The organism is Burkholderia sp. MSMB1459WGS (assembly GCF_001534535.1).
In the GTDB taxonomy this organism is placed as follows: Bacteria; Pseudomonadota; Gammaproteobacteria; order Burkholderiales; family Burkholderiaceae; genus Burkholderia.
This window is the reverse complement of the sequence record NZ_LPMU01000007.1, coordinates 1-115,343: the sequence shown is the minus strand read 5'-3', so window position 1 is coordinate 115,343 and position 115,343 is coordinate 1. Positions and strand designations below refer to the sequence as shown.

The following is a 115,343-nucleotide window of genomic DNA, read 5'->3' as shown; positions in this document are numbered from 1 at the left end:
TGCCCTGGCACGCGTACTGGCGGATGAAATGCCGGGCACGCATCACGTGCGGGCTCGCGAGCGGCTGATGGCGCGTCGATTCGAGCACGTTGATGCCGACCGGCGGCACGAGAATGCGCTGCCCGGGAAAGCGCGCGCCGCGCAGCATCCGGTGCAGCAGGTGCGCGGCGGTGCGGCCCATTTCCTCGGTGCCCTGGATCACCGACGACAACGGAATGCGCGTCAGCGTGCGCGTGAGCGGATCGTTGTCGATACCGATGATCGCCACCTGTTCCGGCACCGCGATGCCGGCGATCAGGCACGCCTGCAGCAGGTGCCGCGCACGCGCGTCGGTTACCGCGATCACGCCGACCGGCTTCGGCAGCGCATGCAGCCAGCCGACCAGTTGTTCGATCGCGTGATTCCAGCCCGACGCGCTCGTCGACAGCCCGCGGTAGATCGGCGCGTCGAGCCCGTCCGCACGCGCGAGCCGGTCGAACGCCAGTTCGCGCTGCTGCGCCCAGCGGTTCTCCTGCGCGACCGGCAGGCTGTACATCGCGAAATGTGCGAGTCCCGCCCCGATCAGATGCGTGTAGGCGAGCGACACGAGCTTCGGGTTGTCCGTCGCAATATATGGGACGCCTTCCGGGTATTGCGCCGGATCCTCGTACGACGATCCGATCGCGACGATCGGCAGCGGTGAACCGGCGAGCGCGTCGGCGACGGCGGGGTCGTCGAAGTCCGCGATGATGCCGTCGCCGTCGAAACGCTCGATCCCGGTGAGCCGGCAGCGGAAATCGTCTTCGAGGAACAGGTCCCACACGACGCGCGTCGTGTGCAGATACTGGCCGATGCCGCTGATGATCTCGCGGTCGTAGACCTTGTTCGCGTTGAACAGCAGCGCGATGCGGTGCGGTGTCTGGGCGGATGGGGCGCGTGTCATCTCGGTGTCGGGTGAGCGCATCGGGGCGCCGTGCCGTTGTCTCCGGGGCGCGCTCGCGGGGGCGGCGCGCGGTGGTTTGGTGTACGGCGATTGTAGGACGGAACGTGCGCCGCGCGAACGCGGCTGGCAAGAAACATCAAGCGTGCTGCGCAATTTCGCAATTGCCGGCCGGCAGGCGTGCGGGCACGATCCAGCCAACGAATTCGGCCGCGTGCGTCGTCCCGACGTGCGTTGCGCTGCAACAAGAACCTGCACGGAGACGCCATGTCGTATTTCGAACACATTCCCGCAATTCGCTACGAAGGGCCGCAGTCGGACAACCCGCTTGCCTATCACCATTACGACCCCGAGCGACGCGTGCTGGGCAAGACGCTCGCCGAGCATCTGCGCATCGCGGTCTGCTACTGGCACACGTTCGTGTGGCCGGGTCACGACATCTTCGGGCAGGGCGCGTTTCAACGGCCTTGGCAACAGCCCGGCGACGCGCTCGAACGCGCGCGGATGAAGGCCGACGCCGCATTCGAGTTCTTCACGAAGCTCGGCACGCCGTTCTATACGTTCCATGACACCGACGTCGCGCCGGAAGGCGACAGCCTGCGCGAATACGCGGCCAATTTCGCGCGGATGGTCGACTATCTCGCCGAGCGTCAGCAGGCAACCGGCGTGCGGCTGTTGTGGGGGACCGCGAACCTGTTTTCGCACCCGCGCTTCGCGGCCGGCGCCGCGACGAACCCGAACCCCGACGTGTTCGCGTGGGCTGCGACCCAGGTGCGCCATGCGCTCGACGCGACCCACCGGCTCGGCGGCGAGAACTACGTGCTGTGGGGCGGACGGGAAGGCTACGAGACGCTGCTCAATACCGACCTGAAGCGCGAGCGCGACCAGTTCGCCCGCTTCCTGTCGATGGTCGTCGAGCACAAGCACCGGATCGGCTTCAAGGGCGCGCTGCTGATCGAGCCGAAGCCGCAGGAGCCGACCAAGCATCAGTACGACTACGACGTGGCGACGGTGCACGGCTTCCTCGTGCAGTACGGGCTGCAGAACGAAATCCGCGTGAACATCGAGGCGAATCACGCGACGCTCGCGGGCCATTCGTTCCATCACGAGATCGCGAACGCATTCGCGCTCGGCGTGTTCGGCAGCGTCGACGCGAACCGCGGCGATCCGCAGAACGGCTGGGACACCGACCAGTTCCCGAACAGCGTCGAGGAACTGACGCTCGCGTTCTACGAGATCCTGCGCCACGGCGGCTTCACGACCGGCGGGATGAACTTCGACGCCAAGGTGCGGCGCCAGAGCATCGATCCGGAAGACCTGTTCTACGGCCACGTCGGCGCGATCGACGTGCTCGCGCTCGCGCTCGAACGCGCGGCGGTGCTGGTCGAGAACGACCGGCTCGACGCACTGCGCCGGCAGCGCTACGCGCAGTGGGATAGCGAGTTCGGCCGCAAGATCCTGTCGGGCGGCTATACGCTGGAGTCGCTGGCGGCCGACGCGCTCGCGCGGGGCGTGGACCCGCGGCATGCAAGCGGCGCGCAGGAGCGGCTCGAGAACATCGTGAACCAGGCGATCTACGGGCTGCGCTGACGCCATGTACATCGGACTCGATCTCGGCACGTCGGGCGTGAAGGCGGTGCTGCTCGACCGCGACGGCGCGGTGCGCGCGAGCGCGAGCCGACCGCTCGCGGTGAACCGGCCGCAGCCGCGCTGGTCCGAGCAGGCGCCGCGCGACTGGTGGGACGCCGCATGCGGCGCGCTCGCCGCACTCGTGTCGGATGCGCGCACTGCCGGCATCGACCCGCGCGACATCGATGCACTCGGCCTGACCGGACAGATGCACGGTGCGACGCTGCTCGATGCCCACGGCGACGTGCTGCGCCCCGCAATCTTGTGGAACGACGGCCGCGCGGATGCCGAGTGCGAGGAACTCGAACGGCTCGCGCCCGCGCTGCGCACGGTGGCCGGCAACATCGCGATGCCGGGCTTCACGGCGCCCAAGCTGCTGTGGGTGCGCCGTCACGAGCCCGACGTAGCCGCGCGCATCGCCTACGTGCTGCTGCCGAAGGATTATCTGCGCTACCGGCTGACCGGCGCGTTCGCGACCGATCCGTCGGACGCCGCCGGCACGCTGTGGCTCGACGTCGCGAAGCGCGACTACGACGACACGTTGCTCGCCGCCTGCGGGCTGTCGCGCGCGCAGATGCCGGCCGTATTCGAGGGCAATCGCATCACCGGCACGCTGCTGCCGGCCGTCGCACGGGCGCTCGGCCTGCGCGAGATCCCGGTGGTGGCCGGCGGCGGCGACAACGCGGCCGGCGCGGTGGGCGTCGGAATCGTGCGGCCCGGCGACGCGCTGCTGTCGCTCGGCACGTCGGGCGTGTATTTCGCGGTGTCGGACGGGTTCCGCGCGAATCCCGAATCGGCGGTGCACAGCTTCTGTCATGCGCTGCCGGGCACGTGGCACCTGATGTCCGTGATGCTGAACGCGGCCGGCTGCGTCGACTTCACCGCGCAACTGGCCGGTTACGACGGCGTCGCGGCGCTGCTCGACGATGCGGAAACGAACGCACGCGCGAGCCGGCCGTGGTTCCTGCCGTACCTGAGCGGCGAGCGCACGCCGCACAACGACGTGAACGCGAAGGGCGTGTTTTATGGGCTCACGCCCGACACGCGGCGCGCGGATCTCGCGAACGCGACGCTCGAAGGCGTCGGCTTCGCGCTGCTCGACGGCATCGACGCGCTGCATGCGGCCGGGCTGGCGCCCGACGGCATCACCGTGATCGGCGGCGGCTCGCGCAGTGCGTACTGGACGCAGATGCTCGCGGACCTGAGCGGCCGTGCATTGACGCTGCGCGCGGGCGGCGAGGTGGGGCCGGCGCTCGGCGCCGCGCGCCTCGCGCATCTCGCGCTCGAACCGGATGCGGCGCTCGCCGACGTGTGTCCGCAGCCGCCGGTCGTCGCAGTGCGCGAGCCCGATCCCACGCGGCACGCGTGGTATCGCGACGTGCGGCGGCCGACGTTTCGCGCGCTGTATCGTGCGCTCGAACCGGTGTTTGCGACGGGCGCGTGACGCACGTTGCCGTGACTCGATGCGGGCGGTGCAATCCGGCGGCCGCCCGCGGTTCGTGAGGTGGTTCCATAACAAGGAGTGGAGACATGAAATCCGTGACGCGTCGTACCGTATTGAGTTCGCTTGCCGGCGCCGCCGCGCTGGCCATGCTCGCGCTGGGCACGCCGCTCGCGCACGCGAGCAAGGACAAGCCCGAGATTGGCTTCTGCATCGACGATCTGCGCGTCGAGCGCTGGTCGCGCGATCGCGACTATTTCGTCGCGGCCGCGACGAAGCTCGGCGCGAAGGTGTCGGTGCAGTCGGCCGATGCAAGCGAGGAGCGGCAGATTTCGCAGATCGAGAACCTGATCTCGCGCGGCGTCGACGTAATCGTGATCGTGCCGTTCAACTCGAAGACGCTCGGCAACGTCGTCGCCGAAGCGCGCAAGGCCGGCATCAAGGTCGTGTCGTACGATCGCCTGATCCTCGACGCGGACGTCGACGCCTATATCTCGTTCGACAACGAGAAGGTCGGCGAGCTGCAGGCGCAGGGCGTGTTCGACGCGAAGCCGAAGGGCAATTATTTCCTGCTGGGCGGTGCGCCGACCGACAACAACGCGAAGATGCTGCGCGAAGGACAACTGAAGGTGCTCAAGCCCGCGATCGACCGCGGCGACATCAAGGTCGTCGGCCAGCAGTGGGTGCCCGAATGGAGCGCGTCGACTGCGCTGCGGATCGTCGAGGACGCACTGACCGCAAACAACAACAAGATCGACGCGATCGTCGCATCGAACGACGGCACGGCCGGCGGCGCGATCCAGGCGCTCGCCGCGCAGCATCTGGCCGGCAAGGTGCCGGTGTCCGGGCAGGATGCGGATCTGGCCGCGGTCAAGCGCGTGATCGCCGGCACGCAGACGATGACCGTCTACAAGCCGCTGAAGCTGATCGCGAGCGAAGCCGCGAAGCTCGCGGTCGATCTCGCGAAGGGCACGAAGCCCGCGTTCAACGCGCAATACGACAACGGCAAGAAGAAGGTCGATACGGTGCTGCTGCAGCCGACGCTGTTGACCAAGCGCAACGTCGACGTCGTCGTGAAGGACGGCTTCTACACCCAGGCCCAGCTGGCGAGCCAGTAAGCGTACGACGGGCGCGACGCGCGGTCGCCGCGACGGCGGCCGCGCTTACTGCGAGGCATGAACGAATGACGGAACCCTTGCTGACGATGCGCGGCATCGTCAAGGCATTCGACGGCGTGAAGGCGCTCGACGGCATCGACCTGACCGTGCGGCCCGGCGAATGCGTCGGGCTGTGCGGCGAGAACGGCGCGGGCAAGTCGACGCTGATGAAGGTGCTGTCGGGCGTATACCCGCACGGCACGTGGGACGGCGAGATCCGCTGGGAAGGCGCGCCGCTCGCGGCCTCCGGCGTGCGCGACACCGAGCGCGCGGGCATCGCGATCATCCACCAGGAGCTGATGCTCGTGCCCGAGCTGTCGGTGGCCGAGAACATCTTCCTCGGCAACGAGATCACGCTGCCGGGCGGGCGCATGAACTTCGCGGCGATGGTCCGGCGCGCCGAGGAGCTGCTGCACGAATTGCGGATCGACACGATCAACGTCGCGCAGCCGGTGATGAACTACGGCGGCGGCCACCAGCAGTTGATCGAGATCGCGAAGGCGCTGAACAAGCACGCGAAGCTGCTCATCCTCGACGAACCGTCGTCGTCGCTGAGCGCGTCGGAGACGCGCATCCTGCTCGACATCGTGCGCGACCTGAAGCGCCGCGGCGTCGCGTGCGTCTACATCTCGCACAAGCTCGACGAGGTGGCGGCCGTATGCGATACGGTCACCGTGATCCGCGATGGACGTCATGTCGCGACCGAGCCGATGAATGCGCTGACCACCGACCGCATCATCGCGATGATGGTCGGCCGCGAGATCCGCGACCTGTATCCGCGCGAGCCGCACGAGATCGGCGACGTCGTGCTCGACGTGCGCCACGTGACGTGCCGCGACGTGACGAACGCGCGCCGCAAGCGCGTCGACGACGTGTCGTTCAGCGTGCGGCGCGGCGAGATTCTCGGCGTGGCCGGACTCGTCGGCGCGGGCCGCACCGAGTTGATGCAGGCGATCTTCGGCGCGTATCCGGGCGCGTGCACGGCGAGCGTGACGATGAACGGCCGGCCATTGTCGATCCGCTCGCCGGCCGACGCGATCCGCGCCGGCATCGCGATGGTGCCGGAGGACCGCAAGCGCCACGGCATCGTGCCGCAGCTCGGCGTCGGCCACAACATCACGCTGGCGGTGCTGCAGCGCTTCGCGGCGCGCGGGCGGATCGACGCGGCGGCCGAGCTCGACGCGATCCGCACCGAGATGCAGCGGCTGTCGGTGCGCGCCGCGCATCCGTTCCTGTCGATCGCGAGCCTGTCCGGCGGCAATCAGCAGAAGGCGGTGCTCGCGAAGATGCTGCTGACCGAGCCGCAGGTGCTGATCCTCGACGAGCCGACGCGCGGCGTCGACGTGGGCGCGAAGGCCGAGATCTACCGGCTCGTCTTCGCGCTGGCCAAGCGCGGCGTCGCGCTGATCGTCGTGTCGTCGGAACTGCCGGAGGTGCTCGGCCTGGCCGATCGCGTGCTGGTGATCGGCGAAGGCGAGTTGCGCGGCGATTTCGTCAACGAGGGCCTCACGCAGGAACAGATTCTCGGCGCCGCGCTGAAGCCAGCGCGGCTGCCCGCCGAACCCACCGCAGCGAGTGCGATATGAATTCCGAACTTTCTTCCTCGACCCCGGCGGCGCCGGATGCGGACGCGCGTCGTCCGGACGGCCGCGCGCCGCGGCTGGCGTTGCGCCATGTCTTCACGCGCTACAAGGTGCTCGCGCTGCTGTTCGCGGTCGTCGCGATCTGGGCGTTCTTCTCGGTGCTGACGGACGGCGCGTTCGTCACGCCGCGCAACGTATCGAATCTGCTGCGGCAGATGTCGATCACCGGCATGCTCGCGTGCGGCATGGTGTTCGTCATCATCGCGGGCGAGATCGACCTGTCGGTCGGCTCGCTGCTCGGGCTGCTCGGCGGCGTCGCCGCGATCCTCGACGTCAACCGCCACTGGCCGGTCGCGGCGACGGTTCCGGCCGTGCTCGCGCTCGGCGTGCTGATCGGGCTCTTCAACGGCTGGTGGTCGACCTATCGGCGCGTGCCGTCGTTCATCGTCGGGCTCGGCGGGATGCTCGCGTTTCGCGGCATCCTGCTCGGCGTGACGGGCGGCTCGACGATCGCGCCCGTGTCCGACGGCTTCGTGTTCATCGGGCAGGGCTACCTGCCGCGCCTGGCCGGGGACGGCCTCGCGGTCCTGCTGTTCGCGGTCGCGACGCTGCTGGTGGTGCGGCAGCGCGGCACGCGGCGGCGCTACCGGCTCGCGGTCGCCCCGTTGTGGCAGGACGTCGCGAAGATCGTCGGCGCCGGGGCGGTGCTGTTCGCCTTCGTCGCGACGCTCGATCGTTACGGCGGTATTCCGGTGCCCGTGCTGCTGCTGCTCGTGTTGCTCGGCGTGTTCTCGTGGATCGCGACGCTGACCGTGTTCGGCCGGCGTATCTATGCGGTGGGTTCGAACCTGGAGGCGACGCGGCTGTCGGGCGTCGACACCGATCGCGTGAAGCTCGTGATCTTCGCGCTGATGGGGCTGATGTGCGCGTTTGCCGGCCTCGTCAACACGGCGCGGCTCGCGGCCGGGTCGCCGTCCGCCGGCTCGATGGGCGAACTCGACGCGATCGCCGCGTGCTTCATCGGCGGCACGTCGATGCGCGGCGGGTCGGGCACGGTCTACGGCGCGCTGATCGGCGCGCTCGTGATGGCGAGCCTCGACAACGGGATGTCGATGCTGGACGTCGACGCGTACTGGCAGATGATCGTCAAGGGCGCGGTGCTCGTGCTGGCGGTGTGGATCGACGTGGTGTCGCGGTCGAACCGGCGGTGACGAAGCCGTGTCGGCCGCGCATCGACACGGAGAAAGACCATGGCGCGAAACGCGATGCGCTTGCCGGACGGTGCCGGCGCCCGGGCCCTTCGCGATGCCGGATGCAGGTCAGTGCCCGGCCTGGATGACCCGCGCTACCGGCAAGTGATCGCGGATGCACTGCGGCGCTGCTGCGCGAGCGTTCCGACGCGCTTGCCGAAGCACTCGCGTTCGCGATGCGCATCGCCGACCCGTGCGGCCGGCCGCGGCCCGATGCGCCGCGCGTCATGGCAGCGGCGCGCCCCATGCCGCCGTCACGTCGCCGCCGAGCCGCCATTCGCTGAACGGACGGCGCGGCGCGACGATCGCCGGCAGGCGGCGATCGTGAAAGCGCGCGTAGTACGGCTCGACCCAGCTCAGTTCGTCGCGAAACGTCCAGGGGAACAGGTCCTGCTTGATCGGCGTGATCTTCGTGAAACTCGCGGGATCTTCCACTGCGTCGATCACGAGGTTCGCGAGGCGGTCGATCGCGCCGTCGTTTTCGCGGTAGAGATCGATGTTGCGCCGCTGAACGAGTTCGGCCGCGAATACGAGAGGCAGCAGCGCGAACGTGTGATAGTGAAGCGCGCGGGCGCCGCGCTTGACCTCGCGCTCGAGCGAACCGTCCGGGCGGATGTCGCGGATGCCTTCGCGCACCCGCAGCAAGCCGGAATCGATCAGGCTTGCATTGTCGGTCACGGTGCCGATCGCGATCAGGTCGAGCCCGGCCCAATACACGAGGTTGTTGTGCAGATGGTTGATCGCTTCGGCATTGCGGGTCGCGATCGCGATGCGTTCGAGCCACGGGTCGATCGCGTTGAATGCCGCGCGATTCGCTTCGCGCAACCCGTGCGGCATGCGCAGGATCACCATCGCGAAATCGGTGCCGGCCCACGAACGTTCGTAGTAGCCCTGATAGCCGGAGATCGGGCCCATCAACGCATCCGATTGCGCCCAACCGTCGAGTAGCGTCAACGCGCACGACCAGTCGCCGCGATCCGCCGCCGTGTTCAGCTTCGCGACGAAGTCGCGCATCGGCTTCACGTCTCGCGCATAGCCGGTGGGGTCGTCGTAGTAGCCGGGCGGGTCGATCGTCCGCACGGGCGGCGGCACTTCGCATGCATGGCTGGCGGAGGCCGTGCCGGCGAATGTGCCGACGGCGAACAGGACGGCGCACAAGGTTCGAACGGAAAGGGCGCGCATGGGGCTCGACGGGGAAGTTTCGGGCGGGATGCCGAACCGAAGGCAGTCTAGCGCCCGGGGCTTTCGCCCAGCTTTCCACGGCGAGCCGTTGCCGATCCGGCCCGGCTGGCCGTCGGCGCGACGCGTCGCAGCCGTGGCGGCTGCGCGCGACATGCAATACGCAATTCTGTCGTCCTCGACTGCCAGCCCGATCCGATGAAGCGTCCGGCGTTCTCCACCCAACTCGTCATGCCGTGGGCACTCGTCGCGGCGCTGCTGCTCGCGCTGGGCGCGCGGTTCGTGGTCGGCGGCTGACGCGCGATGCCGGTCAGCCGCCACGCGCGACTCAGAACGAGTAGGCGAGCGACGCGAACAGGCTGCGCGGCGCGCCCGGCGTGACCCACAGGCTGTTGTACGAGCTGACGTAGGTCGTGCGATTGAACAGGTTGTTCAGCACGACCGACGCACGCAGGTGTTTGTTGACCTGAAGATAGCCGTTGAGTTGCACGGTCGCATAGGCCGGCAGCTCGAAGCCGTCCTGCGTGTTGGCGGTGTTGCCCGCGCGGCGCCCGACGTAGATCACGCCGGCACCGGCGCCGGCCTTGTCCGCGAACGGCAGGGTCGTCTCGTACATGAGCAGCGCGCTGCCGCTCAACCGCGGTACGTCGACGAGGCGCGAGCCGGGCGCCAGCACGGTATCGTGCGTGACCTCGGCGTCGACGTACGCGAAGTTGGCGATGCCGCGCAAGCCGTGACCGAGATCGCCGCTCCATTCGAATTCGACGCCGCGGCTGCGCACTTCGCCGGCCGCGCGCGAGAAGCCGGCATTGGCCGGATCGGCGGTAAGCACGTTGCGCTTGGTGACGTAGAACGCCGAGACGGTCGTGAGCCAGCGTGTGCCCGCCCATTTCGCGCCGGCTTCGTAGCCGCGGCCCTTTTCGGGATCGAACGCACGGCCGCCGACGTCGGCGCCGTTGTTCGGCCGGAACGAATACGCGGTGTTCGCATACAGCGACAATGCCGGGCTCATTTCGTACACGACGCCGAGACGCGGGCTCACCGCGGTCTGCAACTGGCTCGTCGTCACGCCTTTCAGGCGGTTGTCGATCGACTGGTGGAAGCGATCCCAGCGCAGCCCGGCCAGGATCTTCCAGTGCGGCCCGAACGCGAGCGTGTCCTGCGCGTAGACGCCTTGACCGTCGTCGCGTTCGAGCAGGTTGGTCGCGGTGCGCGGCGTCGGCGCGGGCTGGCCGTAGACCGGATCGAAGATGTCGATCGCATACGGCGCGGCGGCGGTCGGTGTGGAGCGGGTGACGAACTGGTCGTAGTTGAAGCGGTACGCATCGACGCCCATCACGAGCGTATGGCCGATGCCGCCCGTGCGGAACGAGCCGGCCGTCTCGAGGCGGCCTTGCAGGTCGTTCGAGTGAAACGCGACTTGCCGGTAGCGGCGCCACAGCGTGCGGCCGTCCTTCTGCAATGCGAAGGCTTCGGACGAGCGCCCCGACAGGTCGGTGTTGCGTTGCGCGACGCCGGCATTGATCGACCAGCTGGAATCGATGCGATGCTCGAGCGTGAACTGGTGGCCCGTGTTGCGCACGTCGTAGTCGCCGTCGCGCGGCTCGCCGAGGAAGCGCGACGCGGGGATCGCGCCAAGCTGCCCGTTGACCGCGAGCACGCCGCGATCGAGCGGCGCGCGCTGACGCGCACTCTCGAACTCGTAGTGGAGCGTCGTGTCGGCGCCGATGTCCCAGGTGAACGACGGCGAGAACAGGTAGCGCTTGCTCGACACCGTGTCGCGAAAGCTGCCGTTGTTCTCGTTCATCGCGACGAAGCGGTACGCCAGCGATTTCGTGACGGGGCCGGTCGAATCGAGCGTCTGGCGCAATGCGCCGTAGCTGCCGGCCGACACGCCGATGGTGTTCGCGCGTGCGAATTGCGGCTGCTTCGTCGTGTAGCTGATGATCCCGCCCGGATCGCCGCGGCCATACAGCGCGGACGCCGGCCCCTTGAGCACTTCCATGCGCTCGAGGTTGACGGTGTCGCGCGGCACGCTCATCCCGCGATTCCACGAGAAGCCGTTGACCAGATAGTCGGTGCCGGACGTGTTGCCGTCGCCGGCGAAGCCGCGCACCGCGTAGTTGTCCCAGAGGCCGCCGAAGTTGTTCTGGCGCGAGACGCCCGCGACCCAGTCATAAAGATCGTCGCCGCGCGTGGCGGCCACCGTCTGGATCAGCTTCGTATCGACGCTGCTGACGGCGAACGGAATCTCCATCACGTCCGCCTCGCTACGCGTCGCGCTCGTCGATTCGCGCGTGCGAAACGGCGCCGTCGCGCGTTGCGCGGACACCTCGATGGTCGGCAGCGCCGCTTCCTGTGCGTCGGCGGCGCCCATGCCGGCCGTGCCGACGACGATGGCCATCGGTGCGGCCGCCCAGTTCCTCCTGCTCATACTCCTCCCTTTTTGGTGTGTTTCGCGTTCGGGCACGGCGGGCGGCCTCGCGCCGACATCGGTGTTCCAAACAGTACATTTGCGCGGCAATTTAATGCAAATGAGAGGCATTTGCAATCGTAATTTCGAGATTGGGCGGGGGAAGGGAAGCGGAGTGTTACCAGCCGTTCAATGAGGGGAAGGCAGGGACGGAAGTCAGGCCCGCCTCGCGTGACGACGCGCTCGCCGACGCGTGCCGGCGAGTGCGCACTCAATCCGGATCGGCTTTGAGCCCGCCTTCGATCCACCGCGCTTCTGACGCACGAAGATGTGCGCGGATCGCCGTCTGCGCGGCGATCGGATCGCCGGCTTGCAGTGCGAGGAGCACGTCCTCGTGCTCGCGCACGGCGGCGGTCCAGGTCTGAGGATTCTCCGCGTGGCCGCGCATGGCCGTCGCGATCGGGTCGTGGCGGCTGTCGAACAGCTCGCCGACGAAGCGGGTGAGCACCGAATTGCCGGCGGCTTCCGCGATCAGCATGTGGAACTGCCGGTCGGCTTCGACCGGGGATTTGCCGGCCTCCGCGAGCCGCTTCATGCGCTGCACCGTGCGGCGCAGGCGCTCGAGCATCGCGGCCGTCATCCGCGCGGCGGCCAGCGCGGCGACGCTGCCTTCGACGGCCGCGCGGGCCTGCATCAATTCCGACGGGCTGTCGCCGAGCGTGGCCATCGGGCCGACAGCATCGGCCGCCGTGTCGCGCACATACACGCCGGAGCCCATCCGGATCTCGATCTGGCCGCCGATTTCCAGTGCGATCAGCGCCTCGCGAAGCGACGGGCGCGAGACGCCGAGCGTCAGCGCCAGCTCGCGTTCCGGCGGCAGCCGCTCTCCGATCGCGAACTCGCCCTGGCGAATCAACGCGACGATCTGGGCCGCGACCGATTGGTAAAGCCGCTTGGGTTCTGTCGATTTCATCCGATGCAGTGGGATCAATGCGCTTTCGGCGCAAGCGCGTGTCGCGGAGTCTATCACGCGCGCCGCTTCGCCCAGTGTGGCGGCCCGTCGATCCCGATGTCCGGGTTTTCACCATTGGTAAGATCAGATGTGAATAGTTAAATTGGCTTGACCAAAATTGGTTTGATTGCTGTAATTCATCTAAATTGGACTGACCAGAGGATGCCGAGGTCGATCCACCCCAAGGAGACGCAATGGCATTGCCTCGCAATCTGCCCGATCAGGTCGTCCAGGACGAAGCGGACCGGGAGATCCTGTGCCTGGAAGGGATTCGCAAGCGCTTTCCGGGCGTGCTGGCGCTCGACGGCATTCGCCTCGACCTGCGCCGCGGCGAAGTGCATGCGGTGTGCGGCGAAAACGGTGCGGGCAAATCCACGCTGATGAAGATCATCAGCGGTCAGTACCTCCCCGACGAGGGCGTCGTTCGCTATCGCGGCGCGCCGGTGCGCTTTCGTTCGGCCTCCGAAGCGCAGGCGGCCGGCATCGCGATCATTCACCAGGAGCTCAATCTCGTCCCGCACCTGAGCGTGGCGGAGAACCTGTTCCTCGCACGCGAGCCGCGGCGCGGGCCGTTCGTCGATACGAGGCGCATGAATGCGGACGCGGCGCGCTGCATCGCGCGAATCGGCCTGAACGTCGCGCCGACGACGAAGGTCGGCGTGCTGTCCATCGCGCAGCAGCAAATGGTCGAGATCGCGAAGGCGCTGTCGCTCGATGCGCGCGTGCTGATCATGGACGAACCCACGTCGTCGCTGACGGAAGCGGAAACGGTGCAGCTCTTTCGCATCATCGAGGAACTGCGCGCCGACGGCGTGGCGATTCTGTATATCTCGCACCGGCTCGACGAAATGGCGCAGATCGTCGATCGCGTGACGGTGTTGCGCGACGGGCGCCATATCTCGACGGACGATTTCGCCGACGTGAGCATCGACGACATCGTCGCGCGCATGGTCGGACGCTCGCTCGACGACGCCTATCCGTCGCGGCAGTCGGCGCCGACGGACGACGTGCTGCTCGACGTGCGGGACCTGCGCCGCGACGGCGTGTTCGGGCCGGTGTCGCTCGCATTGCGCCGCGGCGAGATCCTGGGTTTCGCGGGATTGATGGGCGCCGGGCGCACCGAGATCGCGCGCGCGATCTTCGGTGCGGACCGTCCCGACGGCGGCACGATCGCGCTGCACGGCCGGCCCGTGACGATCCGCTCGCCGCGCGAGGCGATCCGGCACGGCATCGCGTATCTGTCGGAGGACCGCAAGACGGAGGGGCTCGCGCTGTCGATGCCCGTCGCGGCGAATCTCACGCTCGCGAACGTGCGCGGCATCGCGTCGCGTCTCGGGTTCCTGCGCTTCGACGACGAATTGAACGTGGCGCGCCGCTACGTGCAGGACCTCGCGATTCGCACGCCGTCCGTGCATCAGCGCGTGCGCAACCTGTCCGGCGGCAACCAGCAGAAGGTCGTCATCGGCAAATGGCTTTACCGCGGCTCGAAGATCCTGTTCTTCGACGAGCCGACGCGCGGCATCGACGTCGGCGCGAAATTCGCGATCTACGGGCTGATGGACCGGCTCGCCGCCGACGGCGTCGGCGTGGTGCTGATCAGTTCGGAACTGCCGGAGCTGCTCGGCATGACCGACCGGATCGCCGTTTTTCACGAAGGTCGATTGACCGCATTGCTCGACACGAAACACACCAGTCAGGAGGAGATCATGCACTACGCGTCGGGGCGTTCCCATGCTTGAAATGACATCCGATCGAAGCCAGGCCGACGAACGGGCGGCGCGACAGCGGCGGCGCGACCTGATCCAGAAGTTCGCGGCGCTGGGCAGTCTCGTCGTGCTCGTGTTCGCGTTCTCGATCTCGAGCGCGGCGTTCTTCTCGGTCGACAACCTGATGACGGTCGGCCTGCAGGTCACGTCGATCGCCTATCTGGGCGTGGCCGCGACCTGCGTGATCATCACGGGCGGCATCGACTTGTCGGTCGGCTCGGTGCTCGCGCTGGCCGGCGTGTGCGCGGCGCTGCTGGTCAAGGCCGGCGTGCCGGTGCCCGCCGCGATGGCGGCGGGCGTCCTGGTCGGCGCGCTGTGCGGGCTCGTCAACGGCATCTGCGTGACGCAGATGGGCCTGCCGCCGTTCATCGCGACGCTCGGCATGATGCTGGTCGCGCGCGGCATCGCGCTGCAGATCACGGGCGCGCGGCCGGTATCGGATCTCGGCGACGCGTTCGGCGCGCTCGGCAACGGCGCGCTGTTGCGGATCTCGCGCATCGGCGCGGACGGGTTCCCCGACACGACCTTTCCCGGCATTCCGTATCCGGTCGTGATCATGGTCGTGCTGTTCGTCGTGGTGTCCGTCCTGCTGTCGAGAACGGCGCTCGGCCGTCATATCTACGCGGTCGGGTCGAACGCGGAGGCGGCCCGGCTGTCGGGCGTGAACGTGCAGGGCGTGAAGCTGTTCACCTACGTGCTGTCCGGCGCGCTCGCGGGCGTGACCGGCTGCGTGCTGATGTCGCGGCTCGTCACCGGGCAGCCGAACGAGGGCGTGATGTACGAGCTCGACGCGATCGCCAGCTCGGTGATCGGCGGCACGTCGCTGATGGGTGGCGTCGGCACGATTTCCGGCACGGCGATCGGCGCGTTCGTGATCGGCGTGCTGCGCAACGGCCTGAACATGAACGGCGTGTCGAGCTTCATCCAGCAGATCATCATCGGCGTCGTGATTCTGGGCACGGTGTGGATCGACCAGTTGCGCAATCGCCGGCCCTGACCGGCAGCAAGCAGTCCCTACCAACGAGAAGCGGAGCGAGACATGAACAAATCCATCCTGCTGGCGGCATCGGCGTGCGTGTTCGCGGTATGCAGCAGCGGCGCGCAGGCGGCGGGCGGCGAGATCGCCGTGATCGTCAAGACGGTCAATTCGAATTATTGGCAGAACGTGCAGAAAGGCGCGAAGGCGGCGCTCGACGGAGCCAAGGGCTACACGATGACGTTCCAGGGGCCGGCGGCCGAGTCGGACATCAGCGGGCAGGTCAACATGGTCGACAACGCGGTCACGCGTCATGTTGCGGGCATCGTGCTCGCGCCGTCCGACCCCGATGCACTCGTCCCCGCGATCAAGAAGGCGTGGGAAGCGCACATTCCCGTCGTGCTGATCGACTCGGCCATCGCGGACGCCGGCAAGCCGTATTACCAGGCGTTCCTGTCGACCGACAACGAGAAGGCGGGCGCGCTGTGCGCGAAAGCGCTGATCGACCGCGTCGGGCAATCCGGCAAGATCGCGATCATGTCGTACGTGCCGGGCGCGGGCTCCGAGGTCAGCCGCGTCGGCGGGTTCCGCAAATATATCGAGAGCCATTCGAAACTGCAGATCGTCGGTCCGTACTACTCGCAATCGCAAATGGCGACCGCGCTGAACCAGACGACCGACGTGCTGTCGGCGAACCCGGACCTGAAGGGCATCTTCGGCGCGAACGAGCCGACCGCGGTCGGGATGGGCCGCGCACTGAAGCAGTCGGGCAAGGCGGGCAAGGTGGTGGCGATCGGGTTCGACGGCAACGAGGATCTGCAGGGCTTCGTGCGCGACGGCACCGTGCAGGCGATCGCCGTGCAGGGATCCTGGCAGATGGGGAACCAGGGCGTGCGCACGGCGCTCGACGTCATCGCGCGCAAGCCCGCGCCGAAGCTGATCGATACCGGCGTCGTGATGGTCGACAAGCAGAACCTCGATTCGCAGGCGGCGAAGAATGTCTTGTACTGACCGGCCGTGCCGCTTTCCCGTATCGAGTCGCGACTCATGAACGCAAACGACACGCACAGCTTGCCGCGCAGCGGGATGACGATGTCGGCCCTCGGTCTCGGCTGCTCGCAGCTGGGCGGCCTTTATCGCCCGATGTCGGCCGTCGATGCCGCCGCGCTCGTCGACGCCGCGTGGGCGGCCGGCCTGCGCTATTTCGATACCGCGCCGTTTTACGGCTACACGCTGTCCGAGCGGCGCGTGGGGGCGGCGCTCGCCCCGCGCGAGCGCGGCGCCTTCACGCTCAGCACGAAGGTCGGGCGGCTGATGCGCGCCGACGCGAGCGTGCGGCCGGGCGACGACGGCTGGGCCGAGCCGCTGCCGTTCCGGCCGGTCTACGACTACAGCTACGACGGGATCATGCGCTCGCACGACGACAGCCGGCAACGGCTCGGGCTCGCGCGAATCGACATGCTGTACGTGCACGACATCGGCGCGATGACGCACGGCGATCGTCACGCGCACTATTGGGAACAGTTGACTCGCGGCGGCGGGTTTCGCGCGCTGGAGGCGCTGCGCTCGGGCGGCGAGATCGGCGGGTTCGGTCTCGGCGTGAACGAATGGGAAGTCGCGGCCGATGCGTTGAACGAAGCGGCGCTCGACGCCGTGCTGCTGGCCGGCCGCTACACGCTGCTCGAACAGACGGCGCTTGAACCGCTGCTCGACGCGTGCGCCCGTGAAGGGACGGGCATCGTGATCGGCGGCGTGTTCAACTCCGGCCTGCTCGCCGGCAACGGCAAGTTTAACTATGCGGACGCGAGCGCCGACGTGATCGACAAGGCCACGCGGCTCGGCACGCTGTGCAACCGCTTCGACGTGCCGCTTCCCGCCGCTGCGTTGCAGTTTCCGTTCGGCCATCCGGCCGTCGTGTCGTGCGTGGTCGGCGCGCGCAGCGTGGCCCAGTTGAAGCAGAACATCGCATGGTTCGAGCGCCCCGCACCGGCCGAACTATGGGATGCGCTGCGCGACGAAGGCCTCATCGCTGCGCACGCACCGGCACCGGCACCGGGAGCACGCGCATGACCGTTCGCATCGACGCCCATCAGCACTACTGGCGGATCGGCGCGCGGGCCGGCTGCTGGCCGCCGGCCGAACTCGACACGATTCACCGGGATTTCGGCCCCGCCGATCTGGCGCCGCTGCTCGATGCCGCGCGCATCGACACCACCGTCTTCGTGCAATCGCTGCCGAGCGAAGCCGACACGCGCTTTCTGCTCGATCTCGCGGCCGCCACGCCGAGTGTCGGCGCCGTGGTCGGCTGGGTCGACATGAAGGCCGACGACGCGCCGGTGCGGATCGCGGCGTTCGCCTCCGCGCCGAAGGCGCGCGGCTTGCGACCGATGCTGCAGGATCTGCCCGACGACGCGTGGATCGACGATCCGCAACTGGATCGCGCGGTCGCCGCGATGCTCGAGCATCGGCTCGGTTTCGATGCGCTGGTGATGCCGCGCCATCTCGATGCGCTGCATGCATTCGCGCGACGCCATCCGGATCTGCCGATCGTGATCGACCACGGCGCGAAGCCTTTCATCGAGCGCGGCGTGCTGCAGCCGTGGCTGTCGGCGATGCGCAGGCTCGCGAGCCTGCCGAACCTGCATTGCAAGCTGTCCGGCCTGTGGACGGAGGCCGGGCCGTCGGCCGGCCCGGATGCCGTGCGCGCGCGCACGCGGCCGTATGTCGATGCGCTGGCCGAGCTGTTCGGGCCGACGCGCCTGATGTGGGGCAGCGACTGGCCGGTGTTGCGGCTGGCGTCGGCGTGCGGCGGCTACGGCGAATGGCTGGCTGCATGCGAGGACGACTGCGCGCGGCTGCTCGGCTCCGCTGCGCTGGCCGACCTCTTCGGCGGCAACGCGCGCCGCTTTTACCGGATCGACACAGCACGCCACGACGAATGAACCATAACGAAAGGAACCCGACATGCTCAGCGTGATTTGCGAATCCCCCGGCGTGCTGCGCGTACAGCAGCGCGAGCTGCCCGTGCGCGGCAGCGGCGAAGTGCTGCTGCGCGTGCAGCGCGTCGGCATCTGCGGCACCGATCTGCACATCTTCACCGGCAACCAGCCGTATCTCGACTATCCGCGCGTGATGGGGCACGAGCTTTCCGCGGTCGTCGTGGAGGCGGAACCCGAGTCGGGGCTCGGCGCCGGCGACGCGGTGTACGTGATGCCGTATCTGTCGTGCGGACACTGCGTCGCATGCCGTCACGGCAACACGAACTGCTGCGTGAACATCAAGGTGCTCGGCGTGCATCGCGACGGCGCGCTGGCCGAATACCTCAGCGTCCCCGCGCAATTCGTCCACAAGGCCGACGGCATTTCGCTCGACCAGGCGGCGATGCTGGAATTTCTCGCGATCGGCGCGCATGCGGTGCGGCGCGCCGACGTCCGTGCCGGGCAGCGGGCGCTGGTCGTCGGCGCCGGGCCGATCGGCATGGCCGCGATGATTTTCGCGAAGCTGCGCGGCGCCGACGTCACGTGCCTCGACACGCGGGCCGACCGGCTGGCGTTTTGCCGCCAGCACCTGGCGGTCGATGCGGCGGTGGAGGTGGGGGAAGACGATGCGGCGCACCTCGCGTCGTTGACGAACGGCGAGTATTTCGATGCGGTATTCGACGCGACGGGCAACCTCGATGCGATGAATCGCGGCTTCGAATTCGTCGCGCATGGCGGCAAATACACGTTGATCTCGATCGTGCGCGGGCACGTCGCGTTTTCGGATCCCGAATTCCACAAACGGGAAACCACGCTGCTCGCGAGCCGCAATGCGACGGCCGAGGATTTCGCGACGGTGCTCGACGCGATGCGCGCGGGGCGCATTCCAGATCGCGCGCTGAACACGCACCGGATGCGGCTCGAAGAGGTGCCGGACGCGTTTCCGCGTCTGCTGGAAGCGGGGCAGACCGTCGTGAAGGCGCTCGTCGAATGCTGAGCGAACGAATCCGGCACGCGGAGCGCACGCGATGACGCCGCCGATCCTGCAGTTCGGCACGAGCCGCTTCCTGCTGGCGCACGTCGACCTGTTCGTGTCCCAGGCGCTGGACGACGGCAACGCGATGGGCGGCATCGGTATCGTGCAGACGACCGGCAATCCGGCCAGCCGCGCCCGCATCGACGTGCTGCGCGCCACCGGTCGCTATCCGGTGCGGATTCGCGGGCGCGACCGCGGCGGCATCGTCGACGAAGTCGTCGAATGCCGCGCCGTGCAGCGCGCGTGGGGTGCCGAGCGCGACTGGGCGGAGATACGCCGTGCCGCGGTCGAGACGGTGCGCGTCATCGTGTCGAACACCGGCGACGCAGGCTATCGCGCCGATCCGCGCGACGCCGCGGACTTGCTGGACCGGCCGGAGCAAACCCCGCGCGGCTTTCCGGCAAAGCTGCTCGCGCTGCTGCATGCGCGCTGGCAGGTGCGACCCGACGACGGCATCTCCGTCCTGCCTTGCGAATTGGTGACCAACAACGGCGACACGCTGCGCGACATCGTGCTGGACCTCGCGCGCCGATGGCGGCTGCCCGACGCGTTCGCCGACTATCTGTGCAACCGTTGCGTGTGGGTCAACTCGCTCGTCGACCGCATCGTGTCCGAGCCGCTGCATCCGGTCGGCGCGATCGCGGAGCCCTATGCGCTGTGGGCGATCGAACGGCGTGCCGGCATGGCGCTGCCGTGCCGGCACGCGCAGATCGTCGTCACCGACGATTTGCGCAGCCACGAGCGCCTGAAGCTGTTCTTCCTCAATCTCGGGCACAGCTGGCTCGCGGAGCAGTGGCTCGCGGCGGGGCGCGACGCATCGGAAACCGTGCTGGACGCGATGCACGATGCGCGGCTGCGCGACGGCCTCGAGGCGGTGTGGCGCGATGAAGTCGCGCCGGTATTCGTCGCGCTGGGCTTGCGCGAAACGGCGGAACGGTACGTCGACAGCGTGCGCGAGCGTTTTCTCAATCCGTTTCTCGCGCATCGCATCGCCGATATCGCGGTCAACCATCGCGAGAAGGTGGCGCGGCGGATCGAGCCGTTGCTCGCGCTCGCGGATTCGCTGACGCTGACGGCCGAACAACCCCGGTTGCGGCAACTCGTCGCCCGCCATGGCCCGGCGGCCGGCGATCCGGCGGCCGGCGCAACGACAGGGAGACATGCATCGTGAAGCAACCGGCAATCGTGATCCTTCACGGCGACGACAACGTCGCCGTCGCACTCGACGCACTGGCGCCGGACGTGCCGATCGACGTGCGCGGCGCGCCGTTGCGGCCGGCGGCCGCGGTGCCGGCCGGCCACAAGATCGCCACGGCGCCGATCGCGCGCGGCGACGCGATCGTCAAATGCGGGCAGCCGATCGGCATCGCGCTGCGAGACATCGACGCGGGCGAGCACGTGCACGTGCACAACGTCGGGATGCCCGAGCGGCATGCGCATGACGACGCGCGTGCCGGCGACGCGCACGAGGTTCCGGCCGATCGCGCCGATACCTTCGACGGATTCGTGCGGCCCGACGGCAGCGTGGGAACCCGCAACTACGTCGGCGTGATCGCGAGCGTCAACTGTTCGGCGAGCGTCTGTCATGCGATCGCCGATGCATACCGGCACGGCGCGCTCGATGCGTTCGGTCATGTCGACGGCGTCGTCGCGATCACCCATCAGAGCGGCTGCGGCATGTCGGCAACCGGGGACGGCATCGAACTGCTGCGGCGCACGCTCGTCGGCTATGCACGGAACCCGAACTTCGCCGGCGTGTTGCTCGTCGGCCTCGGGTGCGAGGTCAACCAGGTCGGGGCGCTCGCGCAACGGCTCGATGCGGCCGCGCCGGGCACCGTGCGCACGCTGGTCATCCAGGACGAGGGCGGGGTGCGCGATACCGTGGCCCGCGGCGTGTCGATCGTGCGCGAATTGGTGGAGGCGGCCGACGGCGCGCGTCGCAGCGCGGTGCCGGCGTCGCGGCTGAAGGTCGGCCTGCAATGCGGCGGGTCCGACGGCTACTCGGGCATCACGGCGAACCCGGCGCTCGGCGCGGCCGTCGACCTGCTGGTCCGCAACGGCGGCACCGCGATTCTGTCCGAGACGCCCGAGATCTACGGCGCCGAGCATCTGCTGATCGCGCGGGCGGCCTCGCGCGACGTGGCCGAGCGTCTGCGCGGCAGGTTGCAGTGGTGGGAGCGCTACGTTGCCGATCACGGCGGCGAAATGAACAACAACCCGTCGCCCGGCAACCTCGCCGGCGGCATCACGACGATTCTCGAGAAGTCGCTCGGCGCGGTGTCGAAGGGCGGGCGCTCGCCGCTGCGCGCGGTCTACGATTATGCGGAGCCGGTGCGGCAAGCCGGGCTCGTGTTCATGGATACGCCCGGTTACGACCCGGTGTCGGCCACCGGGCAGATCGCCGGCGGCGCGAATCTCGTGTGCTTCACGACGGGCCGCGGTTCGGTGTTCGGCTCGAAGCCGGTGCCGACGATCAAGATCGCGACGACGACCGGCCTGTTCGAGCGGATGCGATCGGACATGGATTTCGACAGCGGCGGGATCGTCGCCGGTTCGCTCACGGTCGACGAAGCGGGCGCGCGGCTGTTTCGGCTGATGCTCGACGTCGCCTCCGGACGACGCTCCCGCAGCGAGGACAACGGTATCGGCGAACGCGAGTTCGTGCCGTGGCTGCGCGGCGCGGTCATGTGACGCGAAAGGCGATGTGCGACCGCGTGCGCAATCGGACAGCGAAGGAGAGGCCGCGATGGAAACCCGCATGAGCGAGCCGGCGATCGGCGAAACCGGCCACGGCGGCTCGCTGTCGGAACTGGAGAAGGGATTGCTCGATGAGGCGCTGCGGCTGCTCGCCGAGACGCGCGCGCGTGCGCTGGAACTCTGTGTCGAGGTCAGCCGGCGGCAGGGCGGCGCCGCGCCGGATGTTCACGATTTCAACCTGCCGACGATCATCGAACTGCAACGGCGCTTCGGTACGCGGTCTTGCCCGTGGGCGGCGCCGTTGCAGGATCGATCCTCGCGGCCGGCTACGCCGCCGACAGCGTGATCGACACGCCCGTCGCGGTGTAGACCGGCGTGGCCTTGAAGCCGTCGACCGTCACCGTCGAGAACTTCGCGGCAGCCGCCGCGCCGTCGATCAGCGCGATGGTGTCGCCGGCCTTCGGCGCGTAGCCGTTCACGAACTTCACGTGCAGCGTGCCGCCCGCGATGGTGAGCGGGCCGCCCACGCGAAGCCGCCCGCCGCCGTTGCCGTCGATGTCGAGTTCGAGCGTCGCGTTGTCGAGCTGCGTGTAGCGCGCGGCGATCGTCACCGGCGCGGCGGCCGCGATGCGCACGCTGCCGCCCGGGCCGACGTACACGTCTCCTTTGCCGAACGCCGTCGTCGACGCGGCTGCCAGCGTGCCGCCGCTCACCTGCGTGCCGCCCGTGTAGCCGTTGTTGCCCGCCAGCGTCAGCGTGCCGCTGCCCTGCAGCGTCAGCTTGCCGGTGCCCGCGACGTCGTTGCGCCACAGGTCGGCGGCATTGAAGCCGCCCTGCGACGCATCCATCGACACGATCACGTTGCCGTTGAACGCGCCGTAGCCGTCGGCCGCGGCGAACAGGTTCAGGCGGCCCCAGCCTTCCGCGTCGTCCATGACCGGATAGCCGGACGGCAGCTCGGTCGTTTTCAGCACGACGCGCCGCTGGTCGGCGCTCAGATACGGAAAACGCGTCTGCAGCAGAATCTCCGCGCCTTTCGGTACGACCGGCGGTGCGTTCGTCGATTCGAGCGCGCCGAAGCCGAACGTCATGCGGCGCAGGAACGCGGCGCGGTTCGCCGTGTAGTCGGCGAACCGGTCGGTGGCCGTCGTGCCGGAATGCGCGAATGCGGAGAACGTCGTGGCGCTCGTTCCCGTCAGTTGCTGCAGCGTCTGATGGGCTTGCGTGTAGGCGGCCTGCGCGTCGCCGGCGTACGCGGTCAGGTTCGCCGCGCTGACGGCCAGGGCGAGCATGCGGCCGCCGATCACGTCGAGCGGCGAATGCATGCCGGCCAGAATCCGGTTCTCGCCGAGCTCGAGGCCGCGGCTGACCATTTCCTGGAAGCGTTCCGGCACGAGCCACGCCATCGTCGTCGCATCGCGCACCGCCTCGGCCGTATGGCCGCTGATGAAGCCGCCGTCGGTCGCGGGCGTCGCGCTTTCGGCCGGCACGAGCGTCGGCGCGACGATCACGCTCGTGCTCCAGCGGTACGGACGCGCGTATTTGAAGAAGCGCTTGGACGGTTCGGTCGACGCGTTGTTGCCCATTTCGTTGAGCAGGTCGACGACCTTGCCGAAGCTGGCGTTGCCGCCGCTGCTGCCGACGCCGACGTTGTTGCCGGCGTCGTTGTACAGCACGGTCGTCGCATCGGCGGGCACGCTGGTGATGCTGGTCGTCTGCTGGGCCGCGGTGCGCCACGCGGCGGTGAGCGGACCCATGCCGTCGGTCACGCTGTATCCCTTGCCGCGCCGGTCGTCGTAGTACGCGGCATCGGCCTGTTGCGGCGTGCGCGCGGTCGTCGCGTCGATCACGTACTGCACGTTGGCCGACAGCACCGCATCGTTCAGGATCGTGCCGCACGGCACGCCGCTGTTCGGCAGCCCGGAGCAGGTCGACGGCGAGACGGCCGGAAACGCGCCGTTCGCCGGCGCGGACACGCCCGCGTCGACCAGCATCGTCGACGGTTGCCAGAGATCGAGGAAACGGCTCAACACGCGGACCGCGGCGTTGGTCGACAGCGTCGCATAGCGCGCATCGCCACGCTGGTTGGTCGCGACGTTGTCGACGAAAGCGGGCGCGCTCGGGATCGGCGCGCTGTCGACGAAGCCGGGGTCGGCGGGCGGCGCGGGCACGGCCGCGGCGATCGTGCCGGTCGACGCGACGTCGTCGCCGCCGCCGCAGGCAGCCAGTACGATCGCACTCGACAATGCCGCGACGTGCAGCGGGAAACGGCTTCGTGACGCAAACATGCAAGACTCCATCCTGATGGTCGAAGATGGAGGATTGTGGTGAGCGATCGTTACGCGGCCGTTACGGAATTGTTTCGCGTCGTCGTCGATACGCGACATTCCCACTATCTGGTTAATTTCCGCTACTTAACATGACGGGTGCGCGAACGCGTGCACCCGTCACCGATACGGGGCGGCGGACGCCGGCCTACGCGCCGGTCGCACGCGCGTCGAGCCGGAACAGCGATACGGCCTCGGCAAGCCGGCTGCCCTGTTCCTCGAGCGACTTCGATGCGGCGGCGGCCTGCTCGACGAGTGCCGCATTCTGCTGCGTGACTTCGTCCATTTGCGTGATGGCCAGATTGACCTGCTCGATGCCGCGGCTCTGCTCGCTCGATGCCGCGGCGATCTCGCCCATGATGTCGGTCACGCGCGAGATCGCATGCGTGACCTCGCTCATCGTCTCGCCCGCATTGTTCGCGATATGCGAGCCGTCCTGGATTTTGCGAACCGATTGCGAGATCAGCTCGCGAATCTCCTTCGCGGCGCTCGACGAACGCTGCGCAAGACTCCTGACTTCGCTGGCCACCACCGCGAAGCCGCGACCCTGCTCGCCGGCGCGGGCGGCCTCCACGGCTGCGTTGAGCGCGAGAATGTTGGTCTGGAACGCGATGCCTTCGATGATGCCGGTGATCTCGGCGATCTTGGTGGAGCTCGTGCTGATGTCCGTCATCGTGTCGACCATCAGGCCGACCGCCGCACTGCCGCGCTGGGCGACCTCCGATGCGTTGTTGGCCAGGCCGCTCGCCTGCTGCGCATTGTCGGCGTTCAGGCGCACGGTGGATGTCAGCTGCTCCATGCTCGACGCGGTTTCCTGCAACGATGCGGCCTGCTGCTCGGTGCGGGAGGACAGGTCCTGGTTGCCGGACGCGATTTCGCCGGCGCCTGTCGCGACGTTGCCCGATGCGGTACGGACTTCCGAGATCAGGCGGATCAGGTTCGCCTGCATGTCGCGCATGGAAGCCAGGACGCTGCCGGGCGGCGCGGCGCCGGTCGTGGATTCGGCGCCGAGGTTGCCGGCGGCGATATGGCCGGCGATCTCGCTGAGCGCGGCAGGCTCCGTGCCCAGCGCGCGCAGCAGGCCGCGGGTGATGAAGACGCCCGAGATGGCCGCCGCGGCCGCCGCCGCGATGCAGATGGCGATCAGCATCAGTCGTCGCGAGGTATAGCGGTCGTTCGATTCCGTCACCAGTTGGGCGGCCCGCAAGTGCGCGTACGTCGCATATGCGTCGGTGGCCGCGACGAGTTGGGCCAGCAGCGGGCGGCACTGTTCGTTGATCATCGCGATCGCCTGATCGCGCCGGTTGTTGGCCGCCGCTTCGACGATGGCGCGCGCCACGGGGCCGTACTGCGCCTCGACCGCCACGATTTGCCGAACCAGTTCGCGCGATTTGTCGGACGCGCCGCTTCCCTCGCGAACCGCGTTCGTCAGCTCGCCCAGCAGCGCACCGACGTCGCGGTCGGCCTGCAGTGCCGCTTCCTTCTCGACGTCCGCATCGCGCGCCCCGGTCGCCAGGACCTGGTTGCGGGCGGCGATCGCGCGCCGGTCGACCGCGACGCGAACCTTGTCCGCCAGCGTGGCGCGGGCGTTGGTGCCGTTGACGTAATGCTCGAATGCCGCGTTCGCGTTGCCGAGCGACACGATGCCGAGGAGGGAGACGAGCACAACCGTGCACGTCAGCAGTCCGAAGGCGATGATCAGCTTCGTGCGAACCGTTAACCGTCGATCGTTCATGGGGAAATTCCAGTCGTGAGTATCAAATAGCTTTCCTTATTATCGGAATGGTGAATGAACAATTTAGGACCGCCGCCCGCGCAATCGTTTGCGCGTGACCGACCAGCGAAAAAATTCGGACTTCGCGCCGCACGCATCACGCCTTCGTTCCGGCATCGCTCAACTTCCCGCCCCCGGTGCCGTTAAATGGATCAGGATCGGCCTGTTCACCGATCCAGTTCAATTACGCGGTAACGGAGACCCAAGTCATCATGCTGTCATCAATTCGCGCCCGGATACTGGCGACGTGCGTCGCCATCGTAGTGACGGCGCTGGCCGTAACCGGGGGGCTCGTCTATTACGTCGTCAAGACCCACAACGACGAGGCCATCGACCAGAATCACAAGTCGATCCTCGCCGGCCACGCACTCGCGATCGACGAATGGGTGGCGAGCCGGGCGCGCGAAACCCAGGCGCTCGCGGACACGATCGCGATCGGCGAGGGCGATCCGGTGCCGGCGTTGAAGCTGCTCGGCAAGTCGGGCGGCTTCGAGGTGCTGACGCTCGGCCTGCCGGACAAGACGGCGTTCTCGAACGTGCCGCTCGCACCCGGCTATGATCCGACCGCCCGGCCCTGGTACAAGCAGGCCGTCGGCGCGGGCCGTCTGGTCGTGACGGCGCTTTACCGCGATGCGACGAGCGGCAAGCCGGCCGTGGCGTTCGCGGTGCCCGTGGTGCGCGACGGCGCGGTGAAGGGCGTGCTGGCAGCCAGCCTGTTCATGGAGAACGTGAGCTCGATCGTGACTTCCGTTCACCCGACCCCGGCGAGCTTCGCGTTTCTGGTCGACAAGAGCGGGCGCGTGATCGCGTCGGCCAGGACCGACCTGATCATGAAGCCGGCCACTGGTCTCTCGCCGGAACTCGATGCCGATCGCCTCGGTGCACTGCAGACGGCGTCCGCGCCCGTCGCGGTCGACATCGACGGCGCCGCCAAGCTGATGCGCGCGCAACCGATCGTCGGCACCGACTGGTCGCTGGTGCTCGCGCTCGACAAGGGCGACGTGACGGCCGGCATGCGGGCGGTCGCGACGACGACGCTGCTGGCGATCGTGATCGTCGCCGTCGTCGCGGCCGCGCTCGTCGGCGCGATGACGAACGCGGCCTTCAAGCGCATCCTGATGGTGCGCGATGCGCTCACGGACGTATCGAGCGGCAGCGGCGACCTGACGAAGCGCCTGCCCGCCGACGGCGCGGACGAAGCCGCGCAGATCGCGCGAGCGTTCAACGCCTTCGCCGAGAAGATCAGTGCGATTCTGCTGCAGATCCGCGAGTTCAGCACGTCCGTCAACCTCGCAAGCGCCGAGATCGCGCAGGGCAACCAGGATCTGTCGGCCCGCACCGAACACGCGGCGTCGAGCTTGCAGGAAACGGCCGCCGCGCTCGAGGAGATCGCGGGCACGGCCCGCAATTCGGCCGATGCGGCGAGCCAGGTGAACCGTCTGGCGGAATCGGCGTCGGATGTCGCGCTGCGCGGTGGCACGGTCGTGCGCGAGGTCGTCTCGACGATGAACGACATCACGCAGGCATCGGGAGAGATCGCCAACATCGTCGGCGTGATCGACGGCATCGCGTTCCAGACCAACATTCTCGCGTTGAACGCCGCCGTCGAGGCGGCGCGCGCGAACGAGCATGGCCGCGGCTTCGCGGTCGTCGCCGGCGAGGTGCGTGCGCTCGCGCAGCGCAGCGCGCAGGCCGCGCGGGAAATCAAGCAACTGATCCACGCGTCGGTCGAGAAGATCGAGGGCGGCTCCGGGCTCGTCCAGACGGCCGGTGCGACGATGGACGAAATCGTCGACGGCGTGCGCAACATCACGAGCGTGATCGCCGAAATCAGCGTCGCCGCGAAGGAGCAGAGCACGGGGCTCGAGCAGGTGAATCAGGCGGTGTCGCAGCTCGACGATACGACGCAGCAGAACGCGGCGCTCGTCGAGCAATCGGCGGCTGCCGCGACGTCGCTCCGCGAGCAGGCGGCCCGGCTCGCGCAGACGGTCGGCGAGTTCAAGCTCGCGGAGCGCACCGTGCCGGCGTGACGGTCCGGTCGACGAGGCCGGCCCAATCGTCCCGGGCGGGCTATTCGCCCGCGCCGCCGGCGAGCCACACGACCTGGTCGCTCCAGGTCTGGTCGCGCGTGAAGCTGAACAGTTTGTCCTTGAGCAGACGAATCCACGCGTCGACGAGCCGTGACGGACGATTCTCGCGCAGCGTGCTGATCGATACCGTCGAGCGGATCGCCGGGCGCTCGATCGCGATCGCCTTCAGCTCGCCCCGCGCCAGTTCTTCCTGGATCGCGACATACGTGAGCAGCGAATAGCCGACGCCCGCGCGCACGAGCTGCTTGGTCAGCGCGACGCTGTCGATTTCGAACTCGATGCGCAAACGCACACCGTGCTGAACGGCGGCCTGGTCGATCAGCCGCCGGTTGCTGTGCGGCAGCCCGGGCAGGATCAGCGGCACGTTGGCGAGATCGCGAATCTGCATGTTCCGGGTCGCCAGCACCGAATCGGGCGGTGCGACGAGGATCAGCGGCTCGCTGAAGAGCGGCACGATGTCGAACGCCTCGAGCGGCGGCTGGTTGTAGACCACCGCGAGGTCGACGCGCCGGTCGAGCACCCATTCCTGAAGCGAATTGCTGAGCCCTTCGCGGACATGCAGCGACACGCCGGGCCACCGCGCATGGAAATCGCGAACGAGATCGGTGCCGATCAGCCTGCCGATCGTCGGCGGCAGCCCGACCGCGAGATAGCCGCGCTCGGCATCCGCCGATGCACGCACCTGATCCGCGGTTTCGCTGACCATCCGCGTAATCATCTCCGCATGCTCGAGGAGCCGCGAGCCGGCGGCGGTCAGGCGAACGCCGCGCCCGTAGCGCGTCAGCAGCGCGACGCCGATCTCCTCCTCGAGCTTGGCGATCTGCCGGCTCAGCGCGGGTTGCGCGATATACAGCTCCGCCGCCGCGCGGCTGAAGCTGCCCGCGCGGGCCACGTGTATGAAACTGCGCAGTTCTCGAATGTCCATGTCGATCCGAAGCTATGCCGTTACGGCATAGAAATACATGTCCATAAGGTCTTTGTCAAAGAGTCTGCTCGGATCTATGCTGGCAACACATAGCAAACCAATCCAATAACGCCTTCGGAGACATCATGAACCCAGCTCATCCCGCCAGTCCGCCGCCCGTTCGCGTCGGCATCGCCGTGTCCAGCCGCCGCCGCGTCGCGCCGTCCATCTGAGCCGTCGCCGCCGGCTTTCGTTCGACCGGAACGTCACATCCACGGTATAAAAAGGATTACTGATGAAGAGCTTGAGGAAGCTGCACGTCCAGGTATTGATCGGCCTGGCCTGCGCAATCGTGCTGGGGCTGCTCGCACCGAACACCGCGATCGCGATGAAGCCGTTCGGGCAGGGATTCATCGCGCTGTTGAAGATGATGCTCGCGCCGATCATCTTCTGCACGCTGGTGCAGGGCATGGCCCACGTGAAGGACCTCAGGATGCTGGGTCGAATGGGCGTGAAATCGCTCGTCTACTTCGAAGTGGTCAGCACGGTCGCGATGGTGCTGGGCTTCGTGATGGTCAACGTGTTCCCGCCGGGAGCGGGCCTCCATGCCGCCAACATCGCCGAGAGCGCCGAAGCGCTCAAGACGACGTCGCACGCCGGCGAGATCTCCGTCGTCACGTATTTGCTGAGCCTCATTCCGCATACGCTCGTCGATGCGTTCGCGAAAGGCGACATCGTGCAGGTGCTGATCATATCGATCCTGGCCGGGCTCGCGCTGAACGTATCGGTCGGCGCCGATTCGGTGCTGCTGCGCGGCATCGACGAGGCGCAGAAGGTGCTGTTCCGGATGCTCGCGTTCATCATGCGCCTCGCGCCGCTCGGTGCGTTCGGCGCGATGGCGGCCGCGGTCGGCAGTTACGGCGGCGTGACGCTGCTGTACCTGCTCAAGGTCATCGTTCTCTACTACGCGACGTCCGCGATCTTCGTGTTCGGCGTGCTCGGCGCGATCAGCTGGTCGATCGGCCTGCCGTTCGCCGGGATCATGCGGCTGATTCGCGACGAGCTTCTGCTGACGCTCGGTACGGCCTCGAGCGAAGTGGTGTTTCCGCGCCTCGTCGAAAAGATGAAGCGCGCCGGCTGCGACGAGGTCGTGGTCGGGTTCGTGCTGCCGGCCGGCTACAGCTTCAATCTCGATGGCACGGCCATCTACATGGCGATCGCGATCGGCTTCATCGCACAGGCGACCGATACGCCGTTCTCGCTCTGGCAGCAGCTCGGCCTGCTCGCGATTCTGAGCCTGACGTCCAAGGGCGGCACGACGGTTGCCGGCGGCGCATTCGTCAAGCTGGCCGCCACGCTGCAGTCGGTCCGCTCGTTGCCGCTCGCCGGGCTCGGCCTGCTGTTCGGCATCGACCGGATCATGGCGACCGCGACCGCACTCGTGAACGTGGTCGGCAACACGATGGCGGTATTTGCGATCGCCCGCTGGGAAGGGTTGTTCGACGCGGCTGCGTTCAACCGCGAAACCGGGCGCACGGCACGACGTTCGATGCTGCGCTCGCGCACCGCGGCCGCCCAGGCCGAGGCGCGGACCGAACGGTCCGGTGCGGCCGCCGAAGCCAACTGAATTCTGTCGAGGTGATTTCATACATGGAACGCATTTCCCCGCTCGCGCCCGAGCAATTGTCCGACGAGCAGCGCCAGGTGTACGACGCCATCGCCAGCGGCCCCCGCAAGGGCGTGCGCGGCCCGCTCGCCGTCTGGCTGCATCGTCCGAGGCTTGCCGCCTGTGCACAGGCGCTCGGTCAGTACTGCCGGTATGACAGCAGCGTGCCGCCGCGGCTCTCCGAGCTGGTCATCCTGTCGATGGGGCGCCACTGGCTGGCCGAGTACGAATGGGCCGCACACAAGCCGTTCGCGCTGGAGGCCGGGCTCTCGATCGACGTGATCGATGCGATTCGCGACGGCGTCGAGCCGCCGTTCGTCCGCGACGACGAAAGGCTCGTCCATGCATTCGTCAAGCAACTGCATGAACGGCATGAAATCGACGACGCGCTGTATGCGGCGCTCGTCGACACGCTCGGCGAAGGCGCGGTCGTGGATCTCGTCGGCATTGCCGGCTACTACACGCTCATCTCGATGACGATCAAGGTTTTCAACGTGCCGCCGCCGGCCGGCGTGGCACCCGAACTTCCCGCAACACACGGTTGAATACGCACACATCATGAACGACACATCCATCACGGAAGCAGGCGCAGGCCGCCTGCAAGGCAAGGTCGCGATCGTTACCGGCACCGGCTGCGTCGGGCCCGGCTGGGGTAACGGCCGCGCGGTGGCCGCATTGTTTGCCGCCGCCGGCGCAAAGATCTTCGCGGTCGACATCAACATGGACGCGATGGCCGAGACAGTCCGTCGCGTGACCGAGCTTGGCGGAGAGATCATCGCGCACACGTGCGACGTCACGGACAGCGCGGCCGTCGCGGCCATGGTCGATGCGTGCCGCGAAACTTACGGGCGCGTGGACATCCTCGTCAACAACGTCGGTGGCTCGGCGGCGGGCGGCCCAGTTGCGTTGTCCGAGGAGGCGTGGGACAAGCAGGTCGCGTTCAACCTGAAGAGCGTGTACCTGACCTGCAAGCACGTGCTGCCGATCATGGAGCAGCAGGGGGCCGGCGCGATCGTCAACACGGCGTCGACCTCGGGCATCCGCTGGACCGGCTCCGCGCAGGTCGCGTACGCCGCGTGCAAGGCCGGCGTGATCCAGTTGTCGAAGGTGGTGGCCGTCGAATACGCGAAGAAGGGCATCCGCGTCAACACGGTCGTGCCGGGCCAGCTGCATACGCCGATGGTCGAGGCGCGCCTCGCCGGGCAACGCTCCGGCGGCGACGTCGACAAGCTGCTGGAGAGCCGGCTCGCGCGCATTCCGCTCGGCTTCATGGGCGACGGACGCGACACGGCGAACGCCGCGCTGTTCCTGGCTTCCGACGAAGCGCGCTTCATCACGGGGACGGAAATCGTCGTCGACGGCGGCATGACGGCACGGTGCGACTGATGGCGCAAATTCCGCAAGGCGGCCAGGCCCGCAGCGTGTGGGATTGTCATACGCACATCTACGGACCGTGGGAACAGTTTCCGGTGCCGGCAGACGCCGCCTACCGGCCGGAGGCCGCGCCGATGTCGAGCTTGCTCGCGCTGCACGAACGACTCGGCGTCACGCATGGCGTGATCGTCCAGGCCGCGTGCTATCGGCACGATCACGCAGCATTGCTTGCCGCGATCGCAGCGACCGGCGGCGCCTACCGCGGTGTCGCGCTCGTCGACGATACGACGGACGACGGCTCGCTGCGCGAGCTGCACGCAGGCGGCGTACGCGGCATCCGGTTCAACTTCATGGGGCACCTGCCCGGCGAACGCGACACGGACAAGCTATTGCGCACCGCCGAGCGGGTCGCGGCGCTCGGCTGGCACGTGCTGCTGCACGGGCGGCTCGCCGAATTGCTGCCGGTGCTCGACGAGTGGGCCGGCGTCGACATTCCGATGGTGATCGATCACATGGCGCGCCCGTCGTTGCACACGCCATGGACCGACGCCGAACGCGACGCGTTGATCGTCCATCTGGGCAATCCGCATCGCTGGATCAAGCTGTCCGGCGTGGATCGATTCGCGGGCGATGCACGTGCGTGGCCGGATGCGCGGCCGCTCGCGCGCCGATTGCTCGATGCCGCGCCCGACCGCGCGATCTGGGGAACGGACTGGCCGCATCCGAACATCGAAGGCGCGGCCCCGGACGACTTCGCGCTGCTGACTTTTGTCCGCGGTGTGTGCAGCGACGACGCGCTCGCTCATGCCGTGCTGGCCGACAACCCGCTGCGGCTCTACGGCTAAGCCGAAGCATCAGCCGAATGCCCTGCGGCGAATGAACACAAAACAGATTCGACCTGCAGTGAACCTCAAGGAGGAGACATGAAAGAGAAATCGGGCTGGCGCGCCTGGCTGGGCGCCACGGTATGGATGACGCTGTGCGCGGCGTCGCCGGGCGCGCATGCCGACGACGTTCGCGTCCTGGCGACCGGCGCGCTGCACGGCGCGTTCGACCAACTGGTGCCGATGTTCGAAAAATCGTCGGGCCATCGTCTCGACATTGCCTGGGGGCCGTCGTACGGCACCTCTGCCGAGGCTTTGCCGATGCGCCTGCGCAACGGCGAGAAGGTCGACATCTGCTTCATGATCAAGCCGGCGCTTCAGCAAGAGATCGATGCCGGCCGTTTCGACCGCGCCACGCTGTCGGACGTCGCCGCGAGCGGGATCGGCGTCGCGGTGCGCAAGGGCATCGCGGTGCCGGACGTCGGTACGGACGACGCGCTGCGTCGCGCGTTGCTGGCGGCCCGATCCGTTGCCTTCTCCGAAGGGGCGAGCGGCACCTACATCGTCGACACGCTGTTCAAGCGGCTCGGCATCGCCGAACAGATGAAATCGAAGAGCGTACTCATTCGCGGCAAGGAACTGGTCGGCACCGCACTCGCGCGCGGCGACGCCGAGCTCGGGCTGCAGCAGATCAGCGAGTTGAAGGTGACACCGGGCATCGACTTCGCGGGGCCGCTGCCTGCCGACGTGCAGAAGACGAGCGTGATCTCGTCGGCCATTGCCGTGAATGCGCGAGCCGTCGATGCGTCGCGCGCATTCGCCACTTTCCTGAAATCGGCGCCGGCCGTGGCCGTGCTGCAGAAAACCGGCCTCGATCCGCTTTGATACGACGGGCGGTATCGACCCATGAGGAGACGATGAAAGCAAACCGGATTCTGACGCGGCTGGTGCTCGCCGCCGCACTGGCAACAACGGTTGCCGGCTGCTCCACGCCGGATGCCGGCACGAACACGGTTCAACGCACGCTGGTGTCGAAGGGCGACGTCCAGATCGAAACGCTTGCACAAGGGCGCGGGCCGGTGATCGTGATCCTGCCGTCGCTCGCACGGGGCGCGGAAGATTACGACGAAGTCGCGCGCCTGCTCGCGGACGAAGGCTTCCGTGTGTTGCGGCCGCAACCGCGAGGCATCGGCCGAAGCACGGGGCCGATGCGCGACCTCGATCTGCATGCGTTCGCATCGGATGTCGCGCTCGTGCTCGACCACGAGCACACGGGGCCCGTCGTGATCGTCGGGCATGCATGGGGCAGCCAGCCTGCCCGCATGCTCGCGGTCGATCGCCCCGATCTCGTGCGCGGCCTCGTGATGGCGGCGGCCTCGGCGGGCAAGTTGCCGCCGGGATCGACCGAGAAGCCGTATGGCCGGCTGCGCGAAGCGATCGATGGTGCGGGCGACCCGCGGTTACCGGAGGCGCAGCGGCTGACGTACCTGCGGCAGGCGTTTTTCGCACCGGGGCACGATCCGCATGCATGGCTGACGGGCTGGTATCCGGAAGTCCACACGGCGCAGGCACATGCGCGCAACGTCACGCCGATCGATGCGTATTTCGGTGGCGGGACGGTACCGATGCTGGATCTGCAGGCGCAGTACGACGCCGTGGTCGTGCCGAACGTGTTCAAGCCGTGGCTGGGCGAGCGTGTGACCGTGCAGGTCGTCGCCGATGCCGGCCACGCGATGGCGCCCGAGCAGCCGCGCGCGATGAGCGATGCGATCGCGGCCTTTGCGCGCAAGGTCTACGGCACGAATTGATCGGCAGCGGTATGCGCCGAAAGAAGTGAATGGGTTCGTCAAACAATCAGGAGACGCGAAACATGATGAAGAGTTCGAAGTGCGGCATCGTCGCCGCATGCGTATTGTGGTGGGCGGCGTCCGCCTTTGCATCGTCCGATGCGGCCGCGGTCGACCGGGAAATCGTCCGGCACGGCGATGTGCAGATCGAGGTGATGCGCCAGGGGCAGGGTCCGCTGATCGTGATCCTGCCGTCGCTCGGCCGCTCGGGCCGGGATTACGACGCGGTCGCCGCGCGGCTCGTGGCCGACGGTTTTCGCGTGCTGCGCCCGGAGCCGCGCGGCATCGGGCAGAGCAAGGGGCCGATGGACAACCTGTCGGTTCACGATTTCGCGGCGGACGTCGCGACGGTGATCGAGAACGAACATAGCGGCCCGGCGATCGTCGTCGGCCACGCGTGGGGGAACTTCCCCGCGCGCATGCTGGCCGTCGACCGGCCCGATCTCGTGCGCGGCGTCGTGCTCGCGGCCGCGTCCGCCGGCAAGGTGCCGCCCGGCTCGACGGAGAAGCCGATCAGCGCGGAAATCCGGCAGGCGATCGACGGCGCGGGCGACCTGTCGCTGCCGGAAGCGAAGCGGATCGAATACCTGAAGAAGGCATTCTTCGCGCCGGGCAACGATCCGCGCGTCTGGCTGGACGGCTGGCATCACGCCACGCACGAAGCCGAATCGCATGCGCGCGAGACGACGCCGGTCGATGCATATTTCGCGGCCGGCACCGCGCCGATCCTCGATCTGCAGGCCGAACACGATGCCGTGGCGCCGCGGCGGTTCTCGAACGTGCTGAAGTCGATGCTCGGCGACCGCGTGACGATCGTGAGGATTCCGGATGCCGGTCATGCGCTTGCACCCGAGCAACCGGCCGCCATGGCCGACGCCATCGCGGCGTTTGCACGGAAGATCGCGAGCACGCAGTGAGCGTTCGTCGACGGTGGTTCGATCGAGCCGCCGGTTCGCTGTCGTTCGCCGGGCATGGATCGCACGGGCACAAGGAAACTATCGACATGACCATGACTTCTCCGCATGCCTCCGGGCACTCACGCAAATTTTCTCCGCCGCCGTTGGCCGAACCGCGTCGACCGGCCCTGCGCTTGCCGGCCAACAGCTGCGACGCGCATTGCCATGTATTCGGACCGTTCGACCGGTATCCGTTGCCCGACGATCGCAGCTTCGATCCGTCCGCTGCACCCGAGGCCAGATTGCGGCAGCTGCACGAGCGCCTCGGCTTCTCGCGCGCCGTGATCGTGCAGAGCCAGGGGCACGGGTTCGATCATCGCGCGATGCTCGATGCGTTGCGCGATGGAGCCGGCCGCTACAAGGGCGTCGCACTCGTTCGGCCCGGCGATCCGGACGCGGTCCTCGCGGAGTACGACGCAAACGGAGTGTGCGGCGCACGGTTCAATTTCCTCGCGCATCTCGGCGGCCGTCCGGATCTGGATGCGGTCAGGACGGTCGCCGCGCGTATCCGGCCGCTCGGCTGGCATCTGGCGATTCACGTGTCCGGGCGGGACATCGTCGAATTTTCTCCGTTCATCCGCTCGCTCGACATGCCGGTGGTCATCGACCACATGGCGCGGGTCGACATCGACGAAGGGGCGGACAGCCCGTCGGTGCGTGCGTTGTGCGCGTTGCTCGATACGGGAAACGTATGGGTCAAGCTGTCGGGCGCCGACCGGATGTCGAAAGCCGGTGCGCCGTTCGAGGATACGCTGCCGGTCGCCCGCCGCCTTGCCGAACACGCACCCGAGCGCGTGCTGTGGGGCAGCGACTGGCCGCACGTCAACCTCGGCCATCCGATGCCGGACGACGGCGACCTCGTCGATCTGATCGCGCGGATCGTGCCGGACGACACGCGCCGCACCCGGATGCTGGTCGACAATCCCGCTCAATTCTTCGGATTCAGGTGAGCTCATGGCATCGACGCTCTCCGTTGCGCACGACCAGCCGGACGTGACGAACGACGCCGCGCTTCAGCGCGCGTTGCGCAAGAATCTGGTGCGCCTCGTCCCGCTGCTGGCGATCGGCTACTTCTTCAATTACATCGACCGGACCAACATCGGCTTCGCGGCGCTGACGATGAACCGCGATCTCGGCCTGACCGGCAGCCAGTTCGGCATGGCGGCCGGGCTGTTCTTCGTCGGGTACTGCGTGCTCGAGGTGCCGAGCAATCTCGCGCTCTACCGGTTCGGCGCGCGGCGCTGGCTGGCCCGCATCATGATCAGCTGGGGGCTGCTGTCCGCCGCGTGCGCGTTCATCCAGGGGCCGACCAGCTTCTATGTGCTGCGCGTGCTGACCGGTGCGGCGGAAGCGGGTTTCTTTCCAGGCGTGCTGTTCTATCTGTCGTGCTGGTTCCCGAAAGCGTGGCGCGTACGGGTACTGGCTTGGTTTCTGGTGGCGATCCCGCTGTCGTCGGTGGTCGGCGGCGTGCTGGCCGCGTTCATCATGCAGTTGGACGGCACCGGCGGGCTCAAGGGCTGGCAATGGCTGTTCGTCGTCGAAGGGTTGCCTGCGTGTCTGCTCGGCCTGCTGACCCTGTGGCTCCTGCGTGACCGACCCGAACAAGCCGAATGGCTGACGCGGGAGGAGGCCGCCGCGCTGGCCGACGTTCTTGCCCGCGAATCGGCCGAGCTGCCGAAAAGGAACTTCGCTGCCGTGTTTCGCGACGTGCGGGTCTGGATCATGGTCGGCATTCTGTTCTGCTACTGGATCGGCATCAACGGTATCGCGATCTGGCTGCCGTTGATGCTCAAGGGGCACGGACTGTCGACGTTTGCGGTCGGGCTGCTGTCGGGCGTACCGTACCTCGTCGCTGCCGTCGTCATGATCGCGTGGGCGCGGCTGATGGAGCGTCACGGGCGGCACCTGCTGCATCTGGCGCTCGCATGCGCCGTGTCGGCGGCGGGCTTGATATTCGCGGTCGCGTTTTCGTCGCTGCTGCCCGCGCTCGTCGGCATGGTGTTCGCAGTGATCGGGCTGAGTGCGGCCCGACCGGCGTTTTACAGCCTGCCGTCACGGTATCTGACCGGTGTGGCGGCGGCAGGCGGCATGGCGTTCATCAATTCGATGGGCAGCCTTGGCGGCTACGTCGGCCCGTGGATGGTCGGCGTGCTGAAGGACGCGACGCATTCGTATGCACCGGGCATGCTGGCGATGTCGGTGTCGCTTGCGCTGGCCGCGCTGTTGACGTGGGGGCTGGCGGTTTATACGCGGCACGATGCGTCGGAGCAGGCGAGCGGCACATCGAGCGGATTCGATCGCACGTGACATTGCGCGATTGCTTCACGGACCGACCGTCGACGGGGCTGCCACCGCGCAATGCGCGGCCCGGTTCGCACGCCCCGTCTGCCGCCTTCACGCAGCAAGCAGCCCGCGCGCGGCCAGATTCGCATACAGCGCGCGCACGCCGAAGGTCCACGGCGCGATCTCCGTGCAAAGCCGCACGGTGTTGACGAGTGCGCCGAGCGCGGGCGTGGAGATGGTGACGCGATCGCCGAGGTGATGCGTGAATCCGCCGCCCGGCGCGTCGCGATCCTGGATCGGCGAGAACATCGTGCCGAGGAACAGCATGAAGCCGTCCGGATACTGGTGATGCGCGCCGCAGGTCTGCGCGACGAGGTCCGCCGGGTCGCGGCTGATCTCGCGCATGTGGCTGATGCCGTCGAGGACGAAGCCGTCGTCCGCGCCTTCTACACGCAGCGACACGCTGCATTCCCGCACGCTGTCGAGCGTGAAGCCGTCGTCGAACAGCCGCACGAACGGGCCGATCGCGCACGAGCCGTTGTTGTCCTTGCATTTGCCGAGCAGCAGCGCCGAACGGCCTTCGACGTCGCGCAGGTTCACGTCGTTGCCGAGCGTCGCGCCCACCGGCCGGCCGTCGCTGGCGACCGCCAGCACGATTTCCGGCTCCGGGTTGTTCCACGCCGACACGGGCAGCAGCCCCACGTCCGCGCCGAAGCCGACCGCGGACATCGGCTGCGACTTGGAGAACACCTCGGCATCCGGGCCGATGCCCACTTCCATGTATTGCGACCACGCGCCGCGGCGCTCGAGTTCCGCCTTCAGGCGCAGCGCGGCTTCCGAGCCCGGCACGATCTTCGACAGATCGGTGCCGATGGTCGAGGCGATGGTGTCGCGTACCTCGGCCGCTTTGGCCGGATCGCCGCCGGCCTGTTCCTCGATCACGCGCTCGATCAGGCTGACCGCAAAGGTGACGCCGCACGCCTTGATGGCCTGCACGTCGCACGGCGCGAGCAGGTGCGTGGCGCCGGGTGTGCCGTCCAGCGCCGCCTGCAACAGCGGCTCGACGCGGCCGAACGATTCGCCGGACGCGGTGCGCGCGATGGCGAGCGCATCGCGGCGGTCGAACAGGTCCGCGGTGGTCGGCACGGTGCGCGTGATGTCGAACACTTCGCCGCCGCGCACGGCGACGACGCTCGGGCCCGCGTGGGCGCCGTCGTGCCGCCAGACGCGGCCGATCAGCAGCGCGTGGGCGAGGTCGTGCGGCAGGCAGTCGGAAACGGAAGGAGTACGCATGGTCAGCTCGGCAAGAGTCGGGGGCGGTGGAGTCAGTGCGAATGGCGCGGGTTGCCGCGCTGCTCGATGACCTTCAGGTACAGCGTGGCCGGTTCGAGGCAGCCGCCGGTGGACAACTGGCCGACGAACCGGCGATAGAGTTCCTGCCACGGCGTTTGCGCCTGCGGCACGGTGAAGCTTGCGGTCTCGCGACGGCGCGCGAGTTCGTCCTCGTCGACGAGCACGTCGACGCTGCGGCGATTCAGGTCCACGCGCACGCGGTCGTTCGTGCGCAGCAGCGCGAGGCCGCCGCCCACCGCGGCTTCCGGCGACATGTTCAGGATCGACGGGCTGGCCGACGTGCCGCTCTGGCGTCCGTCGCCCATGCACGGCAACGACGTGACGCCGCGTTTCACCAGCTCGGCAGGCGGCGCCATGTTCACGACTTCCGAACTGCCCGGGTAGCCGACCGTGCCGCAGCCGCGGATCACGAGGATGCAGCGCTCGTCGATGTTCAGCGCGGGATCGTCGATGCGCGCGTGGTAGTCCTCGGGGCCGTCGAACACGATCGCGCGCGCCTCGAACGTATTCTCCGCGCCCGGTTCGGCAAGGTAGGTCCGGCGGAACGCGTCGCCCACCACCGACATCTTCATGATCGCGCTGTCGAAGAAATTGCCCGACAGCACCATGAAGCCGGCGCCATGCTTGAGCGGTGCGTCGGGCGTACGGATCACGTCGCGGTCGGCGTCCTGCGCGGTGTCGGCGATCTCGCCGATCGCGCGGCCCGATACGGTCAGGCAGTCGCGCCGCAGCAGCCCCGCCGCATCGAGCTGGCGCAGCACGGCCGGCACCCCGCCGGCGCGGTGGAAGCTCTCCCCGAGGTATTCGCCGGCCGGCATGCAGTTCACGAGCAGCGGCACGGCTTCACCGAAGCGCTGCCAGTCGTCCAGGCTCAGCTCGACGCCCATGTGGCGTGCGATGGCGATCAGATGCGGCGGGCAGTTGGTCGACGCGCCGAGCGCCGACGCGACGACGATCGCATTCTCGAACGCCGCGCGCGTCATGATCGCCGACGGGCGCAGGTCTTCGCGAACGAGTTCGACCGCGCGCTTGCCGGTGGCGTAAGCCATCTGGCCGCGCTCGCGATAGGCGGCGGGAATGCTCGCGCAACCGGGCAGCGACATGCCCAGCGCCTCGGCCAGGCTGTTCATCGACAGCGCGGTGCCCATGGTATTGCAGTGGCCGATCGACGGCGACGAAGCCGTGGTCAGCTGCATGAAGCCTTCGTAGTCGATCTCGCCCGCGGCGAGCAGGTTGCGCGCATGCCAGATCACCGTGCCGGAGCCGACCCGCTTGCCCTCGTGCCAGCCGTCGAGCATCGGGCCGCCCGACAGCACGATCGCGGGCATGTCGACGGTCGCGGCCGCCATCAGGCAGGCCGGCGTGGTCTTGTCGCAGCCGGTCGTCAGCACTACACCGTCCAGCGGAAAACCGTGCAGCACTTCCACCAGCCCGAGGTAGGCGAGATTGCGATCGAGCGCGGCCGTGGGCCGGCGGCTCTGCTCGGCCAGCGGATGCACGGGGAACTCCATCGGAATGCCGCCCGCGTCGCGAATGCCGGCCTTGGTGCGTTCGGCCAGCTCGATGTGATGGCGGTTGCACGGCGCGAGATCGCTGCCCGTCTGCGCGATGCCGATGACAGGGCGGCCCGACTGCAGTTCCTCGCGCGTCAACCCGTAGTTCATGAAGCGCTCGACATAGAGCGCGGTCATGTCGGCGTGCGCGGGATCGTCGAACCATTCCTGGCTGCGCAAGCGGCGAGGGATTTGTGACATGGCAGGCTGTCTCCTAAGGGGCCTTCTCATTTTGCGTGCCGGATGGTACCGGTAACATCGCCTGGATGTTAGCACGGGTTTTTTGCGTAGCGGAAGGGATTTCGTGCGCGCGTGGCGAGGGAGTGGGGCAGGGACCGGTACGAAGCCGCGCGCGTCGCGCGTTGGGATGCGCGCGGCCGTCGGCTCGTCAGGCGCTTTCCCGCGGGATGATCGTGTAGTCGATACGGATGCTTTTCGCGTCGGTCCGCTCGCCGCCGTCGCGCGCCTGGAGCGCCGCCAGCAACGCTTCGCCGGTGCGCAGCCCGATGCCGTACGCGTCGACCGACACGGTCGTGATGGTCGGGTGGCAGCATGTCGCCACTTCGAAGTTCCCGAAGCCGGCCACGGCGATGTCGGCGGGCACGGCGAGCCCGCGCCGGTGGCACTCCATGATCGCGCCGAATGCCGACATGTCGCTCACGCACATCACCGCTTCGGTATCCGGCCATTGCTCCAGCAGCGCTGCCATTGCGGGGCCGCCGTGGCTCATCGTGATCGGCGATTCGCCGAGCCGCACGACGCGCGGTTCGCCCAGGCCCAGCGCCTTGATCTCCGCCTGGTAGCCCTTGAGCCGGTCCAGGCCGCGGCGATCCAGTTCGCTCGCGCCGACCAGAAAGCCGATGCGTCGATAGCCACGCTCGGCCAGGTGGCGCACCATCGCACGGGCGGCGCGCACGTTCGAGAAGCCGACGGCGGTGTCGATCGGGCGCGTGGGCAGGTCCCACATCTCGACCACCGGGATTGCCGAGCGCTCCAATACCTTGCGTGTCGCCTCGGTGTGCTGCGACCCCGTCAGCGCAATGCAGCGCGGCTGGTGTCGCAGCATCGACCGGACGAGCCGTTCTTCGCGTTCCAGGTCGTAGTCGGTGTCGCCGAGCAGCAACTGGAGTCCGTGCGGCTCGAGCGCATCGGTCAGCCCGCGCACGGTGTCCGAGAAGTTGGAACTCGACAGCGACGGCACCAGCACCGCGACGAATTCCGATCGCCCCGACGACAGTGCACCGGCGGCAGCATCCGCCACGTAGCCGAGCTGCTCGATGGCCTCGCAAACCCGTGCGCGCGTCTCGGCGGCCACGCTGTGGCCGGCGAGCACGCGCGACACCGTCATCTTCGATACGCCGGCGAGGCGCGCTACGTCGGACATGCGGGGCGGCCCGGCGGGCCGGACGGCGGTGGGACTGGGCATCGGAATCGCGATCGGGAGAAAGCCGGAAAGGCTACATCATACCGGGGCGGCGTACCGTGCAGGCTGGCCGCGGCGTGCTCGTCGCGGTGAGGTCCGTACTAGGGAAACCACGCGTTCGGCGGCACTTGTACGCGCGTATCGCAGCGTGCTACCTTCAGTTTTGTTACCGGTATCAACTTGCCGATCGCTCCCGTCGCCTCGTCGGCTTTTTTTTGCCACCGGATGTTATCGGTAACATCGATGCGCCAGGCGCACGCGACGGTACGAAGAAGACCTACACAATCAGGAGACAGACCGATGCCATCCATTACGCAGGCCGCTGCCGCACCGGCCGCGGCCGACTCGTCCGAAGACGCCCTTTACCGCAAGGTCATGCGGCGCATCCTGCCGTTGCTGCTGCTCTGCTACGTCGTGGCTTACCTGGACCGCGTCAACGTGGGCTTCGCGAAGCTGCAGATGCTGGACGACCTGAACCTGAGCGACGGCGTCTATGCGCTCGGCGCCAGCATCTTCTTCTGGGGCTATTTCCTGTTCGAGATGCCCAGCAACCTGCTGCTGCACCGCTACGGCGCGCGCTTCTGGATCGCGCGGATCATGATCACGTGGGGCATCGTGTCGTCGTCGATGGCGTTCATCGTGCCGCTCGCGCAGTTCTTCCACGTGCAGACGACCACGATGTTCTACACGCTGCGCTTCCTGCTGGGACTGTGCGAAGCGGGTTTTTTCCCGGGCGTCATCCTTTATATGAACTACTGGTTCCCGGCGCGCCGCCAGAGCGTGGCGATGTCGGGCTTCCTGGTCGCGATCCCGCTGAGCCTGACGCTCGGCAGCGTGGTGTCCGGCTGGCTGATGGAGCAGACGCACGGCCTGTCGGGCATGAGCGGCTGGCAATGGATGCTGCTGCTCGAAGGGCTGCCGTCGATCGTGGTGGCGTTCGTCGTGCTGGCCTGCCTCGGCGACGGCCCGCAGTCGGCGAAGTGGCTGTCCGCCGACGAAAAGGCGGTGCTGTCGCGCAACCTCGAATCCGAGGCCGCGCACAAGTCGCACAGCATCGGCGCCGCGCTGCGCAGCCCGCGCGTGTGGCTGCTCACCTTCATCCTGCTCACGTTCAATACCGGCTTCTACGGGCTGGCTTTCTGGCTGCCGTCGATCATTCGCGCGTCGGGCGTGCACAGCCCGCTGCACATCGGCGTGCTGACGGCCATTCCGTACCTGACGGCGATCTTCGCGATGGTGTGGAATGCGTCGCACTCGCGCAAGACTGGCGAACGCCGCCTGCATGCGGCGATTCCCGCGCTGATCGGCGGCGTCTTCCTGATCCTGAGCGCGGCGTTTGCGCAGAACGTGGCGCTGTCGATCGTATTCCTGACCATTGCCACGTGCGGCATTCTCGCGTTGATGCCGATCTACTGGACCTTCCCGGGGCAGATCCTGTCCGGCACGGCCGCGGCCGCCGGCATCGCGTTGATCAATTCGGTGGGCAACCTGTCCGGCTTCACGGGCTCGATGATCACCGGCGTCGCCAAGCAGATGACCGGCGACATCAACAACGGGACCTATGCGCTGGGCGCTTGTCTGCTGATCAGTTGCGTGCTGATCGCGTCGATTCCGCGTGATATTCTGCGGCCGCCGGCGGGGCGGTAGGGCGTTCGCGCGACGTTACGTCCGGCCGGGGCTGCGATATCGTGCCGCCCCGGCGCCGGATGCGTCACGCGACGTGGATTGATCTCGTTTGAGTTCGTTCGACCATCACGGACGGAATGCCGGATGCCTCCAACCGGCGAGGCCTTGCACGCGACTCGGCTTTCTCGTGGGCGGCCGTCAACCTTCCAGTGCGAAGCGCACCTTGTCCCCGAGCGTGCGCAACCGCTCGACCGGTTCGTTCGAGAACACGAATCGGACGTACTGCTCGCCGTGTGCAACGCCCCATCCGGTCATGGCCGTCGCACACACGCCGTGGTTCAGCAACCGCTCCGACATCTGCGATCCGGTCAGGCCGAAATCGGACACGCGCAGCAGCATCGACCAGCCCCCCGCCGGCATGCCGAACGGGAGTCCCGACAGTTCGGCGGCGACGGTATCCCGCCGCCTCTCGAGTTCGCTCACGTAGCCAGGCAGATCGGATGTGGAATGCTCGAGCGCAACCGCCGCGGCCTCCTGAGCTATGCCGACCGGCACCACGACATTGGCGAGCGACACGGCCACAAGATCCGGAATCAGCCATTCCGGCGCGACGATCCAGCCGACCCGCCAGCCAATCATGCGCAGCTCCTTCGACGCGGCGCCGACCGTGACCGTACGCTCGGCCATGCCGGGCAGGCCGGCGGGATGGATGACCGTGCGTCCATCGAAGAGCAGCCGTTCCATCGCGCTGTCGAGGATCAGCAGCAGATCGTTCTGCACACACAAGCTCGCGATCAGTTGCCACTCCGACGCATCGAAGAAGCCGCCCGACGGCATCGACGGAGACATCAGCAGCATGGCCCGCGTTTTCGGACCGATCGCTGCCCGCAGCGCGGCCCGGTCCAGCTTCCATTCGCCGCCCGGCGTGAAGGCGAACGGGACTTGCCGGGGCACACCGCCCGCAAGGCGGACGCGGTTCAGCAGACCCGCGTACGTCGGGTCGGTGACGATGACTTCGTCGCCGGTCTCGACGGTGGCGAGCAGCGTATTCAGAATGCCGGAGAGTCCGCCGGCCGATACCACCACCTGGTCGGCCGCGAAGCGCTGCCCCGAAAGCGCCGATACGTGGGCGGCAGCGCTTGCGCGTAGCCGATCCTGGCCGACGAAGGGCAAATATGAATTGGCCGAGTCTCGCTGGATTGCGTCCCGGGTGAAGGCGAGCGCTTCCGAAGTGGGTGGGATGTCGGTATCGAGATTTTCGAGTCGCAAGAGGTCGACGTCGGCACGACCGGCGATCGAACCCATGCGATCGACGCCGATGCCGGCAATGTGCTGCAGACGCACAGGACGGTGGTGGCGCATCGAGCCTCCGATCTTGTTACAATTTAATAGATAATATATGCATGGTGGTCGGCATGAAGGTTGAAGTCAAGGACGATCGCTCGCTGGCCGATCGGATCGCTGCCGCATTGGCGGACCGCATCATCTCGGGCGTCATCGCGCCGGGGGAGTGGCTGCGTCAGGACCACATCGCGGCAGAGTTCGGCGCGAGCCATGTGCCGGTGCGCGAGGCGTTCAGACGGCTGGAAGCGCAGGGGTTGGCGGTGGTGGAACCGCGACGAGGCGTGCGGGCGGCGCCGCTCGAGCCGGCGGACGTGCTTGAGATGGCAAAGATGCGTGCCGCTTTCGAGGCGCTGGCGCTGCGCGAGGCGATGCCCGCTCTCGACGCACGTGCGCTGGAGGAACTCGATGCGATCCTCGATCAGGAGGCGTCGGCGCGTGGCATAGCCGTGCTGGGTACGCTGAATCTGAGGTTTCATCGCGCATTGACCGCGCGGTGCGGGATGCCGCGGCTCGTCGCTGCGATTGGCGACATGCATCGGGCCAGCGCACGGCATTTGTATGCGACGTGGCAGCAACTGGACTGGCAGGATCGCTCGAACGACGAGCATCGGAACATCGTTCGGGCAATACGCGATGGAGATGTGGACGCAGCGTGTGCGGCTCTGTCTGCTCATATTCTGGCTGCGGGGGACGCGCTGGCTCGGGCGTTGTGCAGGCGGTAGGGAGGAAGGCGGAGCCGGGGGCGTCAAGCGGTCACAAAGCCGGTTTCGGGAATGGCTCGCGTCTTCTGCGGGACGGTTATAGCTAAACGCGTCGGGCGGCGTGCGGCCACAAACGGCCGTTCGACAACCACACGCCAATCGTCGACAATCCGGGCCGTACATTAGGGCGTTAAGAGCGTAGCCTTTAGCGGTTACCGTCGATCAGATCGTTCAGCAGCGCATCGAACGCGGCCTGTGCGTCTTCAAGTTCCTGCAGGGCGGCATCAAAGGTTTGCAGCGCGAACGGCGAAGGCTCGCCGCTGCCTTGCGGCGGAAATTGCTTCTGCATCGAGGCGAACGTACTTTGCACGCGCAGCGTGGCGGCCACCATGCGCTCCATCGCCTGGGTTTCTTCGGCTCGGGCTTGTTCCGGATTCATTCCTCTCTCCTTGGATGGTTTTTTTGAAGACCAAATCATACGCGCTGTGTCCGTTCTTGCCGCCCTTGGCAGAACGACTCCGTTGAAGGTTCCAACGGCACGCTGCGGGAGAAGCGATTTAATCGAGAATGATTCCGCAGTCGCGCCGAGGCCAAGATACTCGTCGAGCGTGGCTACAAAATCCAACCGCAGGTCACAACGATTGGCCGCTTTGGATAAATCTGAAGGGCCGTTCAGGGTCGGCTACGGCCGACCACGTCCGACAGCAGTCGGCCAAGAGACGACACTCGGCCAAGTGAATCGGCCGCCCTAACGACGGAAAACTTCCCCGGTGTGAACGGAACGTGCCTTGCTGCGTGTCTGGCATTTGACTCGCCAGCAGGAATATCGATGATTTACGGAGCCTTTCCACCTTGGCTGCATACGCTATCGGCCACCTGGATCATTTTGGGTGCGGTCTGTGCCGTTGCAATCGTCGCTGACGAAGTTCGGCATCCTCAGAAGATGTGGATCATGAACGTCGTCTGGCCCCTGACGGCGTTGTTCGGGACGGTCTTATGGATTGCCGCCTACTACGTGTGGGGACGGAATGTCGCTGACGCGGGACACGACGCCGACGAACAGCCGTTCGTCGCGATGGTGATGAAGGGTACGAGTCATTGCGGCGCGGGCTGTACGCTCGGAGACATCATTGTCGAGTGGTCGACTTTTGCCTTCCCCGCCTTGGCAGTCTGGTTCGGGTGGCACACGGTGTTTAATGAAAAAACGTTTGCCGTCTGGATCCCCGATTTCATCGCCGCCTTTCTGTTCGGCATCGTTTTTCAGTACTTCACGATCAAACCGATGCGCGGGCTTTCGGTAGGCGCAGGTTTGATTGCGGCCGTCAGAGCCGATATCGCGTCGATTACTGCCTGGCAGGTAGGCATGTACGGCTTTATGGCCATCATCCAGTTCCTGTGGTTCAAGCCGGCTTACGGGGGTATCGCGAAAGTTGCGAGCCCCGAATTCTGGTTCGCCATGCAGCTCGCGATGCTGGCAGGGTTCGCCACCAGCTATCCCGTTAACTGGTGGCTGATCAATTCGGGTATGAAGGAAAAAATGTAATGGCCTTGACCGCCAGCACGGCGAAGGCGACCCGTGGCGTGACATCTTCGGCAGCGGAGCGGAATGCATGGCGAGTGGAGCCGTGGACGAAGCGTCCGCCGACGATGCGCACACAAACTCCGGTGGGCAATGCGTTTTTACCCGGGGCAGCGAATGCGGGGCCGCCGCGGGCGACGGGACGGCGCGTCGGGCACGCATGATTCGACATGACGCCCGCGCCGCCCGCTTCGCGGCGCCCGCACCCGCAAGGACAGGCCGGCGGGTGCGGAAAGCGCAACGGGAAATCGAACGCGCGGCGATGTCGGTTCAGTCGAGCCCGCCCTGACACAGATACTTGATCGACAGATAATCGTCGAGCCCATAGCGCGAGCCTTCGCGACCATAGCCCGATTCCTTCACGCCGCCGAACGGCGCCGCCTCGCTCGCGAGCGCGCCTTCGTTGACCCCGACGATGCCAGTCTCCAGCCGCGCCGACACGCGCGCGATGCGCCGCACGTCCTGCGTGTAGAAATACGCGGCGAGCCCGAACGGCGTGTCGTTCGCGGCGTCGACGGCTTCTTCCTCGGAGTCGAAGCGAAACAGCGCGGCGACCGGGCCGAAGGTTTCCTCGCAGGTCAGCTGCATGTCGCGAGTGGCGTCGGCGAGCACCGTCGGCGCGTAATAGTTCGCGCCGAGTTCGCTCAGGCGCTTGCCGCCCGTCAGCACGCGTGCGCCGCGCTCGACGGCGTCGCCGACGTGACGCGCGATCTTGTCGACCGCACGCGCGTTGATCATCGGGCCGATCTGCGCGGCCGGGTCGGTCGCCGGCGCGACCTTCAGCGCGGCGACGCGCGCGGCGAGCTTCGCGGCGAACGCGTCGTAGACGCCGGCCTGCACGTACACGCGATTCGGCGACACGCACGTCTGCCCGCCGTTGCGGAACTTGGCGGCCATCAGCCCGTCGACCGCGGCATCGAGCTCGGCGTCGTCGAACACGATGAACGGCGCATTGCCGCCGAGTTCGAGCGACAGCTTCTTCAACGTCGCCGCGGATTCGCGCGCGAGCAGCTTGCCGACGGGCGTCGAGCCGGTGAACGTGATCTTGCGCACGCGGCTGTCGGCGAGCCAGTCAGCCGCGGCTTCCACGCCGCGTTCGCGCGATGCGGTAATCAGGTTCAGCACGCCGGCCGGCACGCCGGCTTCCTGCGCGAGAAACGCGAGCGCGAGCGCGGTCAGCGGCGTGTCCTCCGCCGGCTTCGCGACGACCGTGCAGCCGGCCGCGAGCGCGGGCGCGATCTTGCGCGCAATCATCGCGAGCGGGAAATTCCACGGTGTGATCGCGGCGACGATGCCGATCGGCTCCTTCACCGCGCTCAGCCGCTTGCCGCGCTGCTGCTGCGGGATCAGGTCACCGTACGTGCGCGTCGCTTCCTCCGCGAACCACAGCACGTACGACGCGCCGTACGCGACTTCGCCGCGCGCTTCGGCAAGCGGCTTGCCTTGTTCGCGCGAGATCAGCTTCGCCAGATCGTCGGTGTGCGCGACGATCGCCGCATGCCATGCACGCAGGATCGCGGCGCGTTCGCGCGCGGGCGTCGCGCGCCACGCGGGCAGCGCGCGTGCCGCGGCGTCGGTCGCCGCGCGGGCGTCGGCGGCGCCGCTGTCGGGTGCGTGGGCAACGGTCTCCAGCGTGGCCGGATCGGTGACGGCGAAGCGGCGGCCGTCGAGCGCATCGCGCCAGGCGCCGTCGATCAGGTTGGCGGTGCGAACGAGTTCGGTTCGGGACAGCGTAAGCGGCATGACAGTTCCTTGAATGAAGCGATTCGGCGACGCTGGCGGCGCGCGGCGGGCGCGACCCCCCCCACGCGGACAGCCGGCTGCCGCGTGACGGAGCGACGCACGCCGGTTGTCAGTGACGTTCGCCGAACAGCGATTCGAGCGGGTAGTGCCGTTTGACGAACGGCGACTTGATGATCACGTAACTGAAATACTTCTCGATGCCGATGTTCTGCTCGAGCAGCCCTTCGACGATCGTCTGGTAATGGCTCACGCTGCGCGTGATGAACTTCAGCAGATAGTCGTAGCCGCCGCTCGCGAGGTGGCATTCGACGATCTCGTCGACGTTGCGGATCGCCGCGACGAAGCGGTCGAAATCTTCGCGCCGATGGTCGGCCAGCGTGACCTCGGTAAACACGACCTGCACGTCGCCGAGTTTCTCGAGCTGGATGTGCGCGCCGTAGCCGCCGATGTAGCCGGCCTTCTCGAGCCGCTTCACGCGGATCAGGCATGGACTGGGCGACAGCCCGACCGCATCGGCCAACTCGACGTTGGTCATGCGGCCGCGCTTCTGCAACTGGGAGAGGATTCGCAGGTCGATGCGATCCAGCTTGCTGTCCGTCATGTTCACGTGAAAGGGCAAAAATGGAATGTCCGGTTACTTTAGAGTCGAACGATGGCGGCCACAAGCCCGGCTTTCCCTTGGCCTGTCAGGCCGGCTGTGCGTGCGCGGCGTCGAGCGCGCGCTGCACGCCCGCGTCGGCCAGCACGTCGTCGAGCGTCTTGCGCACGCGTTCGAACAGCAGGTCGAACTCGCCCGCGGTGAAGCTCAGTGCCGGCGCGAAGCCGAGCACGCCGTCGCCGAACGCGCGAAACACCACGCCGTTCGCGTACGCGGCGGCCGCGATCTTGTCCGGCACGTTCAGCGCCGCGTCGAAGCGCGTCTTGCGGGCCTTGTCGGTCACGAGTTCGAGTGCGCCGAGCAGGCCGACCGAGCGTGCGTCGCCGACGAGCGGATGCGCGCGCAGCGCGTCGAGCCCCGCGGCGAAGCGCGGCGCCATCGCCTGGCCGTTCGCGAGCAGCCCGCCTTCGTGATAGAGCTTCAGCACCTCGAGGCCGATCGCCGCGCTGACCGGGTGCGCGGAATACGTATGGCCGTGGCCGACCACGGGCGAATCGGCGCGCTCGCCCGCGATCCCTTCGTAGATTTCGTCGGACATCAGCACCGCGCCCATCGGCGCATAGCCGGCGGTCAGGCCCTTCGCGACGGTCATCAGGTCCGGGTCGACCTGTTCGGCCTCGCATGCGAACAGCGGGCCCGTGCGGCCGAAGCCGGTGATCACCTCGTCGGCGACGAACAGGATGCCGAGGCGCCGGCACGCGTCGCGCATCGCCTTCAGCCAGCCGGCCGGCGGCACGATCACGCCGCCGGAACCCTGCACCGGTTCGCAGAAGAATGCGGCGACGTTGTCCGTGCCGAGTTCGGCGACCTTCGCTTCGAGTGCGGCGACCGACGCGGCGATCAGCGCCTGCGGATCGTCGCCGAGCGGATGGCGGTATGGGTACGGCGACGGAATATGGTGCTGGTCCGCGCGCGGCAGGTCGAAGTGACGGTGGAACGCCGGCAGCGCGGTGAGGCCGGCGCCGATCGACGACGAGCCGTGATAGCCGCGCTCCAGCGCGATCATCTGCTTCTTCGACGGGCGGCCGGTCGCGTTGAAATAATGCGTGATGAAACGCACCGCCGAGTCGATCGCGTCCGAGCCGCCGAGCGTGAAGTACACGCGGTTCAGCGACGGCGGCGCGAGCGCGGCGAGGCGTTCGGCGAGTTCGATCGCCGGCTGCGAGCCGAAATGGAAATAACCGGTCGCGTAGGGCAGCTTCGCCATCTGGTCGGCGGCGGCTTTCACGATGCTGTCGCGGCCGTAGCCGACGTTCACGCACCACAGGCCCGAGAACGCGTCGAGCAGCGTGTGGCCCGCGGCGTCGCGCAGGAACACGCCGTCCGCGGATTCCAGCACGGTGACGCCGCGCGCCTCGTGCGCACGGTAGTTGACGACGGGATGGATCAGGTGTTGACGATCGGCTTCGATCAGCGCGGCTTGGTTCATGGGAAGGCAGGACTCTCGTCAGGTGTCAGCGGTGAGTTCATGCTACCGGGCGAGAAATCCGACCGTGTCTTCAATTTGCGGCTCGAAACGTATGCGCGCGGCGTTTGTGCGGGGCGCTTCGGCATTTTCTGCTGCGCGCCCGACGGGGCCGGGCGTGCCCGTCAGTAGCCGCGCGCGCGATCGACGACGCCGATCATCGGCTGGCCCGCGCGATGGCGAGCGAGGTTCGCGAGCACGGCGTCGACCGCGGTGTCGGGCCGCGTCGCGCTGGCGATGTGCGGCGTGATGCGAATGCGCGGATGCGACCAGAACGGATGGCCGGCCGGCAGCGGTTCGGGATCCGTCACGTCGAGGATCGCGCTGTCGACGCGGCCGCTCGCGAGCGCCGCGAGCAGTGCGGCTTCATCGAGGTGCGGCCCGCGCCCGACCTGCACGAGCGATGCGCCGGCCGGCAGCGCGTCGAACACGCGCGCGCCGAGCAGCCCGCGCGTGCTGTCGGTGAGCGGCAGCAGGCAGATCAGGATGTCGGTGCGGGCGAGAAACGCATCGAGCGCCGCATCGCCTGCATAGCAGTCGACGCCGTCGAGCGTGCGCGGCGTGCGGCTCCAGCCGGCGCACGGGAAACCGAAGCGCCGCAGCGTGTCGAGCACAGCCTGGCCGAGCGTGCCGAGCCCGAGCACGCCGACGCGTCGCGACGCGGCCGCGCGCACGGGATGCTCGCGCCACACCTGGTCGCGCTGCTGGGCCGCATAGTCGAACAGGTCGCGATGGATCGTCAGTACGGCCTGCGTCACGTATTCGACCATCCCTTCGACGATACCTGGTTCGATCATCCGCACGACGGGGATGTGCGGCGGCACGCGCGACAGGTCGAACTGGTCGATGCCGGCGCCGACCGAGAACACGACTTCGAGATTCGGCAGCAGCGCGACCGGATTGTCCGGCGGCTGCCATGCGGCGAGATAGCGGACGGCTTCGGCGTCGCCGAGGTCCGGCCAGATCCGGAACGGCAGGTCCGGCGCCCGTTGCGCGAAGCGCGCCGCCCACTGCGCGCCGCGCACCGGGTCGGCCTTGTAGAGAAAGCTCATCGTGCGCTCCGCTCAGCCGAGCGCCTGGTTCACGATCGCGAACGCGCGCAGCGCCGGGTTGCGTTCGGGCGTCGCGCCGCGCGCCATCGCGACGACGGTGTCGACGCGCGGCAGCCCGAGCCCCTGCAGCCAGTCGGACAGCCCGCTGTCGCCCGGTACGTCGAGCCGCACGAACATGCCCTCGTGCAGCGCGAGCCAGTGGCTGATCAGCGCTTGCGCGCGCAGCGCATCCGGCGCGATCACCGGGCCGATCACGTGGCCGCGGCCGAACCGGCGGAACAGCGCAAAGCCGAGCAACTCGCCGTCGCGATCGAGCGCGATCCCGTTCGCGACGTCGAGCAGCGCCTCGATCACCGCGCCGCGTTCGTAGCCGGCCGCGCGCGACGCGAGCGCGGCGAGGCGCGGCCCGTCGTTGGTGCCGAGCGGGCGCAGGCGCTCGCCGGGCGGCAGCGAGATCAGCGGAGGCTGGAACGCCGCGCCCTGATGCTGATCGATCGTATCGATCGCGGCGAAGCCGAATTTCGCGTACAGCGGCTCGCCCGCCGGCGTCGCATGCAGAAAAATGGTCCGCGTGCCGAGGCTGTCGACGATGCGGGTCATCAGCTCGCGCCCGATGCCGCAGCCCTGGCGTTCGGGCGACACGATGACCATGCCGAGCGACGCGTGCGATTCGCCGAAGCGCCAGCCGAGCGCGGTACCGACGACGCCGGTTTCGTCTTCGGCGACGAAGCCGCTGCCGAGCTGGAACGCGAAGCGCCAGTCGTCGAGCCGGTGCGGCCACTTGACCGCCTCCGACAGTCGGTGGGCGGCAGGCAGGTCGGATTCGGCGAACGGGCGATAGATGAGCGTGCGGGAAGGATTGAGGTCGGACACGCCGGACTCCGGATGGGTGGGAACGATCCGTTCACTCTGCCAGCGCGGTGGCGGCACGGATAGGACGATTCGCCTGTTTTCCGGCGGCGGCGGGCGTGCCCGCGAGATCGATGCAAACCGGCGCGATCGGCGCGAACGAACGCGCGGATCGTGCCGGCGCGGCACGTCGATCCGGTCACATGTGCTGTGGAATGCCACTACGATGAAGCACGCCACAGCCACAGCCACCGCCTGCCGAAGCGCCGCACCGGCAGGCGAGCCCGCTGCGGTAGCGAGGCGCCCCTCGGCCGGCCCCCGCCGCGCCCGATCGCGCCGCAGATCGTGCTGCATGTGGCGGGCAACACGCGGCGATTCTGCGTTTTGAGCGGCGCGGAACGACGCGCGAACGACTTTTTGCCCTGATTCAATTTCGTTGAACCCAGCCATCCCCGGCCCTGCCGGGGCTTCACACCGACAGGACGTCACCATGATCCAGTTTGAACCGAAGTACATCACCTTCGACTGCTACGGCACGCTGACCCATTTCCGGATGGCCGAGACGGCGCGCGAAATCTATGCGGACCGGCTGTCGCCGGCCGCGATGGAGGCATTCGTGCGCGCGTTCGCCGCCTATCGGCTCGACGAGGTGCTCGGCGCGTGGAAGCCGTACCGCGACGTCGTGGTCAACGCGGTCCGCCGCACCTGCGCGCGGCTCGGCGTGAAGTTCGACGAAGCCGAGGCCGAGCTCTTCTATCATGCGGTGCCGACCTGGGGCCCGCACCCGGACGTGCCGGCCGGGCTGTCGCGGCTGGCGTCGAAGTACAAGCTGGTGATCCTGTCGAACGCGATGGACGACCAGATCATGAGCAACGTCGACAAGCTCGGCGCGCCGTTCCACGCCGTGTTCACCGCGCAGCAGGCGCAATCGTACAAGCCGCGGATGCAGGGCTTCGAATACATGTTCGACAAGCTGGGCTGCAAGCCGGAGGACGTGCTGCACGTGTCGTCGAGCCTGCGCTACGACTTGATGACGGCCGAGGATCTCGGCATCAAGCACAAGGCGTTCGTGAACCGCGGCCACGAGCCAGGCACGCCGTTCTACAACTATTACGAAGTGTCGGACATCGGCCAGCTCGCGACGCAGCTCGGGCTGTAAGCGACGCGTTTCTCCGGCGCCGCGCCGCGCACACCTGCCGCCGCCTGTCGCGATCCCGGGGGAAATCCCGCGCAGGCGGCAGGCTGCCGGCGTCGCCACGTCGCGCAAGCCTGCGCGCATTCGCGCCGCGCGTTCGGCATGAGCGCGTCGAGGCCGGCGAACAATCCTCTGAACTTTCACGCGCGTCGGCATGCGGCCGGCACACGCCGGCGGTCCCCGGCGCACGCAGCAATTCATGCTGCGCAGGCTACCCAAAACGGTCGATTCGTATCGTGAGGGCGCCTCGAATCGGGACAACCGGCATTTTGGCGATGCTTAAATGAATTGCATGTGAACGACGTCGTACCCGCCACCAGCAAGCGGGCACGGCGGGATTGAACAACCACGCTGGACCCTTGGACCCACTTTCCACAGTCAGGAGCAGTTCGGATGAGCGACGATATCGACAATGGCGGCAAGGGCGGCTTCACGCGCCGCGACATGATGAAGGTCATGGCGGCGGGCGGCATGATGGCTGCCGGTGCCGGCGGACTGCTGATGACCCCCGGCTCGGCATTCGCCGCGCCCGCGCCGAAGCGCGGCGGCAAGATCCGGGTCGCGAACGAATCCGGCTCGACGGCCGATACGCTCGACCCGGCCAAGGGCTCGACGGGCGCGGACTACACGCGCTTCTTCATGTTCTACAGCGGCCTCACACAGCTCGATGCGAGCCTGACGCCGCAGATGAACCTCGCCGAGTCGCTGCAGACGACCGATGCGAAGACCTGGGTCATCAAGCTGCGCAAGGGCGTCACGTTCCACGACGGCAAGCCGGTCGGCCCGGCCGACGTGGTGTATTCGCTGATGCGCCACAAGAACCCGGCCACCGCGTCGAAGGTCAAGCCGCTCGCCGAGCAGTTCGCCGACGCGAAGGCGACCGGCCCCGACGAAGTCACGCTGACGCTCGCGAGCGCGAACGCCGATCTGCCGGTGATCCTCGCGACGCCGCAGCTCGTGATCGTCAAGGACGGCACGACCGACTTCTCGACCGGCATCGGCTGCGGCCCGTACAAGCTGAAATCGTTCAAGCCGGGCGTATCGACCGTCGGCGTGCGCAACGACAGCTACTTCAAGCCGGGCAGGCCGTATCTCGACGAGATCGAGCTGATCGGCATCAGCGACAGCGCCGCGCGCCTGAACGCGCTGCTGTCGGGCGACGTGCACCTGATCAACGCGATCGATCCGCGTTCGACGCAGCGGGTCTCGTCGACGCCGGGCTACGCGCTGAAGGAAACCAAGTCGGGCCTCTATACCGACCTGATCGCGCGCACCGACAACCCGATCGTCGCGAATCCCGATTTCGTCGAAGGGATGAAGTACCTGTTCGATCGCGAGCAGATCCGCTCGGCGGTGTTCCGCGGCTACTCGGTGATCGGCAACGACCAGCCGATTCCGCCGGGCCATCGCTACTTCAACGCATCGCTGCCGCAGCGGCCGCACGATCCGGACAAGGCGAAATTCCTGCTCCAGAAGGCGGGGGCGCTCGGCGCCACGCTGCCGCCGATCTATGCGACCTCCGACGCGAACGGGTCGATCGAAATGGCCGTGCTGCTGCAGCAGGCCGGCCAGAAGATCGGCCTGAACCTGCAGGTCAACCGCGCGTCGCCCGACGGCTACTGGTCGAACCACTGGATGAAGCACCCGCTCACCTTCGGCAACATCAACCCGCGCTCGAGCGCCGACGTGCTGTTCACGCAGTTCTTCAAGTCGGATGCGCCGTGGAACGAGTCGGGCTGGAAGAATGCGAAGTTCGACCAGTTGCTGCTCGCCGCGCGCTCGGAAACCGACGACGCGAAGCGCAAGCAGATGTACGGCGACATGCAGGCGATCGTGTCGCAGCAGGGCCGGGTCGGCATTCCGGCGTTCATCAGCTTCCTCGACGGGTACGACAAGCGGCTCGCGGGCCTCGGTTCGATCCCGACCGGCGGGATGATGGGCTTCATGTTCGCCGAGAACGTGTGGTGGAACGCATGACGTTGTCGCTGGCCGCCGTCGCGCGGCCGGTGCGGGCCACCGCGCCGGCCACGCGCGGTCTTTTCGGGAGTCCCGCTCGATGAACCGAATTCTCATCGGACTGATCGGCCGGCGCATCGCGGTCACCGCGCTGACGCTGCTGATCGTGTCCGCGATCATCTTCACGATCACGAACCTGCTGCCGGGCGATGCCGCGCAGGCCGCGCTCGGCCAGTCGGCGACGCCGGAGACGGTCGCCGCGCTGCGCCAGCAGTTCGGTCTCGACATGCCGGCGCACGTGCGTTACGTGCACTGGCTCGCCGGGCTGTTGCACGGCGATTTCGGCCGGTCGCTGTCCGGCGACATGCCGGTGTCGGAGCTGATCGGCGGGCGCCTGCCGAAGTCGCTCGCACTCGCGGCGATCACGACCGCCGTATCGGTGCCGATCGCGCTGCTGCTCGGGATCCTCGCGGCGGTCAAGCGCGAGTCGGCGATCGACCGCGTGATCAGCCTCGGCACGCTGTCGCTCGTCGCGACGCCGGAGTTCCTGATCGCGACGGTCGCCGTGCTCGTGTTCGCGGTGAAGCTGCGCTGGCTGTCCGCGCTGTCGTACGGCGGCCCGATCGACAGCCTGCACGATTTCCTGCGTGCGTATGCGATGCCGGTGCTGACGCTGTGTGCGGTCGTGATCGCGCAGATGGCGCGCATGACGCGCGCCGCGGTGATCGAGCAGTTGAGCGCGTCGTATGTCGAGATGGCCGTGCTCAAGGGCGCGAGCCCCGCGCGCGTCGTGCTGCGCCACGCGCTGCCGAACGCGATCGGCCCGATCGCCAACGCGATCGCGTTGAGCCTGTCGTATCTGCTCGGCGGCGTGATCGTCGTCGAGACGATCTTCAACTATCCGGGCCTCGCGAGCCTGATGGTCGACGCCGTCAGCAACCGCGATTTCCCGTTGGTCCAGGCGTGCACGCTGATCTTCTGCGTCGCTTACCTGACGCTCGTGCTGTTCGCCGACCTGTGCTCGATCGTGTCGAACCCGCGACTGCGGACCTGAGCGTCCCCGTCCACCTTCCGAGATGCCGCCCATGCACCCGACCGAACCCGTTCATCGCAGCAGCGCGCTGCCGCCGTCAGGCGAGCCGCGCTCGCCGTGGGGAGGCGCGACGCCGCCCGCGGCGCCGTCCCCCGACCAGCCGCGCAAGCGCCGCGGCGCACGCATCGGACTGACCGCCGGCGGCCGCGTCGGCCTGTCGATGGCCGGCCTGATGCTGTTCGTCGCGGTGTTCGCGCCGCTCCTCGCACCGCACGACGTCGGCGCGATCGTCACGCCGGACGTGTTCGCGCCGTTCAGCGCGAAGCTGCCGTTCGGCTCCGACTTCCTCGGCCGCGACATGCTGAGCCGCATCCTGTACGGCACGCGGCTGACCGTGCTGCTCGCGCTGGCCGCGGTGCTGCTCGCCGCGGTGACCGGCACGACGCTCGGGCTGCTCGCGACCGTGTCGGGCCGCGCGGTCGACGAGACGATGAGCCGGCTGCTCGACGCGCTCACGTCGATTCCGTCGAAGATGTTCGCGCTGATGTTCGTCGCCGCGTTCGGCTCGTCATTGCCGCTGCTGGTCCTCACCGCGGCGGTCAGCTACATGCCGGGCTCGTACCGGATCGCGCGCGCGCTGGCCGTCAACATCAGCACACTCGAATTCGTGCAGGTGGCCAGGGCGCGCGGCGAAAGCGCGCTGTACATCGCGTGCGTCGAGATGCTGCCGAACATGATCCATCCGATGCTGGCGGACACCGGGCTGCGCTTCACGTTCGTCGTGCTGCTGCTGAGCGGCCTGAGCTTTCTCGGGCTCGGCGTGCAGCCGCCGTATGCAGACCTCGGCTCGCTCGTGCGCGAGAACATCGCGAGCCTCGGCGACGGCTCGGCCGTCGCGATCATGCCCGCGGTCGCGATCGCGATCCTGACGGTGGGCGTCAACCTGATGATCGACGGTCTGCCGCATCGCGGCCGCCGCAAGGGCGCGGCCGGCGCCGCCGGAGGACACTGATGCGACACGAATCGAATCCGCTCGTCGAGGTGCGCGGGCTGCGCGTGGTCGGTGGCCGGCCGGGCGGCGAGGAAACGACGATCGTCCACGGCGTCGACTTCGAGATCGGGCGCGGCGAGGTGCTCGCGCTGATCGGCGAATCGGGCTCCGGCAAGACGACGATCGCGCTGTCGCTGATGGGCCATGCGCGCGCCGGATGCCGGATCGCCGGCGGCACGGTGAAGCTCGACGGCACCGACGTATGTACGCTTTCGGCGCAAGCGCTGACCGCGCTGCGCGGCCGCAAGGTCGCGTATATCGCGCAGAGCGCGGCCGCCGCCTTCAATCCGTCGCGCACGATTCTCGACCAGGTGATCGAGAGCGCGCTGATCCACAAGACGATGACGAAGCGCGACGCGCAGGCGAAGGCGATCGAGCTGTTTCGCGCGCTCGCGCTGCCGGAGCCGGAGACGATCGGCAAGCGCTATCCGCACCAGGTATCGGGCGGCCAACTGCAGCGGCTGATGGCCGCGATGGCGCTGATCACCGATCCCGAGCTGGTGATCCTCGACGAGCCGACCACGGCGCTCGACGTGACCACGCAGATCGACGTGCTGCAGGCGTTCAAGAACGTGATCCGGCGCTACGGGATGAGTGCGGTGTACGTATCGCACGACCTGGCCGTGGTCGCGCAGATGGCCGACCGGATCGTCGTGCTGAGCGACGGCGTGATCCGCGAGGCGGGCGACACCGAACAGATCCTGCATGCGCCGACGCACCCGTACACGCAGAGCCTGATCGCGGCGGTCACGCCGAACGATGCCGAACGCGGCGCGCAGGCGCAAGCACCGGAGCCGGCCGCATCGGCGCCGCTGCTCGACGTGCGCGGCGCGATCGCGGGCTATGGTGGCCGCACCGCGAACGGCTGGCCCGCGAAGGTCATCCTGCATGAAGTCGACCTGCGCATCGGGCGCGGGCAGACGGTCGGCGTGATCGGCGAATCGGGCTCCGGCAAGACGACGCTCGCGAAGGTGATCGCGGGCCTCGTGCCGGCGACCGGCGGCGAGATCCTGCTCGACGGCGTGCCGCTCGCGCGCGATATCGGCAAGCGCACCAAGGAGCAGCATCGCCGCGTGCAGATCGTGTTCCAGAACGCCGATACCGCGCTCAACCCGGTGCATACCGTCGAGCGCACGCTCGCACGGCCGCTCGCGTTCTACCACGGGATCAAGGGCGCGCGTGCACGCCAGCGCGTCGCGGAGCTGCTCGAGCTCGTGCGGCTGCCGCCGGCGGTGGCCTCGCGGCGTACCGGCGAGCTGTCGGGCGGGCAGAAGCAGCGCGTGAACCTCGCGCGTGCGCTCGCGGCCGAGCCCGACCTGATCCTGTGCGACGAGGTCACGTCGGCGCTCGACACGGTGGTCGGCGCCGCGATCATCGAGCTGCTGCGCGACCTGCAGGCGAAGCTCGGCGTGTCGTACGTGTTCATCACGCACGACATCGCGAAGGTGCGCGCGATCAGCGACGACATCGTCGTGCTGTATGCGGGCCGCCGCGTGGAGACGGGCAGCCGCGACGCGCTGTGCGCGCCGCCTTATCACCCGTATTCGCACTTGCTGGTGTCGTCCGCGCCGGAGTTGCGTTCGGGCTGGCTCGACGATGCGGCCGAGCGTTGTCACCGGCCGCTGGTGCCGATCGGCGAGCGCGAGAACGAGGCCGAGCTGTGTCCGTTCCTGGCGCGCTGCGCGATGCGCGTGGACGGCGTGTGCAACCGGACGGCCCCGTCGCTGCGCACGCTCGGCAACGGCGCGCAGGTGCTGTGCCATCGCAGCGAGGAAGATCTCGCGCGCTTCCAGGCAGAGCCGGTTTCCGCCGGCGTCACGCCGGTGCAGCTGTAGTACGCACCGCGCGAACCGTTCATCGCGCGGTGCGGTGGACGGCCCGCCGCATAGTCTGCTGCGACGGTCGCGCAAAACGGCGATTTGTACGCGTGCCGCGCGCGAATACGCGGCAACTGCGGTTTTTGCCAGTGGTTAAATGATTCGCATTGAATGGGTGCCGTTCGTCGTTGCCGGCATGCACAAAGGATCCGATGAAACTGGAATCGTACTGGCTGGATACACGCCCCGCGTTTCGCGCCGGCAGCGTCGGCCCCGTCGAAGGGCGCGCCGACGTGGCCGTGATCGGCGGTGGCTTCACCGGCTTGTCGGCGGCGCTCGCGCTCGCGCAGCGCGGCGTATCGGTGGTCGTGCTCGAAGCCGCGCAGGTCGCAGGTGAAGCGTCCGGCCGCAACGGCGGCCAGTGCAATACGGGCGTCGCGCAGGACTACGCGTCGCTGGCCGCGCGCATCGGCGCCGCGCAGGCGAAGCAGTTTTATCTCGCGTACGAAAGCGCGGTGAAGAGCGTCGAGGCGATCGTGACCGAACAGGCGATCGACTGCGATTTCCGGCGCGCCGGCAAGCTGAAGCTCGCCGCGAAGCCGCAGCATTTCGCGGGGCTCGAAAAAACCTTCAACGCGTTGCGGCGCGACGTCGATCCGGATATCGAACTGATCGAGCCGTCGCGGATCCGCGATGAAATCGCATCCGACGGTTTTTACGGTGGGCTCCTGCAGCGCAACGGCGCGCAGATGCACATGGGCAAGTTCGGCGTCGGGCTCGCGCAAGCGGCCGTGCGTGCCGGCGCACGCGTGTACGAGCACGCGGCCGTCACGCAGCTCGAGCGGCTCGACGGCGAGCGCCACCGGGTCGCCTGCACCCGCGGCACGCTCGTCGCCGACCGCGTGCTGATCGCGACCGGCGCGTCGCAGCACGGGCCGTTCGCGTGGTTCCGGCGGCGCATCGCGCCGGTCGGCAGCTTCATCGTCGTGACCGAGCCGCTGCCCGACGCGCAGTTGAACCGGCTGTTTCCGCATCGCCGTGCGTACGTGACGTCGCGCCAGATCGGCAACTACTTCCGCGTGACGCCCGACAACCGGCTGCTGTTCGGCGGCCGCGCGCGTTTCGCGATGTCGAGCCCGCGCTCCGACGCGAAGAGCGGCGACATCCTGCGCGCCGGCATGGCCGGCTATTTCCCCGAACTGGCCGGCGTGCGGCTCGACTACTGCTGGGGCGGCCTCGTCGACATCACCGCCGACCGGCTGCCGCGCGCGGGCCAGCACGACGGGCTCTATTACTCGATGGGCTACAGCGGCCACGGCGTGCAGATGTCGGTGCACATGGGCCGCGTGATGGCGGACGTGCTGTATGGCGCGGCCGCGTCGAACCCGTGGCGCGAACTCGACTGGCCGGCGATGCCCGGCCATTTCGGGCACGCGTGGTTCTTGCCGCTCGTCGGCGCGTATTACCGGATGCAGGATTTCCTGCATTGATGCGAGCGCCGGGAGAACTCGATATGACAGTGCAATTCGTTGGCTCGCCGCGTGTCGCGCGGCCCGTCTCGCCGGCGATCGGCGACGTGCTGCGCACGATCGACGTGTCGTTCGCGCAGCCGCTGAACCTCGATACGCTCGCGGCGGTGGCCGGGCTGAGCGTGTCGCGTTTCACCGCGCGCTTTCGCAGCGAAACCGGGCTGTCGCCGCACCGGTATCTGTGTCTCGTGCGGGTACGGCGGGCGCAGGACCTGTTGCGCGCCGGTCTCGCGCCGTCGGTCGTCGCGACCGACGTCGGCTTCTTCGATCAGAGCCATCTGTGCCGGCATTTCCGGCGCGTGCTCGGGATCACGCCGCGCGACTACGTGGTCGCCCGAACGGGCGGCGCGCCGGCGCGAGCGACGGCGACGCGCGTGCGCAGCGAACGCCGCGATGCGTCGTATCACGCGGCTTGAGCACGGGCATGGACGACGTGCCCCGCTGAGGACGTCCGGCAGGCGCGCCGGCGAACGACGATTTCCGATATCGCGTGACAGCTTCCGAACGAATCCGTCACGCACCGCACAGGAGCAGAAATGACCGCAGTTTTCGTGTTGCATCGTGCCGACGGCGCACCTTCTTCCACCACGTTCCGCAAGCAGGCGTTCGGGGCGAGCGATCCGTTCGCGTCGCATCGCGAGATCGCGTGGGAAGGCCCCGACGCGATGGCCGCGGGGCGCATCGGCTTCGCGGGCGAACTGGACGTGGCGAATTTTCCGCACATCGAAACCCTCGTCGTCGTCCAGGGCGAACTGACGCTCGAAGCGGCCGGGGCCGCACCGCTCGTGGTCGGCCCGGGACAGGGCGCCGTCATCGGTGGCGGCACGGCGCTGCGCATCGCCGCGCAAACGCCGGTGCTGCTGATGTTCTGCGCGGCAGCGTGCGCGCAACCGACGAAACGCGGCCTCTTTGCGCTGCGCGCCGACGCGGACTTCAAACCGTCCGCCACGCTGCCGGCCGAGGTATTGCTCGGCCCCGCGCCGCAATGCCGCAGCGACAACGTGTTCACCGACGACGGCGCCGGGTACTGCGCGGGCACATGGGATTCGACGCCGTATCACCGGATCGTCCGGCCGCATCGCGCGAACGAGTTCATGTTCCTGCTGGACGGCGGCGTCCGGTTCGCGGCGCCCGACGGCAGCGTGCTGGCGCTCGGCGCCGGCGACGCGCTGTTCGTGCCGCGCGGCGCGGCGATCGGGTGGGAAAGCAGCGAGCGCGTGGCGAAGTTCTACGTGATGCAGAACGTCAAACCCTCCACCGAACGAGACTGAGCATGTCCCCTCCGCTGCGCCATATCGAAACCTTGTCCACGCCGCCGGCCGCGGCCGACGTCGTCGTGATCGGCGGCGGCATCATCGGCGTCTTCACCGCCTACTATCTGGCCCGCCGCGGTATATCGGTCGCGCTCGTCGAGAAGGGGCGCATCGGCGCCGAACAATCGAGCCGCAACTGGGGCTGGTGCCGGCAGCAGAACCGCGACGCGCGCGAGTTGCCGATGGCGAGCAAGAGCATCGATCTGTGGGAACGATTCGCCGCCGAATCCGGCGAAGACACCGGCTTTCATCGCTGCGGGCTGCTGTATCTCAGCAACGACGAGGCCGAGCTGTCCCGCTGGGCCAGCTGGGGCGAATTCGCGAAGACCGCAGGCGTGACCACGTACATGCTCGACAGCAAGCAGGCGGCCGAGCGTGGACGGGCAACCGGGCGGCAATGGAAGGGCGGCGTGTTCTCGCCGACCGACGGCACGGCCGATCCCGGCAAGGCCGCGCCGGCCGTGGCCGCCGCGCTGATCAAGCTGGGCGGCAGTGTCCATCAGCACTGCGCGGCGCGCGGCATCGAGCTCGAAGGCGGCCATGTCGCCGGCGTCGTCACCGAAGCCGGCGTCATCAAGACCCGAACGGCCGTGATGGCCGGCGGCGCATGGGCGTCGTCGTTCTGCCGCCAGCTCGGCATCCGGTTTCCGCAGGCATCGATCCGTCAGTCGATCCTGAGCGTGTCGCCCGTCGAAACGCCGCTGCCGGATGCGATGTATACGTCCGGCGTGTCCGTGACGCGCCGCAGCGACGGCCGCTACGCGTTGGCGATCAGCGGCCGCGCGCGCGTGGACCTGACGCCGCAGTTCCTGCGCTTCGCGCCGCAATTCGTGCCGATGTTCGCGAAGCGCTGGCGCAACCTGCTGCCGGGCGGGCTCGAAGGCGTGCGCGGTGGCCATGAAACGTTGAAGCGCTGGCGCCTCGACGCGCCGACGCCGATGGAAGCGGTACGCATTCTCGATCCGAAGCCCGACATGCCGACGGTCACCGAAACGTATCGCCGCGCGGCCGAACTGTTGCCCGAACTGCGCGACGCGAAGATCACGCACGCGTGGGCCGGGTACGTCGACAGCACGCCGGACGGCGTGCCGGGCATCGGCGAAGTGCCGGGCGTGCCGGGGCTGATCCTGGCGGCGGGTTTTTCGGGGCACGGCTTCGGGATCGGGCCGGGCGCCGGGCACCTGATCGCCGATCTCGCGTCCGGTGCGCAACCGTTCGTCGACCCGACGCCGTATCGGCCCGGCCGGTTCAGCGAGTCCGCATGGGGCAAGGTCGCGGATTTCTAGTGCAAGGCCGTCACGCGGGCGACGCGCGCCGATCCGGATCGCATGCGCGGCCGGATCGGCGCGGCGAACGTCCGCCGGCCCGACAGTGCGGTGCAGTGCGATGCGGTAACTTGGGAGTTTCCGATGCGTTTCAGTTCCTATTGGCTCGATACGTCGGAGCCGTTCGCGAGCAACTCGCCGGCGTTGCATGACGGAAGTTGCGACGTGGTGGTGGTGGGCGGCGGGATCACGGGCTCGGCGGCCGCCCTGGCGCTGGCGAAAAAAGGCGCGCGCGTGATCGTCTGCGAGGCGGGCACCGTCGGGCAGGCGGCGTCGGGGCGCAACGGCGGCATGTGCAACAACGGCTTCGCTCAGGATTACGCATCGCTGTCGCAGCGCATCGGCACGGAACTGGCCAACCGGCTCTATCTCGCGTTCGACGCGGGCGTCGACACGGTCGAGCGGCTGGTCAGGGAGGAGTCGATCGATTGCGATTTCGTGCGCCGCGGCAAGCTCAAGCTCGCGGCGAAGCCCGAGCACTACGACAAGCTCGTGCGCAGCCAGGCGCTGCTCGCGGCGAGCGTGGACCCCGACACGCGCATGGTCACGAAGGCGGAGCTACGCGACGAGATCGGTTCGAACCGATATCACGGCGGGCTGCTGTTCGGCAAGAGCGCCGGGATGCATGTCGGCCGTTATGTGCGCGGCCTCGCGCGCGCCGCGCAAGCACGCGGCGCGCACATTCTCGAGCATGCGCCGGTGTTCGGCCTGAAGCGGCAAGCGGGCGGCGCTTACGCGGTACGTACGCCGCTCGGCGAGATCCGCGCGCGTCAGGTGCTGCTCGCGAGCGGCATTTCGCAGGTCGGGCCGTTCGGCTGGGTTCGCCGCAGGATCGTGCCGGTCGGCGCGTTCATCATCGTCACCGAGCCGTTGCCGAACGACCTGCTCGACAGCTTGCTGCCGACGCGCCGGATGGTCACCGACACGAAGAACTTCGTGAATTTCTTTCGCGTCACGCCCGACAACCGGATGCTGTTCGGCGGGCGCGCGCGTTTTGCCGCGTCGAATCCGCGCTCCGACGAAAAGAGCGGGGCGATCCTGCGGCAGCAGATGGCCGCCGTGTTTCCCGAGCTGGCCGACGTACGCATCGACTACTGCTGGGGCGGGATGGTCGACATGACGGCCAACCGGCTGCCGCGCGCGGGCGAGCGCGACGGCATTTACTACTCGATGGGCTATAGCGGCCACGGCACGCACATGGCCACGCTGATGGGCACGCTGATGGCCGAGATCATGGACGGACGCGCCGACCTCAACCCGTGGAAAGGTTTCGACTGGCCCGCGATTCCGGGCCACTTCGGCAAACCCTGGTTCCTGCCGTTCGTCGGCACCTGGTATCGACTCAAGGACACCTTGCAATGAATTCACCCGTTGTTCGCCTGATGCAAGCCGGCCGGCTCGATCGCTTTTTCATCGACGGCGACTGGGTCATGCCGGACGGCCGCGACCGGTTCGCGGTCGTCAGTCCGTCCACCGAAGACACGCTGTGCGAGATCCCGCTCGGCAATGCGCGCGACGCCGACCGCGCGGTGCAGGCCGCGCGCCAAGCGTTCGAACGCTGGTCCGCGACGTCGCCGCATGAACGCGCGGCGCTGCTCGACCGCGTGCATGCGCTGATGCTGGAGCGCACCGAGCTGTTCGCGACCGCGCTCGCGCTGGAGATGGGCGCGCCGATCGGCTATGCACGCGGCGCGCACGTGCCGCTCGCGGCCGAACATATCCGCGTCGCACGCGACAACCTCGCGCGCTACCCGTTCGTCGAGCGGCGCGGGACGACTGCGGTCGTGCGCGAGCCGATCGGCGTGTGCGCGCTGATCACGCCGTGGAATTGGCCGATCTATCAGATCACCGCGAAGGTCGGGCCGGCGCTCGCGGCCGGCTGCACGGTGGTGCTGAAGCCGAGCGAGCTGTCGCCGCTCAGCGCGCTGCTGTTCGCGGAAGTGCTCGCCGATGCGGGCGTGCCCGCGGGCGTATTCAATCTCGTGAGCGGCAGCGGCGAGACGGTGGGGGCCGCGCTTTCGTCGCACCCGGCGGTCGACATGGTGTCGATCACCGGATCGACGCGCGCGGGCGTGCTCGTCGCGCAGGCGGCCGCGCCGACCGTCAAGCGCGTCGCGCAGGAACTGGGCGGCAAGTCGCCGAACGTCGTGCTGCCGGATGCGGACCTGTCGCGCGCGATCCCGCCTGGCGTGGCCGCCGCGTTCCGGAACATGGGGCAATCGTGCAGCGCGCCGACCCGCATGATCGTGCCGCGCGACGCGCTCGGCGAGGTCGAGGCGTTGGCCGTCGCGGCGATGCAAACGCTCGTGGTCGGCGATCCGTTCGACGAGGCCACGACGCACGGGCCGCTGGCCAATCGCGCGCAGTTCGGGCGGGTTGCGCAGATGATCGACGTGGGCATCGACGAACGCGCGAAGCTGATCGCCGGCGGCCCGGGCCGGCCCGCGGGTTTCGACAAGGGCTTCTATGCGCGGCCGACGATTTTCTCCGACGTGCGCACCGACATGGCCATCGCGCAGCAGGAAATCTTCGGTCCGGTCCTCGCGATCCTGCCTTACGATACCGTCGACGAAGCGATCGCCATCGCGAACGACACGGTCTACGGGCTCGGCGCGCACGTGCAGGGCACCGACAAGGAACGCGTACGCGCGGTGGCCGCACGCATCCGGGCAGGGCAGGTGCATCTGAACTACCCCGCATGGGATCCTCAGGCGCCGTTCGGCGGGTACAAGCAGTCGGGCAACGGCCGCGAGTACGGAGTCGAAGGGATGGAGGAGTACATGGAGGTCAAGTCCGTCCTGGGCTTTTACGATTGATGCGGCTGCCGCGTGCGATGCGGCAGTCGCGATGTGAACCGGTTTGCTTTGCAAGGGTGCCGAGAGTGGAAAACGCCATCATCCCCGACGCGTCGCTGGACGCGCATCACGCGCACTGGGCGACACTGCGCCGCGACCTGCACGCGCATCCCGAGTTGCGATTCGAAGAACACCGGACGGCCGACGTCGTCGCCCGCGAGCTCGAGGCGCTCGGCTATGCGGTGTCGCGCGGGCTCGGCGGCACGGGCGTCGTCGCAAGCCTGCCCGGCGCGGATCCGCGCCGCGGCATCGTGCTGCGCGCCGATCTGGACGCGTTGCCGATCCACGAAGCCAACGACTTCGCGCATGCATCGTGCACGCACGGGATCATGCACGCGTGCGGCCATGACGGCCATACCGTGATGTTGCTCGGCGCCGCGCGCGTGCTGAAGGCGTTGCCACAGTTGCCCGGCACCGTCCATTTCGTGTTTCAGCCGGGCGAAGAGGGCGGTGCGGGCGCGCGCAGGATGATCGACGACGGGCTGTTCGAGCAATACCCGACGGAGGCGGTATTCGGCATGCACAACTGGCCCGGTCTGCCGGCCGGGCATTTCGGGTTGCGCACCGGCCCGATCATGGCTGCGGGCTCGCGCTTCAGGATCACGGTGACGGGCAAGGGCGCGCATGCGGCGCAGCCGCATCTGGGCATCGATCCGGTGCCGCTCGCGTGCTCGATGGTGCTGCAGTGCCAGACCATCGCCGCACGGCACAAGGACCCCGTCGACCCTGCGGTCATTTCCGTCTGCATGTTCCATGCGGGCACGACGGACAACGTGATTCCCGACACCGCCGAGCTGCGCGGCACGATCCGCACGCTGTCGTCGGCATTGCAGCAGAAGCTGCAGCGCGACGTGCGGCTCGCGTGCGAGGGGCTCGCGGCGGCCTATGGCGCGCAGGTCGACGTCGAGTTTTTCCAGTACTACCCGGCAACGGTCAACACGCCGGCCGAGACGGCGCTGTGCGAAGCGGTGATTCGCGACACGTTCGGCGACGCGCGCGTCGACCGCGACGTGCCGCCGAACATGACGTCCGAAGACTTCGGCTTCATGCTGGAGGAGCGGCCGGGCGCTTACGTGCTGATCGGCAATGCACGGGACGGCGCGGCCTCTCCGGCGCTGCACCACCCGAAATACGACTTCAACGACGACATCATTCCGGCCGGCGTCCGCTATTGGGTCGCGCTGGCGCAGCATTACTTCGCGCGATCGCCGTGATGCGTCGGGGCGGCGTGGAAACCGGTGGACGTCTGGTCGATCGGGCGCCGAGTCCGGGGCACGCGTGCTTCCGGATCGTCGTGCGCCCATGCCAGCCGGCGTGAACCGTGCAATCTATCGTCGCTTCGGTGTGATCGCCGCGTATTTTTTCCGACGTACCGTGTCGCACGACCACATTGTTCGAAAGGACTGCTTGATGAATCAGGAACCTGAAGTGAAGGAGCAAGGCGCGGCGTCCCCGCTTCGCTACCGCAGATTCACCGCGGCGGACATCCCCGCCGCCCATGCGCTTTCCACGGCGCTTCGCTGGCCGTTCAGGGCGGAAGACTGGCAGTTTTCCGCGGAAACGTCGACCGCGTTCGCGGCCGAGGAAAACGGCGTGGTCATCGGCACGGCGATGTGCTGGAAGTACGGTGCGGATCGCGCGGCGATCGGGCATGTGATCGTCTCCGACGCGCATCAGGGCCGCGGAATCGGCCGCAAACTGATGGAGACGCTCCTGGACGAACTGGGTCCGCGCATCACGTTTCTGCATGCGACGCCGGCCGGTCGGCCACTCTACGAGAAACTGGGGTTCACCGTGTGCGGATCGCTGGGCCAATATCAGGGCAACGTGGATCGGCCCGCCGCGGTTGCCGTGCCCGACGGCGAGCGGCTGCGTGCCGGTGCGCCGGCCGACTGGCCGCGCCTGGTCGAACTCGATGCGCGTGCGTCCGGTCTCGAGCGCGACGCGCTGTTGTCCGCGTTGCAGACGCGGGGCGAAAGCGTGGTGCTCGAACGCGACGGCGAGGTCGTCGGGTTTTCGGTGCTGCGGCGCTTCGGTCGCGGTTACGTGATCGGTCCGGTGGTCGCGCCGCGTTCGAGCGACGATGCGTGCGCGAAAGCGCTGATCGGCTATTGGCTGACGAAACGAGACGGCGAATTCGTGCGTATCGATGTGCCTGACGGGACCGGTCTGCCGGCGTGGCTGAGCGAGCAGGGCTTGAAACAGGTGGATACTTGTTCGAAGATGGTTCGCAACGCATCGGCCGCGGCGCATGAGGGCGCGGCCGATCCGGCCTGGGGACTGTACGCGCTGGTCAGTCAGGCCATGTTGTAAACCCCGGCCGCGCACGGCGGCCGGCTCTCCCGGGGCTGCCCGCGCAGCCGCCCCGGCTTGAAGGCGCGGCATCGCGCTCAGCGGACAAGCGCAGCCGCGAAGTCGCGATACGTCCGCAGCGGGCGGCCGAGGATCGTGGTCAGCCGCTCGACGTCACCGGCCTCCGGCACCATCCCGTCGCTGACGTAGCGCTCGGCCATCAGCCGCATTTCGTAGGCCATCCATTTCGGCATGAACTGCGCCAGATTGCGTTCGAACGGCGTGGGATCGTCGCCGCCATACGTAACCGGCCGACCGAGCGTGTCCGACCAGATCGACGCCAGTTGCGGGCCGGTCAGCGTGTCGGGCCCGACCAGGTTGAGGGTTTCGACCGGCAGCTTGCCCGGCGCATCGTTGCGGCGGATCAACTCGATCGCCGCGACTTCCGCGATATCGCGCACGTCGACCATCGCGACGCCCTTGCCGCCGATCGGCATCGGGTACACGCCGTGCCCGACGATCACGTCCTTGACCATCGATTCGTTGTCCATGAAATACGCGGGTCGCAGGATCGTCGCGCTGAACCCCATCTGCTCGATCATCCGCTCCGCGCCGGATTTCACCGCGAAGTGCGGCACGTTCACGAAGCGATCGGCATGGAGGACCGACAGATAGACGGCGCGCTCGATGCCCGCTTCGCGGGCCAGGTTCAGCGCAATCAGCGCCTGCGTGAATTCGTCGCCCGCCACGCCGTTGAGCAGGAACAGCGTGCGCACGCCGGAGAAAGCCGCCCGCAGCGCGTCGACGTCGAGCATGTCGCCCTGCGCGACGGTCACGGCCGCCGGAAAATCGGCCTTCGCCGGATCGCGCACCAGCACGCGCACGTCGGCGCCGCGATCGACGAGTTGACGGACGACCTGGCGGCCGACACGGCCGGTGGCGCCGGTAACGAGAATGGTCATGATGTTCACTCCTGAGGTAACGATGGGATGGACTGCCCACCCAAGTTATGTGATCCACTCATGATCCGGAAGATGTGATAAATAGACATGGCGTCTCACTGGTGGAACACATGGACCTGCTCGCTCTCGCCGATTTCAATCTCGTCGCCCGCCATGGCAGCTTCGGCGAGGCCGCTCGGGTCGCGGATCGCCCGAAGGCGACGCTGTCGCGCCGCGTGGCGGAACTGGAGAACAGTCTGTCGTTGCGCCTGTTCGAGCGCGGCTCGCGCGGCGTGAAGCTCACGCAGGAAGGGCGCGCGCTCTACGAGCGGACGGGCGCGCTGCTCGCGGAGCTGGCCGACAGCGCGTCGGCGATCGCAGCGGGGAGCGAGCGGCCGCGCGGCCGGCTGCGGATCAGCGCGCCGATGCTGTTTTCCCAGTTCGCGATGGGGAAGCTGGTGGCGACGTTCGCGCTGAGATACCCGGACGTCCGGCTGGAGGTGACGACCGAAGATCGGCCCGTCGACATGATCGAGGAAGGGTACGACCTCGTGATCCGCGTGAATCCGGACCCGGACGAGAGCCTGATCGGGCGCGTGATCCTGCGCGACCGGCTGGTCGTCGTCGCGACGCCCGAACTGGCGCGGCCGAGCGGCGACGCACCTGCGCCGGCCGTGGTTCGCGGCGCGCACGACACGCGCGCCGTATGGGAGATCACGGGCCCGGCCGGGCTGGCGCGCATACCGGTCGATCCCGTGGCGCGGCTGTCGTCGCTGGTCATGGTGCGCGATACGGTCCGCCTCGGCTTGGGCGCCGCATGCCTGCCGATATCGCTCGTGAGCCGCGACCTGGCCGCCGGCGCGCTCGTCAGTTGGGGCGACGTGCCGGGGTCCGATATCGCCCTGTGGGCGCTGTATCCGTCGAGGCGATTATTGAGCGCGCGCGTGTCCGCGTTTCTCGATCACCTGAAGGACGCGTTTCCGTCGGGCGAGCCGGAAGAGTTGGCGGCGTATATCGAACCCGGGCAGTGAAACGGCCGCGGTCGCGACAGCGATGTCCTGACGGGGATGCCGGCGCAATCGGCACGAGCGGTGCCGTCGTCCGTCCCGACTCGAACCGGGGCCTTCACGCCGGCTGCGCGACCGGCTCCGTCTGCGCGTAACACACGCGGTTCCTGCCTTCGCGCTTGGCGCGATAGAGCGCCATGTCCGCCTGATGCGTCAGCGCGTGCACGGAAGCATGCCGCGCGCGCCGACCGGTCGCACAGCCGATGCTGACCGTGAAATCCGGAACGGTCTCCGCAAACCCGTCGAGCCGGTTGCGTTCCACCTCGCGGCGAATCGCGTCGGCCACCTGCGCGGCGCCGTTTTCGTCGGTATCGGGCAACACCGCGACGAACTCCTCGCCGCCGTAGCGCGCGGCGAGGTCGCCGCGCCGTCGCGTATGCGTGCGGATGCATTCGGCGAGAAAGCGCAGCGCGGTGTCGCCCTGCGCGTGCCCGTGCCGGTCGTTGTACTGCTTGAAGTGATCGGCGTCGATGAACAGCACCGACAGGCTGCCGCCGCTGCCGCGCTGCAGTCGCGCCCATTCGTCGGCCAGCGCGGTATCGAGCGCGCGACGATTGCGCAGTCCGGTCAACGGGTCGGTACGCGTGAGATCGGTCAGCAGCGTCTGCTTGCGGAAGTTGTCCCGCAATGCGAAGGCAAGCAGCCAGACCGCCGCGCAGAACGATGCGCCGATCACGGATGCCGATACGCCGACCGTCCACGACAGGCGCCGGACGCCGGCCAGCACGTCGCTCTCGGCCGGCGCGACGACCGCGATCAGCGGCGTGCCCGGTATCCGCTGATAGGTATACAACCGCACGATGCCGTCGATGCTCGAGCGCGCGGGATAGAAGCCCGATTCGCTGTTCACCATCCGCTTGAAGGATGTCGAGCGACGCAGGAGGTTCATCTGGCCATCGTTCAACGACGGGTTTCTCGCGAGGATCGTGCCGTCCGCGCGCACGATCGCGCTGACCCCGTTCGGCCCGACGTCGAGGCGGGACAGCAACTGCTCGAAGTAAGCGAGATCGACGGCGACGACCGCGATCCCGTCGAACGCATGGTCCGGCCGCTCGATGCGCCGCGACAGCGCGATGGATTCCTTGCCGCCGCGCGAGCGTGCGCGATAGGGCTGGGAGACGTAGAGCCCGACGTCGTCCGCATCGCGATGGACCTTGAAGTAGTCGCGATCGGCGAAGTCCCACCGGTGGGTCGTGCTGCAGCATCCGTCGATCAGCCGGCCGTGCCTGTCGGTCACGCCCATGCCGGTCACGTATTGCGCGGCGGTTCGCTCGAACAGCAGGTCGTGCCGCAGCCCGGCGTCCATCCGCTGGACGGCCGGCTTGCCGAGGTCGGCCGCCAGCGCGATCAACGCGTTGTTCGACGTTTCGACCGTCCTCGCGATCTGGCTCGCGAGCACGGCCGCGACGTTGCGCGACGTCTCGTGCGCATGCTCGACGACTTCGCTGCGCGCCACCCACAGCGTCACCGCGCTGATCGCGAGCATCGCGAGCGACATCAGCGTGCCCAACGCGCCGACGACGAACGGGTGGCGTCCGGCCCAGTCGGCGATTTTCTCGATCGAAGTGAATGCGGGCATGCTCGGGCTCGTTTTGAGATGCCGGCTGCACGTGCGCCGGCGCGGGTCCAATCCCGGTTAACGGCACGGTTAACGAAAAATCGAGGCCGGCATGACCGCCCGTCGACGATCCGGCCTGACTCGGCGACGCAAACGTGTGCGGCCGTGCGGCGATACGGCCCGAGCACGGCCCGGACTCGCGCGGATCGCGTAGATTGATAACGCTACTGCATCAATCATTCCAAAAATTGCACTTATCGTTTGATCGATCCCGCGCCAACATGCCGGAAAACGACAATCGACCAGCCCCTCCCGCGTATTCCAGGATTTTCAGGAGACACCCCGATGCATCCCTCGTCCCGCCTTCCGGCCGAACGCTCGAAGGCCGCCGCGATCTTTCGCGTCACGGCCGGCAATTTTCTCGAGCAGTTCGACTTCTTCCTGTTCGGCTTCTACGCCACGCAGATCGCCAACGTCTTCTTCCCCGCGCAAAGCGAGTTCGCGTCGCTGATGATGACCTTCGCCGTGTTCGGCGCCGGCTTCCTGATGCGGCCGCTGGGCGCGATCGTGCTGGGCGCGTACATCGACGAGGTCGGCCGCCGCAAGGGCCTGATCGTCACGTTGTCGATCATGGCGAGCGGCACCATCCTGATCGCGTTCGTGCCGGGCTACGCGACGATCGGGCTGCTCGCGCCCGTGCTCGTGCTGATCGGCCGGCTGCTGCAGGGCTTCTCCGCAGGCGCCGAGCTGGGCGGCGTGTCGGTCTATCTCGCCGAGCTCGCGACGCCAGGCCGCAAGGGCTTTTTCACGAGCTGGCAATCGGCCAGCCAGCAGGTGGCGATCGTCATCGCCGCGGCCCTCGGCTTTGCGCTCAATCAGTGGCTGAGCGGATCGCAGATCGCCGCGTGGGGATGGCGCGTGCCGTTCTTCGTCGGCTGCATGATCGTGCCGTTCATCTTCCTGCTGCGCCGCAACCTGGAGGAAACCCAGGAATTCAAGGCCCGCAAGCATCGTCCGGGCATGAAGGAGGTGTTCGGTACGCTGGCCCAGAACTGGGGCGTCGTGATCGCCGGCATGATGCTGGTCGCGATGACCACCACGAGCTTCTATCTGATCACCGTCTACGCGCCGACCTTCGGCAAGACGGTGCTGCATCTGAGCACCGCCGACAGCCTGCTCGTGACGCTCTGCGTCGGCGTGTCGAACTTCGTGTGGCTGCCGATCGGCGGTGCGCTGTCCGACCGGATCGGCCGCCGGCCGCTGCTGGTCGGCATGACGATGCTCACCGTCGTGACCGCCTACCCGGCGCTGTCGTTCCTCGCTCACGCGCCGTCGTTCGCCAACATGCTGCTCGTCCTGCTCTGGCTGTCGTTCATGTACGGCGTCTATAACGGCGCGATGGTCGTCGCGCTCACCGAAGTGATGCCGGTGCAGGTGCGCGTCGCGGGCTTCTCGCTCGCGTACAGCCTCGCGACGGCCGTGTTCGGCGGCTTCACGCCGGCCATCTCGACCGCGCTCATTCACGCGACGGGCGACAAGGCCGCACCCGGCTACTGGATGAGCTTCGCCGCCGTGTGCGCGCTGCTCGCGACGTTCGCGCTCTATCGTCATCGCACGGCGACGTTGACGCCCGCGCATTGACGTCGAGCGCATCCGGAACGTTCACTCACACCCATCCGCACGATCACGACCATGAGAAACCTGCTCCTGAAATTCTGCGCGACCGCGCTCGTTGCCACCGCGGCGGTCGCGGCCAACGTACAGGCCGCCGAACTGCACGTGATGAGCTCGGGCGGCTTCACCGCCGCCTACAAGGTGCTCGGCCCGCGGTTCGCGTCCACGACGGGCAATACGCTCGCCACCGCGCTCGGCCCGTCGATGGGCAAATCGCCCGAAGCGATTCCGAACCGGCTCGCGCGCGGCGAGCCCGCCGACGCCGTGATCATGGTCGGCTACGCGCTCGACGATCTGATCAAGCAGGGCAAGGTCATCCCCGAATCCCGCGTCGAGCTGGCCGACTCGCGCATCGGCATGGTCGTGCGCGACGGCGCGGCCAAGCCCGACATCAGCACCGCCGATGGCCTCAAGCAAGTGCTGCTGCACGCGAAATCGATCGCCTATTCGGACAGCGCGAGCGGCGTGTATATCGAACGCGAGCTGTTCAAGAAGCTCGGGATCGAAGAGCAGGTGAAGTCGAAGGCGAAGATGATTCCGCGGATTCCGGTGGCGTCGGTCGTCGCGAACGGCGACTACGAAATCGGCTTCCAGCAGGTCAGCGAGCTGCTGCCCGTCAAGGGCGCGACCTTCGTCGGCAAGATCCCCGAATCGCTGCAGTCCGTCACGCGCTTCGCCGCCGGCATCCCGGTCGGCGCGCAGCATCCGCAGGAAGCGAAGGCGCTGCTCGACTATCTTGCGTCGCCCGACGTGCAGGCCGACGTGAAATCGACCGGCCTGGATTCCGTTTCCGCGCATTGAGCCCGATCGACGGGAGGGCGCGCATCAGATCGTCTTCCCGTCACGACCGCCGCCGTCTGCCGCGGCACTGTCTTCATCGGCCCCGTCCGGCAAGGACGGCCCGGCCGCCGCGAGCCGCTGCACGAGACGCGACCGGTCGCACGCGCCTTCCCACGACGACACGAAGATCACCGCGCACGCATTGCTGATCACGCTGGTCAGCGCGCGCGCCTCCGACATGAAGCGATCGATGCCGACCAGCAGCGCGACCCCGGCGACGGGCAGGTCGGGCATCACGGCGAGCGTCGCAATCAGCGCAACGAGCCCGCTGCCGGACACGCCGGCCGCCCCCTTGGAGGTGAGCAGCATGATCGCGAGCATCGTCGCGACCTGCGGCGCGGAAAGCGGGACGTCGCAGGCCTGCGCGATGAACAATGCCGCGAGCGTCAGATAGATCGCGGTGCCGTCCAGATTGAACGAATAGCCGGCCGGCAGCACGAGCCCCACGACGCCTTTGTCGCAGCCGAGCGCTTCCAGCTTGACGATCAGGCGCGGCAGGACCGGCTCCGTGGACGACGTCGCGAGCACGATCAGCAACTCTTCGCGCAGGTAGCGCAAGAGCCGCCACAGCGCGAAGCCGTGCAGTCGCGCGAGCGGGGCGAGCACCAGCGCGACGAACAGCGCGCAAGCCACGTAGAAGGACATCATCAGCTTCGCGAGCGAGCCGACCGAGCCGATGCCGAAGCGGCCCACCGTGAACGCCATCGCGCCGCATGCGCCGAGCGGCGCGAGCCGCATGATCATCGCGAGTACGCGAAAGACGACCTGGGCGATGCCGTCGATCAGCGCGAGCACGGGCCGGGCGGCGTGCGGATGCGCATTCAGCGAGAAGCCGAACAACAGCGACAGCAGCAGCACCGGCAACACTTCGCCGGTGGCGAAGGCGCCGAGCATCGTCTCCGGAATCACGCCGAGCGCGAACGCCACGAGGCTGCGCGGCTCCGCATGCTTCGCATACGGCGCCAGGATGCTCGCATCCAGATGATGGACGTCGATGTGCATGCCGGCGCCCGGTTGCAGCACGTACGCGGCGACGAGCCCGAACGCGAGCGCGGCGGCCGTCAACAGATAGAAGAGCGCGAGCGCCCGCACGATCGTGCGGCCGATGGCCCGCCCGTTCGACAACGACGTGATGCCCGACACGATCGTGCAGAAGACGATCGGCGCGATGGTCATCTTCACGAGCGCGACGAAGGCGTCGCTGAACGGCTTGAGCATCGCGCCCGCCGTCGGCCACACGTGACCGATGCCGATGCCGAGCATCATCGCGAGCAGGACCTGCACGTAAAGCGATTTGAACAGCCGGGCCCACCTCACGATGCCGTCTTCCTTCGTTTCCGTTCTGTCGTCGTCATGCCGATGCGCCGCTGCCGGCGGCGTCGCCGCGCTTCGCGTCGACGATCATCCGGTGAAACGCCTCGGCGGCCGGTGTCAGCGAGCGCCCGCGCCGCTTGACGATGCCCACGCGCCGTTTCACGGCCGGCTCGACGAGCGGCACGCTCGTGAGGACAGGGTGGTCGTGGCCCGGCATCGCCATCGACGGCACCGCGGCGACGCCGAGCCCCGCCTCGATCATCCCGAGCAGGGTCGTGACGTGGCGCGCCTCGCACACGCTCGGCTTGCGCGGCGCGACGGCGGCCAATGCCTGGTCGAGCAGCAGGCGGTTCCCGGAAGTCTTGTCCACCGATACGTAATCGTGTTCGTAAAGTTCGTTCCAGGTCACGCGCTTCTTGCGCGCGAGCGGGTGGTCGCGGCGACACGCGGCGACGAATCGTTCCTGGAGCAGCACCTTGAACTCGATCTCCGCCTCCTGGCTGCCGATGAAGCTCACGCCGAAATCCGCCTCGCCGCTGATCACGGCGCCGAGCACCTCGTTGGCGCCGGCGTCGAGCAGCTTCACCCGGATGCGCGGAAAGCGCCGATGATAGCGGGCGATGATGGGCGGCAGGAAGTAGTAGGCGACCGACGGCACGCAGGCGATCGTCACATGGCCCAGGCGGCTCGACGACACGTCGCGGATGCCGAGCAGCGCGGCGTCGAGATCGTCGAGCAGTTGTTCGGCGCTCTGCGCGAACACGCGGCCGACGGTGGTGAGCGCGACGCGGCGCGTGGTGCGCTCGAAGAGCCGCACGCCGAGCGCGTCTTCAAGCTTGTCGATCCGGCGGCTCAGCGCAGGCTGCGAGAGGCTGACCGCTTCGGCGGCCTTGCGGAAACTGCCCGTTTCCACGACCGCACGGAACGCCTGCAAGTCGGTCAAATCGAAATTGATGCCCACCGGTCTCTCTCCACCACTCAGATGGGCAGCATTGTGCATGATTCCGTCCACGCCATGCGTGGCGCGTCGTCCGGGCGGCAGCGTTGAATACGATTACCGTTTCGATCAGGTCGCGGCTCGGGTAATCGATCGATGCGAAGCGGTCGGGAATCGGCCGCGACGGGGCGCATGCCGGCATTGGCGAGCGTCGGGCCGTCAAATACCGGTGCGCGGCGGTTCGAGCGTCGGCGAGCGACCGGGCTGCTCGCGCACCGCACCCCGATGCGCTGGCGTGGCAGCCGGGCCGTCGCCGATAGCAACCGCAATCCGCGTCACGCTTGTCGGCGTACGCGCGGTACGTTACGCAAAGCGCAGCTCGGCGCGGCTCGATTTCGTCTCACATAACGGTCCGACACGACCGACCGCCGCTGGATCCATGCGAGAGCGAGTTCGAGCGCTTGGTCGCACGCTTCGCGGGTATCGGCGAAGTCGCCGTCGACGCCGAGCGCCCGGGTTTCACCGTCGCGATCCATGAGGATCGCCGTCGCCGAATAGCGGCCCGTCTCCGTGTCGGTCACCACGGCCCGGACCGCATATCCGCCATGTTCGACCGTCGTGTGGGTATGCATCGGATGCCTCCTGCACTGAAATGCGACATGTGCGGCGACTCGCCGGCGCAGCACTTTGCGCCGCGAGCGTAAGCGCGGGAGGTCCACCCGACGGTCGACGCGGCGCAAGCGCGCGCACCGCGGGTTGACGAAACGCTCCCGCGCGTCCACTTACCCCGCCGTCACCGCGATCCGCCGCGGCTTCGCTTCCTCGCGCCGCGGGATGCTCAGTTTCAGCACGCCGTCGCGCAGTTGCGCGTCGATGCGCGACACGTCGAAATCCGCGCTCAGCGTAAATGCGCGCGAGAAGTGCGGATGCTGCACTTCGCCGTGCTGCAGGCGCAAGCCCGCCGGCGTCGGCACGACGGCCTCCGCTTCGATGGCGAGGCTGCCGTCGTGCACGCGGACGTCGAGCTTGTCGCGCGGCACGCCCGGCAGGTCCGCGTACAACGTGATGCCGTGCGCATCCTCGACGATGTCGACGGCTGGCGCAATCCGCGTGCGCGGCGTGTCGCGCTGAGCCGATTCACGGTTCGTCACGGCCGTTCGCGTATCGGCCGCACGGGTGGTCAGTTCGGTCGTGTTCGTGTCACTCATGATGTCCTCCGTCATGCGTTCGTGACGTCGTGCTGTTTACTGGACGGTAATCGCCCGCGGCTTCGATGCTTCCGACTTGCCGACGCTGATCGTCAGGCAGCCGTTCGTATAGCGTGCCTCGATCTTGTCGGGGTCGGCGTGCTGCGGCAGTTCGACCACGCGGCGGAACGCGCCCATGAACCGCTCGTTCGCGTAGACGCGTCGCTCGTCGTCGGTCGTGCCGTCGTCCGGGGGAGTGCGCTCGCCGCTGATCGTCAGCAGCCGGCGATCGACGGAGATGTCGATTTTCGCGGGGTCGAGCCCCGGCGCGAAGGCAACGATCTCGACCGTGTCGTCGGTACTGCCGATATTGACCGGAGGAAATGCACCGGGCCGCGGGGCGCGCAGACTGGCTGGCAAGCCCGTGAACATGCTCGCCATCTGCCGTTGCAGGCGGTCGAATTCCGCCAGCAGGTCGGTGGGGAAGAAGATATCGCTCATGACTGGCTCCTGTTGTGCCCCCCTGCGAGGGGACGAACCGGACCACGCGCTCCAGTTCGTCCATCCGCGAGAAGCTCGCTGACTAACAAATCGAAACACGCAGCGCGTCAACCGCGACTGCCTTGAGCGATACCTAAAATAGGATACGTCGAGTGAATTTCAAGGGGGGAGGGCGTCATTCCGGCCCAGCCCGGTCGACCTTCGCGCCGATTGCATTCAGTCGTCGAACGGGCAGCGCAGAGTCGTAGCCGGCGGGCCGCATACCAAGCTTTCAAATCGAAAGATTCTCGGGCGCCGCAGCAACCGGGCTTGCCTATCGGCCTCGCTCAGAAGCTCGGCGCGACATCGACGTGCCGTGCGCCGCCGCCCCTATACATACCAATCCAGCGTCTTCACGATCCCCGTTTCGAAGCTCTCCACCGGCCGCCATTGCAGTTCGCGGGCGAGCTTCCCTGCGTCGATCGCATAGCGCCGGTCGTGACCCGCGCGATCGGTGACGAACCGCACGAGGCGCGCATGCGGCGCGTATTCGGGCCGTCGCGCGTCGAGCAGCGTACAGATCAGCGCGACGATGTCGACGTTGCGCCATTCGTTGCAGCCGCCGACGGTGTAGGTCTCGCCGACCGTCCCGCGCCGGATGACCGCATCGATCGCGCGGCAATGGTCGTCGACGTACAGCCAGTCGCGCACGTTCGCGCCGTCGCCGTACACGGGGATGTCGGTGCCTTCGATGCAATGACGGATCACGGTCGGAATGAACTTCTCGCCGTGCTGGCGCGGCCCGTAATTGTTCGAGCAGTTCGTCGTGGTGACGGGCAATCCGTACGTATGGAAATAGGCGCGCACGAGATGATCCGAGCTTGCCTTGGTGGCCGAGTACGGAGAATTCGGCGCATACGGCGTCGTTTCGGAAAACGGCGGGTCGTCGGGGCCCAGCGAGCCGTACACCTCGTCGGTACCGATATGGTGAAAGCGGCGGCGCGCGTGAGCGTCGGCCTTGCCCAGTTTTTGATCGTTCAGCCACAGCTGGCGGCACGCATCGAGCAGCGTCCAGGTGCCGAGCACGTTCGTGCGGACGAATTCGCCGGGACCGTCGATCGAGCGGTCGACGTGGCTTTCGGCCGCGAAGTGGACGACGGTGTCGATCGCATGGTCGCGCAGCAGCGACTCGACGAGCGGTCGGTCGCAGATGTCGCCGAGGACGAACCGATGACGATCGGCGCCCGGCAAGTCGTCGCCGAGATTGTCGAGGCTGCCCGCATAGGTCAGCAAATCCAGCGTGGTCACGCTGAGCTGCGGATCGCTTTCGAGCAGATGACGAACGAAATTGGCGCCGATGAAACCGGCGCCGCCCGTCACGAGAACATGTTTCGGTCGATAGCTCATGTGGTTCGCTTCCAGGTGGCAAACACTTCGGTGAGACCCGCGATCCACGAAGGCGATTCGACCCCGAAGTGTTCTCGCAGGAGGCTGCAGTCGAGCGCGGAATTCGCCGGTCTCGGCGCAGGCAACGGATAGGCGTCGGTCCGGATCGGCCGGACCCACGGCACGCGATCGATGAGGCCGGTGCGCCGCGCACCGGCGAAGATCACTTCGGCGAAGCCGTGCCACGTGGTCACGGGCGTGCCGCACAGGTGATAGGTGCCCCAGCGCAGCCCTTCGCCGGCCCGGTATCGCGCCGCGATCGTCAGCAGCGCGTCGGCGATCGCACCGGCATGCGTCGGCCCGCCGTACTGATCGGCGACGACGCCGACGACCTCGCGCTCGCGCGCCAGGCGCAGCATGGTGCGCACGAAATTGCTGCCGTGCGCGCCGAACACCCATGCGACTCGCAGAATCAGATGACGGTCGGGCAGCCGCTCGCGCACCGCTTCCTCGCCCGCGAGCTTGCTCCGGCCGTACGCGCCGAGCGGCGCGACGGCGGCGGTTTCCGCATACGGGCCGGGCATGCGGCCGTCGAACACGTAGTCGGTCGACAGATGAATCAACGGAATGCCGAGCGCGGCGCACGCGTCGGCCAGCACGGCCGGCCCGTCGCGGTTCGCGCGCCAGGCTGCATCGGGCTCGGCCTCCGCGCGGTCGACGGCGGTCCATCCGGCGGCATTGATCACGAGCGAGGCCCGGTGTTCGTCGAGCGCGCGGCGCACCGCACCTGCATCGGCGATGTCGAGCGCGGCGCGCGACAGCCCGACGAGCGGCTGCCGACCCGCGCGCAGCACCAGTTCGCGGCCGACCTGGCCGAGCGCGCCGGTCACGACGATCGTCATCGCGCCTCCCCGTATGCCGGCAGCAGCGCCGGCGCGCCGGCGGCCAGCTCGGCGAGCGGAGGCTGCCGACGATCCTTGTCCGACAGCTGATACGGCGCGCCGGCATCCGGCCAGTCGATGCCGATCTCCGGATCGTTCCAGCGCACGCCCGCATCCGAATCGGGATCGTAGTACTGCGTGCACTTGTACGCGAAGTCGGCCTCGTCGGACAACACGCAAAAGCCGTGTGCGAAGCCGGGCGGAATCCATAGCATCCGGTGCGATACGTCGTCGAGCCGCGCACCGAACCAGCAGCCGAAAAACGGCGAGCCGCGCCGGATGTCGACGGCGACGTCGTACACCGCCCCGCGCGCCGCGTGCACCAGCTTGCCTTGCGGATTCACCCGCTGGTAGTGCAGCCCGCGCAGCACGCCGCGACGCGAGCGCGACTGGTTGTCCTGGACGAAGGTGGCGTCGACGCCTGCGTCGCGCAGCCAGCTTGCGCGGAAGCTTTCGACGAAAAAGCCGCGTGCATCGCCGAACACGCCGGGCTCGATCACCAGCACGCCGGGCAACGGCGTTTCGATCACGCGTGTCATGCCGCGACCTCCTTGCTCAGCAGATCGAGCAGATAGCGGCCGTACCCGCTTTTCGCGAGCTTGTGGGCGAGCGTTTCGAGCCGCTCCGCATCGATCCAGCCGAGCCGGTACGCGATTTCCTCGGGGCACGCGATCTGCAGGCCCTGCCGTGCCTGCATCACCTGGATGAAATTGGCCGCGTCGAGCAGCGATTCGTGCGTGCCGGTGTCGAGCCATGCGTAGCCGCGCCCGAGGATCTCGACATTCAGCGCGCCGCGTGCGAGATACGCGAGATTCAGATCGGTGATTTCCAGTTCGCCGCGCGCCGACGGTCGCACGGCCTTCGCGAGTTCGACGACGTCGTTGTCGTAGAAATAGAGGCCGGTGACCGCATAGTTCGACTTCGGCTCGCGCGGCTTCTCCTCGAGGTCGATCGCGCGGCCATCCGCGTCGAACGACACGACGCCGTAGCGCTCCGGATCGCGCACGTAATAGCCGAACACGGTCGCGCCGGTCGTCCGCGCGGCGGCCTGTTGCAGCAGCGACGACAGCGCTGGCCCGTGATAGATGTTGTCGCCGAGCACGAGCGTCGCCGCGTCGCGACCGATGAACGGCGCACCGATCACGAACGCCTGCGCAAGACCGTCTGGGCTCGGCTGCGCCGCATACGAAAAGCTCATGCCCCACTGGCTGCCGTCGCCGAGCAGTTGCTGGAACGCGTCGAGATCGCGCGGCGTCGAGATGATCAGCACGTCGCGGATGCCGGACAGCATGATCGTGCTGAGCGGGTAATAGATCATCGGCTTGTCGTACACCGGCATCAATTGCTTCGATACCGAATGCGTGAGCGGATGGAGCCGGGTGCCCGAGCCGCCCGCCAGAATCAGTCCTTTACGGCCAATCGCTGTTTGCATGAGGTCCCTCGCTGCAAGAGGAAAAATGCGTGCGTGATACGCGGAATACACCGAATGCTTCGATTGCACCGACTGCGCCCGATGGCCGTCGATACCGTGCGCGCCCGGCTACGGCTGCTCGGCCCCCCCGGCGTGAATCGCGCGAAATACGATCGCGAAGCCGAACGCGTACAACGCGGCGATCACCGCGAAGCCGGCGGCCGTCGCGCGGTCCGGGTCGTCGATCACGTGCAGGATCACCGACGCGATCGCGATGCCGACGAGCGAACCGATCTGCCGGCTCGCGTTCAGCGACGCGGCGGCAAGGTTCGCGTCCGCCGCATCGGCCGACTGCATCACGACGAGATTCATCGCCGGAATGGCCTGCCCGGCGCCGAAGTTCGCGAGGCCGACCGCGACGGCCAGCACCGGATACGGCATCGCCGAGACGCCGACGAGCGCCACGCTGCCGAGCGCGGCGAGCGCGAGCCCGACGAGCAGCGTGCGGCGCGTGCCGAGCCGGGCGCTGACCTTCGCGGACGCGAGATTGCCGATGCCGAACATCGCCATCAGTGGAAACAGCTCGAATCCGGTGACGAGCGCGCTCGCGCCGCGCACGTTCTGCAAATAGAGGCTCAATAGAAAGATCTCGGCGAGAATGCCGAAGTTGATCGCGAGGCCCAGCATGCTGCCCGCGACGAAACGCCGGTTCGCAAGCAGCGCCGGCGACAGGATGCGCGAGTGCGCGTAGCGCTCGCGCAACGCGAATGCCGCGGTGGCGGCCAACGTCGCGGCCACGCCGGCGACGATCGACGGCGAGCGCCAGCCGGCGCTGGGCCCTTCGATCAGCGTGAAACTTAACGCGGCGAGCGCGAGCGCGCCGAACAGATGGCCGAGCGCGTTCAACGGGCCGGGATGACGCGGCGCCCGCGCGATATGCCGGTACGTGAGCCACAGGCCGGCCGCACCGACCGGCAGGTTCACCCAGAAGATGCCGCGCCAGCCGATCGCGTCGACCAGTACGCCGCCGACGCAGGGGCCGAGCGCCATCGCGGCCGACACCAGCGCGCCCCAGATGCCGATCATCCGCGTGCGCATCGGCCCCGGCGGGAACGCGAGCGTGAGCAGGCTCAGCGAGCTCGGCATGAAGAGCGCCGCGCCGACCCCCTGTGCAAGGCGCGCCGCGACCAGTGCGCCGCTGGACTGCGCGGCCGCGCACAGCACCGATGCGCCGACGAACAGCGCGAGGCCGGCGACGTAGACGGCCTTCGACCCGTAGCGGTTCGCGAGCGCGCCGCCGAGCAGCAGCAGCGCGGCGAAGCTGAGCGTGTACGCATCGACGACCCACACCAGCGCGGTCAGCGACATCGACAGGCTGGTTTCCATCGCCTTCAGCGCGACGTTGACGATGGTTACGTCGAGCATGGCCATCACGAAGCCGCACGCGAGCGCGACCATCACGAGCACGGGGCGCGCCGCGACGGATGGGTATGCGCCGGCGGCCGGCGTGGCGCTCCCGCCGCTCATGCGGCTCTCCCGCCAAGGTACAGGCGTCGCATCTCGTCGCTGTCGAGCAACGCGGCCGCGGGGCCTTCGAGCGCGACGCGCCCCATCGTCAGCACGATGCCGCGATCCGCGATGCGCAGCGCCTCGATCGCATTCTGCTCGACCATCAGCACGCCGATGTGCTCGGTGTCGCGCATCCGGACGATCGCGTCGAACACCTCGTCGACCATCTTCGGCGACAGGCCGGCCGACGGCTCGTCGAGCAGCAGCAACATCGGGCGCGGCATCAGTGCACGCGCGAGCGACACGATTTGCCGCTCGCCGCCGGACAAGGCGCCCGCGAGCGACCGGTAGCGACGCCGCAGGACCGGGTACTGCTCGCACAGCTCGTCGATCCGTGCCTCGCGCGGAAACGCGGACATCGACTGGCCGCCGAGCATCAGGTTTTCCCGCACGGTCAACGACGCGAACACGTTGTCGGTCTGCGGCACGAAGCCGATCCCGTACTCGCGGATCTTTCGATGAACCGGCACGCGTGCCACGTCCGTGCCCTGGATCGTCACACTGCCCGAACGCGGCAGCACGAAGCCCGCGATCGACTTCAGCAGCGTCGATTTTCCGCAGCCGTTCGGGCCGAGGATCGTCACGATGTCGATGGCGCCGACCGTGAGCGACACGCCATGCAGGATGTCGACTTCAGGCGTATAGCCGGCGACGAGTTCGCGCACGTCGATCATGACGCCTCCAGCGGACGAGGGGCGGCGTGGGCACGCCCGAGATACGCGTCGAGTACGCGACGGTTACGCTCCAGCTCGGCCGGCCGGCAGTTCGCGATCGTCACGCCACGGTCGAGTACGACGCAGCGGTCGCACAGCTCGCGGATGAAATGCATGTCGTGCTCGATGACGACCAGCGTGACGCCCTGTTTGCGAATCCGTTGCAACTCGTCGATCAATTCGCCGCGCAGGTTCGGGTGCACGCCGGCGGTCGGCTCGTCGAGCAGCAGCAGTTTGGGCTCGGTCATCATCGCGCACGCGATGCCCAGCAGCTTCTTCTGACCGCCGGAAATCGACGCGGCGCCAAGGTGCGCGACGCCGGACAGTTTCAGTTCGTCCAGTAACGCGGCGGCGCGTGCACGAGTATCGGCATCGAGCGCGCGCGTCGCACGGCCGCGCCAGAGGGCGGCGGCGATTCCGTGGCGGACGGACGAAGCCGCCATCGCGAGTTCGAGCACCGACATGCGCGCGGGCATCGACGGCAACTGGAACGTGCGGCGTACGCCCAGCCGCGCGATCTTGTGCGGCGACAGCGTGTCGATCCGCTGACCGTCGAAGCGGATGGCGCCCGCCGCGAGCGGCGCGAAGCCGGTGATCGCGTTGAGCGCGGTGCTCTTGCCGGAGCCGTTCGGGCCGAGCAGTCCGACGATCTCGCCGCCGTCGACCGACAGCGTGACCCCGGACAAGACGACGTTCTCGCCGTAGCGGATCGTCACGCCGTCGAGATCGAGCAGCGCGCTCATGGCCGCACCTCCAGGCGTTCGGGCACGAGCCCGTGCGGCCGCCACAGCACGCACGCGAGCAGCATCACGCCGACCAGGCCCAGCCGCACCGCGCCGGTCAGGTCGCTGCCGACGTCGAGCCAATCCTTGAGAAACGGCGCGAGCGCGTAGACGGCCTGCACGATCAGCGTGCCGACCAGCACGCCCAGGTGGCTGCCGAGGCCGCCGACCATCACGACGGTCCAGAGCGCGAAGGTCTCGGACGCGATCATCGCGTCCGGCCCGACATAGCCGATGTACCACGCGGCGAGCGCCCCGGCCAGTGCGGCGGGAAGCGCACCCGCGATGCATGCACGAGTCTTCAGCGCGAGCGGATCGTAGCCGAAGCAGACCGCGAGCGCAGGTTCTTCGCGCATCACCTTCAGCGCGCGGCCGAAGCGGCTCGCGGTCAGGCGCCGGTACGCCGCGTAGGTGAGCGCGAGGCAGCCAGCCGTGACCGCGAGAAAGGCGAGCTCGGCCCACGGCGCGCGCAGCCCGGGGAACAGCGGCGCGATTCCGCCGATGCCTTGCGCGCCGCCGGTAAGCCAGCTTTCGTTGAGCGCGATCGTGCGCAGGATCTCGGCGATCGCGAGCGTCGCGATCCCCCAGTAGTCGGCGGAGAGCTGCCGCCCGAGCCGCGCGACGACGACCGCCAGCGCACCCGCGGCGGCCAGCGCGAGCGCCAGGGCCGACGGCAACGGCCAGCCGAGCTGCGACGCGATGCCGGCCGCGTACGCGCCGAGCCCGCTGAACGCAATGAAGCCGAAATTGACGAGTCCCGCATAGCCGGCCTGCAGGTTCAACCCGAGCGCCATCGTCGCGTACAGGCAGCCGACGGTCAGCAGATGGATGACGAAGCTAGACACGCCGCACCTCCCGATCGAAGATGCCATAGGGCCGGAAGATCAGTGCGGCGAGCAGGATCGCGAACGACACCGCGCCGACGTACTCGACCGGAAAGAATTGCATCGGCCGATCGACGAGCCCGCCGAAATCGACGTTCAGTGCGACGGTTTCGGCCACCGCGATCAACAGCGCGCCAGCCGCGGCGCCGAGCGGGTTGCCGAGCCCGCCCAGGATCGCCGCGGAAAACACCGGGATCAGCAAGCCATAGCCGAGATTCACATGCACGCTTTCGGTGGCGCCGAGCATCGTGCCGCCGAGCGCCGCCAGCACGCCGCTCGCGAACGTGATCACGTTGGTCACGCGCGTCGCGTCGATGCCGGTCGCGAGCGCCAGCGCGCGATTCGACGCGAGCGCACGCATCGCCCGCCCGAGCCCGGTGCGGTACAGCAGCGCCGCGAATATCGCGAGCGCGCCGGCGCCACATGCGATCGAGCCCAGCTGCGGCGCGGACAGCGCGACGCCGGCAATCACCATCGGCGGATGCACGTCCTGCGCATACTGCTGCGGCCGCGAGCCGGCGACGCCGAGCACCAGCGCGACCGCGAGCATCGAGATCGCGAGCGAGCCGATCATCGCCACCGCGCTGCCGGAGCGCAGCAGCCTCGCGAAAACGAGCAGGTTCAGCAGCGTCGCGGCGGTGCCGACCAGCGCGCAGGACACGGCCGTCGCGAGCGCGAACGGCAGCCCGGCGCGTTCCAGCCAGAGCGTCGCGAATGCGCCCAGCATCGCGTACTGCACATGTGCGATGTTGGGAAAACGGATCAGCGAATAGAGCGTCGACAGGCCGACCGACACCAGCAACAGATCGGCGGTGCGGATCAATACGTCGACAATGAATGACAGCATGGCGATGTCCTCGGGTTCGTCCAGGCAGGCGATCGTTCACTGCTGCGCGACGACCGATTGGCGGTAGACCACCTTCTCGTACGGCTGGACTTCCCGCTGGCCGTCCGCATCGAACGCAATCGCACCGGTCACGCCGGTATACGATTTGCCCAATGCCGCGAGCGCCGTGCGAATCTTCGCCGGGTCGACGGACTGCGCGCGGCCGATCGCCGCGGCGGACAACAGCGTCGCGTCGTACGCATAGCTGCCGAACGCCGAGCGCGGCGCCTCGTTGTATGCGGCCTGATAGGCGCTCGCATACGCTTTCGCGCCCGCGCCGAGCGCGGCGACTTCGAGGCCGATCTGGCCTTGCGCGATCTGCGCGGGCGTGTCGCTCGTGCACATCGTCAGGTAGATGCCGTACCACGGATGCTGGTTGAGCCGCATCTCGAATGCCTGCCGGTTCAGCGTCGCGGCCTCCTGGCCATAGGCGCTGTAGACATACGCGTCGGGCTGCGCGCGCGATGCCTGCTCCAGTTCGCGGCGATAGGTCGATTGTCCTTCCGTGTAGAGCACGGTCGACACTACCGTGCCGCCGAGCGCCTCGAAACGCTTCTTGAATTCGCCCGCGATGCCCTGGCCGTAACCGTTGTTCGGCGCGATCAGCGCGATGCGGCGCAGCTTGCGGGCGTATACGTCCTGCGCGGCGAAGCGCGCGGACAGGTCGTCCAGCCCGATCACGCTGAACGAGCCCGCGCCGATCTTGCGCACCTGCTGACTCGACGAGCCGATGTTGATGTGCACGTCGCCCTGACGTACCAGGAACTGTCCGACCGGAATCGTCACCGACGACGAGAACTCGCCGAGCACGACCGGCACGTGTTCGACGGTCGCGAGCTTGCGCGCGGCGTCGAGCGCGGTATTGGCCGAGCCGCCCGAATCCTCGATGCGCACGGCGAGCTTCTGGCCCAGCACCCCGCCTTTCGCATTGATTTGCGCGACGGCGAGTTCGATGCCGCGGCGCTGGTCTTCGCCGATGGACGCACTCGCGCCGGTCAGCGGCAGCACCGCGCCCACGCTGACGTCGGCCTGCGCAGCGCCCGACGCAAGCGCACCGAGCGCGATCCAGACACCGACACTCCACTGACTTGCCTTCATCTTCGTTCTCCCGTCGCATGGTCGGCCGCACGGTTGGCGGCATGGTTTGATATACAGAAGTGTCGACAGAATCACAGATCAAAAATCGTTTGCAAATAAATTTTCAAGTCGCTGCGAGGAATCGTGGAATTCTTGTTTTCTGCAGAAAAATCGCCCTGTTTTCATGCATTTATGCACGCCGATAAAGAGCGTGGATAGTCGTGGTGCACGGGCGCGCCAATCTGGCGCAATGACGAATATTTCTGAAAAAAGTGTATACAGATGTGAATTGCAGTGCTTAAATCAGCCCAACTCGACACGACCTTGGAGGGCTGTCAGATGGTGGAGATCAAGCGATACGGCGCGGGTGAACGGATGAGCCAGCTGGTGGTCGCGGGCGGGCTGGCATTCGTCGCCGGGCAGGTGGCGGACGACACGTCGCTCGACGTTGCGGGGCAGACCCGGCAGATTCTCGACAAGATCGACCGGCTGCTCGAAAGCGCGGGGCTCGACAAGCGCCGGATCGTGTCCGCGAGCATCTGGCTGGCCGACTATCGCAGCTTCGCCGAGATGAACAGTGTGTGGGACGCGTGGGTGCCGAAGGGCGAGCCGCCGGCGCGCGCGTGCGTCGAATCGAAGCTCGCGTTTCCGCAGTACACGGTCGAGATCGCGGCGATCGCCGCGAGCTAGGACCAGGACAGGAGAACCGGACGATGAAGACAATCGTGCTCGGCGGCGGCATCGTCGGCGTGACCACTGCGTATTTTCTCGCGAAGGCAGGCGACGAGGTGACGGTGATCGAACGTCGCGACGGCGTCGCGCTCGAAACGAGCTTCGCGAATGCGGGGCTGATCGCGCCGGGCCATTCGTATACCTGGGCATCGCCGCGCGCGCCCAGGATTCTCTTCAAGTCGCTGTTTGCCGACGGCCAGGCGCTGCGGCTCAAATGGACGCCCGACTGGCGCATGTGGGCCTGGTGCGCGCTGTTCCTGCAGAACTGCACGGCCGAGCGCTCGCGACGCAATACGTCGATCAAGGTGCGGCTGTGTCGTTACGCGCAGCAGCGGCTTCAGCAGGCGACGCGCGACGAACGGCTCGAGTACGACCGGACGAGCGGCGGGCTGTTGTACCTGTATCGCGATCCGGCGTCGTTCGAGCGGGGCGTCGCGAACATGCGGATTCTGACCGACAACGGTCTGCCGCTCGACATCCTGGATGCGCGGGCCACCGTCGAACGCGAGCCGGCGCTGCGCCACGCGGCGGCCGGGATCGCGGGCGCGATCCATTGCCCGAGCGACGAGAGCGGCGACGCGCACCTCTTCACGCGCGCACTCGCCGAGCGCTGCCGCGCGCTCGGCGTCGAATTCCGCTTCGGCGCGTCGATCGACGGGGTGCGCGCGAGCGCCGATGCGATCGACTATGTCGAGACGTCGCAGGGGCGCGTGACCGGCGATCGATACGTGCTCGCACTCGGTGCGTACTCGCCGTTCGTCGCGCGCGCGCTCGGCTACCGGCTGCCGATCTATCCGGTCAAGGGGTACTCGGTCACGCTGCCGATCGGCGACACGCACGAGCCGCCCGCGCTCGGCGGCGTCGAGGAGAACCAGCTCGTCGCATGGGCGCGCTTCGGCGACCGGCTGCGGCTGACGGCGACCGCCGAGTTCAGCGGCTACGACACCACACATTCGCCGCACGATTTCGCGCACATGCTCGCGACCGCGCAGGCACTGTTCCCGAACGGCGCGGACTACGCGAAGCCGTCGTACTGGGCCGGGCTGCGGCCGATGACGCCGGAGGGCACGCCGATCATCGGCGCATCCCGGCACCGCAACCTGTTTTTCAACACCGGCCACGGCCATATGGGCTGGACCATGTCGTGCGGCACCGCGAAGATCGTGGCGGATCTGATCCACGGCAAGCGGCCCGACATCGACATCACCGGGATGACCCTGCAATGAGCGAACTTCTGTCACCCTCCGAGGCGTCCGATCCGGGCGTCGGCGCCTACGCCCGCTTCGATTTCTCGCTCGACGCCGGCATCGCGCGGCGCGCGGCGATCGGCCTCGTCGTGCTGGCGACCGATCATACGATCGAATACGAGTGGCGGCGTCTGCTTGCGATCGATGGCGTCGCGTTCTACGAAAGCCGGATTGCGAATTCGGCCGAGATCACGGCCGAGACGCTCGCGCAGATGGACGGCGGGATCTGCGCCGCGGTCGAGTTGATCCGGCCGGGCGAGCGGCTCGACGTCGTTGCATTCGGCTGCACGTCGGCGTCGATGGTGCTGGGCGAGGAGCGCGTCTTCGAGCGCATCCGCGAGGCACGGCCCGGCGTCGCGTGCACCACGCCGATTACCGCCGCGCGCGTCGCGCTGACGGCGCTCGGCGCGCGTGGCGTCGCGCTGCTGACGCCGTACGAGCGCACGATCAACGATGCGATGGCCGCGTACCTGCGCGCGCGTGGCGTCGATATCATGCGGGTCGGCTCGTTCGAGCACCGCGACGACAACGAGGTCGCCCGCATCGAGCGCGCGTCGATCGAGCATGCGGTGCTGACGCTCGCCGCCGATCCGGCCGTCGATGCCGTGTTCGTGTCGTGCACGAGCCTGCGCATCGTCGATGCGCTGGCCGACATCGAGGCGCGCGCAGGCAAACCCGTATTGTCGAGCAATCACGCGCTCGCGTGGCATGCACTGCGGCTCGCGGGCATCGACGATCCCGTGCCGGGCTTCGGCAGCTTGCTGATGCGCTGACGCATGGCTCGTGCATGTAACAAGACGCGCGCGGGCGAACTGCCGGTGGATAATGACGCGCGGTGACAACAGGTGGATCCAGGAGACGAGATGTCGACTTCCGTTATGGCTGGCCGGGAGACCGCGGCGCCGATGCGCACGGGCCTCACGGTCAACGAGATTTACGAGCAGTTGAAACAGATGGCCGTGCTGTACGAGATCCGGCCGGGCGAACGGTTCAACGAACTGGAGCTCGCCGAGCGCTTCAACGTGAGTCGTACGCCGATTCGCGAGGCACTGAACCGGCTCGTTGCCGAAAACCTGCTGGTGTTCGTGCCGAACCGCGGTTTCTTCATTCGGGAACTGGAGGGGAAGGATGTGTTCGATCTGTTCGAATTACGTCGCTCGATCGAGACGACCGCGGCGATGCTCGCGTGCGAGCGCGCATCGGACAACGACATCAAGGCGCTGCGACGCTTCTGGAAGCAGGTGATGAAGAATGCCGCGCGGATGTCGTCGTCGGAGCTGGTCGTCAAGGACGAGGAGTTTCACCTGGAGCTGGCCGCGTTGTCGGGCAACGCAGAGATCGGCCGGGTGCTGCAAGGGATCAACGCGCGGATTCACTACGTGCGCTGGGTCGATGTCGATCAGCGACGCAACGAGGCGTTTACCGAGCATCTCGAGATTCTCGACGCGCTTGCGGAACGCGATGCGGCACGTTGCGCGGCGCTGACCGACACGCATATCCGCTGGCGGATGGAGGAGATCACGCGCGTCGTCCAGGCAAGCGTCGTCAAGCTGTACGCAAAATAAAACCAGACCGGCCGCGGCGCCTGCGACGCTCGCGCGCAGCACGCGAGCGGGGCAGCGCGGGCCGGTCGACGAGACAAGCAGTCGTGCAAAGGAGGACGGGCCGCCCGGATCGACCGGCGCGGCGCATCGCTACTTGATCGTCACGAGGTGCCGTCATGACACACGGTACGTTGGTCACGCTGTACAAGCCGTCCGCAGCGCAGATCGAGCATTTGCTGACCTTGCCCGCGAAAAGCCCCGCCGTCGTCGCGGTCGACAATTCGCCCGTCGCCGATCGTGCGCTGTACGCACGGCTTGCCGAAGGCGGCGTCGACGTGATCGCGAATCACAATCGCGGCGGCATCGCCGGGGCGTTCAACGCCGGCGTCGAATTCCTGATCGGCCGCGGCTGCGACGTCTTCTTCATCTTCGATCAGGATTCGTACGTTCCGGACGACTATTTCGACCGAATGCTGGCCGGTTGCGCGCGGGTGGGCGACAGCCGCTTCCTGGTCGGGCCGCGGATCTTCAACCGCAATTTTCAGCGCGACCTGCCGTTGTTCACGGTGCGCCGCTGGTCCGCGCAGATCACGCCGATCCACGGCGGCGCGCATGGCTTGCTGTCGTGCTCGGTCATCATCTCGTCGGGCACCGCGATCTCGCTCGACGCGTATCGCGCGCTCGGCCGCTTTCGCGAGGATTTCTTCATCGACCACGTCGACGCCGAATACTGCATGCGCGCGCAAGCGCACGGCGTGCCGGTATGCGTCAACGCCGACGTGTCGCTGCCCCACGAACTCGGCAGCCCGTCCGCGCAGCAGCACTGGCCGCGTGTCGAGATATTCGACCAGAGCCCGCTGCGCCACTACTATGCGGCGCGCAACTGCATCCTCGTCGCCCGCGACTACTGGCGGCGCTATCCGGCGATGCTGCTGATCAATCTCATCACGCTCAAGCACGTCGCATTCGTGCTGCTGCATGCGCGCAACAAGCGTCTGAAGTTGAAGGCGATCTATTGCGGCGTGACCGACGGGCTGCGAGGACGGTACGGGCGCGTGTGACGCGTGATTTATCGTGGTATTGGCGCACGACCCATGCACCGTTAAATTCGGATCACTTATTACAAGAGAGGATTCCAGATGAGCTTGACCAAGCCGATTCACCGCCGCTATACGGGCGCGTTCTCCGTCGCGCCGACGATCTTCACCGAGTCGGGCGAGATCGACATGCCGGGCCAGAAGCGCTGCGTCGACTTCATCATCGACGCCGGAGCGGACGGCCTGTGCATCCTCGCGAACTACTCGGAACAGTTTTCGTTGACCGACGACGAGCGCGAGCGGCTCATCGCGGCGATCCTCGAGCACGTGGCGGGGCGCGTGCCGGTGATCGTGACGACCACGCATTTCAATCCGGCGATCTGCGCGGCGCGCAGCCGCGCCGCGCAGGCGGCCGGTGCGGCGATGGTGATGGTGATGCCGCCGTACCACGGCGCGACGATCCGTTGCGGCGAGGCCGCGATCGAGCAGTTCTATGCGGAGCTCTCCGACGCGATCGCGATTCCGATCATGTACCAGGATGCGCCGATGAGCGGCACGCAGGTATCGGCCGCGTTTCTGGCGCGCATCGCGCACACGATTCCGAATCTGCGCTATTTCAAGATCGAGGTGCCGCAATCGGCAGCGAAGCTGCGCGAGCTGATCGCGCTCGGCGGCGATGCGATCGAAGGGCCGTTCGACGGCGAGGAAGCGATCACGCTGCTCGCCGATCTCGATGCGGGCGCGACCGGCAGCATCCTCGGCGGCGGCTACCCAGACGGGCTGCAGCCGATTCTCGCCGCGTATCTGGCCGGGCAGCGTGACGACGCGGTCGCGCGCTATGAGCAATGGCTGCCGTTGATCAATTACGAGAACCGTCAGGCCGGCCTGCTGGCGGCGAAGGCGCTGATGAAGGAGGGCGGCCTGATCGCATCGGACGCGCCGCGCCGCCCGCTCGCGCCGCTGCATCCGGCGACGCGCGCGGGCCTGATCGAGATTGCGCGACGCCTCGACGCATTGGTGCTGCGCTGGGCACGCTGACGCGGCCGCCTCGCGGCACGACGTGGCGATTTGCGCCGCAGCCGGTGCGCACGACGCGTACGGGCGGCCTTCGCACCCGATAACCCAACCAAGGAACCCGAAGAATGAGCATGCCGACGATACGCGCGGTCCGCGCGCTGACGGTGCGTGGTGGCGGTGCCGACTATCACGATCAGGATACCGGTCACTGGATCGACGACCACATTGCGACGCCGATGTCGCGCTACCCCGAATACCGGCAGAGCCGCCAGTCGTTCGGCATCAACGTGCTCGGCACGCTCGTGATCGAAGTCGAGGCCAGCGATGGAACGGTCGGGTTTGCGGTGACGACCGGCGGCGAGATCGGCGCGTTCATCGTCGAGCGGCATCTCGCGCGCTTCATCGAAGGGCAGCGCGTGACCGACATCGAGAAGATGTGGGATCAGATGTTCTACGCGACGCTGTACTACGGACGCAAGGGCGTCGTACTCAATGCGATTTCCGGCGTCGATCTCGCGCTGTGGGATCTGCTCGCGAAGGTCCGGCGGGAGCCCGTGCATCAGTTGCTCGGCGGCAAGGTGCGCGACGAGCTCGAGTTCTACGCGACCGGTGCGCGGCCCGATCTCGCGAAGGAGATGGGCTTCATCGGCGGCAAGCTGCCGTTGCATCACGGCCCGGCCGAGGGAGAGGCTGGCCTGCGCCGCAATCTCGAGGCGCTGGCCGAGATGCGTTCGCGCGTCGGCGCCGATTTCTGGCTGATGCTCGATTGCTGGATGAGTCTCGACGTGCCGTATGCGACGCGGCTCGCGCACGAAGCGCACGCACTCGGTTTGAAATGGATCGAGGAATGCCTGCCGCCCGACGACTATTGGGGCTACGCGAAGCTGCGCCGCGACGTGCCGCGCGGCATGCTCGTCACGACCGGCGAGCACGAGGCGACCCGCTGGGGCTTCCGGATGCTGCTGGAGATGGAGTGCTGCGACATCATTCAGCCGGACGTGGGTTGGTGCGGCGGGCTCACCGAGCTGATCCGGATCTCGGCGCTCGCCGACGCGCGCGGCGTGCTGGTGATTCCGCACGGCTCGTCGGTCTACAGCTACCACTTCGTCGCGACGCGGCACAACAGCCCGTTCGCCGAATTCCTGATGATGGCGCCGCAGGCGGATCGTGTCGTGCCGATGTTCGATCCGCTGCTGCTCGACGAGCCGGTGCCGGTCGGCGGACGGATGAGGGTGCCCGACACGCCCGGTTTCGGCGTGCGCCTGAATCCGGACGTGCGCATGCAGCGCCCGTACGAACACTGAGCGCGCGCGGGCGTGCACCCGCATCGTGAGGCCGGCCGGCTCGAACGGCGGCGGCCGCTGCCGAACGCGTGATGGTCGAGAGAGGAGGGCGCAATGACGAAGTTGCTCGAAGACAGAATCGTCGTCGTGACAGGCGGATCGCGCGGGATCGGCCGCGCGATCGCGCTGGCGTGTGCGCGGCATGGCGCCGACATCGTCGTCAACTACTGGACGAACCCGCTGCTGCCTGCGCAGGCCGATCACGAGATCGACGCGCTCGTCGACGCGATTCGCGCGACGGGGCGCGACGCGCTGGCCGTACCGGGCGACGTCGCGCAGCCCGACACGGCCAGCGCGCTCGTCGCGGCCGCGGTCGAGCGATTCGGCCGGATCGACGTGCTGGCGAGCAATGCCGGAATCTGCCCGTTCCATGGCTTCCTGGACTTGCCGCCAGAACTGCTGCAAAGAACGATGGCAGTGAACCTGCACGGTGCGTTCTACATGACCCAGGCCGCCGCACGTCAAATGGCCGCGCAAGGGCGTGGCGGCGCGATCGTCGCGACGAGTTCGATCAGCGCGCTGGTCGGCGGCGGCATGCAGACGCACTACACGCCGACCAAGGCCGGCGTCCATGCGCTGATGCAGTCGTGCGCGGTTGCGCTCGCGCCGCATCGGATTCGCTGCAATTCGGTGCTGCCCGGCACGATCCGCACCGAGATCAACGACGACGATCTCGCCGCGCCCGGCAAGACCGAGTACTTCGAGCGCCGGATTCCGCTCGGCCGCCTCGGCGAGCCGGACGACGTCGCCGACTGCGTCGTGTTTCTCGCGTCCGACATGGCGCGCTACGTGAATGGCGCCGCGCTGCTCGTCGACGGCGGCATGTACGTGAACCTGCAATGACACCGCGAGGCATGGGCATGGAAACGATCGCCTTCAGGATGCGCCTGCACCCCGGCAAGCAGGACGAATACCGGCGCCGGCACGATGCGATCTGGCCGGAACTGGCCGACGCGCTTCGTGCAGCGGGCATCTCGGACTACTGGATCTTTCTCGACGACGACACCCATCACCTGTTCGCCGTGCTCAAACGGCCGGCCGATCATCGGATCGCGCAACTTGCCGAAACGGACGTGATGCGTCGCTGGTGGGCGTACATGGCCGACCTGATGGCGACCGGACCGGACGGACGTCCTGTGGAGAAAGCGCTGGCGCCGATGTTTCATCTGGAATGAGGCCGGCACGTTCAACGGATCGGCAGCGCTCGACGTGTGCCGAACCGTTGCAGCGGATCATCGTGTCGCATGAACTCACGGAGCCCACATGCAGGTTGTCGATCCCCATGTCCATTTCTGGGACGCCGATGCGCTGAGTTACGGCTGGCTCGATCGCGCTCAGCCGGCATTCTCCGGCGCGGTGGCGGATTTGCCTCGCCGCTACCTGCCCGCGGACCTGCGTGCGGACGCCGGCGCGGATATCGACGTGCTGAAGGTCGTGCATGTCGAGGCGATCCACGATGCGTGGACAACGCCGAGCGAAGTCGACTGGCTGCAGGCGCTCGCCGAGGCGCCGGCGAGCGGCGGGATGCCGGACGGCGTCGTCGCCGGCGTCGACCTGTTCGCGCCGGACGCACGCATCCGGCTCGCCGACGCGGCGGCGCATCCCAACGTGCGCGGCATCCGGCAAGTGTTGAACCGGCATCCGGACCCTTGGTACAACTACGTCGACGTGGACTATCTGGCCGAGCCGCGCTGGCGCGAGAACTTCGGCATGCTGAGCGAGTTCGGTTTGTCGTTCGACCTGCAGCTGTACCCGGCCCAAGTCGGCGCCGCGCTCGCCGTCATCGATGCGCACCCGGACACGCCCGTGATCGTCAACCATACGGGCATGTTCGTCGACCGGACCAGCGTGCACGGCTGGCGCGAATGGCGCGACGGACTGCGCGGGCTCGCGCGGCGAGCGAACGTGACGATGAAGCTGTCCGGGCTCGCGATGTTCGACCATCGTTGGTCGGTCGAGAGTTTCCGCCCGTACGTGCTGGAGGCGATCGACGTGTTCGGCGCGGCGCGCTGCATGTTCGCGTCGAATTTCCCGGTCGATCGGCTCCATGCCGGCTATCAAGCGCTCTGGCACGCTTATGCGGAGATCGTCGCGGGCGCCCGCGACGATGAGCGCGAAGCACTGTTCGTCCATAATGCGCTGCGAACTTATCGGTTGTGAGCCACGTGCCACTGTGAACGTCAACGGACGTGCAATGCGCGCGTCGTCGATCGGCGTGATTTGCACCGCGCCGCAACGCGCGCATCCGCCGGTTCCGACGGGCCGCGAGCAGCGGGGCAGCCGGCGAGATCGATGCGGCTGTGCAGGCGCCGGCCACACTGCCCGACGTCGAGCGGTGCTGGCTCGCGCCTTCCCGGCGCTTGCCTGCATTAACCGCGCAACGCAGTCGCGACGACGTTCGCCAACGGCGTCGTGGGTCGACCGATCAGTCGCGCGAGGGCGCCGCCGTCGTCGAACAGCGCACCGCGCGAGGCGGCCACGTCGGCATCGGCCAGGATGCCGGCAAGCTCGGGCGGCAACCCGGCGCTCGTCAGCGCGTCCGCATAGGCGTCCTGCGCAAGATCGTTGTAGACGACGGTCTTGCCGGACTGCCGCGAAACCTCCGCGGCTAGCTGCGCCAGCGTGAACGCATCGTCGGCCGCGAGTTCATACGTCTTTCCTGCGTGGCCGTCCGTCGTCAGTACCACGGCTGCCGCCTCGGCATAGTCCTTCCGCGCGGCGGCAGAGAAGCGCCCCGCCTTGGCGGCCCCGATGAACGCGCCGTGCTCGAGCGCCGCTGGAAGGGCCATCATGTGGTTCTCGGTGTACCAGCCATTGCGAAGGATGACGGCGGGGAGGCCCGACGCCGCAATGACTTCTTCCGTCTGCCGGTGCTCGATCGCGAGCCGGGCAGGCGAAGTGTCGGCGTGCAGCATGCTCGTATAGGCGAGCAACGAGACGCCGGCCTGCCCGGCCGCATCGATCACCGCGCGATGCAACGGCAAGCGGCCGGCGACTTCGGTCGACGAGATCAGCAGGAGCTTGTCGACACCGACCAACGCGGTGGCGAGCGTTTCAGGCCGCTTGTAGTCGGCCTCGCGCACCACCACGCCGCACGCCTCGAGGTCGCGCGCCTTCGCGGGATCCCGGACCGCCGCGACGATCCGGCTGGCCGGCACGGTTTCAAGCAACGCGTCGATCACAAGGCGCCCGAGTTGTCCGGATGCTCCCGTTATTGCATACATGTTCGTTCTCTCCGTGTATCGGTAGGTGAGGTTCCAAGTGTAGGGATGAAGGTTTCCGTTGGAAACCACCTATCCATCGGTTACCATCATTTTCAAGTAACCAAATGGAAACCTCGGTGGGACGACGATGGGCTTGAGAATGCGAAAGAAGGTGGAGCCGCTTCCCGGCTGTCCGATGTCGAAATGCATGGCGTTGATCGGCGGCCTGTGGACGCCCGAACTGATCTGGTGCCTGAGCAACGGCCCGCGTCGATTTTCGGAGTTGCGGCGCGACAACCCGACCATCACCGCGAAGGTGCTGACCGGCAGGCTGCGTGATCTCGAGGAGCGGGGCGTGATCCGGCGAAGCGTGTTGCCGACGTCGCCGCCGTCCGTGGAATACGAGTTGACGTCGCTGGGCCGGGAACTGCTGCCGGCGATTACGTCGATCGTGGAAGTCGGGTCGCGTCTGCTGCTTCGCGACCGGCCGCGCTAGCCATTCGCGACCGCACGGGCTAGCGAGCCCCCGTCGAACGCCTGCGCTTCGTATTCGGCAACGGCTCGTGCTGCATCGGCCCTTTGACGAGTTCGCTCATCGCGTCGCGGATCCAGCGGTTGGCCGGCTCGTGATGAAAGCGCGGATGCCAGTGCAGATAGAGCTCGTACGTGGGTGCCGGGAAGGGCAGCGGCAACAGTTTGACGTTCACGAGCTCCGCGAAGCGCCGCCCGACGGCCTGAGGCACCGCCGCAATCATGTCCGACCCGGCGACGACGAACGGCACGCCGATGAAACGCGGCGTACTGAAGCGGACGTTGACGCGAATCCCGAGGCGCTCGTGCGTGCGAGCCAGCACGTCCTGCTCGCGGCCTTCGGGGTGCACCATCACGTGTGCGGCGGCACGGTACTGATCGAGCGACAGCGTGTCCCCGATTTCCGAATGACCGTCGCGGGCGATACACACGTACGAATGCCGGTACAGCGCCTTGCGCTTCAGCGATTCGCTGTTCAACCCCGGAAAGTAACCGATCGCGAGGTCGACGTCGCCACTCGCCAGTCCTTCCTCCAGCTCCGCCATGCCGAGCGCGACCGTCTTGATGCTCACGTGCGGCGCAGCCTTGTCGAGAAAGTGCTCGAGGCGGGGCAGGAACACCATTTCGCCGATGTCCGACATACACAGCACGAAGTTTCGCGACGACTCGGCGGGACGAAACTCGGGCATCGGCAGGATTTCGGTCTGCACCAGATCCAGTAGCCGCGCCACCGGCTCGCCGAGTGCCTGCGCGCGCGGCGTCGGCTCCATGCCGCGGCCCGTGCGCACGAACAGCGGGTCCTCGAACAGCTCGCGCAGCTTCGACAACGCGTAGCTCATCGCCGGCTGGCTGAGCCCGATGCTGACGCCCGCCTGCGTCACATGGCGCTTTTTCAGCAGCGCATCGAACACTTTCAGCAGATTCAGGTCGACCTGACGAATATCCATGGTTTGGATGATACCTATCGATTTCACATAATTGACGGATTTTATCGGGCTTCCTACCATCGTTTCCACAACAAAGGAGTGAGACACCATGTCCGATGGACGCAAGCCGCAACGCCCGTTGCGCAGCAATTTCCCGCGCGGTTCCTACCTCGGCGCGGTGCGCGCCGCCCAGTGGCGCAATCTCGGCATCAGCGAGGAAGACCTCGACAAGCCGAAAATCGCCATCGTCAATTCCTCGTCCGAACTCGCCACCTGCTTCAGCCACCTCGACGGCATCGCCGCGCAACTGAAACAGGCGATCCGCGCCGCGGGCGCGCTGCCGTTCGAGATCCGCACTGCGGCGCCGAGCGACTTCATCACCGGCGCGGGCGCGCGCGGCGCCTACATGCTGGCCGCGCGCGACCTCGTCACGAACGACATCGAAGTGGCCGTCGAGGGCGCACAGCTCGACGGCATGGTGTGCCTCGCGTCGTGCGACAAGACCGTGCCGGGCCAGCTGATGGCCGCCGCGCGGCTGAATATCCCGACTATCGTCGTCGCGTGCGGTTATCAGCCGAGCGGCGAATATCGCGGCGAGCACGTGGACATCGAGGACGTGTTCGTCGGCGCGATGCATGCGCTGACCGGCAAGCTGCCCGTCGAGGACCTGATCGGCATGAGCCAGAACGCGATTCGCGGCCCCGGCGTGTGTTCGGGCCTCGGCACGGCAAACTCGATGCACATGGTCAGCGAGGCGCTCGGCATGTCGTTGCCCGGCAGCACACCGGTCGCCGCCAACAGCGACAGGATGTTCGCGTTCGTGCGCGAAGCCGGCGCGCGCATCGTGGAGATGGTGCGCGACGACCTGAAGCCGCGCGACATCCTCACGCGCGGTGCGTTCGGGAATGCAGTGAAGACGGTGCTTGCGGTCGGCGGCTCGATCAATACGGTAAAGCACTTGCAGGCGATCGCGGCCGAAGGCCGGCTCGACGTCGACGTGTACGCGCTGTTCGAAGAATTCGCCGCGCAGATCCCGGTGCTGACCGGCGTGCGTCCGGTCGGTGCGCATACGATCGAGCAACTGGAGGCGGCGGGCGGCGGGCGCGGCGTGATGAAGCGACTCGAAGCCTGGCTCGACACCGGTGCGCTGACGGTGACCGGGCGCACGGTGAAGGACAACCTCGCCGATGCGCGCATCGCCGACGACGACGTGATCCGTCCGCCGCAGCGCGCGTTCGCGAACCATCCGGCCATCGTGCTGGTGCGCGGCAACCTCGCACCGCAGGCCGGCATCGTCAAATTCGGCATCTCGCCGACCAAGCAGCGCGCGTTCACCGGCGACGCGATCTGCTTCTCGACCTCCGACGAGGCGATCGCCGCGATCAAGGACGGCCGCGTGCAACCGGGCAAGGTCGTCGTGATGCGCGGCGCGGGCGTGTGCGGCGGCCCGGCGATGGGCGGCGGGGCGTCGCGCGTGGTGTTCGCGATCGACGGCGCGGGCTTGTCCGAGCAGGTCGCGATGCTCACCGACGGACATCTGTCGGGGCTCGTCTGCAAGGGGCTGGTGGTCGCGGAAGTGGCGCCGGAAGCCGCGACCGGCGGCCCGCTCGCATTCGTCGAGGACGGCGACACGATCGAAATCGATCTGGATCGGCGCGTCTGCGATCTGAAGGTCGACGAAGCCGAACTGGCGCGCCGCCGCGCCGCGTGGCAGCGACCCGCGCCGGTCAACGATACCGGTTGGCTGAAGATCTACCGCGCGACGGTCGGCACGATGCCGCAAGGCGCGGTGCTCGGCGCTGACCGGCCGGCCCGGGAGCGTTGAGATGAGCGACGAAACCGCAATCGACATCGGCACGGTGATCGAGCGGCAGCAGACCACCCGCTTCGGCGTGCTGCTGATCGTCGCGATGGGCGTGATGATGATGACCGAGGGCTACGACCTCGCCGCGATGGCGTTCGCCGCCCCGGCGCTCAGCCGCGCGTGGCACCTCGAACACGGCGTGCTCGGCCCGGTGTTCGGCGCATTCGTGTTCGGCACGATGATCGGCGCGTTCGTGCTCGGCTATCTTGGCGACGTGATCGGCCGCAAACGCATGATCGTGATCGGCAGCGTCGTGCTCGCAGGCTTCACGCTCGCCGCGTCGCGCGCAACCGACCTCGAACAGCTGCTGGTGCTGCGATTTCTGGCGGGCATCGGCATCGGCGGCGTGGTGCCGAACGCGATCGCGTACACGACGGAGTTCGCGCCGAAACGCTGGCGCGCGACGTGGGTCACGCTGATGTATTCCGGCTATACGATCGGCAGCAGCGCGGGCGGTCTCGTGTCGGCGTGGCTCGTCCCGAAGTTCGGCTGGCAGGTCGTTTTCGTGATCGGCGGCATCGCGCCGCTCGTGTCGAGCGCGATGTTGTGGTGGGCGGTGCCGGAGTCGATCCGCTTCCTGACGCTCAAGGGCCGTCACGCAGAAGTCGCGCGGATCGTCGCGCGGATCGCGCCGGGCGTCGTCGTCGCGCCGCGTGCCCGCTTCGTGATCGGCGGCGCATCGCAGGCTCACGCACACGAGCGCCGCCGCGACGGCTCGCTGCGGCTGCTGTTCGCGGGCCGGCTGCGCGCGCTGACGCCGGTGCTGTGGGCCGTCTACATCGCGAACTCGATGGCGCTGTTCTTTCTCAGTAGCTGGCTGCCGGCGCTGATCGAAAGCGTGGGTCTCGCGCCGCGCGACGCGGCGCTCGTCTCGACGATGTTCCAGCTTGGCGGCACGCTCGGCGGGCTCGCGCTGATGCGCTTCGTCGACACGCGCGGCGCCATCATCATCACCGTGCTGCCGCTCGTCGGTACGCCGCTCGTCGCGTTGCTCGGCACCGGACTGCCCGCCCCGATGCTGGTCGCGGCGGTGTTCCTGACGGGCTTCACGGTGGTCGGCACGCAGTTTGGCCTGAACGCGGTCGCGGCGCTCGTCTATCCGACCGCGCTGCGCGCCAAAGGCACGGGCGCGGCGGTCGGCATCCAGAAGATCGGCGCGATCGCCGGGCCCGTGATCGGCGGGATGCTGATGTCCGCGCATCTGCCGGTCGAGCGGATGTTCTTCCTCGGCGCGGTACCGGTCGCATGCGTCGCGCTGCTCGCGTTCGCGCTCGGCCGCCTGCATCGTCGTCGCGACGATGCAGCACCGGACAATTCTCAGACAGGAGCTGCCCATGTCGCTTGAAGTCGTTCCCATTGATGCCGCGCGTCCGGATTTCGTCGGCCTCGCGAACGGCATCGATCTGACGGCGCCCGTTTCCGAATCGCTCGCGTGCGCGATCGACGCCGCGATGAACCGCTACGCGGTGCTGGTGTTCCGCGGTCAGCCGCTCACGCAGGACCAGCAGCTCGCGTTCGCGCGTGCGCTCGGGCCGCTCGATTTCGGTTTCAAGCGCGTGGCGCGTCCGCATGCGCGGCTCGCATACCCGGAACTCGCGGACATCTCGAACGTGGACGAGTCCGGACGGATCGCGGACCGCGCGCACCGGCGCATCGTCGGGAATCTCGCGAACCAGCTGTGGCACAGCGACAGTTCGTTTCAGCAACCGGCGGCGCGCTATTCGATGCTGCATGCGGTCGTCGTGCCGGAGTGGGGCGGCGAGACCGAGTACGCGGACATGCGCGCCGCGTGGGATGCGCTCGAACCTCGCACGCAACGCGAACTCGACGGGCTCGAAGCGGAACACTACGCGCTGCACTCGCGCTTCCTGCTCGGCGATACCGACTACACCGACGAGCAGCGCAACGCGTTGCCGCCGGTGCGCTGGCCGCTCGTGCGCAAGCACGCCGGATCGGGGCGCCGGCATCTGTTCATCGGCGCGCACGCGACGCATGTCGTCGATCGCACGCTGGCCGAAGGCCGCGTGTTGCTGATGGATCTGCTCGAACATGCGACCGCACGCCGTTTCGTGTATTCGCATCGCTGGCAGCCCGGCGACCTCGTGATCTGGGACAACCGGTGCACGCTGCACCGCGGCCGCCGTCACGACCCGTCGGTGCGCCGCGAACTGCGACGCGCGACGACGGTCGACGTCGACCGGCACGCGGCGCCACCGGCGGAGCAACTCGAACCTGTACAGGGAGCATGCTAAATGCAGTTGAACGACGACGAACGGGCGATGCTCGATGGCCGCGACGGCGCGGCCGTGCAGCGTGCGATGGATCTGCTGGTGCGCTACGGCGAAGCGCTCGGCGCGTCCCGCCTCGTGGACACGAACAACGTGTGCGGCACGGTCGGCGCGACGATGCCGTTCCTGCGCGATTACGCGGCCAAGCACGGCGGTCTCGACGCGGTGTTTTCCGAATTCAACCTCGATAGCCCCGAGGTGGTCGAGGTGCCGAAGGCGAAGGTGTTCAGCAGCCATCTGCAGCAGGGGCTGGACCCGCAGCATGCGCAGCGTCAGGGCGTCGACGGCGAGATCGTGAAGCTGTACCGCCAGGGCGAGGCGTTCACGGGGCGGCTCGGCATTCAGCCGCTCAATACCTGCGCGCCGTACCTGACCGGCAACGTGCCGGTGCGCGGCGAGCATTGCGCGTGGATGGAGTCGTCCGCGGTGATCTACATCAACGCGGTGCTCGGCGCGCGCACCAATGCCGAGGGGCGGGAGAGCACCGGCGCCGCGATGCTGACCGGCAAGATTCCGTACTGGGGCCTGCACCTCGACGAAAACCGCGGCGGCACGCATCTGATCGAACTCGACGTCGACGTGAACACGGTGCAGGACTGGGGGCTGCTCGGCTACTACGTCGGCGAACTCGTGCAGGACCGCATTCCGGTGATCGACGGGCTGCGCGACGTCCCGAACTTGCCGAAGCTCAAGCACTTCGGCGCGGCCGCGGCCTCGTCGGGCGGCGTCGAGATGTACCACATCGTCGGTCAGACGCCGGAGGCGCGCACGCGCGACGAAGCGTTTCGCGGCCGCAAGCCGGTCGAGACGATCCGCTACGGCACGGCCGAGCGGCGCATCGCGTACGAGCGCGTCAACACCACCGCGAAAGACGCCCAGGTCGACTTCGTGATGCTCGGCTGTCCGCACTATTCGATCGAGCAGATCTGGGAGGTCTGCCAGTTGCTCGAAGGCCGCCGTATCGGCGCGAATACCGAACTGTGGATATTCACCGCGCGCGCGACCCGGCAGTTGGCGGACCAGGCCGGCTATACGAAGCTGATCGAGGACGCGGGCGGCGTGCTGATGACCGACACATGCTCGGCGATCGGCCGCGTGATGCCCAAGGGCACGCGCGTCGTCGCGCTCGACTCGGCGAAGCAGGCGCACTACCTGCCGGCGATCATGGGTGTGCAGGCCTGGTTCGGCACCACGGCCGATTGTATCGAGGCCGCGGTGGGCGGCCGCTGGAACGGGGGACTGCGCGCATGAGCACGCATCACGGCATGAATGGCAAGGCCGGCACGTCGGTCGTGCTGCGCGGACGCAAGGTGGTCGGCGGCTGTGTCGAGGGCGAGGCGCTCGTCACGCGCGACCGTATCTCCGGCTGGGGCGGCATCGACCCGCGCACCGGCACGATCATCGAGACGCGTCACGAGCTGCGCGGCCAGAGCTTCGCGAACAAGGTGCTGGTATTTCCCGGCGCGAAGGGTTCGTCGGGATGGTCCAGCCAGTTCCATATCGCGCGGATCGCCGGCACCGCGCCGGCCGCGATGCTGTTCAACGAAATGACCACGAAGATCGCGCTCGGCGCGGTGGTGACCCACGCGCCGTCGCTGACCGACTTCGACATCGATCCGCTCGACGTGATCGAAACGGGCGACTGGGTGCGCGTCGATGCCGAGCGTGGCGTCGTCGAAGTGCTCAAGCGCGGCCGCGCCTGATTCCGGCGCGCGGCGTCGCCCGCGCGCCACCGCGATGGATTTTCAAGGAGAACATGTTTTGAACACGGGTACTCGTATCGTCCGCCGCGACGGCCGACCGACGGGCTGGAAACTTGACGCCGACGTATGCATCGTCGGCGCGGGCATCGCCGGCACCTCGGCGGCGCTCGAAGCGGCCGCGCTGGGCCGCAAGGTCGTGCTGGTCGACAGTCTGCCCGCGCTCGGCGGCCAGGCGGTCAACTCGATCATCGGCACGTTCTGCGGGCTGTTCTCGAACGGACCGAAGCGCTTCCAGGTGACGCACGGCATCGCGGACGGCATCCTGCGCGATCTCGGCGAGAAGGGCGCGCTGCACTACAAGGAAGGGCCGCTGACGACCGTCGTGCTGTACGACGAAGTCGCGCTCGCGCGCTGGATCGAGCAGAGGATTCTCGACGCAGGCATCACCGTCGTGCTCGGCGCCGTGTTGCGCGACGTGGTACGCGAAGGGCGGCGGGTGCGCGAGCTCGACGTCGCGACGCGCTATGGCGACGTGCGCATCGCGGCCGACGGCTTCGTCGACGCGAGCGGCGATGCCGCGCTCACGTGGCTGGCCGGGTTCGACTGCCAGGAGCCGGAAACGCCGATTCGCGGTACGCAGATGATCGTGCTCGAGAACCTCGACGAGACCGATCTGCCGACGCCGACCGCGTTTCGCGAGCGCGTCGAGAAAAAGGCGCACGCGTATGGGCTGGAGCGCAAGGACGGGCTCGTGTTCTATTTCCGTGGCCGCAACATCGGCATTGCGAACATGACGCACATCGAGACGCCCCTCGAACCGATGGCGGCGTCGCGCACCGCACTCGTCGGCCGCGATCAGGCGGACCGCGCATTCGAGTTTCTGCGCGCCGAGTATCCGCACATCTATCGCAACGCGCACATCCGCAGCTACGGGCTGCCCGGCATCCGGCAGACGCGCTGGATCGTCGGCGCCCAGCAGTTGAACTCGGCGGACGTGATCGCCGCCACGCAGTTTCCGGACGCGGTCGCACGCACCTCCTGGCCGATCGAATTGCACGATCGCGCCGAAGGCTACGAATGGAAGCCGTTCGGCGACGACCATCTGCATACCGTGCCGTTCGGCAGCCTCGTCGTGAAGGATGCGGACAACCTGATCGCGGTCGGCCGCTGCATCGACGCGGACGCGACCGCGCTGTCGAGTGTGCGGGTGATGGGGCCGTGCATCGCTATGGGCGCGGCCGCGGCACACGCGTTCGACCTCGCGGATGGCGGCAGTGTCCACGACATCGATCGCGGCATGCTGCGCGAGCGACTCGCCGACAACGTCGATCGAATCGATCCACCGCATCTGAAGAACTGACGCACGACTAGCCGGCGGCGCGGCAATACCAAAGAGGTGCATCGGGCGATCCGCAACGCTCGCTCGCGACCAGCACCCACTGCCGCGCCGGCCAGGGACGCAATGACGGAACGCGCGACGCGCCGGATCTGCCGGCGCGCCGACGCGGTACCTGAGGAGGAGACGATGATTCAAACCCTGCCCGATGCGCGCACGGTGGACGTGTCGCGCCTGATCGACGAACAGCGGATCGGCCGCTTCGCGATCCTGCTGATCGCGTCGACGTGGCTCGTGATGCTGACCGACGGCTACGAGCTCAGTGCGCTGGCGTTCGCCGCGCCTTCGCTGATTCGCGCATGGCACATCGAGCGCAGCGTGCTCGGGCCGGTGTTCGGCGCCAACGTCTTCGGCATCATGATCGGCTCGATCCTGTTCGGCTATATCGGCGACCGGATCGGACGCAAGCGCGCGATCCTGTTCGGTGCGTGCTGGTACGGGCTCGTCACGCTCGCGACCGCATGGGCATCGAGTGTCGACCACCTGCTGTGGCTGCGCTTCGCTGCGGGCATCGGCATCGGCGGTGCGGTGCCGAACGCGTTCGTGCTCGTATCGGAATTCGCGCCGAAGCGACTGCGGGCCACCTGGGTCACGCTGATGTTCACCGGTTATACGCTCGGGGCGGGCTTCGGCGGCGGCGTCGCCGTGTGGCTCGTGCCGCACTTCGGCTGGCCCGCGGTATTCGTGGTCGGCGGGCTCGCGCCGCTCGCGGTGGCTGCCGCGCTGTCGTTCGTGATGCCGGAGTCGCTGCGCTATCAGGTGCTCAACGGCTGGCCGCACGACCGTATTGCCGCGACCGCCGCACGCGTGCGGCCCGAACTCGCATTGTCGCCGGATGCGCGCTTCGTCGTGACCGACGAGCACCGCGTCGCGAAGTTCTCCCCGCGCCTGCTGTTCGCCGGCCGCTTGCGCTACGTGACCGCCGCGTTGTGGCTCGCGTACATCGCGAATTCGATGGCGCTGTTCTTCCTGCAAAACTGGCTGCCGGTGCTGATCGAAGCGACCGGCGTTGCCCCCCATCGCGCCGCGCTGATGACGACGCTGTTCTCGGTCGGCGGCACGCTCGGCGGCCTCGTACTGATGCGCTTCATCGACCGCCATGGCGTGCGGCTCGTCACCTGCCTGCCGCTCGTCGGTTTTCCGCTCGTCGCCGCGCTCGGCATGAACCTCGATACGGCGTGGCTGACGGCCGCCGTGTTCGGCGTCGGCTTTTGCGTCGCCGGCACTCAGGCCGGCCTCAATGCCGTCGCGTCGATCGTCTATCCGACCAGCTTCCGCTCGAAAGGCACCGGCACCGCGATCGGCGTGGCCAAGATCGGCTCGATCTCGGGCCCGATGATCGGCGGGATGCTGCTCGCCGCGCATGTGCCGGTGCGCGAGCTGTTCCAGGTCGCGGCGCTGCCGGTCGTCACCGTCGCGGCGCTGATGTTCATGCTCGGTCGCATGTACCGGCCGGGCGACACGCACGACGACGGGCTCGCGGCGTGCGATCCCGCGGGCGCCGAGCCTTCGCTGCCTGCGGCGGAACGCTAGGAATAGCGGCAGCGGCGGGGGGCCGGGGGCGCCGTGCCGCGCACGGTCGCCGCAGCGATACATGCGGCGCGTTCGCGCCCGACGCTCGCTCCCGCCGCCTTCGATCCGCATCACCTCACTCCATCGAAACCGGAGAAGCACGATGAAAACAGCAGTCTGCACTGCTGCGGCGGCTTGCGCCCTCGCGGCGCCGTTCGCGGTCCATGCGCAAAGCTCGGTCACGCTATACGGCATCATCGATACGGGCATCGCCTGGACGAATACGGTCGCGTCGTCGATCAGGACCCGGGGCGCATCGCGCTGGTCGATGGCGACCGGCTGGGGCAGCGGCGACCGCCTGGGTTTCCTCGGACGCGAGGATCTCGGCGGCGGCCTCTCCGCAGTGTTCCAGCTCGAAGCGGGTTTCAGCGGATTGAACGGCACGTCTTCGCAGGGCGGCCGGCTGTTCGGGCGGCAGGCGTACGTCGGCTTGTCAAGCAAGCAGTACGGCAAGCTGACGCTCGGCCGTCAGTATGACTACACGTTCGACTACGTCGCACCGCTGATGGCGTGGCTTCAGTTCGGCAGCATCTACGGCGCACACATCGGGGACGTCGACGATAGCTTCCAGACGTTTCGCCTGAACAACAGCGTCAAGTACGAGGCGAGTCCGCTCGCGGGACTGAAGCTGGGCGCGATCTATGCGTTCAGCAACCAGGCGGGCGGCGGCGCCGGGCAGGGCTTCGCCAACAACCGCGCGTACGGCTTCGGGCTCGATTACCTGCGCGGACCGTTGCATGTGGTCGCGAGCTACCTGCAACTGAACAATCCGTCGGCGGGTATTGCGTCGTCGGGGAACAATTCGAATGGCGCGATCGGCGACGAGTACAGTGGCTCGACCAGCATCTTCTACAACGCGGGGTTCGTCGAGCGTCAGCGAATCTCGGCGCTGGGCGCCGGCTATTCGTTCGGCGCCGCAGCGGTGAATCTGGTCGTCACCGACACGCGCCTCGTTTATCGCGGCGGCCACAGCCTGCGCATCGACAACTACGAGATCAACGGGCGCTACAACTTCACACCGGTGCTGATCGGCGGGGTCGGCTACATCTTCACGGATGGCCACGGGTATGCCAGTAGCGGCGCGACGTCGTTCGCGACCGGCGACCGACCGAAATGGCATCAAGTGGATGCGGGCGTCACCTACCTGCTGTCGAAGCGCACGGATCTGCACATGTCGATGGTCTATCAGCGGCGAGCCGGCGATGCGAGCACTGTCGCGATCAACTTCTTCGGACCGGCGGGGGTGGGGCATAGCAGTCAGATCGCGGTGCTGGCGGGGCTGCGGCATCGTTTCTAGCGTACGAACGGCGCGCGGCGGGCCTGCGCGCGTTGCCGAACGGGACAGCATCGTCGCGACGAGCAGCGAATAGGCCGCCGAGTATGAAATCCCGCCGACGCAACGCTTTACGCGTCTTTCAGCCAGGGCATTTCCACGGGTGACACGACCAGTTGCCGGAATTCGCGTTTCAAATCGAAGATGAAGCCGACGAGGATCATGGAGTCGGCGTAAGGAATCGGAAAGACATGCGGATTTTCCGGCGTACGCAGGGGACGATCGGGGGTGTCCGCCGTCGCCGCGGCATTCTCGCGAACGCTTTCCAACTCGTCGGCCATGGCCACGCCACTGACTTGCAGCACACGGCTGCGCAGGTCGCTGAAGGGCTCGATGCGCGCAGCGTCTTCGTGATATTCGGGCACTTCGTAAACGAACCAGGACATTGTCGTCTCCCATGAGAAGGGGCGCTATTCTAACGCTACGCGAGAATCCATCGAAAATCGACCGCGCCCACTTCTCCAGGCACATCCACGAACCCTGCGAGGTCATCGCATCTCGAGCGGATCGCAGCAACGTCACACTTCGGATAACACCTGATGCGCCGCGCGAACAACCGCCTCGACCGTAATGTCGAACTTGTCGTACACGTCCTTGATTTTCCCGGACTCGCCGAAGCTGTGCATGCCGACGAAGCGGCCTTCCGGGCCGATGTACCGCTCCCATCCCAGTTCGACCGCCGCCTCGACCGCGACCCTCGCGGGAGAAGCGCCCAGCACGGCCCGTTGGTAATCGCGTGGCTGTTCCTCGAAGAGCAGGCGGCACGGCATCGATACGACGGCCGTCGCCACGCCTTCGTGCTGCAGGACGTCGCGTGCCTGGACGGCGAGGTCGACCTCCGAACCTGTCGCGAGCAACGTGAGTTGGCGCGGCCCGCCATCGGCCTCCCGCAAAATATAGGCACCGCGTGCCGACTTGTTTTCGTTTCCAGGCTCGTTGCGCAGGAGCGGGACCGGCTGTCGTGACAATGCGAGGAGGGCAGCCCGGCGGGGCTGTTCGAGAATCAGTTCCCAGCACTCTGCCGTTTCGACTGGGTCGGCCGGCCGATAGACCGCGAGTTGGGGAATGGCCCGAAGGGCGGCAAGGTGCTCGACGGGTTGATGAGTCGGACCGTCTTCTCCGAGGCCGATGGAATCGTGCGTCATCACGAAGATGGACCGCACCCGCATCATCGCGCTCAACCGGATCGCCGGTCGACAGTAGTCCGAAAAACAAAGGAACGTGCCGCCGTACGGAATGAGGCCGCCATGAAGGGCAATGCCGTTCATGGCGGCGGCCATGCCGTGTTCGCGGACGCCGTAATGAAGGTATGAACCGTTGAACCGGCCGGGCTCGATCGCGATTTGCTTCTTCGTCTTCGTATTGTTGGACTGCGTAAGATCGGCCGAGCCGCCCAGCAATTCCGGAATCGCGTCGACGAGATAGTCGAGCACCGCACCGCTGGCCTTGCGGGTGGCCATTGCACTGCCACCGGCAATAAACGCCTGCCGTGCCGCCGCAATCGCCGCCTTCCAGTTATCCGGAAGCTTTCCGGCATTGCGCCGGTCGAATTCGGTACGCAGCGCATGCGGCGCCTGGCGGACGCGCTCCTCCCACGCGAGTCTCGTCTTGCTGCCACGCGCGCCGATCTCCCGCCATGCTTGCAGCAGGTCATCCGGGATTTCAAACGGCGGCGAATGCCAATCGAGCGCCTGGCGTGCGCCCGAGATTTCATCCTCGCCCGGGGCATCGCTATGGGCTTTCTCGGTTCCAGCCTTCGTCGGAAAGCCGAATCCGATGATCGTCCTGCATGCGATCAAGGTCGGTCGATCATGCGTTGTCCGGGCGGTCTCGATGGCGCTCCGTATCGCATCCGTGTCGTGGCCGTCGATTTCCAGGACGTGCCATCCAGCTGCGTGAAAGCGCTCGATCTCGTTGTCCGAGACCGCGAGCTTGGTGGCGCCGTCGATCGAAATCGAATTGTTGTCCCAGAACGCGATCAGTCGGCCCAACCGGAGGTGGCCGGCCAACGAAATGGCCTCGTGGCTGATGCCTTCCATCAGGCAACCGTCACCGAGAAATACATACGTGTAGTGATCGACGAGATCGTCGCCGAAGTGCGCATTCATGACGCGCTCGGCCAACGCCATGCCGACGGAGTCCGCGATGCCTTGACCGAGGGGGCCGGTAGTCAGTTCGATTCCCTCGGCATGCGAGTACTCCGGATGACCGGGTGTCTTGCTGCCGACTTGCCGGAACCGCTTCAGCTCGTCGATGGTCATGTCCGAATAGCCCGTCAGATAGAGAAGGCTGTAGAGGAGCATCGACGCGTGTCCATTGGAAAGCACAAACCGGTCTCGGTCGATCCAGTGAGGGTCCGATGCATCGAATTGCATGAACTCCTTGAACAGGACCGTCGCGACGTCAGCCAACCCCATTGGCGCACCGGGATGACCGCTGTCGGCTTTCTGTACTGCGTCCATGGCGAGGAAGCGGATGCAGTTCGCCAGCGCGCGCAGATGTGGGTCTCGTGGGGACGGCACCGCTTTCGCAGTCGTCCCGGAATTTGCGGTGGGATCGCTCATCGGTTCTCCTGTGTTGGCTGGGAAAGATGAGGCGACGGTGCAATATGCATACCTTCTCGGCGACGGCGAGGATATGGGGAGATGTTCGAAGCGTTTGCCTTCGACTTAATCGTTGATGGGGTGCGCGTCCAGTCATTGCCTGGATGCAACGTGTCGGGAAGGATGTCGACCTCGTCTCGGTATCCACACGAGATCCACGCCAACTGCCCCTGCTTTAATAGCGGTTCAGTTCGATTCAGCCCGCCGCGCGACCAGCTCGACGCATGCGAAACTTAACGCAGCGTCCGGGATTGCTCGACCACCACACTATGTCCCCAAAGCAGAAAGAGATGGAGCAGGCGCTAAAAGGCATTCTGGATTGGTAACGGGCCGTGACCTATCAACGCCACGCACTGCGGACGTGCAACGAATCGGTAGGCCGGCAGTCTGATCTGGTTTTTCTGGCACTTGCCGCACGGATGGGCGGCCCGCCCAGAAGCGGGCGGCCTAATCGCGAGGAGCGAAGCGGGACCGCGCCTAGGCACGGCGACAGACCGCGCAAAGAAGTCGGCAACTGCTTCGCTCAATGCAGGTCAGGCGGTACGTAGTGAACCCCGAATTGCTCTGCCAGTTGCGCGAGCCGCCGATCGCGCGTCCAGAGTCGGGTGTTCGGGGTCAACAGCACCGATGCAAGCAGCGTGCAATCCACGGCACCGCATCCGCGCCCATACAGCCGTTCCCGCTCGATCCAGTCCGCTACTTCGCCTGGCGTCGCGCGGCGCGTTTGGCGCAATAACGCGAGATCTCCCAGCGTTCGTGCCCGCGGTTCGGGCGGCGTCCCGCACGTGAGCTCAAGTATCACCAGTGGATGTGTAAGGACGTTATCGACGCTCAGAAGTTGGATGAGCACTGGTAGTGGCCGCCGGAAATGCTCGGCCCACACGGACGTGTCGACCAACACACTCATCGGACGATTACCTCGGGAGCGCGGCGCGGGATATCTGCCATGTCGGGTGCGCGACCGCCCAGGGCGGCCAGGCGTTGACCGGCCTGGACGCGCACGAAGGTTTCAAGTGCCGCCCGGAATAGGTCGGCCGGCGGCATGCCAGGTTCGGCGAGTTCGAGTGCGCGCGCATAGAGAGCGTCGTCGACGGTGACGGTGGTACGCATGATGGCTCCTTTGATGCTTTTCCGCATCAATTTTAGCATCAATTCAACAGCGATTCGGTCATTGACAAGCGGATCACCAATCGGCCTGAAGTGGGGCCGTGACGCTTTCGCCAAGGAGATCCGACTACGGTGGCGTTAGAAGTTGGCGAACGTCGCTGGCGCCCGCATGGGCAACCGTTTCGATCTCTATGCTCGCACCAAGGCGGGTGTGAGGTGTCGTCAAGCATGTCGTGCCACCACGATAATTGTGTAATGGGCTGCTGCACAATTACCGGCACTGGAAAGCCGTTGCGATTGAAGGCTTATTTGTATTATTTTGGCATAGCCGGAAACCGACATGCCTGCCTAGTCCGGACTGTAAATTTTAACTCGGACCTCAATGTCATACCCGGATTCAGATGTCGTAGCGCCAGCTAAATACAGATGTCGCATGTTTCATCGGCCTTTCCGTCAT

At 67.5% G+C, this 115,343-nt stretch carries 102 protein-coding genes (1 of these 102 running past the window's edge); 62 read left to right on the top strand and 40 right to left on the bottom strand.

The features are described from left to right. On the bottom strand, positions 1-922 hold the 5' portion of the coding sequence (locus tag WT97_RS03365; protein WP_060352822.1) for a DNA-binding transcriptional regulator. The gene continues 272 nt to the left of window position 1, outside the view; 922 of the gene's 1,194 nt are visible here — the first part of the coding sequence; its start codon is at positions 920-922; the stop codon falls past the left edge of the window. A gap of 264 nt (positions 923-1,186) precedes the next feature. On the opposite strand from WT97_RS03365, the gene xylA reads away from it, so the two are divergent. From xylA to WT97_RS03340, 5 genes are all read left to right on the top strand, one after another. Further along, a complete protein-coding gene (gene xylA / locus WT97_RS03360; RefSeq protein WP_059506318.1) occupies positions 1,187-2,509 on the top strand; it encodes a xylose isomerase in 1,323 nt (440 codons plus the stop codon). Between the two features lie 4 nt (positions 2,510-2,513). Beyond that, positions 2,514-3,992: a xylulokinase gene (gene xylB / locus WT97_RS03355; RefSeq protein ID WP_060352821.1), complete on the top strand. Its 1,479-nt coding sequence runs from the start codon at positions 2,514-2,516 to the stop codon at positions 3,990-3,992. 86 nt (positions 3,993-4,078) lie between these two features. Continuing rightward, entirely contained in the window at positions 4,079-5,107 is a 1,029-nt protein-coding gene (gene xylF / locus WT97_RS03350) for a D-xylose ABC transporter substrate-binding protein (protein WP_059506261.1), read from the top strand. Between the two features lie 65 nt (positions 5,108-5,172). After that, a complete protein-coding gene (gene xylG / locus WT97_RS03345) occupies positions 5,173-6,732 on the top strand; it encodes a D-xylose ABC transporter ATP-binding protein (protein WP_060352820.1) in 1,560 nt (519 codons plus the stop codon). After that, the gene (locus WT97_RS03340) at positions 6,729-7,940 is read left to right on the top strand and encodes a sugar ABC transporter permease (protein WP_060352819.1); all 1,212 of its coding nucleotides are present in this window, start codon (positions 6,729-6,731) and stop codon (positions 7,938-7,940) included. Before xylG ends, WT97_RS03340 begins: the two co-directional genes overlap by 4 nt. A 264-nt stretch (positions 7,941-8,204) precedes the next feature. Here the strand turns inward: WT97_RS03340 and WT97_RS03335 are convergent, their stop codons facing one another. The 3 genes from WT97_RS03335 to WT97_RS03325 all read right to left on the bottom strand — a co-directional run bounded on the left by WT97_RS03335 (position 8,205) and on the right by WT97_RS03325 (position 12,544). Further along, positions 8,205-9,161, bottom strand: a complete 957-nt coding sequence (locus WT97_RS03335; RefSeq protein ID WP_060352818.1) for a mannuronate-specific alginate lyase — start codon at positions 9,159-9,161, stop codon at positions 8,205-8,207. 325 nt (positions 9,162-9,486) lie between these two features. Next, complete coding sequence (locus WT97_RS03330) at positions 9,487-11,592, bottom strand: TonB-dependent siderophore receptor (protein WP_059506245.1); 2,106 nt, start codon at positions 11,590-11,592, stop codon at positions 9,487-9,489. Between the two features lie 250 nt (positions 11,593-11,842). Continuing rightward, positions 11,843-12,544, bottom strand: coding sequence for a FadR/GntR family transcriptional regulator (locus WT97_RS03325; protein ID WP_034209092.1), 702 nt, complete (start codon positions 12,542-12,544; stop codon positions 11,843-11,845). A gap of 233 nt (positions 12,545-12,777) precedes the next feature. Here WT97_RS03325 and WT97_RS03320 point away from each other — a divergent pair, with 233 nt between their 5' ends. Genes WT97_RS03320 through WT97_RS03280 form a run of 9 tightly spaced genes read left to right on the top strand, consistent with a single transcriptional unit; the run spans position 12,778 to position 22,382 of the window. Beyond that, complete coding sequence (locus WT97_RS03320) at positions 12,778-14,322, top strand: sugar ABC transporter ATP-binding protein (protein WP_060352817.1); 1,545 nt, start codon at positions 12,778-12,780, stop codon at positions 14,320-14,322. Then, positions 14,315-15,346, top strand: coding sequence for an ABC transporter permease (locus tag WT97_RS03315; RefSeq protein ID WP_059794468.1), 1,032 nt, complete (start codon positions 14,315-14,317; stop codon positions 15,344-15,346). The genes WT97_RS03320 and WT97_RS03315 overlap by 8 nt, the downstream gene beginning before the upstream one ends. Before the next feature lie 42 nt (positions 15,347-15,388). Beyond that, the gene (locus tag WT97_RS03310) at positions 15,389-16,336 is read left to right on the top strand and encodes an ABC transporter substrate-binding protein (protein ID WP_059794465.1); all 948 of its coding nucleotides are present in this window, start codon (positions 15,389-15,391) and stop codon (positions 16,334-16,336) included. 36 nt (positions 16,337-16,372) lie between these two features. Further along, positions 16,373-17,395, top strand: a complete 1,023-nt coding sequence (locus tag WT97_RS03305) for an aldo/keto reductase (RefSeq protein WP_060352816.1) — start codon at positions 16,373-16,375, stop codon at positions 17,393-17,395. Beyond that, entirely contained in the window at positions 17,392-18,267 is an 876-nt protein-coding gene (locus WT97_RS03300; protein WP_060352815.1) for an amidohydrolase, read from the top strand. The genes WT97_RS03305 and WT97_RS03300 overlap by 4 nt, the downstream gene beginning before the upstream one ends. A gap of 22 nt (positions 18,268-18,289) precedes the next feature. Further along, the gene (locus WT97_RS03295) at positions 18,290-19,300 is read left to right on the top strand and encodes a zinc-binding alcohol dehydrogenase family protein (protein ID WP_060352814.1); all 1,011 of its coding nucleotides are present in this window, start codon (positions 18,290-18,292) and stop codon (positions 19,298-19,300) included. A gap of 31 nt (positions 19,301-19,331) precedes the next feature. Next, positions 19,332-20,510: a D-mannonate oxidoreductase gene (locus tag WT97_RS03290; protein WP_060352813.1), complete on the top strand. Its 1,179-nt coding sequence runs from the start codon at positions 19,332-19,334 to the stop codon at positions 20,508-20,510. Next, entirely contained in the window at positions 20,507-22,030 is a 1,524-nt protein-coding gene (locus WT97_RS03285; protein WP_059506230.1) for a UxaA family hydrolase, read from the top strand. The genes WT97_RS03290 and WT97_RS03285 overlap by 4 nt, the downstream gene beginning before the upstream one ends. Positions 22,031-22,085: 55 nt before the next feature. Further along, the gene (locus WT97_RS03280; protein ID WP_059506228.1) at positions 22,086-22,382 is read left to right on the top strand and encodes a hypothetical protein; all 297 of its coding nucleotides are present in this window, start codon (positions 22,086-22,088) and stop codon (positions 22,380-22,382) included. Here the strand turns inward: WT97_RS03280 and WT97_RS03275 are convergent. Beyond that, a complete protein-coding gene (locus tag WT97_RS03275; protein ID WP_060352812.1) occupies positions 22,363-24,324 on the bottom strand; it encodes a phosphatase PAP2 family protein in 1,962 nt (653 codons plus the stop codon). The genes WT97_RS03280 and WT97_RS03275 overlap by 20 nt on opposite strands. Before the next feature lie 187 nt (positions 24,325-24,511). Beyond that, positions 24,512-26,098, bottom strand: coding sequence for a methyl-accepting chemotaxis protein (locus tag WT97_RS03270; protein WP_060352811.1), 1,587 nt, complete (start codon positions 26,096-26,098; stop codon positions 24,512-24,514). 251 nt (positions 26,099-26,349) lie between these two features. Between WT97_RS03270 and WT97_RS03265 the strand changes: the two genes are divergently transcribed. Then, positions 26,350-28,167, top strand: coding sequence for a methyl-accepting chemotaxis protein (locus WT97_RS03265; RefSeq protein WP_059794445.1), 1,818 nt, complete (start codon positions 26,350-26,352; stop codon positions 28,165-28,167). A 40-nt stretch (positions 28,168-28,207) separates the two neighbouring features. Here WT97_RS03265 and WT97_RS03260 read toward each other — a convergent pair whose 3' ends face one another. Beyond that, positions 28,208-29,152: a LysR family transcriptional regulator gene (locus WT97_RS03260; protein WP_059794443.1), complete on the bottom strand. Its 945-nt coding sequence runs from the start codon at positions 29,150-29,152 to the stop codon at positions 28,208-28,210. Between the two features lie 274 nt (positions 29,153-29,426). Here WT97_RS03260 and WT97_RS03255 point away from each other — a divergent pair, with 274 nt between their 5' ends. The 9 genes from WT97_RS03255 (at position 29,427) to WT97_RS03215 (ending at position 38,105) form a co-directional block, all read left to right on the top strand. Further along, positions 29,427-30,758 carry a cation:dicarboxylate symporter family transporter gene (locus tag WT97_RS03255; RefSeq protein ID WP_059794440.1) on the top strand — a complete coding sequence of 444 codons (1,332 nt, stop codon included), beginning with the start codon at positions 29,427-29,429 and terminating at the stop codon, positions 30,756-30,758. A 23-nt stretch (positions 30,759-30,781) separates the two neighbouring features. Beyond that, positions 30,782-31,342, top strand: a complete 561-nt coding sequence (locus tag WT97_RS03250) for a carboxymuconolactone decarboxylase family protein (protein ID WP_040129930.1) — start codon at positions 30,782-30,784, stop codon at positions 31,340-31,342. A gap of 13 nt (positions 31,343-31,355) precedes the next feature. Next, entirely contained in the window at positions 31,356-32,183 is an 828-nt protein-coding gene (locus tag WT97_RS03245; RefSeq protein ID WP_060352810.1) for an SDR family NAD(P)-dependent oxidoreductase, read from the top strand. Beyond that, positions 32,183-33,016: an amidohydrolase gene (locus WT97_RS03240; protein WP_060352809.1), complete on the top strand. Its 834-nt coding sequence runs from the start codon at positions 32,183-32,185 to the stop codon at positions 33,014-33,016. Before WT97_RS03245 ends, WT97_RS03240 begins: the two co-directional genes overlap by 1 nt. A gap of 78 nt (positions 33,017-33,094) precedes the next feature. Next, positions 33,095-33,880 carry a substrate-binding domain-containing protein gene (locus tag WT97_RS03235; RefSeq protein WP_059794431.1) on the top strand — a complete coding sequence of 262 codons (786 nt, stop codon included), beginning with the start codon at positions 33,095-33,097 and terminating at the stop codon, positions 33,878-33,880. A gap of 32 nt (positions 33,881-33,912) precedes the next feature. Next, entirely contained in the window at positions 33,913-34,803 is an 891-nt protein-coding gene (locus tag WT97_RS03230; protein ID WP_082751315.1) for an alpha/beta fold hydrolase, read from the top strand. A 62-nt stretch (positions 34,804-34,865) separates the two neighbouring features. Continuing rightward, positions 34,866-35,759 carry an alpha/beta fold hydrolase gene (locus WT97_RS03225; RefSeq protein WP_306454019.1) on the top strand — a complete coding sequence of 298 codons (894 nt, stop codon included), beginning with the start codon at positions 34,866-34,868 and terminating at the stop codon, positions 35,757-35,759. An 86-nt stretch (positions 35,760-35,845) separates the two neighbouring features. Further along, on the top strand, positions 35,846-36,748 hold the full coding sequence (locus tag WT97_RS03220) for an amidohydrolase family protein (protein WP_082751314.1): 903 nt from the start codon (positions 35,846-35,848) through the stop codon (positions 36,746-36,748). 4 nt (positions 36,749-36,752) lie between these two features. Beyond that, positions 36,753-38,105, top strand: a complete 1,353-nt coding sequence (locus WT97_RS03215) for an MFS transporter (protein ID WP_060352808.1) — start codon at positions 36,753-36,755, stop codon at positions 38,103-38,105. A gap of 87 nt (positions 38,106-38,192) precedes the next feature. Here the strand turns inward: WT97_RS03215 and WT97_RS03210 are convergent, their stop codons facing one another. From WT97_RS03210 to WT97_RS03200, 3 genes are all read right to left on the bottom strand, one after another. Beyond that, on the bottom strand, positions 38,193-39,374 hold the full coding sequence (locus WT97_RS03210) for a fumarylacetoacetate hydrolase family protein (protein ID WP_060352807.1): 1,182 nt from the start codon (positions 39,372-39,374) through the stop codon (positions 38,193-38,195). Positions 39,375-39,406: 32 nt separating this feature from the next. Continuing rightward, positions 39,407-41,188: an IlvD/Edd family dehydratase gene (locus tag WT97_RS03205; RefSeq protein ID WP_059506212.1), complete on the bottom strand. Its 1,782-nt coding sequence runs from the start codon at positions 41,186-41,188 to the stop codon at positions 39,407-39,409. Between the two features lie 187 nt (positions 41,189-41,375). Beyond that, positions 41,376-42,413, bottom strand: coding sequence for a LacI family DNA-binding transcriptional regulator (locus WT97_RS03200; protein WP_082751313.1), 1,038 nt, complete (start codon positions 42,411-42,413; stop codon positions 41,376-41,378). A gap of 297 nt (positions 42,414-42,710) precedes the next feature. On the opposite strand from WT97_RS03200, the gene WT97_RS03195 reads away from it, so the two are divergent. Continuing rightward, positions 42,711-44,057, top strand: coding sequence for an MFS transporter (locus tag WT97_RS03195; RefSeq protein ID WP_059794416.1), 1,347 nt, complete (start codon positions 42,711-42,713; stop codon positions 44,055-44,057). Between the two features lie 177 nt (positions 44,058-44,234). On the opposite strand, the gene WT97_RS03190 is transcribed toward WT97_RS03195, so the two are convergent. Further along, positions 44,235-45,398: a pyridoxal phosphate-dependent aminotransferase gene (locus tag WT97_RS03190; RefSeq protein ID WP_060352805.1), complete on the bottom strand. Its 1,164-nt coding sequence runs from the start codon at positions 45,396-45,398 to the stop codon at positions 44,235-44,237. A gap of 53 nt (positions 45,399-45,451) precedes the next feature. Here WT97_RS03190 and WT97_RS03185 point away from each other — a divergent pair, with 53 nt between their 5' ends. Further along, positions 45,452-46,102 carry a GntR family transcriptional regulator gene (locus WT97_RS03185; RefSeq protein WP_257128444.1) on the top strand — a complete coding sequence of 217 codons (651 nt, stop codon included), beginning with the start codon at positions 45,452-45,454 and terminating at the stop codon, positions 46,100-46,102. 184 nt (positions 46,103-46,286) lie between these two features. Here WT97_RS03185 and WT97_RS03180 read toward each other — a convergent pair whose 3' ends face one another. Then, positions 46,287-46,520 carry a hypothetical protein gene (locus WT97_RS03180; RefSeq protein WP_011549124.1) on the bottom strand — a complete coding sequence of 78 codons (234 nt, stop codon included), beginning with the start codon at positions 46,518-46,520 and terminating at the stop codon, positions 46,287-46,289. Positions 46,521-46,910: 390 nt separating this feature from the next. Between WT97_RS03180 and WT97_RS03175 the strand changes: the two genes are divergently transcribed. After that, positions 46,911-47,624 (top strand): DUF4396 domain-containing protein, encoded by a 714-nt coding sequence (locus WT97_RS03175; protein ID WP_060352803.1) that lies wholly within the window; start codon positions 46,911-46,913, stop codon positions 47,622-47,624. A 306-nt stretch (positions 47,625-47,930) separates the two neighbouring features. Here the strand turns inward: WT97_RS03175 and WT97_RS03170 are convergent, their stop codons facing one another. From WT97_RS03170 to WT97_RS03150, 5 genes are all read right to left on the bottom strand, one after another. Next, the gene (locus tag WT97_RS03170; RefSeq protein ID WP_060352802.1) at positions 47,931-49,403 is read right to left on the bottom strand and encodes an NAD-dependent succinate-semialdehyde dehydrogenase; all 1,473 of its coding nucleotides are present in this window, start codon (positions 49,401-49,403) and stop codon (positions 47,931-47,933) included. A 109-nt stretch (positions 49,404-49,512) separates the two neighbouring features. Then, on the bottom strand, positions 49,513-50,004 hold the full coding sequence (locus WT97_RS03165; protein WP_006749694.1) for an Lrp/AsnC family transcriptional regulator: 492 nt from the start codon (positions 50,002-50,004) through the stop codon (positions 49,513-49,515). A gap of 85 nt (positions 50,005-50,089) precedes the next feature. Beyond that, positions 50,090-51,490 carry an aspartate aminotransferase family protein gene (locus WT97_RS03160; RefSeq protein ID WP_060352801.1) on the bottom strand — a complete coding sequence of 467 codons (1,401 nt, stop codon included), beginning with the start codon at positions 51,488-51,490 and terminating at the stop codon, positions 50,090-50,092. Positions 51,491-51,651: 161 nt separating this feature from the next. Then, on the bottom strand, positions 51,652-52,578 hold the full coding sequence (locus tag WT97_RS03155; protein WP_060352800.1) for a glyoxylate/hydroxypyruvate reductase A: 927 nt from the start codon (positions 52,576-52,578) through the stop codon (positions 51,652-51,654). Between the two features lie 12 nt (positions 52,579-52,590). Continuing rightward, the gene (locus tag WT97_RS03150; protein WP_060352799.1) at positions 52,591-53,451 is read right to left on the bottom strand and encodes a GNAT family N-acetyltransferase; all 861 of its coding nucleotides are present in this window, start codon (positions 53,449-53,451) and stop codon (positions 52,591-52,593) included. A 466-nt stretch (positions 53,452-53,917) separates the two neighbouring features. Between WT97_RS03150 and WT97_RS03145 the strand changes: the two genes are divergently transcribed. The 13 genes from WT97_RS03145 to WT97_RS03085 all read left to right on the top strand — a co-directional run bounded on the left by WT97_RS03145 (position 53,918) and on the right by WT97_RS03085 (position 69,814). Then, positions 53,918-54,586, top strand: coding sequence for a haloacid dehalogenase type II (locus tag WT97_RS03145; RefSeq protein ID WP_034209116.1), 669 nt, complete (start codon positions 53,918-53,920; stop codon positions 54,584-54,586). A 429-nt stretch (positions 54,587-55,015) separates the two neighbouring features. Further along, positions 55,016-56,599: an ABC transporter substrate-binding protein gene (locus tag WT97_RS03140; RefSeq protein ID WP_060352798.1), complete on the top strand. Its 1,584-nt coding sequence runs from the start codon at positions 55,016-55,018 to the stop codon at positions 56,597-56,599. 79 nt (positions 56,600-56,678) lie between these two features. After that, positions 56,679-57,632: an ABC transporter permease gene (locus WT97_RS03135; protein WP_059506180.1), complete on the top strand. Its 954-nt coding sequence runs from the start codon at positions 56,679-56,681 to the stop codon at positions 57,630-57,632. Between the two features lie 31 nt (positions 57,633-57,663). After that, positions 57,664-58,623, top strand: a complete 960-nt coding sequence (locus WT97_RS03130) for an ABC transporter permease (protein ID WP_059506177.1) — start codon at positions 57,664-57,666, stop codon at positions 58,621-58,623. Continuing rightward, positions 58,623-60,497, top strand: a complete 1,875-nt coding sequence (locus tag WT97_RS03125; RefSeq protein ID WP_060352797.1) for an ABC transporter ATP-binding protein — start codon at positions 58,623-58,625, stop codon at positions 60,495-60,497. The genes WT97_RS03130 and WT97_RS03125 overlap by 1 nt, the downstream gene beginning before the upstream one ends. 194 nt (positions 60,498-60,691) lie before the next feature. After that, positions 60,692-61,969 carry an FAD-binding oxidoreductase gene (locus WT97_RS03120; protein WP_060035129.1) on the top strand — a complete coding sequence of 426 codons (1,278 nt, stop codon included), beginning with the start codon at positions 60,692-60,694 and terminating at the stop codon, positions 61,967-61,969. 23 nt (positions 61,970-61,992) lie between these two features. Continuing rightward, complete coding sequence (locus WT97_RS03115) at positions 61,993-62,424, top strand: helix-turn-helix domain-containing protein (RefSeq protein WP_059506171.1); 432 nt, start codon at positions 61,993-61,995, stop codon at positions 62,422-62,424. A gap of 120 nt (positions 62,425-62,544) precedes the next feature. Then, a complete protein-coding gene (locus tag WT97_RS03110; protein ID WP_060352796.1) occupies positions 62,545-63,279 on the top strand; it encodes a cupin domain-containing protein in 735 nt (244 codons plus the stop codon). A gap of 2 nt (positions 63,280-63,281) precedes the next feature. Next, positions 63,282-64,607 carry an FAD-binding oxidoreductase gene (locus WT97_RS03105; RefSeq protein WP_060352795.1) on the top strand — a complete coding sequence of 442 codons (1,326 nt, stop codon included), beginning with the start codon at positions 63,282-63,284 and terminating at the stop codon, positions 64,605-64,607. Positions 64,608-64,730: 123 nt separating this feature from the next. Further along, on the top strand, positions 64,731-66,008 hold the full coding sequence (locus WT97_RS03100; protein ID WP_060352840.1) for an FAD-binding oxidoreductase: 1,278 nt from the start codon (positions 64,731-64,733) through the stop codon (positions 66,006-66,008). After that, positions 66,005-67,462: an aldehyde dehydrogenase family protein gene (locus WT97_RS03095; protein ID WP_060352794.1), complete on the top strand. Its 1,458-nt coding sequence runs from the start codon at positions 66,005-66,007 to the stop codon at positions 67,460-67,462. The genes WT97_RS03100 and WT97_RS03095 overlap by 4 nt, the downstream gene beginning before the upstream one ends. A gap of 65 nt (positions 67,463-67,527) precedes the next feature. Then, on the top strand, positions 67,528-68,715 hold the full coding sequence (locus tag WT97_RS03090; RefSeq protein WP_060352793.1) for a M20 aminoacylase family protein: 1,188 nt from the start codon (positions 67,528-67,530) through the stop codon (positions 68,713-68,715). 196 nt (positions 68,716-68,911) lie between these two features. Then, entirely contained in the window at positions 68,912-69,814 is a 903-nt protein-coding gene (locus tag WT97_RS03085; RefSeq protein WP_060352839.1) for a GNAT family N-acetyltransferase, read from the top strand. 77 nt (positions 69,815-69,891) lie between these two features. On the opposite strand, the gene WT97_RS03080 is transcribed toward WT97_RS03085, so the two are convergent. After that, on the bottom strand, positions 69,892-70,755 hold the full coding sequence (locus WT97_RS03080; RefSeq protein WP_059794609.1) for an SDR family oxidoreductase: 864 nt from the start codon (positions 70,753-70,755) through the stop codon (positions 69,892-69,894). 110 nt (positions 70,756-70,865) lie between these two features. Here WT97_RS03080 and WT97_RS03075 point away from each other — a divergent pair, with 110 nt between their 5' ends. Next, complete coding sequence (locus WT97_RS03075; RefSeq protein ID WP_060352792.1) at positions 70,866-71,765, top strand: LysR family transcriptional regulator; 900 nt, start codon at positions 70,866-70,868, stop codon at positions 71,763-71,765. 94 nt (positions 71,766-71,859) lie between these two features. Here the strand turns inward: WT97_RS03075 and WT97_RS03070 are convergent, their stop codons facing one another. Further along, positions 71,860-73,380 (bottom strand): diguanylate cyclase, encoded by a 1,521-nt coding sequence (locus WT97_RS03070; protein WP_060352838.1) that lies wholly within the window; start codon positions 73,378-73,380, stop codon positions 71,860-71,862. Positions 73,381-73,704: 324 nt separating this feature from the next. On the opposite strand from WT97_RS03070, the gene WT97_RS03065 reads away from it, so the two are divergent. Continuing rightward, entirely contained in the window at positions 73,705-75,000 is a 1,296-nt protein-coding gene (locus WT97_RS03065; RefSeq protein ID WP_059506160.1) for an MFS transporter, read from the top strand. 51 nt (positions 75,001-75,051) lie between these two features. Beyond that, on the top strand, positions 75,052-75,834 hold the full coding sequence (locus tag WT97_RS03060) for a substrate-binding domain-containing protein (RefSeq protein WP_034209133.1): 783 nt from the start codon (positions 75,052-75,054) through the stop codon (positions 75,832-75,834). Positions 75,835-75,858: 24 nt separating this feature from the next. Here WT97_RS03060 and dctA read toward each other — a convergent pair whose 3' ends face one another. The 15 genes from dctA to WT97_RS02985 form a co-directional block, all read right to left on the bottom strand. After that, positions 75,859-77,190, bottom strand: a complete 1,332-nt coding sequence (gene dctA / locus WT97_RS03055; RefSeq protein ID WP_060352791.1) for a C4-dicarboxylate transporter DctA — start codon at positions 77,188-77,190, stop codon at positions 75,859-75,861. A gap of 34 nt (positions 77,191-77,224) precedes the next feature. Continuing rightward, a complete protein-coding gene (locus tag WT97_RS03050) occupies positions 77,225-78,148 on the bottom strand; it encodes a LysR family transcriptional regulator (protein WP_059506156.1) in 924 nt (307 codons plus the stop codon). 311 nt (positions 78,149-78,459) lie between these two features. Next, complete coding sequence (locus tag WT97_RS03045; protein WP_060352790.1) at positions 78,460-78,756, bottom strand: hypothetical protein; 297 nt, start codon at positions 78,754-78,756, stop codon at positions 78,460-78,462. A 150-nt stretch (positions 78,757-78,906) separates the two neighbouring features. Further along, positions 78,907-79,332 carry an Hsp20/alpha crystallin family protein gene (locus WT97_RS03040; protein ID WP_059506302.1) on the bottom strand — a complete coding sequence of 142 codons (426 nt, stop codon included), beginning with the start codon at positions 79,330-79,332 and terminating at the stop codon, positions 78,907-78,909. Positions 79,333-79,368: 36 nt separating this feature from the next. Beyond that, the gene (locus tag WT97_RS03035; RefSeq protein WP_060352789.1) at positions 79,369-79,812 is read right to left on the bottom strand and encodes an Hsp20/alpha crystallin family protein; all 444 of its coding nucleotides are present in this window, start codon (positions 79,810-79,812) and stop codon (positions 79,369-79,371) included. 369 nt (positions 79,813-80,181) lie between these two features. Then, a complete protein-coding gene (rfbB, locus tag WT97_RS03030) occupies positions 80,182-81,198 on the bottom strand; it encodes a dTDP-glucose 4,6-dehydratase (protein WP_060352788.1) in 1,017 nt (338 codons plus the stop codon). After that, a complete protein-coding gene (rfbD, locus tag WT97_RS03025; RefSeq protein WP_060352787.1) occupies positions 81,195-82,079 on the bottom strand; it encodes a dTDP-4-dehydrorhamnose reductase in 885 nt (294 codons plus the stop codon). Before rfbD ends, rfbB begins: the two co-directional genes overlap by 4 nt. Further along, positions 82,076-82,657 (bottom strand): dTDP-4-dehydrorhamnose 3,5-epimerase, encoded by a 582-nt coding sequence (gene rfbC / locus WT97_RS03020; RefSeq protein ID WP_060352786.1) that lies wholly within the window; start codon positions 82,655-82,657, stop codon positions 82,076-82,078. The genes rfbD and rfbC overlap by 4 nt, the downstream gene beginning before the upstream one ends. Beyond that, on the bottom strand, positions 82,654-83,550 hold the full coding sequence (rfbA, locus tag WT97_RS03015) for a glucose-1-phosphate thymidylyltransferase RfbA (RefSeq protein WP_059506144.1): 897 nt from the start codon (positions 83,548-83,550) through the stop codon (positions 82,654-82,656). The genes rfbC and rfbA overlap by 4 nt, the downstream gene beginning before the upstream one ends. A gap of 108 nt (positions 83,551-83,658) precedes the next feature. After that, positions 83,659-85,056: an MFS transporter gene (locus tag WT97_RS03010; RefSeq protein ID WP_060352785.1), complete on the bottom strand. Its 1,398-nt coding sequence runs from the start codon at positions 85,054-85,056 to the stop codon at positions 83,659-83,661. Next, complete coding sequence (locus WT97_RS03005) at positions 85,053-85,772, bottom strand: ABC transporter ATP-binding protein (RefSeq protein ID WP_060352784.1); 720 nt, start codon at positions 85,770-85,772, stop codon at positions 85,053-85,055. Before WT97_RS03005 ends, WT97_RS03010 begins: the two co-directional genes overlap by 4 nt. Continuing rightward, positions 85,769-86,554 carry an ABC transporter ATP-binding protein gene (locus WT97_RS03000; protein ID WP_060352783.1) on the bottom strand — a complete coding sequence of 262 codons (786 nt, stop codon included), beginning with the start codon at positions 86,552-86,554 and terminating at the stop codon, positions 85,769-85,771. The genes WT97_RS03005 and WT97_RS03000 overlap by 4 nt, the downstream gene beginning before the upstream one ends. Beyond that, the gene (locus WT97_RS02995) at positions 86,551-87,438 is read right to left on the bottom strand and encodes a branched-chain amino acid ABC transporter permease (protein ID WP_082741969.1); all 888 of its coding nucleotides are present in this window, start codon (positions 87,436-87,438) and stop codon (positions 86,551-86,553) included. Before WT97_RS02995 ends, WT97_RS03000 begins: the two co-directional genes overlap by 4 nt. After that, positions 87,431-88,324: a branched-chain amino acid ABC transporter permease gene (locus WT97_RS02990; protein ID WP_060352782.1), complete on the bottom strand. Its 894-nt coding sequence runs from the start codon at positions 88,322-88,324 to the stop codon at positions 87,431-87,433. Before WT97_RS02990 ends, WT97_RS02995 begins: the two co-directional genes overlap by 8 nt. Before the next feature lie 36 nt (positions 88,325-88,360). Beyond that, positions 88,361-89,461, bottom strand: coding sequence for an ABC transporter substrate-binding protein (locus WT97_RS02985; RefSeq protein WP_059794324.1), 1,101 nt, complete (start codon positions 89,459-89,461; stop codon positions 88,361-88,363). Positions 89,462-89,779: 318 nt separating this feature from the next. Between WT97_RS02985 and WT97_RS02980 the strand changes: the two genes are divergently transcribed. The 10 genes from WT97_RS02980 to WT97_RS02935 all read left to right on the top strand — a co-directional run bounded on the left by WT97_RS02980 (position 89,780) and on the right by WT97_RS02935 (position 98,520). After that, complete coding sequence (locus tag WT97_RS02980; protein WP_059794321.1) at positions 89,780-90,130, top strand: RidA family protein; 351 nt, start codon at positions 89,780-89,782, stop codon at positions 90,128-90,130. A 23-nt stretch (positions 90,131-90,153) separates the two neighbouring features. After that, entirely contained in the window at positions 90,154-91,398 is a 1,245-nt protein-coding gene (locus WT97_RS02975; protein WP_059506133.1) for a D-amino acid dehydrogenase, read from the top strand. After that, positions 91,395-92,192 carry an aspartate/glutamate racemase family protein gene (locus WT97_RS02970; protein ID WP_060352781.1) on the top strand — a complete coding sequence of 266 codons (798 nt, stop codon included), beginning with the start codon at positions 91,395-91,397 and terminating at the stop codon, positions 92,190-92,192. Before WT97_RS02975 ends, WT97_RS02970 begins: the two co-directional genes overlap by 4 nt. A 90-nt stretch (positions 92,193-92,282) precedes the next feature. Further along, positions 92,283-92,984, top strand: coding sequence for a GntR family transcriptional regulator (locus WT97_RS02965; protein ID WP_059506129.1), 702 nt, complete (start codon positions 92,283-92,285; stop codon positions 92,982-92,984). 155 nt (positions 92,985-93,139) lie between these two features. Next, positions 93,140-94,024 (top strand): glycosyltransferase family 2 protein, encoded by an 885-nt coding sequence (locus WT97_RS02960; protein WP_034209155.1) that lies wholly within the window; start codon positions 93,140-93,142, stop codon positions 94,022-94,024. A gap of 78 nt (positions 94,025-94,102) precedes the next feature. Next, positions 94,103-95,038, top strand: coding sequence for a dihydrodipicolinate synthase family protein (locus WT97_RS02955; protein WP_059506125.1), 936 nt, complete (start codon positions 94,103-94,105; stop codon positions 95,036-95,038). Positions 95,039-95,142: 104 nt separating this feature from the next. Beyond that, positions 95,143-96,321, top strand: a complete 1,179-nt coding sequence (rhmD, locus tag WT97_RS02950; RefSeq protein WP_060352780.1) for an L-rhamnonate dehydratase — start codon at positions 95,143-95,145, stop codon at positions 96,319-96,321. A 93-nt stretch (positions 96,322-96,414) separates the two neighbouring features. Beyond that, on the top strand, positions 96,415-97,203 hold the full coding sequence (locus WT97_RS02945; RefSeq protein WP_059506121.1) for an SDR family NAD(P)-dependent oxidoreductase: 789 nt from the start codon (positions 96,415-96,417) through the stop codon (positions 97,201-97,203). A gap of 17 nt (positions 97,204-97,220) precedes the next feature. Beyond that, entirely contained in the window at positions 97,221-97,535 is a 315-nt protein-coding gene (rhaM, locus tag WT97_RS02940) for an L-rhamnose mutarotase (protein WP_034209484.1), read from the top strand. An 88-nt stretch (positions 97,536-97,623) separates the two neighbouring features. Beyond that, positions 97,624-98,520, top strand: a complete 897-nt coding sequence (locus tag WT97_RS02935) for an amidohydrolase (RefSeq protein ID WP_060352779.1) — start codon at positions 97,624-97,626, stop codon at positions 98,518-98,520. A gap of 209 nt (positions 98,521-98,729) precedes the next feature. Here WT97_RS02935 and WT97_RS02930 read toward each other — a convergent pair whose 3' ends face one another. Next, positions 98,730-99,584 carry an SDR family oxidoreductase gene (locus WT97_RS02930; protein ID WP_060352778.1) on the bottom strand — a complete coding sequence of 285 codons (855 nt, stop codon included), beginning with the start codon at positions 99,582-99,584 and terminating at the stop codon, positions 98,730-98,732. A 187-nt stretch (positions 99,585-99,771) separates the two neighbouring features. On the opposite strand from WT97_RS02930, the gene WT97_RS02925 reads away from it, so the two are divergent. Then, complete coding sequence (locus WT97_RS02925; protein WP_236872845.1) at positions 99,772-100,059, top strand: helix-turn-helix domain-containing protein; 288 nt, start codon at positions 99,772-99,774, stop codon at positions 100,057-100,059. A gap of 19 nt (positions 100,060-100,078) precedes the next feature. Here WT97_RS02925 and WT97_RS02920 read toward each other — a convergent pair whose 3' ends face one another. After that, positions 100,079-101,170, bottom strand: a complete 1,092-nt coding sequence (locus WT97_RS02920; protein ID WP_257128443.1) for a LysR family transcriptional regulator — start codon at positions 101,168-101,170, stop codon at positions 100,079-100,081. On the opposite strand from WT97_RS02920, the gene WT97_RS02915 reads away from it, so the two are divergent. From WT97_RS02915 to WT97_RS02880, 8 genes are all read left to right on the top strand, one after another. Beyond that, complete coding sequence (locus WT97_RS02915; protein WP_060352777.1) at positions 101,130-102,845, top strand: dihydroxy-acid dehydratase; 1,716 nt, start codon at positions 101,130-101,132, stop codon at positions 102,843-102,845. The genes WT97_RS02920 and WT97_RS02915 overlap by 41 nt on opposite strands. Position 102,846: 1 nt before the next feature. Further along, positions 102,847-104,229 carry an MFS transporter gene (locus WT97_RS02910; protein ID WP_060352776.1) on the top strand — a complete coding sequence of 461 codons (1,383 nt, stop codon included), beginning with the start codon at positions 102,847-102,849 and terminating at the stop codon, positions 104,227-104,229. Next, entirely contained in the window at positions 104,219-105,136 is a 918-nt protein-coding gene (locus tag WT97_RS02905) for a TauD/TfdA family dioxygenase (RefSeq protein ID WP_060035094.1), read from the top strand. Before WT97_RS02910 ends, WT97_RS02905 begins: the two co-directional genes overlap by 11 nt. Then, complete coding sequence (locus tag WT97_RS02900; protein ID WP_060352775.1) at positions 105,137-106,423, top strand: aconitase X catalytic domain-containing protein; 1,287 nt, start codon at positions 105,137-105,139, stop codon at positions 106,421-106,423. It abuts the gene before it with no gap. Continuing rightward, complete coding sequence (locus WT97_RS02895; RefSeq protein WP_082751312.1) at positions 106,420-106,875, top strand: aconitase X swivel domain-containing protein; 456 nt, start codon at positions 106,420-106,422, stop codon at positions 106,873-106,875. Before WT97_RS02900 ends, WT97_RS02895 begins: the two co-directional genes overlap by 4 nt. A gap of 34 nt (positions 106,876-106,909) precedes the next feature. Beyond that, positions 106,910-108,235 carry an FAD-dependent oxidoreductase gene (locus tag WT97_RS02890; protein WP_060352774.1) on the top strand — a complete coding sequence of 442 codons (1,326 nt, stop codon included), beginning with the start codon at positions 106,910-106,912 and terminating at the stop codon, positions 108,233-108,235. A gap of 165 nt (positions 108,236-108,400) precedes the next feature. Further along, positions 108,401-109,804: an MFS transporter gene (locus tag WT97_RS02885; RefSeq protein ID WP_060352836.1), complete on the top strand. Its 1,404-nt coding sequence runs from the start codon at positions 108,401-108,403 to the stop codon at positions 109,802-109,804. Positions 109,805-109,946: 142 nt separating this feature from the next. Further along, a complete protein-coding gene (locus WT97_RS02880; RefSeq protein WP_060352773.1) occupies positions 109,947-111,140 on the top strand; it encodes a porin in 1,194 nt (397 codons plus the stop codon). Between the two features lie 107 nt (positions 111,141-111,247). On the opposite strand, the gene WT97_RS02875 is transcribed toward WT97_RS02880, so the two are convergent. From WT97_RS02875 to WT97_RS02865, 4 genes are all read right to left on the bottom strand, one after another. Beyond that, positions 111,248-111,562 (bottom strand): hypothetical protein, encoded by a 315-nt coding sequence (locus WT97_RS02875; RefSeq protein ID WP_034209161.1) that lies wholly within the window; start codon positions 111,560-111,562, stop codon positions 111,248-111,250. Between the two features lie 132 nt (positions 111,563-111,694). Then, positions 111,695-113,740, bottom strand: a complete 2,046-nt coding sequence (tkt, locus tag WT97_RS02870) for a transketolase (protein WP_060352772.1) — start codon at positions 113,738-113,740, stop codon at positions 111,695-111,697. A 562-nt stretch (positions 113,741-114,302) separates the two neighbouring features. Continuing rightward, entirely contained in the window at positions 114,303-114,686 is a 384-nt protein-coding gene (locus WT97_RS32080; protein ID WP_082742207.1) for a type II toxin-antitoxin system VapC family toxin, read from the bottom strand. Next, entirely contained in the window at positions 114,683-114,889 is a 207-nt protein-coding gene (locus tag WT97_RS02865; RefSeq protein WP_060352835.1) for a DUF2191 domain-containing protein, read from the bottom strand. The genes WT97_RS32080 and WT97_RS02865 overlap by 4 nt, the downstream gene beginning before the upstream one ends. Positions 114,890-115,343: the final 454 nt, after the last annotated feature.

Coding starts and splice junctions, on each gene's coding strand:
- xylA (WP_059506318.1), top strand. CDS start 1,187: ATGTCGTATTTCGAACACATTCCCGCAATTCGCTACGAAGGGCCGCAG.
- xylB (WP_060352821.1), top strand. CDS start 2,514: ATGTACATCGGACTCGATCTCGGCACGTCGGGCGTGAAGGCGGTGCTG.
- xylF (WP_059506261.1), top strand. CDS start 4,079: ATGAAATCCGTGACGCGTCGTACCGTATTGAGTTCGCTTGCCGGCGCC.
- xylG (WP_060352820.1), top strand. CDS start 5,173: ATGACGGAACCCTTGCTGACGATGCGCGGCATCGTCAAGGCATTCGAC.
- WT97_RS03340 (WP_060352819.1), top strand. CDS start 6,729: ATGAATTCCGAACTTTCTTCCTCGACCCCGGCGGCGCCGGATGCGGAC.
- WT97_RS03335 (WP_060352818.1), bottom strand. CDS start 9,161: ATGCGCGCCCTTTCCGTTCGAACCTTGTGCGCCGTCCTGTTCGCCGTC.
- WT97_RS03330 (WP_059506245.1), bottom strand. CDS start 11,592: ATGAGCAGGAGGAACTGGGCGGCCGCACCGATGGCCATCGTCGTCGGC.
- WT97_RS03325 (WP_034209092.1), bottom strand. CDS start 12,544: ATGAAATCGACAGAACCCAAGCGGCTTTACCAATCGGTCGCGGCCCAG.
- WT97_RS03320 (WP_060352817.1), top strand. CDS start 12,778: ATGGCATTGCCTCGCAATCTGCCCGATCAGGTCGTCCAGGACGAAGCG.
- WT97_RS03315 (WP_059794468.1), top strand. CDS start 14,315: ATGCTTGAAATGACATCCGATCGAAGCCAGGCCGACGAACGGGCGGCG.
- WT97_RS03310 (WP_059794465.1), top strand. CDS start 15,389: ATGAACAAATCCATCCTGCTGGCGGCATCGGCGTGCGTGTTCGCGGTA.
- WT97_RS03305 (WP_060352816.1), top strand. CDS start 16,373: ATGAACGCAAACGACACGCACAGCTTGCCGCGCAGCGGGATGACGATG.
- WT97_RS03300 (WP_060352815.1), top strand. CDS start 17,392: ATGACCGTTCGCATCGACGCCCATCAGCACTACTGGCGGATCGGCGCG.
- WT97_RS03295 (WP_060352814.1), top strand. CDS start 18,290: ATGCTCAGCGTGATTTGCGAATCCCCCGGCGTGCTGCGCGTACAGCAG.
- WT97_RS03290 (WP_060352813.1), top strand. CDS start 19,332: ATGACGCCGCCGATCCTGCAGTTCGGCACGAGCCGCTTCCTGCTGGCG.
- WT97_RS03280 (WP_059506228.1), top strand. CDS start 22,086: ATGGAAACCCGCATGAGCGAGCCGGCGATCGGCGAAACCGGCCACGGC.
- WT97_RS03275 (WP_060352812.1), bottom strand. CDS start 24,324: ATGTTTGCGTCACGAAGCCGTTTCCCGCTGCACGTCGCGGCATTGTCG.
- WT97_RS03270 (WP_060352811.1), bottom strand. CDS start 26,098: ATGAACGATCGACGGTTAACGGTTCGCACGAAGCTGATCATCGCCTTC.
- WT97_RS03265 (WP_059794445.1), top strand. CDS start 26,350: ATGCTGTCATCAATTCGCGCCCGGATACTGGCGACGTGCGTCGCCATC.
- WT97_RS03260 (WP_059794443.1), bottom strand. CDS start 29,152: ATGGACATTCGAGAACTGCGCAGTTTCATACACGTGGCCCGCGCGGGC.
- WT97_RS03255 (WP_059794440.1), top strand. CDS start 29,427: ATGAAGAGCTTGAGGAAGCTGCACGTCCAGGTATTGATCGGCCTGGCC.
- WT97_RS03250 (WP_040129930.1), top strand. CDS start 30,782: ATGGAACGCATTTCCCCGCTCGCGCCCGAGCAATTGTCCGACGAGCAG.
- WT97_RS03245 (WP_060352810.1), top strand. CDS start 31,356: ATGAACGACACATCCATCACGGAAGCAGGCGCAGGCCGCCTGCAAGGC.
- WT97_RS03240 (WP_060352809.1), top strand. CDS start 32,183: ATGGCGCAAATTCCGCAAGGCGGCCAGGCCCGCAGCGTGTGGGATTGT.
- WT97_RS03235 (WP_059794431.1), top strand. CDS start 33,095: ATGAAAGAGAAATCGGGCTGGCGCGCCTGGCTGGGCGCCACGGTATGG.
- WT97_RS03230 (WP_082751315.1), top strand. CDS start 33,913: ATGAAAGCAAACCGGATTCTGACGCGGCTGGTGCTCGCCGCCGCACTG.
- WT97_RS03225 (WP_306454019.1), top strand. CDS start 34,866: ATGATGAAGAGTTCGAAGTGCGGCATCGTCGCCGCATGCGTATTGTGG.
- WT97_RS03220 (WP_082751314.1), top strand. CDS start 35,846: ATGACCATGACTTCTCCGCATGCCTCCGGGCACTCACGCAAATTTTCT.
- WT97_RS03215 (WP_060352808.1), top strand. CDS start 36,753: ATGGCATCGACGCTCTCCGTTGCGCACGACCAGCCGGACGTGACGAAC.
- WT97_RS03210 (WP_060352807.1), bottom strand. CDS start 39,374: ATGCGTACTCCTTCCGTTTCCGACTGCCTGCCGCACGACCTCGCCCAC.
- WT97_RS03205 (WP_059506212.1), bottom strand. CDS start 41,188: ATGTCACAAATCCCTCGCCGCTTGCGCAGCCAGGAATGGTTCGACGAT.
- WT97_RS03200 (WP_082751313.1), bottom strand. CDS start 42,413: ATGCCCAGTCCCACCGCCGTCCGGCCCGCCGGGCCGCCCCGCATGTCC.
- WT97_RS03195 (WP_059794416.1), top strand. CDS start 42,711: ATGCCATCCATTACGCAGGCCGCTGCCGCACCGGCCGCGGCCGACTCG.
- WT97_RS03190 (WP_060352805.1), bottom strand. CDS start 45,398: ATGCGCCACCACCGTCCTGTGCGTCTGCAGCACATTGCCGGCATCGGC.
- WT97_RS03185 (WP_257128444.1), top strand. CDS start 45,452: ATGAAGGTTGAAGTCAAGGACGATCGCTCGCTGGCCGATCGGATCGCT.
- WT97_RS03180 (WP_011549124.1), bottom strand. CDS start 46,520: ATGAATCCGGAACAAGCCCGAGCCGAAGAAACCCAGGCGATGGAGCGC.
- WT97_RS03175 (WP_060352803.1), top strand. CDS start 46,911: ATGATTTACGGAGCCTTTCCACCTTGGCTGCATACGCTATCGGCCACC.
- WT97_RS03170 (WP_060352802.1), bottom strand. CDS start 49,403: ATGCCGCTTACGCTGTCCCGAACCGAACTCGTTCGCACCGCCAACCTG.
- WT97_RS03165 (WP_006749694.1), bottom strand. CDS start 50,004: ATGACGGACAGCAAGCTGGATCGCATCGACCTGCGAATCCTCTCCCAG.
- WT97_RS03160 (WP_060352801.1), bottom strand. CDS start 51,490: ATGAACCAAGCCGCGCTGATCGAAGCCGATCGTCAACACCTGATCCAT.
- WT97_RS03155 (WP_060352800.1), bottom strand. CDS start 52,578: ATGAGCTTTCTCTACAAGGCCGACCCGGTGCGCGGCGCGCAGTGGGCG.
- WT97_RS03145 (WP_034209116.1), top strand. CDS start 53,918: ATGATCCAGTTTGAACCGAAGTACATCACCTTCGACTGCTACGGCACG.
- WT97_RS03140 (WP_060352798.1), top strand. CDS start 55,016: ATGAGCGACGATATCGACAATGGCGGCAAGGGCGGCTTCACGCGCCGC.
- WT97_RS03135 (WP_059506180.1), top strand. CDS start 56,679: ATGAACCGAATTCTCATCGGACTGATCGGCCGGCGCATCGCGGTCACC.
- WT97_RS03130 (WP_059506177.1), top strand. CDS start 57,664: ATGCACCCGACCGAACCCGTTCATCGCAGCAGCGCGCTGCCGCCGTCA.
- WT97_RS03125 (WP_060352797.1), top strand. CDS start 58,623: ATGCGACACGAATCGAATCCGCTCGTCGAGGTGCGCGGGCTGCGCGTG.
- WT97_RS03120 (WP_060035129.1), top strand. CDS start 60,692: ATGAAACTGGAATCGTACTGGCTGGATACACGCCCCGCGTTTCGCGCC.
- WT97_RS03115 (WP_059506171.1), top strand. CDS start 61,993: ATGACAGTGCAATTCGTTGGCTCGCCGCGTGTCGCGCGGCCCGTCTCG.
- WT97_RS03110 (WP_060352796.1), top strand. CDS start 62,545: ATGACCGCAGTTTTCGTGTTGCATCGTGCCGACGGCGCACCTTCTTCC.
- WT97_RS03105 (WP_060352795.1), top strand. CDS start 63,282: ATGTCCCCTCCGCTGCGCCATATCGAAACCTTGTCCACGCCGCCGGCC.
- WT97_RS03100 (WP_060352840.1), top strand. CDS start 64,731: ATGCGTTTCAGTTCCTATTGGCTCGATACGTCGGAGCCGTTCGCGAGC.
- WT97_RS03095 (WP_060352794.1), top strand. CDS start 66,005: ATGAATTCACCCGTTGTTCGCCTGATGCAAGCCGGCCGGCTCGATCGC.
- WT97_RS03085 (WP_060352839.1), top strand. CDS start 68,912: ATGAATCAGGAACCTGAAGTGAAGGAGCAAGGCGCGGCGTCCCCGCTT.
- WT97_RS03080 (WP_059794609.1), bottom strand. CDS start 70,755: ATGACCATTCTCGTTACCGGCGCCACCGGCCGTGTCGGCCGCCAGGTC.
- WT97_RS03075 (WP_060352792.1), top strand. CDS start 70,866: ATGGACCTGCTCGCTCTCGCCGATTTCAATCTCGTCGCCCGCCATGGC.
- WT97_RS03070 (WP_060352838.1), bottom strand. CDS start 73,380: ATGCCCGCATTCACTTCGATCGAGAAAATCGCCGACTGGGCCGGACGC.
- WT97_RS03065 (WP_059506160.1), top strand. CDS start 73,705: ATGCATCCCTCGTCCCGCCTTCCGGCCGAACGCTCGAAGGCCGCCGCG.
- WT97_RS03060 (WP_034209133.1), top strand. CDS start 75,052: ATGAGAAACCTGCTCCTGAAATTCTGCGCGACCGCGCTCGTTGCCACC.
- WT97_RS03045 (WP_060352790.1), bottom strand. CDS start 78,756: ATGCATACCCACACGACGGTCGAACATGGCGGATATGCGGTCCGGGCC.
- WT97_RS03040 (WP_059506302.1), bottom strand. CDS start 79,332: ATGAGTGACACGAACACGACCGAACTGACCACCCGTGCGGCCGATACG.
- WT97_RS03035 (WP_060352789.1), bottom strand. CDS start 79,812: ATGAGCGATATCTTCTTCCCCACCGACCTGCTGGCGGAATTCGACCGC.
- rfbB (WP_060352788.1), bottom strand. CDS start 81,198: ATGAGCTATCGACCGAAACATGTTCTCGTGACGGGCGGCGCCGGTTTC.
- rfbD (WP_060352787.1), bottom strand. CDS start 82,079: ATGACGATCGTCGTGACCGGCGCGCTCGGCCAGGTCGGCCGCGAACTG.
- rfbC (WP_060352786.1), bottom strand. CDS start 82,657: ATGACACGCGTGATCGAAACGCCGTTGCCCGGCGTGCTGGTGATCGAG.
- rfbA (WP_059506144.1), bottom strand. CDS start 83,550: ATGCAAACAGCGATTGGCCGTAAAGGACTGATTCTGGCGGGCGGCTCG.
- WT97_RS03010 (WP_060352785.1), bottom strand. CDS start 85,056: ATGAGCGGCGGGAGCGCCACGCCGGCCGCCGGCGCATACCCATCCGTC.
- WT97_RS03005 (WP_060352784.1), bottom strand. CDS start 85,772: ATGATCGACGTGCGCGAACTCGTCGCCGGCTATACGCCTGAAGTCGAC.
- WT97_RS03000 (WP_060352783.1), bottom strand. CDS start 86,554: ATGAGCGCGCTGCTCGATCTCGACGGCGTGACGATCCGCTACGGCGAG.
- WT97_RS02990 (WP_060352782.1), bottom strand. CDS start 88,324: ATGCTGTCATTCATTGTCGACGTATTGATCCGCACCGCCGATCTGTTG.
- WT97_RS02985 (WP_059794324.1), bottom strand. CDS start 89,461: ATGAAGGCAAGTCAGTGGAGTGTCGGTGTCTGGATCGCGCTCGGTGCG.
- WT97_RS02980 (WP_059794321.1), top strand. CDS start 89,780: ATGGTGGAGATCAAGCGATACGGCGCGGGTGAACGGATGAGCCAGCTG.
- WT97_RS02975 (WP_059506133.1), top strand. CDS start 90,154: ATGAAGACAATCGTGCTCGGCGGCGGCATCGTCGGCGTGACCACTGCG.
- WT97_RS02970 (WP_060352781.1), top strand. CDS start 91,395: ATGAGCGAACTTCTGTCACCCTCCGAGGCGTCCGATCCGGGCGTCGGC.
- WT97_RS02965 (WP_059506129.1), top strand. CDS start 92,283: ATGTCGACTTCCGTTATGGCTGGCCGGGAGACCGCGGCGCCGATGCGC.
- WT97_RS02960 (WP_034209155.1), top strand. CDS start 93,140: ATGACACACGGTACGTTGGTCACGCTGTACAAGCCGTCCGCAGCGCAG.
- WT97_RS02955 (WP_059506125.1), top strand. CDS start 94,103: ATGAGCTTGACCAAGCCGATTCACCGCCGCTATACGGGCGCGTTCTCC.
- rhmD (WP_060352780.1), top strand. CDS start 95,143: ATGAGCATGCCGACGATACGCGCGGTCCGCGCGCTGACGGTGCGTGGT.
- WT97_RS02945 (WP_059506121.1), top strand. CDS start 96,415: ATGACGAAGTTGCTCGAAGACAGAATCGTCGTCGTGACAGGCGGATCG.
- rhaM (WP_034209484.1), top strand. CDS start 97,221: ATGGAAACGATCGCCTTCAGGATGCGCCTGCACCCCGGCAAGCAGGAC.
- WT97_RS02935 (WP_060352779.1), top strand. CDS start 97,624: ATGCAGGTTGTCGATCCCCATGTCCATTTCTGGGACGCCGATGCGCTG.
- WT97_RS02930 (WP_060352778.1), bottom strand. CDS start 99,584: ATGTATGCAATAACGGGAGCATCCGGACAACTCGGGCGCCTTGTGATC.
- WT97_RS02925 (WP_236872845.1), top strand. CDS start 99,772: ATGGCGTTGATCGGCGGCCTGTGGACGCCCGAACTGATCTGGTGCCTG.
- WT97_RS02915 (WP_060352777.1), top strand. CDS start 101,130: ATGTCCGATGGACGCAAGCCGCAACGCCCGTTGCGCAGCAATTTCCCG.
- WT97_RS02910 (WP_060352776.1), top strand. CDS start 102,847: ATGAGCGACGAAACCGCAATCGACATCGGCACGGTGATCGAGCGGCAG.
- WT97_RS02905 (WP_060035094.1), top strand. CDS start 104,219: ATGTCGCTTGAAGTCGTTCCCATTGATGCCGCGCGTCCGGATTTCGTC.
- WT97_RS02900 (WP_060352775.1), top strand. CDS start 105,137: ATGCAGTTGAACGACGACGAACGGGCGATGCTCGATGGCCGCGACGGC.
- WT97_RS02895 (WP_082751312.1), top strand. CDS start 106,420: ATGAGCACGCATCACGGCATGAATGGCAAGGCCGGCACGTCGGTCGTG.
- WT97_RS02890 (WP_060352774.1), top strand. CDS start 106,910: ATGGATTTTCAAGGAGAACATGTTTTGAACACGGGTACTCGTATCGTC.
- WT97_RS02885 (WP_060352836.1), top strand. CDS start 108,401: ATGATTCAAACCCTGCCCGATGCGCGCACGGTGGACGTGTCGCGCCTG.
- WT97_RS02880 (WP_060352773.1), top strand. CDS start 109,947: ATGAAAACAGCAGTCTGCACTGCTGCGGCGGCTTGCGCCCTCGCGGCG.
- WT97_RS02875 (WP_034209161.1), bottom strand. CDS start 111,562: ATGTCCTGGTTCGTTTACGAAGTGCCCGAATATCACGAAGACGCTGCG.
- tkt (WP_060352772.1), bottom strand. CDS start 113,740: ATGAGCGATCCCACCGCAAATTCCGGGACGACTGCGAAAGCGGTGCCG.
- WT97_RS32080 (WP_082742207.1), bottom strand. CDS start 114,686: ATGAGTGTGTTGGTCGACACGTCCGTGTGGGCCGAGCATTTCCGGCGG.
- WT97_RS02865 (WP_060352835.1), bottom strand. CDS start 114,889: ATGCGTACCACCGTCACCGTCGACGACGCTCTCTATGCGCGCGCACTC.